This is a genomic window from Citrobacter sp. Cpo061 (genome assembly GCF_030332845.1).
Classification (GTDB): Bacteria; Pseudomonadota; Gammaproteobacteria; order Enterobacterales; family Enterobacteriaceae; genus Citrobacter; species Citrobacter portucalensis.
This window is the reverse complement of sequence record NZ_JAOWHB010000054.1, coordinates 169484-284826: the sequence shown is the minus strand read 5'-3', so window position 1 is coordinate 284826 and position 115343 is coordinate 169484. Positions and strand designations below refer to the sequence as shown.

108 protein-coding genes, 1 tRNA gene and 1 riboswitch (2 of these 110 running past the window's edge) are annotated in these 115343 nt (G+C 52.2%); of the genes, 66 read left to right on the top strand and 43 right to left on the bottom strand.

Annotation, left to right across the window (positions count from 1 at the left end; translation table 11 throughout):
- On the top strand, positions 1-1330 hold the 3' portion of the coding sequence (locus OGX97_RS21555; RefSeq protein ID WP_003834645.1) for a multidrug ABC transporter permease/ATP-binding protein. It extends 314 nt beyond the left edge of the window; only the last 1330 of its 1644 coding nucleotides appear in the window; the start codon falls outside the window, past its left edge; its stop codon occupies positions 1328-1330.
- A gap of 105 nt (positions 1331-1435) precedes the next feature.
- A complete protein-coding gene (gene mgtE, locus OGX97_RS21550; protein ID WP_008785304.1) occupies positions 1436-2872 on the top strand; it encodes a magnesium transporter in 1437 nt (478 codons plus the stop codon).
- Here the strand turns inward: mgtE and OGX97_RS21545 are convergent.
- The gene (locus tag OGX97_RS21545; RefSeq protein ID WP_235127152.1) at positions 2835-4082 is read right to left on the bottom strand and encodes a SulP family inorganic anion transporter; all 1248 of its coding nucleotides are present in this window, start codon (positions 4080-4082) and stop codon (positions 2835-2837) included. The genes mgtE and OGX97_RS21545 overlap by 38 nt on opposite strands.
- 278 nt (positions 4083-4360) lie before the next feature.
- Here OGX97_RS21545 and mqo point away from each other — a divergent pair, with 278 nt between their 5' ends.
- Positions 4361-6022, top strand: a complete 1662-nt coding sequence (gene mqo / locus OGX97_RS21540; protein ID WP_235127154.1) for a malate dehydrogenase (quinone) — start codon at positions 4361-4363, stop codon at positions 6020-6022.
- Positions 6023-6118: 96 nt separating this feature from the next.
- Here the strand turns inward: mqo and eco are convergent, their stop codons facing one another.
- Complete coding sequence (gene eco / locus OGX97_RS21535) at positions 6119-6616, bottom strand: serine protease inhibitor ecotin (protein ID WP_032941984.1); 498 nt, start codon at positions 6614-6616, stop codon at positions 6119-6121.
- Between the two features lie 413 nt (positions 6617-7029).
- Between eco and napF the strand changes: the two genes are divergently transcribed.
- The 15 genes from napF to OGX97_RS21460 all read left to right on the top strand — a co-directional run bounded on the left by napF (position 7030) and on the right by OGX97_RS21460 (position 19215).
- Complete coding sequence (napF, locus tag OGX97_RS21530; RefSeq protein ID WP_003027564.1) at positions 7030-7521, top strand: ferredoxin-type protein NapF; 492 nt, start codon at positions 7030-7032, stop codon at positions 7519-7521.
- Entirely contained in the window at positions 7511-7774 is a 264-nt protein-coding gene (napD, locus tag OGX97_RS21525) for a chaperone NapD (RefSeq protein ID WP_003027560.1), read from the top strand. Before napF ends, napD begins: the two co-directional genes overlap by 11 nt.
- Positions 7771-10257 carry a nitrate reductase catalytic subunit NapA gene (gene napA / locus OGX97_RS21520; RefSeq protein WP_032944032.1) on the top strand — a complete coding sequence of 829 codons (2487 nt, stop codon included), beginning with the start codon at positions 7771-7773 and terminating at the stop codon, positions 10255-10257. Before napD ends, napA begins: the two co-directional genes overlap by 4 nt.
- Positions 10258-10263: 6 nt before the next feature.
- On the top strand, positions 10264-10959 hold the full coding sequence (gene napG, locus OGX97_RS21515) for a ferredoxin-type protein NapG (protein WP_003834629.1): 696 nt from the start codon (positions 10264-10266) through the stop codon (positions 10957-10959).
- Positions 10946-11809 carry a quinol dehydrogenase ferredoxin subunit NapH gene (gene napH, locus OGX97_RS21510; RefSeq protein ID WP_003027552.1) on the top strand — a complete coding sequence of 288 codons (864 nt, stop codon included), beginning with the start codon at positions 10946-10948 and terminating at the stop codon, positions 11807-11809. Before napG ends, napH begins: the two co-directional genes overlap by 14 nt.
- A complete protein-coding gene (gene napB, locus OGX97_RS21505; RefSeq protein WP_003834627.1) occupies positions 11806-12255 on the top strand; it encodes a nitrate reductase cytochrome c-type subunit in 450 nt (149 codons plus the stop codon). The genes napH and napB overlap by 4 nt, the downstream gene beginning before the upstream one ends.
- A 9-nt stretch (positions 12256-12264) precedes the next feature.
- On the top strand, positions 12265-12867 hold the full coding sequence (gene napC / locus OGX97_RS21500) for a cytochrome c-type protein NapC (protein ID WP_003027548.1): 603 nt from the start codon (positions 12265-12267) through the stop codon (positions 12865-12867).
- 20 nt (positions 12868-12887) lie between these two features.
- Complete coding sequence (ccmA, locus tag OGX97_RS21495; RefSeq protein ID WP_008785298.1) at positions 12888-13508, top strand: cytochrome c biogenesis heme-transporting ATPase CcmA; 621 nt, start codon at positions 12888-12890, stop codon at positions 13506-13508.
- Positions 13505-14164, top strand: a complete 660-nt coding sequence (gene ccmB / locus OGX97_RS21490; RefSeq protein WP_003027542.1) for a heme exporter protein CcmB — start codon at positions 13505-13507, stop codon at positions 14162-14164. Before ccmA ends, ccmB begins: the two co-directional genes overlap by 4 nt.
- A gap of 76 nt (positions 14165-14240) precedes the next feature.
- Positions 14241-14978 carry a heme ABC transporter permease gene (locus OGX97_RS21485; RefSeq protein WP_008785297.1) on the top strand — a complete coding sequence of 246 codons (738 nt, stop codon included), beginning with the start codon at positions 14241-14243 and terminating at the stop codon, positions 14976-14978.
- A complete protein-coding gene (gene ccmD, locus OGX97_RS21480) occupies positions 14975-15187 on the top strand; it encodes a heme exporter protein CcmD (protein WP_020996676.1) in 213 nt (70 codons plus the stop codon). Before OGX97_RS21485 ends, ccmD begins: the two co-directional genes overlap by 4 nt.
- The gene (gene ccmE / locus OGX97_RS21475; protein ID WP_003834619.1) at positions 15184-15663 is read left to right on the top strand and encodes a cytochrome c maturation protein CcmE; all 480 of its coding nucleotides are present in this window, start codon (positions 15184-15186) and stop codon (positions 15661-15663) included. The genes ccmD and ccmE overlap by 4 nt, the downstream gene beginning before the upstream one ends.
- The gene (locus OGX97_RS21470) at positions 15660-17615 is read left to right on the top strand and encodes a heme lyase CcmF/NrfE family subunit (protein WP_286592726.1); all 1956 of its coding nucleotides are present in this window, start codon (positions 15660-15662) and stop codon (positions 17613-17615) included. The genes ccmE and OGX97_RS21470 overlap by 4 nt, the downstream gene beginning before the upstream one ends.
- Positions 17612-18169, top strand: a complete 558-nt coding sequence (gene dsbE, locus OGX97_RS21465) for a thiol:disulfide interchange protein DsbE (RefSeq protein ID WP_003834613.1) — start codon at positions 17612-17614, stop codon at positions 18167-18169. Before OGX97_RS21470 ends, dsbE begins: the two co-directional genes overlap by 4 nt.
- A complete protein-coding gene (locus OGX97_RS21460; protein ID WP_071444664.1) occupies positions 18166-19215 on the top strand; it encodes a cytochrome c-type biogenesis protein CcmH in 1050 nt (349 codons plus the stop codon). Before dsbE ends, OGX97_RS21460 begins: the two co-directional genes overlap by 4 nt.
- Before the next feature lie 96 nt (positions 19216-19311).
- Here the strand turns inward: OGX97_RS21460 and narP are convergent, their stop codons facing one another.
- The 4 genes from narP to OGX97_RS21440 form a co-directional block, all read right to left on the bottom strand.
- Entirely contained in the window at positions 19312-19959 is a 648-nt protein-coding gene (gene narP, locus OGX97_RS21455; protein ID WP_003834605.1) for a nitrate/nitrite response regulator protein NarP, read from the bottom strand.
- A gap of 209 nt (positions 19960-20168) precedes the next feature.
- Positions 20169-20245: transfer RNA gene (locus OGX97_RS21450), tRNA-Pro, on the bottom strand.
- A gap of 74 nt (positions 20246-20319) precedes the next feature.
- Positions 20320-22080 carry an LPS biosynthesis-modulating metalloenzyme YejM gene (gene yejM / locus OGX97_RS21445; RefSeq protein WP_057066518.1) on the bottom strand — a complete coding sequence of 587 codons (1761 nt, stop codon included), beginning with the start codon at positions 22078-22080 and terminating at the stop codon, positions 20320-20322.
- A gap of 31 nt (positions 22081-22111) precedes the next feature.
- Complete coding sequence (locus OGX97_RS21440; protein ID WP_003027506.1) at positions 22112-22339, bottom strand: YejL family protein; 228 nt, start codon at positions 22337-22339, stop codon at positions 22112-22114.
- Between the two features lie 134 nt (positions 22340-22473).
- On the opposite strand from OGX97_RS21440, the gene yejK reads away from it, so the two are divergent.
- Positions 22474-23481: a nucleoid-associated protein YejK gene (gene yejK, locus OGX97_RS21435; RefSeq protein WP_048234884.1), complete on the top strand. Its 1008-nt coding sequence runs from the start codon at positions 22474-22476 to the stop codon at positions 23479-23481.
- 120 nt (positions 23482-23601) lie between these two features.
- Here yejK and rplY read toward each other — a convergent pair whose 3' ends face one another.
- Positions 23602-23886, bottom strand: a complete 285-nt coding sequence (gene rplY / locus OGX97_RS21430; protein WP_003027502.1) for a 50S ribosomal protein L25 — start codon at positions 23884-23886, stop codon at positions 23602-23604.
- A 124-nt stretch (positions 23887-24010) separates the two neighbouring features.
- Entirely contained in the window at positions 24011-25771 is a 1761-nt protein-coding gene (locus tag OGX97_RS21425; protein WP_279850742.1) for a DEAD/DEAH box helicase, read from the bottom strand.
- 151 nt (positions 25772-25922) lie between these two features.
- Between OGX97_RS21425 and rsuA the strand changes: the two genes are divergently transcribed.
- From rsuA to OGX97_RS21410, 3 genes are all read left to right on the top strand, one after another.
- Positions 25923-26630 (top strand): 16S rRNA pseudouridine(516) synthase RsuA, encoded by a 708-nt coding sequence (gene rsuA / locus OGX97_RS21420; RefSeq protein ID WP_008785291.1) that lies wholly within the window; start codon positions 25923-25925, stop codon positions 26628-26630.
- A 15-nt stretch (positions 26631-26645) separates the two neighbouring features.
- The gene (locus OGX97_RS21415; protein ID WP_003834584.1) at positions 26646-27836 is read left to right on the top strand and encodes a Bcr/CflA family multidrug efflux MFS transporter; all 1191 of its coding nucleotides are present in this window, start codon (positions 26646-26648) and stop codon (positions 27834-27836) included.
- Between the two features lie 333 nt (positions 27837-28169).
- A complete protein-coding gene (locus OGX97_RS21410) occupies positions 28170-28514 on the top strand; it encodes a YejG family protein (protein WP_085951589.1) in 345 nt (114 codons plus the stop codon).
- 3 nt (positions 28515-28517) lie between these two features.
- On the opposite strand, the gene yejF is transcribed toward OGX97_RS21410, so the two are convergent.
- From yejF to OGX97_RS21365, 9 genes are all read right to left on the bottom strand, one after another.
- A complete protein-coding gene (gene yejF / locus OGX97_RS21405; RefSeq protein WP_279850743.1) occupies positions 28518-30107 on the bottom strand; it encodes a microcin C ABC transporter ATP-binding protein YejF in 1590 nt (529 codons plus the stop codon).
- Between the two features lies 1 nt (position 30108).
- Positions 30109-31134, bottom strand: coding sequence for an ABC transporter permease (locus tag OGX97_RS21400; protein WP_003834577.1), 1026 nt, complete (start codon positions 31132-31134; stop codon positions 30109-30111).
- Positions 31134-32228: a microcin C ABC transporter permease YejB gene (locus OGX97_RS21395; protein WP_103285562.1), complete on the bottom strand. Its 1095-nt coding sequence runs from the start codon at positions 32226-32228 to the stop codon at positions 31134-31136. Before OGX97_RS21395 ends, OGX97_RS21400 begins: the two co-directional genes overlap by 1 nt.
- A complete protein-coding gene (locus OGX97_RS21390; protein WP_111465321.1) occupies positions 32229-34043 on the bottom strand; it encodes an extracellular solute-binding protein in 1815 nt (604 codons plus the stop codon).
- Between the two features lie 100 nt (positions 34044-34143).
- Positions 34144-35703, bottom strand: coding sequence for a cyclic di-GMP phosphodiesterase (locus tag OGX97_RS21385; RefSeq protein ID WP_103285560.1), 1560 nt, complete (start codon positions 35701-35703; stop codon positions 34144-34146).
- Positions 35704-35870: 167 nt separating this feature from the next.
- Positions 35871-36440 carry a bifunctional murein DD-endopeptidase/murein LD-carboxypeptidase gene (gene mepS, locus OGX97_RS21380; protein ID WP_003834567.1) on the bottom strand — a complete coding sequence of 190 codons (570 nt, stop codon included), beginning with the start codon at positions 36438-36440 and terminating at the stop codon, positions 35871-35873.
- A 413-nt stretch (positions 36441-36853) separates the two neighbouring features.
- On the bottom strand, positions 36854-37567 hold the full coding sequence (locus OGX97_RS21375; protein ID WP_048215899.1) for a phosphatase PAP2 family protein: 714 nt from the start codon (positions 37565-37567) through the stop codon (positions 36854-36856).
- Positions 37568-37600: 33 nt separating this feature from the next.
- Positions 37601-38587: a CobW family GTP-binding protein gene (locus OGX97_RS21370; RefSeq protein ID WP_003834563.1), complete on the bottom strand. Its 987-nt coding sequence runs from the start codon at positions 38585-38587 to the stop codon at positions 37601-37603.
- Between the two features lie 119 nt (positions 38588-38706).
- Positions 38707-40173 (bottom strand): mannitol dehydrogenase family protein, encoded by a 1467-nt coding sequence (locus OGX97_RS21365; RefSeq protein ID WP_008785284.1) that lies wholly within the window; start codon positions 40171-40173, stop codon positions 38707-38709.
- Between the two features lie 202 nt (positions 40174-40375).
- Here OGX97_RS21365 and uxuA point away from each other — a divergent pair, with 202 nt between their 5' ends.
- Positions 40376-41566, top strand: coding sequence for a mannonate dehydratase (gene uxuA / locus OGX97_RS21360; protein WP_279850745.1), 1191 nt, complete (start codon positions 40376-40378; stop codon positions 41564-41566).
- 45 nt (positions 41567-41611) lie between these two features.
- Here uxuA and pdxR read toward each other — a convergent pair whose 3' ends face one another.
- On the bottom strand, positions 41612-43084 hold the full coding sequence (gene pdxR / locus OGX97_RS21355) for a MocR-like pyridoxine biosynthesis transcription factor PdxR (RefSeq protein ID WP_279850746.1): 1473 nt from the start codon (positions 43082-43084) through the stop codon (positions 41612-41614).
- A 164-nt stretch (positions 43085-43248) separates the two neighbouring features.
- Between pdxR and torC the strand changes: the two genes are divergently transcribed.
- From torC to torD, 3 genes are read left to right on the top strand one after another with little or no spacing between them, the layout of a single operon-like run.
- A complete protein-coding gene (gene torC / locus OGX97_RS21350; protein ID WP_153752614.1) occupies positions 43249-44382 on the top strand; it encodes a pentaheme c-type cytochrome TorC in 1134 nt (377 codons plus the stop codon).
- A gap of 9 nt (positions 44383-44391) precedes the next feature.
- On the top strand, positions 44392-46890 hold the full coding sequence (gene torA / locus OGX97_RS21345) for a trimethylamine-N-oxide reductase TorA (RefSeq protein WP_279850747.1): 2499 nt from the start codon (positions 44392-44394) through the stop codon (positions 46888-46890).
- Positions 46880-47512: a molecular chaperone TorD gene (gene torD, locus OGX97_RS21340; RefSeq protein ID WP_279850748.1), complete on the top strand. Its 633-nt coding sequence runs from the start codon at positions 46880-46882 to the stop codon at positions 47510-47512. The genes torA and torD overlap by 11 nt, the downstream gene beginning before the upstream one ends.
- 318 nt (positions 47513-47830) lie before the next feature.
- Here torD and yeiP read toward each other — a convergent pair whose 3' ends face one another.
- Positions 47831-48403: an elongation factor P-like protein YeiP gene (gene yeiP / locus OGX97_RS21335; RefSeq protein WP_003027452.1), complete on the bottom strand. Its 573-nt coding sequence runs from the start codon at positions 48401-48403 to the stop codon at positions 47831-47833.
- Positions 48404-48560: 157 nt separating this feature from the next.
- Here yeiP and OGX97_RS21330 point away from each other — a divergent pair, with 157 nt between their 5' ends.
- Positions 48561-48815 carry a YkgJ family cysteine cluster protein gene (locus tag OGX97_RS21330; protein ID WP_081364641.1) on the top strand — a complete coding sequence of 85 codons (255 nt, stop codon included), beginning with the start codon at positions 48561-48563 and terminating at the stop codon, positions 48813-48815.
- Here the strand turns inward: OGX97_RS21330 and setB are convergent.
- The gene (gene setB, locus OGX97_RS21325) at positions 48812-49993 is read right to left on the bottom strand and encodes a sugar efflux transporter SetB (RefSeq protein ID WP_167820133.1); all 1182 of its coding nucleotides are present in this window, start codon (positions 49991-49993) and stop codon (positions 48812-48814) included. The genes OGX97_RS21330 and setB overlap by 4 nt on opposite strands.
- Positions 49994-50370: 377 nt before the next feature.
- Here setB and fruB point away from each other — a divergent pair, with 377 nt between their 5' ends.
- The 3 genes from fruB to fruA are packed head-to-tail and all read left to right on the top strand — an operon-like array spanning position 50371 to position 54144.
- Positions 50371-51501, top strand: coding sequence for a fused PTS fructose transporter subunit IIA/HPr protein (gene fruB, locus OGX97_RS21320; protein ID WP_100272115.1), 1131 nt, complete (start codon positions 50371-50373; stop codon positions 51499-51501).
- Positions 51501-52439, top strand: a complete 939-nt coding sequence (gene fruK, locus OGX97_RS21315; protein WP_003834544.1) for a 1-phosphofructokinase — start codon at positions 51501-51503, stop codon at positions 52437-52439. The genes fruB and fruK overlap by 1 nt, the downstream gene beginning before the upstream one ends.
- Positions 52440-52455: 16 nt before the next feature.
- A complete protein-coding gene (fruA, locus tag OGX97_RS21310) occupies positions 52456-54144 on the top strand; it encodes a PTS fructose transporter subunit IIBC (protein WP_057066528.1) in 1689 nt (562 codons plus the stop codon).
- Between the two features lie 107 nt (positions 54145-54251).
- Here the strand turns inward: fruA and OGX97_RS21305 are convergent, their stop codons facing one another.
- Positions 54252-55550 carry an anaerobic C4-dicarboxylate transporter gene (locus tag OGX97_RS21305; RefSeq protein WP_008785273.1) on the bottom strand — a complete coding sequence of 433 codons (1299 nt, stop codon included), beginning with the start codon at positions 55548-55550 and terminating at the stop codon, positions 54252-54254.
- Positions 55551-55625: 75 nt separating this feature from the next.
- On the bottom strand, positions 55626-56345 hold the full coding sequence (locus tag OGX97_RS21300) for an aspartate/glutamate racemase family protein (protein ID WP_048234902.1): 720 nt from the start codon (positions 56343-56345) through the stop codon (positions 55626-55628).
- Between the two features lie 97 nt (positions 56346-56442).
- On the opposite strand from OGX97_RS21300, the gene OGX97_RS21295 reads away from it, so the two are divergent.
- Together OGX97_RS21295 and hypT are read left to right on the top strand one after the other, a co-directional pair.
- Entirely contained in the window at positions 56443-56655 is a 213-nt protein-coding gene (locus OGX97_RS21295) for a hypothetical protein (RefSeq protein ID WP_048215909.1), read from the top strand.
- Between the two features lie 43 nt (positions 56656-56698).
- Complete coding sequence (gene hypT / locus OGX97_RS21290; protein ID WP_020996669.1) at positions 56699-57610, top strand: hypochlorite stress DNA-binding transcriptional regulator HypT; 912 nt, start codon at positions 56699-56701, stop codon at positions 57608-57610.
- Positions 57611-57642: 32 nt separating this feature from the next.
- Here the strand turns inward: hypT and nfo are convergent, their stop codons facing one another.
- The gene (nfo, locus tag OGX97_RS21285; protein ID WP_032944004.1) at positions 57643-58500 is read right to left on the bottom strand and encodes a deoxyribonuclease IV; all 858 of its coding nucleotides are present in this window, start codon (positions 58498-58500) and stop codon (positions 57643-57645) included.
- A 71-nt stretch (positions 58501-58571) separates the two neighbouring features.
- Positions 58572-59621, bottom strand: coding sequence for a YeiH family protein (locus OGX97_RS21280; protein ID WP_071444678.1), 1050 nt, complete (start codon positions 59619-59621; stop codon positions 58572-58574).
- Positions 59622-59936: 315 nt separating this feature from the next.
- On the opposite strand from OGX97_RS21280, the gene yieE reads away from it, so the two are divergent.
- Together yieE and lysP are read left to right on the top strand one after the other, a co-directional pair.
- On the top strand, positions 59937-60818 hold the full coding sequence (yieE, locus tag OGX97_RS21275; protein ID WP_003834519.1) for a DNA-binding transcriptional regulator YeiE: 882 nt from the start codon (positions 59937-59939) through the stop codon (positions 60816-60818).
- A gap of 195 nt (positions 60819-61013) precedes the next feature.
- Entirely contained in the window at positions 61014-62483 is a 1470-nt protein-coding gene (gene lysP, locus OGX97_RS21270) for a lysine-specific permease (protein WP_003834517.1), read from the top strand.
- 72 nt (positions 62484-62555) lie between these two features.
- On the opposite strand, the gene OGX97_RS21265 is transcribed toward lysP, so the two are convergent.
- On the bottom strand, positions 62556-64541 hold the full coding sequence (locus OGX97_RS21265) for a ligand-gated channel protein (RefSeq protein ID WP_103014201.1): 1986 nt from the start codon (positions 64539-64541) through the stop codon (positions 62556-62558).
- A gap of 279 nt (positions 64542-64820) precedes the next feature.
- Positions 64821-65657, bottom strand: coding sequence for an S-formylglutathione hydrolase (gene fghA, locus OGX97_RS21260; protein ID WP_008785267.1), 837 nt, complete (start codon positions 65655-65657; stop codon positions 64821-64823).
- Positions 65658-65979: 322 nt separating this feature from the next.
- Here fghA and folE point away from each other — a divergent pair, with 322 nt between their 5' ends.
- The 6 genes from folE to mglC all read left to right on the top strand — a co-directional run bounded on the left by folE (position 65980) and on the right by mglC (position 72900).
- On the top strand, positions 65980-66648 hold the full coding sequence (gene folE, locus OGX97_RS21255; protein WP_003027410.1) for a GTP cyclohydrolase I FolE: 669 nt from the start codon (positions 65980-65982) through the stop codon (positions 66646-66648).
- A gap of 14 nt (positions 66649-66662) precedes the next feature.
- Positions 66663-67820: a DUF418 domain-containing protein YeiB gene (gene yeiB, locus OGX97_RS21250; protein WP_048215912.1), complete on the top strand. Its 1158-nt coding sequence runs from the start codon at positions 66663-66665 to the stop codon at positions 67818-67820.
- Between the two features lie 144 nt (positions 67821-67964).
- Positions 67965-68990 carry an HTH-type transcriptional regulator GalS gene (galS, locus tag OGX97_RS21245; protein ID WP_020996668.1) on the top strand — a complete coding sequence of 342 codons (1026 nt, stop codon included), beginning with the start codon at positions 67965-67967 and terminating at the stop codon, positions 68988-68990.
- Between the two features lie 293 nt (positions 68991-69283).
- On the top strand, positions 69284-70282 hold the full coding sequence (gene mglB, locus OGX97_RS21240; RefSeq protein ID WP_003027399.1) for a galactose/glucose ABC transporter substrate-binding protein MglB: 999 nt from the start codon (positions 69284-69286) through the stop codon (positions 70280-70282).
- A gap of 71 nt (positions 70283-70353) precedes the next feature.
- The gene (gene mglA / locus OGX97_RS21235; RefSeq protein WP_003027396.1) at positions 70354-71874 is read left to right on the top strand and encodes a galactose/methyl galactoside ABC transporter ATP-binding protein MglA; all 1521 of its coding nucleotides are present in this window, start codon (positions 70354-70356) and stop codon (positions 71872-71874) included.
- 15 nt (positions 71875-71889) lie between these two features.
- Positions 71890-72900 (top strand): galactose/methyl galactoside ABC transporter permease MglC, encoded by a 1011-nt coding sequence (gene mglC / locus OGX97_RS21230; RefSeq protein ID WP_003027393.1) that lies wholly within the window; start codon positions 71890-71892, stop codon positions 72898-72900.
- Between the two features lie 51 nt (positions 72901-72951).
- Here mglC and OGX97_RS21225 read toward each other — a convergent pair whose 3' ends face one another.
- From OGX97_RS21225 to OGX97_RS21200, 6 genes are all read right to left on the bottom strand, one after another.
- Positions 72952-73191, bottom strand: a complete 240-nt coding sequence (locus OGX97_RS21225) for a DUF2542 family protein (protein ID WP_003834502.1) — start codon at positions 73189-73191, stop codon at positions 72952-72954.
- Between the two features lie 2 nt (positions 73192-73193).
- Positions 73194-73913, bottom strand: coding sequence for an outer membrane permeability protein SanA (gene sanA, locus OGX97_RS21220; protein WP_003027383.1), 720 nt, complete (start codon positions 73911-73913; stop codon positions 73194-73196).
- Positions 73914-74076: 163 nt separating this feature from the next.
- Entirely contained in the window at positions 74077-74961 is an 885-nt protein-coding gene (gene cdd / locus OGX97_RS21215; protein WP_079934537.1) for a cytidine deaminase, read from the bottom strand.
- Between the two features lie 148 nt (positions 74962-75109).
- Positions 75110-75805 (bottom strand): CidB/LrgB family autolysis modulator, encoded by a 696-nt coding sequence (locus OGX97_RS21210; protein WP_235127166.1) that lies wholly within the window; start codon positions 75803-75805, stop codon positions 75110-75112.
- On the bottom strand, positions 75802-76206 hold the full coding sequence (locus tag OGX97_RS21205) for a CidA/LrgA family protein (RefSeq protein ID WP_003834497.1): 405 nt from the start codon (positions 76204-76206) through the stop codon (positions 75802-75804). The genes OGX97_RS21210 and OGX97_RS21205 overlap by 4 nt, the downstream gene beginning before the upstream one ends.
- A 131-nt stretch (positions 76207-76337) precedes the next feature.
- Entirely contained in the window at positions 76338-77246 is a 909-nt protein-coding gene (locus OGX97_RS21200) for a LysR substrate-binding domain-containing protein (protein ID WP_008785262.1), read from the bottom strand.
- 126 nt (positions 77247-77372) lie between these two features.
- Between OGX97_RS21200 and mhbT the strand changes: the two genes are divergently transcribed.
- The 6 genes from mhbT (at position 77373) to dusC (ending at position 83364) form a co-directional block, all read left to right on the top strand.
- Positions 77373-78731 (top strand): 3-hydroxybenzoate transporter MhbT, encoded by a 1359-nt coding sequence (gene mhbT, locus OGX97_RS21195; RefSeq protein ID WP_208744004.1) that lies wholly within the window; start codon positions 77373-77375, stop codon positions 78729-78731.
- 11 nt (positions 78732-78742) lie between these two features.
- The gene (gtdA, locus tag OGX97_RS21190) at positions 78743-79780 is read left to right on the top strand and encodes a gentisate 1,2-dioxygenase (protein WP_008785260.1); all 1038 of its coding nucleotides are present in this window, start codon (positions 78743-78745) and stop codon (positions 79778-79780) included.
- A gap of 15 nt (positions 79781-79795) precedes the next feature.
- Positions 79796-80497: a fumarylacetoacetate hydrolase family protein gene (locus tag OGX97_RS21185; protein WP_032943989.1), complete on the top strand. Its 702-nt coding sequence runs from the start codon at positions 79796-79798 to the stop codon at positions 80495-80497.
- A gap of 8 nt (positions 80498-80505) precedes the next feature.
- Positions 80506-81150 carry a maleylacetoacetate isomerase gene (gene maiA / locus OGX97_RS21180; protein ID WP_003834489.1) on the top strand — a complete coding sequence of 215 codons (645 nt, stop codon included), beginning with the start codon at positions 80506-80508 and terminating at the stop codon, positions 81148-81150.
- Between the two features lie 14 nt (positions 81151-81164).
- Positions 81165-82358, top strand: coding sequence for a 3-hydroxybenzoate 6-monooxygenase (locus OGX97_RS21175; RefSeq protein ID WP_208744006.1), 1194 nt, complete (start codon positions 81165-81167; stop codon positions 82356-82358).
- A gap of 61 nt (positions 82359-82419) precedes the next feature.
- A complete protein-coding gene (dusC, locus tag OGX97_RS21170; protein WP_048215919.1) occupies positions 82420-83364 on the top strand; it encodes a tRNA dihydrouridine(16) synthase DusC in 945 nt (314 codons plus the stop codon).
- Positions 83365-83467: 103 nt separating this feature from the next.
- Here the strand turns inward: dusC and yohP are convergent, their stop codons facing one another.
- Both yohP and OGX97_RS21165 read right to left on the bottom strand, forming a co-directional pair.
- On the bottom strand, positions 83468-83551 hold the full coding sequence (gene yohP / locus OGX97_RS23310) for a small membrane protein YohP (protein WP_015572324.1): 84 nt from the start codon (positions 83549-83551) through the stop codon (positions 83468-83470).
- A gap of 70 nt (positions 83552-83621) precedes the next feature.
- Positions 83622-84356, bottom strand: coding sequence for a class I SAM-dependent methyltransferase (locus OGX97_RS21165; protein WP_125362676.1), 735 nt, complete (start codon positions 84354-84356; stop codon positions 83622-83624).
- Between the two features lie 169 nt (positions 84357-84525).
- Between OGX97_RS21165 and mdtQ the strand changes: the two genes are divergently transcribed.
- Positions 84526-85965 carry a multidrug resistance outer membrane protein MdtQ gene (gene mdtQ, locus OGX97_RS21160; RefSeq protein WP_048234918.1) on the top strand — a complete coding sequence of 480 codons (1440 nt, stop codon included), beginning with the start codon at positions 84526-84528 and terminating at the stop codon, positions 85963-85965.
- A gap of 37 nt (positions 85966-86002) precedes the next feature.
- Here mdtQ and OGX97_RS21155 read toward each other — a convergent pair whose 3' ends face one another.
- Complete coding sequence (locus OGX97_RS21155; protein WP_003834476.1) at positions 86003-86572, bottom strand: DedA family protein; 570 nt, start codon at positions 86570-86572, stop codon at positions 86003-86005.
- 212 nt (positions 86573-86784) lie between these two features.
- Here OGX97_RS21155 and OGX97_RS21150 point away from each other — a divergent pair, with 212 nt between their 5' ends.
- Positions 86785-87372, top strand: a complete 588-nt coding sequence (locus OGX97_RS21150) for a Yip1 family protein (protein ID WP_003840142.1) — start codon at positions 86785-86787, stop codon at positions 87370-87372.
- Between the two features lie 180 nt (positions 87373-87552).
- Entirely contained in the window at positions 87553-88500 is a 948-nt protein-coding gene (pbpG, locus tag OGX97_RS21145; protein ID WP_048234922.1) for a D-alanyl-D-alanine endopeptidase, read from the top strand.
- 100 nt (positions 88501-88600) lie between these two features.
- On the opposite strand, the gene dld is transcribed toward pbpG, so the two are convergent.
- Entirely contained in the window at positions 88601-90310 is a 1710-nt protein-coding gene (gene dld / locus OGX97_RS21140) for a D-lactate dehydrogenase (RefSeq protein ID WP_191215565.1), read from the bottom strand.
- Between the two features lie 232 nt (positions 90311-90542).
- Between dld and bglX the strand changes: the two genes are divergently transcribed.
- The 5 genes from bglX to OGX97_RS21115 all read left to right on the top strand — a co-directional run bounded on the left by bglX (position 90543) and on the right by OGX97_RS21115 (position 96827).
- Positions 90543-92840 (top strand): beta-glucosidase BglX, encoded by a 2298-nt coding sequence (gene bglX / locus OGX97_RS21135; RefSeq protein WP_075551243.1) that lies wholly within the window; start codon positions 90543-90545, stop codon positions 92838-92840.
- A 232-nt stretch (positions 92841-93072) separates the two neighbouring features.
- Positions 93073-93990 carry a glycine betaine ABC transporter substrate-binding protein OsmF gene (gene osmF / locus OGX97_RS21130; protein WP_008785251.1) on the top strand — a complete coding sequence of 306 codons (918 nt, stop codon included), beginning with the start codon at positions 93073-93075 and terminating at the stop codon, positions 93988-93990.
- A gap of 15 nt (positions 93991-94005) precedes the next feature.
- Positions 94006-95172, top strand: coding sequence for an ABC transporter permease (locus OGX97_RS21125; protein ID WP_279850749.1), 1167 nt, complete (start codon positions 94006-94008; stop codon positions 95170-95172).
- Positions 95165-96112, top strand: coding sequence for an ABC transporter ATP-binding protein (locus tag OGX97_RS21120; RefSeq protein WP_235127170.1), 948 nt, complete (start codon positions 95165-95167; stop codon positions 96110-96112). Before OGX97_RS21125 ends, OGX97_RS21120 begins: the two co-directional genes overlap by 8 nt.
- Positions 96096-96827 (top strand): ABC transporter permease, encoded by a 732-nt coding sequence (locus OGX97_RS21115; protein WP_048234924.1) that lies wholly within the window; start codon positions 96096-96098, stop codon positions 96825-96827. The genes OGX97_RS21120 and OGX97_RS21115 overlap by 17 nt, the downstream gene beginning before the upstream one ends.
- Here the strand turns inward: OGX97_RS21115 and OGX97_RS21110 are convergent.
- Together OGX97_RS21110 and mlrA are read right to left on the bottom strand one after the other, a co-directional pair.
- Positions 96808-96915 carry a protein YohO gene (locus OGX97_RS21110; protein ID WP_003027354.1) on the bottom strand — a complete coding sequence of 36 codons (108 nt, stop codon included), beginning with the start codon at positions 96913-96915 and terminating at the stop codon, positions 96808-96810. The genes OGX97_RS21115 and OGX97_RS21110 overlap by 20 nt on opposite strands.
- A 259-nt stretch (positions 96916-97174) precedes the next feature.
- Positions 97175-97906, bottom strand: a complete 732-nt coding sequence (gene mlrA, locus OGX97_RS21105; protein WP_003027351.1) for an HTH-type transcriptional regulator MlrA — start codon at positions 97904-97906, stop codon at positions 97175-97177.
- A 225-nt stretch (positions 97907-98131) separates the two neighbouring features.
- On the opposite strand from mlrA, the gene OGX97_RS21100 reads away from it, so the two are divergent.
- The 3 genes from OGX97_RS21100 to OGX97_RS21090 are packed head-to-tail and all read left to right on the top strand — an operon-like array spanning position 98132 to position 101050.
- The gene (locus OGX97_RS21100; protein ID WP_100272128.1) at positions 98132-99817 is read left to right on the top strand and encodes a sensor histidine kinase; all 1686 of its coding nucleotides are present in this window, start codon (positions 98132-98134) and stop codon (positions 99815-99817) included.
- Positions 99814-100533, top strand: a complete 720-nt coding sequence (gene btsR, locus OGX97_RS21095) for a two-component system response regulator BtsR (RefSeq protein ID WP_003840155.1) — start codon at positions 99814-99816, stop codon at positions 100531-100533. The genes OGX97_RS21100 and btsR overlap by 4 nt, the downstream gene beginning before the upstream one ends.
- Positions 100534-100579: 46 nt before the next feature.
- Positions 100580-101050, top strand: a complete 471-nt coding sequence (locus OGX97_RS21090) for a DUF1456 family protein (protein ID WP_003834454.1) — start codon at positions 100580-100582, stop codon at positions 101048-101050.
- Between the two features lie 40 nt (positions 101051-101090).
- Here the strand turns inward: OGX97_RS21090 and OGX97_RS21085 are convergent, their stop codons facing one another.
- Both OGX97_RS21085 and metG read right to left on the bottom strand, forming a co-directional pair.
- Complete coding sequence (locus tag OGX97_RS21085; protein ID WP_100272129.1) at positions 101091-101549, bottom strand: YehR family lipoprotein; 459 nt, start codon at positions 101547-101549, stop codon at positions 101091-101093.
- Positions 101550-101754: 205 nt separating this feature from the next.
- A complete protein-coding gene (metG, locus tag OGX97_RS21080; protein ID WP_003834451.1) occupies positions 101755-103788 on the bottom strand; it encodes a methionine--tRNA ligase in 2034 nt (677 codons plus the stop codon).
- A 164-nt stretch (positions 103789-103952) separates the two neighbouring features.
- On the opposite strand from metG, the gene apbC reads away from it, so the two are divergent.
- The 6 genes from apbC (at position 103953) to OGX97_RS21050 (ending at position 110650) form a co-directional block, all read left to right on the top strand.
- On the top strand, positions 103953-105062 hold the full coding sequence (gene apbC / locus OGX97_RS21075; protein WP_003027343.1) for an iron-sulfur cluster carrier protein ApbC: 1110 nt from the start codon (positions 103953-103955) through the stop codon (positions 105060-105062).
- Positions 105063-105327: 265 nt separating this feature from the next.
- Positions 105328-105609, top strand: coding sequence for a DUF2574 family protein (locus OGX97_RS21070; protein WP_008785244.1), 282 nt, complete (start codon positions 105328-105330; stop codon positions 105607-105609).
- A gap of 284 nt (positions 105610-105893) precedes the next feature.
- On the top strand, positions 105894-106448 hold the full coding sequence (locus tag OGX97_RS21065) for a fimbrial protein (protein WP_008785243.1): 555 nt from the start codon (positions 105894-105896) through the stop codon (positions 106446-106448).
- A 52-nt stretch (positions 106449-106500) separates the two neighbouring features.
- Positions 106501-107184, top strand: a complete 684-nt coding sequence (locus OGX97_RS21060; protein WP_008785242.1) for a fimbria/pilus periplasmic chaperone — start codon at positions 106501-106503, stop codon at positions 107182-107184.
- Positions 107185-107196: 12 nt separating this feature from the next.
- Positions 107197-109677, top strand: a complete 2481-nt coding sequence (locus tag OGX97_RS21055; protein WP_008785241.1) for a fimbrial biogenesis outer membrane usher protein — start codon at positions 107197-107199, stop codon at positions 109675-109677.
- Between the two features lie 10 nt (positions 109678-109687).
- Positions 109688-110650 carry a fimbrial protein gene (locus tag OGX97_RS21050; RefSeq protein WP_008785240.1) on the top strand — a complete coding sequence of 321 codons (963 nt, stop codon included), beginning with the start codon at positions 109688-109690 and terminating at the stop codon, positions 110648-110650.
- A gap of 46 nt (positions 110651-110696) precedes the next feature.
- Here the strand turns inward: OGX97_RS21050 and OGX97_RS21045 are convergent, their stop codons facing one another.
- On the bottom strand, positions 110697-111023 hold the full coding sequence (locus OGX97_RS21045; RefSeq protein ID WP_032941982.1) for an RcnB family protein: 327 nt from the start codon (positions 111021-111023) through the stop codon (positions 110697-110699).
- A gap of 240 nt (positions 111024-111263) precedes the next feature.
- Positions 111264-111360: riboswitch (TPP riboswitch) on the top strand.
- Between the two features lie 31 nt (positions 111361-111391).
- On the opposite strand from OGX97_RS21045, the gene thiM reads away from it, so the two are divergent.
- From thiM to OGX97_RS21030, 3 genes are read left to right on the top strand one after another with little or no spacing between them, the layout of a single operon-like run.
- Positions 111392-112180, top strand: a complete 789-nt coding sequence (gene thiM / locus OGX97_RS21040; RefSeq protein WP_008785238.1) for a hydroxyethylthiazole kinase — start codon at positions 111392-111394, stop codon at positions 112178-112180.
- Positions 112177-112977, top strand: a complete 801-nt coding sequence (gene thiD, locus OGX97_RS21035) for a bifunctional hydroxymethylpyrimidine kinase/phosphomethylpyrimidine kinase (protein WP_008785237.1) — start codon at positions 112177-112179, stop codon at positions 112975-112977. The genes thiM and thiD overlap by 4 nt, the downstream gene beginning before the upstream one ends.
- A 42-nt stretch (positions 112978-113019) precedes the next feature.
- On the top strand, positions 113020-113766 hold the full coding sequence (locus tag OGX97_RS21030) for a GntR family transcriptional regulator (RefSeq protein ID WP_003834430.1): 747 nt from the start codon (positions 113020-113022) through the stop codon (positions 113764-113766).
- On the opposite strand, the gene OGX97_RS21025 is transcribed toward OGX97_RS21030, so the two are convergent.
- Together OGX97_RS21025 and OGX97_RS21020 are read right to left on the bottom strand one after the other, a co-directional pair.
- Complete coding sequence (locus OGX97_RS21025) at positions 113740-114705, bottom strand: PfkB family carbohydrate kinase (protein WP_235127173.1); 966 nt, start codon at positions 114703-114705, stop codon at positions 113740-113742. The genes OGX97_RS21030 and OGX97_RS21025 overlap by 27 nt on opposite strands.
- Positions 114702-115343 carry the 3' portion of an ADP-ribosylglycohydrolase family protein gene (locus OGX97_RS21020; RefSeq protein WP_128612002.1) on the bottom strand. 363 nt of this gene lie beyond the right edge of the window, so 642 of the gene's 1005 nt are visible here — the last part of the coding sequence; the start codon falls outside the window, past its right edge; the stop codon is at positions 114702-114704. Before OGX97_RS21020 ends, OGX97_RS21025 begins: the two co-directional genes overlap by 4 nt.

The following is a 115343-nucleotide window of genomic DNA, read 5'->3' as shown; positions in this document are numbered from 1 at the left end:
CTCGTTGCTGGCCGGTTTAACCAGTGATATCCGCAACATCACCATCGCCTTTGTTCGTCTGCCTGAGCTGGTGCAGGGGATTATCCTGACCATAGGATCGGCGGCGTATCTGGCGATGCTGTCGACCAAAATGCTACTGGTAACGGCAATCTGGATGGCAATCACCATCTGGGGCGGATTTGTGCTGGTGGCGCGGGTGTATAAACACATGGCCACCTTGCGCGAAACTGAAGACAAGTTGTACAACGATTATCAGACGGTGCTGGAAGGGCGCAAAGAGCTGACGCTTAACCGCGAGCGCGCCGAGCATATCTTTAATCAGATGTACGTCCCGGATGCCAAAGAGTATCGCCACCATATTATCCGTGCCGATACCTTCCACCTGAGCGCGGTTAACTGGTCGAACATTATGATGCTGGGTGCCATTGGCCTGGTGTTCTGGATGGCTAACAGTCTGGGATGGGCTGATACCGCCGTGGCAGCGACCTATTCTCTGACGCTGTTATTCCTGCGAACACCGTTGCTCTCTGCCGTTGGCGCGCTGCCGACACTGCTCACGGCACAGGTGGCGTTCAACAAGCTGAATAAATTCGCACTGGCACCTTTTAAGGCCGAATTCCCACGCCCAACCGCGTTTCCCAACTGGCAAACGCTGGAGCTGCGCAACGTGGTTTTTCACTATCAGGATAATGCGTTTTCCGTAGGGCCGGTGAATCTGACGATTCATCGCGGTGAACTGATCTTTCTGATTGGCGGTAACGGTAGCGGGAAATCTACGCTGGCGATGTTACTGACCGGTCTGTACCAGCCGCAGTCAGGCGAAATATTGCTTGATGGTAAGGCCGTTGCCGTTGAAAAACCGGAAGACTACCGCAAGCTCTTCTCCGCCGTGTTTACCGACGTCTGGCTGTTCGACAAACTGCTGGGGCCGGAAGGTAAAGAGGCTAATCCGCAGCTGGTCGCGAAGTGGCTGGAACATCTGAAGATGGGTCATAAGCTGGAGCTGAGCGATGGTCGTATCCTCAATCTGAAGCTGTCGAAAGGGCAGAAGAAACGCGTGGCGCTGCTGCTGGCCCTGGCGGAGGAGCGCGACATCATTCTGCTGGACGAATGGGCCGCCGATCAGGATCCCCATTTCCGCCGGGAGTTCTATCAGGTGCTATTGCCTTTGATGCAGGAAATGGGGAAAACCATTTTCGCCATCAGCCACGACGATCACTATTTTATTCACGCCGATCGTCTACTGGAAATGCGTAACGGACAGTTGAGTGAACTGTTGGGCGATGAACGTGACGCCGCCTCGCGCGACGCGGTGGCTCGCACAGCCTGATCCATCGTGCCGCCGGTTTTTTAGCCACCCGGCGGCACTGTTTATTGTTATTTACATAAATCGGCATCATGATTAATGATATTTCATATCATGGATTTATGATTAATGTCCGTAATAAACAAAAACAGCGCCAGACTGCGTGATGAAGAGCGTGCGCGCCTCATCTGGCTGCTGACCACTGATAAAGCCATTATTTCAACGCTGTTGGGCAAGCTTACCCTGGCTGAGCAATATGACGTCGGTACGTTAGCCGACGATATTGCTGAGGTAGGGGCGCTGGTGGCCCACCTGCCACCGCCTGACCTCGCCGATACCCTCGAAGCTTTGCCCTCTGAAGAGCGCCACGCCCTGTGGCGACTGGTCGAAAATGAAAAGCGCGGTAACGTCTTGCTTGAGGCGTCTGAAAACGTCTGGGACGACCTGATCGATGAGATGAGCGACCGCGAGCTGCTGGATGCGCTGCAATATCTCGATATCGATGAACAGATTTACCTGGTGCAGCATTTGCCTCGTAACCTTACCGGTCGTCTGCTGGCGACGTTACCGGCAGAGGAGAGGACGCGCGTCCGCCAGGTGCTGCACTACGAGAAAAATAGCGTCGGCGCGATCATGGAGTTCGAGGTCATCACTGTGCGTCCGGACGTGACGCTGGAAGTGGTGCAACGCTATCTGCGGCGGCTGGGGAAAATGCCGGAGAACACCGATAAACTTTTCGTGACCGATCGCAATAAAGTGCTGGTTGGCGAACTGACGCTAACCTGCATTTTACTCAATGATGTGCAGCGAAAAGTCAGCGAGGTGATGGAAGATGACCCGCTCACCTTTTCTCCTGAAGATATCGCCGAAAACGCTGCGCGTACCTTCGAACGCGACAACCTGGTCAGCGCCGCGGTGGTTGACCCTTCCGGTAAACTGATGGGCCGTTTAACCATCGATGAGATCGTCGACGTTGTCTATGAAGAAACCGACACCGATCTGCGTCGAATGGGGGGCTTAAGCGCCGAAGAGGACGTGTTTGCGCCTGTTACCAAAGCGGTAAAAACCCGCTGGGCGTGGTTGGCCGTTAACCTCTGTACCGCCTTTATCGCCTCGCGGGTGATCGACGGCTTTGAACATACGATTTCGCAACTGGTGGCGCTGGCCTCGTTGATGCCGATTGTGGCGGGTATCGGCGGCAATACCGGGAATCAAACTATCACTATGATCGTCCGCGCGCTGGCGCTGCAAAATATTCAACCGGGGAACCTGACGTTTCTCATCCTGCGCGAGATGGGCGTGGCGCTAATCAACGGCCTCGTGTGGGGCGGGATTATGGGTGGCATTACCTGGTGGCTGTACGATGATATGGCGCTCGGTGGTGTGATGACTCTGGCGATGATGCTCAATCTGCTGATGGCGGCGTTGATGGGGGTTATCATTCCGATGACGATGGTGAAGCTCGGGCGCGACCCGGCGGTCGGCTCGAGCGTCATGATAACCGCTATCACTGATACTGGTGGTTTCTTTATTTTTCTCGGTCTGGCAACGCTGTTTCTGATGTAGTTGTCCGTTTGCGTCTGACGATACGCGGCAGAATGAGCATCGTCATCACCCCGGCAACCACGCCAATCGCCAGGTTGCCGGTAGAAACCGTGGCAGCGACGGTCACCAGCATCACCAGCGTTTCAGTGACGGGGAGTTTCGTCAGCGTGGTGGGCTGGATGCTGTGCCAACTGAAGGTTTTTACCGCCACAATTACCATAATACCTGCCAGTACCGACATGGGTATTTCTGCCATCACTTCGCTTAACCCTGTGACTAACAGGAGTAATACCAGTCCGGCGGCAACCGTCGAGACGCGGCTGCGTCCTTTGCCCATCTCGACGTTAACGATGGTTTGACCAATCATCGCGCACCCGGCGATGCCGCCATAAAATCCGGCCAGAATATTGGCTATCCCCAGCCCGGCACTCTCGCGATTTTTATTCGACGGCGTCACCGTCAGGTCATCCACCAGACGGGCGGTTAACAGCGACTCCATCAAACCAACAAAAGCGATACTCAGCGCGCAGGGCCAGATAATCGCCAGCGTTTGCAGGTTGAGCGGAACCAACAACTGGGTGAAACCCGGCAGGCCGCCGCTCATTGAACCTTCATCACCGACGGTCGGTAACAGTTGCCCGCTGGTGACAGTGAACACGGTTAGCAGCACGATGGCGATAAGCGGTGCGGGAATTGCTTTAATAAACCGCGGAACCCACAGCACAATCAGCAGCGTCAGGACAAACAGCCCCCAGATGAGCGGGCTTTTGCCCCAGAAATGCGGGACCTGGGCAAAGAAAATCAATATACCCAGCGCGTTAACAAAGCCAGTCATCACGGCCGTAGGGATGAATCGCATCAGACGTGCCATTCCCAATACACCAAACAGGATCTGAATCATCCCGGCCAGCACCACTGCAGGCAGGATATATTGCACGCCGTGTTGATGCACCATCGGACCAATCACCAGCGCGACCGATCCTGCAGCGGCGGTAACCATTGCGGGACGACCGCCTAAAAAAGACATCGCCAGGCACAGTACGACAGAGGCTACCAGACTGACTTTAGGATCAACGCCTGCGATCACGGAAAACGAGATTACTTCCGGGATCAGCGCCAGGGCGGTTACCACACCGGCCAGCGTTTCGCGCACCAGCAGACGGGGTTGGCGGAGCACGGCACGGGTCGTGTGTTCCGAGACTGTGGCAGAGGAATGTTGAGTTGCAGACATAGTTACACTCAGGTCAAAAATGGCCTGATACAGCAGACCGACAGGCATCCGTGCGGTGAATAGCAAAGCGCAGCATAGTACCCGTCAGATGGACCGGTTTCCAGAAATGATTGTCAATAACCGCATAAACTATCAACGTATTAATAACATTTTTAAAAATTAAATATAATTTATAAACTTTATTTAATTATTTTTACTTAAGTGTTACCGTTGGTGCCGCTCGATTTTCACCTGCATTGAAAGCAAAAAAGCGATACTAAAAGTAAGGCATTAACATTATGAAAAAAGTGACTGCCATGCTCTTCACCATGGCCGTTGGGCTGAATGTTGTCTCGATGGCGGCAAAAGCGAAAGCGGCGGAAGAGCAGGAAACGGATGTACTGTTGATTGGCGGCGGCATCATGAGCGCCACGCTGGGAACCTATTTACAGGAGCTGGAGCCGCAATGGTCAATGACCATGGTTGAGCGACTGGATGGTGTAGCGCAGGAAAGCTCAAACGGCTGGAATAACGCCGGAACCGGCCACTCCGCACTGATGGAGCTGAACTACACGCCTAAAAAGGCCGACGGTAGCATCAGCATTGAAAAGGCAGTCGAAATTAACGAAGCCTTCCAGATTTCCCGCCAGTTTTGGGCCTATCAGGTCAATAATGGCGTAATGCATGAACCACGCTCGTTTATCACCACCGTTCCGCACATGAGTTTTGTCTGGGGTGACGAGAACGTGAACTTCCTGCGTGCCCGTTACACCGCACTGCAGCAGAGCACGCTGTTCCGTGGTATGCGCTATTCCGAAGACCACGCGCAGATCAAAGAGTGGGCGCCGCTGGTCATGGAAGGTCGCGATCCGCAGCAGAAAGTCGCAGCAACGCGTACCGAGATTGGTACTGACGTGAACTACGGCGAAATCACCCGCCAACTGATTACCTCATTGCAGAAAAAGCCCAACTTTGCGCTGCAGTTGAGCACCGAAGTGCGTGGCTTTAAGCGTAATGCCGACAATAGCTGGACTGTCACAGTCGCCGATCTGAAAAATAACGAAGCGGAACACGATATCAAGGCGAAGTTTGTCTTTATCGGTGCCGGTGGCGCTGCGCTGAAGCTGTTGCAGGAATCCGACATTCCGGAAGCGAAAGGCTATGCCGGATTCCCGGTTGGCGGGCAGTTCCTGGTTGCAGAAAATCCGGATGTGGTCAATCGCCACCTGGCGAAAGTGTACGGTCAGGCCTCCGTTGGCGCGCCGCCGATGTCTGTACCGCATATCGATACCCGTATCCTTGATGGCAAGCGCGTTGTGCTGTTTGGGCCATTCGCGACATTCTCCACCAAGTTCCTGAAAAACGGTTCATTGTGGGATCTGCTCAGCTCGACCACCACCTCGAACTTTATGCCTATGGTCAACGTGGGTCTGGATAACTTCGATCTGGTGAAATATCTGGTGAGCCAGGTGATGCTCAGCGACGACGACCGTTTTGCTGCGCTGCAAGAGTACTATCCGCAGGCGAAAAAAGAAGACTGGCGTTTATGGCAGGCGGGCCAGCGCGTGCAGATCATCAAAAGCGATGCGGAGAAGGGCGGCGTGCTGCGTCTGGGCACTGAGGTCGTCAGCGATAAAGAAGGCACGATTGCTGCGCTGCTGGGAGCTTCTCCGGGCGCATCAACCGCGGCACCGATCATGCTGCATCTGATGGAAAAAGTGTTTAAAGATAAAGTAGCCAGCCCCGAGTGGCAGGCGAAGCTGAAAACCATTATTCCGTCTTATGGCACTAAGCTGAACGGTAACGTTGAGGCTACGGAACAAGAGCTGCAGTACACCAGTGAGGTTCTGGGTCTGAAATATGACAAGCCGCAGGTTGTTGATGAAGCGCCGAAACCACAGCTGAAACCTCAGGCACAACCGCAGCCTGAACAGAAAGCCGTTGCGGATATAGCGCTGTAAAATAAAATGCCGGATGGCGCTGCTGCGCTTATCCGGCATTGTTTATGCGTCTGTAGGCCGGATAAGGCGGTACGCCGCCATCCGGCACATTCTCACTTAGCGCGTGACTGCGTCCTGAATTTTGTCTTCCGCTTTCCAGATACGGTATTTAACGTCCACGTTTTCCGGGGTGTAGACCACAATCGGCAGCTTGCTGTTGTAACGCAGCATTCCGTCATCACCCAGATGCGCAGTAATGAATTTCTTCTCTTTCTTACCGTCCGGGCAGGCCATCATGGTTGAAACCGGAGACGTAACTTTGTCAAAGACATAGTAGTCATATCCCCAACCTTCCAGCGTTTTGCTGTCCAGTTCTCCGCCCAGGCGGTGTTGGTTACAGTCAACTTCCAGCGTTTGTCCGATCAGCAGTTCTACTTTCAGAGTAGATTCATCTTTCTCAGGGGTAAGCTGGATAACCTGGCGCTTCATACCCTTTTCCGCCTTGGGATAAGGGGCGACTTTTTCCAGCGGCTGAGCGGCGGTTTCGTTACTGGCAGCCCATGCAGAGGTGCTGGCAAAGGCGGCGAAAAGTACGGCAGGGACAATTGTCTTCATCTTATTGTTCACAGTGTTTCCTTTCTTCTGTCTTATGAACGAGTCTGTAGCAGGTTAACATATTTGGATAATCTATTAATCTGGATTTACTTATATTTAAAGTGTATTAAGTAGAGTTTTGTTGCCATGGTAGCGATATATACTAGGAGTTATCCTAATATTGAGATCTTTGTCTTTTTGAATAATCCGTTATATACATGGTTATATAACTCATTGAAATGTGAGCAAAAGCGCATTTTTTCCCGCCAACTCAACACTCCTTTGATCCGGCAACAGCATTTACCCCAATTGGGGTATGCACCTCTAACACATCCTGAAATATCTTACGGCTAAAAATAACTACTCATAAATAGTGCAGTTTTTTATGTCGTTCAACCCGCCGAGGGAGGGCGTCATTATGGAAGGACAATGTCATGGTTGATTTATCCCGTCGAGGTATGTTGACAGGCAGTTGGCGAAACGCCAGCGCAGGGATCCGTCCGCCGTGGAGCAAGGAAGACTCTCACTTTCTGGCCCATTGCCTCCGTTGTGACGCCTGTATCCAGGCGTGCGAAACCGACATCCTGCAGCGAGGCCAGGGTGGTTACCCGAGCGTAAATTTCAAACACGGCGAGTGCAGCTTTTGCTATGCCTGCGCAGAAGCCTGTCCCGAATCACTTTTTCTTCCGCGCCACACCAGGGCATGGGATCTGAATTTTACGATTGGGGAAAACTGTCTCGCACATCAGTCCGTTGAATGTCACCGCTGTCAGGATAGCTGTGAGCCCATGGCAATAACCTTTCGTCCCACGCTGTCCGGCATTTATCAGCCGCAGCTCGACAATCAGGACTGTAACGGATGTGGCGCCTGTGTCGCTATCTGCCCGGTATCAGCCATTAACGCGGAGTACAACCATGGACAATAACTGGCAGGTCTGCAGCCTGGTCGTTCAGGCCAAAAGCCAGCATATCAACGATATCGCCACGCAGTTGCGTTCTTTTCCCGGTTGCGAAGTTGCACTCAGCGATGTGGAAAGTGGTCAGTTGATTGTGGTGGTGGAAGCTGAGCAAAGTGAAACGCTAATGAAAACAATTGAGTCAGTACGCAACGTTGCGGGCGTACTGGCGGTGTCGCTGGTTTATCACCAGCAGGATGAGCAAGGTGAGGAAACACCATGAAACTCAGTCGTCGTAGCTTTATGAAAGCTAACGCCGTTGCGGCCGCTGCGGCGGCTGCCGGGTTAAGCGTGCCGGGCGTTGCCCGCGCGGTAGTCGGTCAGCAAGAAGCCATTAAATGGGACAAAGCCCCGTGCCGTTTTTGCGGGACGGGCTGTGGCGTATTGGTCGGAACGCAGCAAGGGCGTGTTGTGGCATGTCAGGGCGATCCGGATGCGCCGGTTAACCGTGGGCTCAACTGCATCAAAGGTTACTTCCTGCCGAAAATCATGTACGGAAAAGACCGTTTAACGCAGCCGATGCTGCGCATGAAAGACGGCAAGTATCACAAAGAAGGCGAGTTCACCCCGATTAGCTGGGACCAGGCCTTTGACGTGATGGAAGAGAAATTCAAAACGTCGATGAAAGAGAAAGGCCCTGAGTCTATCGGTATGTTCGGCTCTGGCCAGTGGACGATTTGGGAAGGTTATGCCGCTGCCAAATTGTTTAAAGCGGGTTTCCGTTCCAATAACATCGACCCGAACGCACGTCACTGCATGGCCTCAGCGGTAGTCGGCTTTATGCGTACCTTCGGTATGGATGAACCGATGGGCTGCTATGACGATATCGAACATGCCGATGCCTTCGTCTTGTGGGGCGCGAATATGGCGGAAATGCACCCGATCCTGTGGTCGCGCATCACCAACCGTCGTCTGTCCGATCCTAACGTGAACGTCGCGGTTCTCTCCACCTTCCAGCACCGCAGCTTTGAGCTGGCGGATAACGGTATGGTCTTCACGCCGCAAACCGATCTGGTGATCCTCAACTACATCGCGAACTACATCATTCAAAACAATGCGATTAACCAGGATTTCTTTAGCAAGCACGTTAACCTGCGTAAAGGCGTGACGGACATCGGCTACGGTCTGCGTCCAACCCATCCGCTGGAAAAAGCGGCGAAAAACCCGGGATCCGATGCTTCTGAACCGATGAGCTTTGAGGATTACAAAGCCTTCGTTGCTGAGTACACGCTGGATAAAACCGCCGAAATGACCGGTGTGCCGAAAGATCAGCTGGAACAGCTGGCGCAGCTGTATGCCGATCCGAAGAAAAAAGTCATCTCCTACTGGACGATGGGCTTTAACCAGCACACCCGCGGCGTGTGGGCCAACAACCTGGTCTATAACCTGCACTTGCTGACTGGCAAAATCTCCCAGCCAGGCTGCGGCCCGTTCTCTCTGACCGGCCAGCCTTCAGCCTGCGGCACCGCGCGTGAAGTCGGTACGTTCTCCCACCGTCTGCCTGCGGACATGGTGGTAACGAACGAAAAACACCGCGATATCTGTGAGAAGCACTGGAATATTCCGTCAGGGACCATTCCGGCAAAAGTTGGTCTGCACGCCGTGGCGCAAGACCGCGCGCTGAAAGATGGCAAGCTCAATGTCTACTGGGCGATGTGTACTAACAACATGCAGGCCGGTCCGAACATCAACGAAGAGCGTATGCCGGGCTGGCGCGATCCGCGCAACTTCATCATCGTCTCCGATCCGTACCCGACGATCAGCGCCCTGTCGGCTGACCTGATCCTGCCGACCGCGATGTGGGTAGAGAAAGAAGGCGCCTACGGTAACGCGGAACGCCGTACACAGTTCTGGCGTCAGCAAATTAAAGCGCCGGGCGAATCGAAATCGGATCTGTGGCAACTGGTGCAGTTCTCTCGTCGCTTCAAAACAGAAGAAGTATGGCCGGAAGACCTGCTGGCACAAAAACCGGAACTGCGCGGTAAAACGCTTTATGACGTGCTGTTTGCTACGCCAGCAGTAACGAAATTCCCAGTGACTGAACTGGCTGAAGATCAACTAAACGATGAATCCCGCGAGCTGGGCTTCTATCTGCAAAAAGGCTTGTTCGAAGAGTACGCATGGTTTGGCCGCGGTCACGGGCACGATCTTGCGCCATTTGACGATTACCACAAAGCGCGCGGTTTACGCTGGCCGGTCGTTGAGGGTAAAGAGACCCAGTGGCGCTACAGCGAAGGCAACGACCCTTACGTGAAAGCAGGTGAAAGCTACAAGTTCTACGGTAAACCGGACGGTAAAGCGGTTATCTTCGCGCTGCCATTTGAGCCTGCTGCTGAAGCGCCGGATAAAGAATATGACCTGTGGCTGTCTACCGGACGTGTGCTGGAACACTGGCATACCGGCAGTATGACGCGTCGTGTGCCTGAACTGCACCGTGCTTTCCCGGAAGCCGTGCTGTTTATCCACCCGCTGGATGCAAAAGCACGCGATCTGCGCCGTGGCGATAAGGTCAAAGTGATTTCCCGTCGTGGCGAAGTGATTTCGATTGTTGAAACACGCGGTCGTAACCGTCCGCCGCAGGGGCTGGTGTACATGCCGTTCTTCGATGCCGCACAGCTGGTGAATAACCTGACGCTGGATGCGACGGATCCGCTCTCCAAAGAGACGGATTTCAAGAAGTGCGCCGTGAAACTGGCGAAGGTGTAACGCGTTATGTCCCGGTCAGCAAAACCCCAAAATGGCCGCCGCCGCTTTCTGCGCGATATGGTTCGCGCAGCGGGCGGGCTGGCCGTCGTTGGCGTGGCGCTGGGGTTGCAACAACAAACCGCACGCGCAACCGGCGTGCGGTTGCGCCCGCCTGGTGCACTGAGCGAGGAGGCATTCGCCAGCGCCTGCGTACGTTGCGGTCAGTGCGTTCAGGCATGTCCCTATGACACGCTGAAGCTGGCAACGCTGGCCTCCGGGCTGGCGGCCGGTACGCCATATTTTGTCGCCCGTGATATTCCTTGCGAAATGTGTGAGGACATTCCGTGTGCCAAAGTCTGCCCGAGCGGCGCGTTGGACAGGGAAATTGAATCCATTGACGATTCGCGTATGGGGCTGGCGGTACTGCTGGATCACGAAAACTGCCTCAACTATCAGGGATTGCGCTGCGACGTTTGCTATCGCGAGTGCCCGAAAATTGATGAGGCGATCACCCTGGAGCTGGACCGCAATATGCGTACCGGCAAGCATGCGCGGTTTATTCCGACCGTGCACAGCGATGCTTGTACCGGCTGTGGGAAATGCGAAAAAGTCTGCGTACTGGAACAGCCAGCAATAAAAGTACTGCCGCTGTCGCTGGCGAAAGGGGAGTTAGGACACCATTACCGCTTCGGTTGGCTGGAGGGGAACAATGGCAAATCGTAAACGTGATGCCGGGCGTGAAGCGCAGGCAAAAAAAGGATGGTGGAAGAGTCATCGCTGGCTGCTGCTGCGTCGTTTGAGTCAATTTCTGATACTGGCGATGTTCCTCAGCGGCCCGTGGCTTGGCGTGTGGATCCTGCATGGCAACTACAGTAGCAGCCTGTTGCTGGACGCTATCCCGTTCACCGATCCGCTGATTACTCTGCAAAGCCTGGCCAGCGGGCATCTGCCGGCGACGGTGGCGTTAACGGGAGCAGCTATCATCACGGTGCTGTATGCCCTGGCCGGTAAGCGACTGTTTTGCAGTTGGGTTTGTCCCATGAACCCGGTTACCGATTTAGCCAGTTGGTTGCGCAGAAGGTTTGACCTGAATCAGTCCGCAACCCTGCCGCGCCATATACGGTACGTCCTGCTGGTGGTTATCCTGGTCGGTTCCGCCCTGACCGGTACGCTTTTGTGGGAGTGGATAAATCCAGTCTCTCTGCTTGGACGGAGCCTGGTAATGGGATTCGGTAGCGGAGCGCTGCTGATCCTCGCGCTGTTTTTATTTGATTTACTGGTCGTTGAGCATGGCTGGTGCGGGCATCTTTGCCCACTGGGTGCGCTGTATAGCGTGGTGGGAAGCAAAGGGGCATTAACCGTTTCGGCAAAAGAACGTAACAGATGTAACCGCTGTATGGATTGTTTTCATGTTTGCCCGGAACCGCATGTGCTACGTGCGCCGGTGCTGGATGAGCAAAGTCCGGTGCAGGTAACCAGCCGCGATTGCATGGCCTGCGGTCGCTGCGTGGATGTCTGTTCTGAGGATGTTTTTACAATAACAACACGATGGAGTTCGGGAGCGAAATCATGAAAAGCCATGACCTGATTAAGACGCTGTGTCAATGGACGGCCCTGCTTGCCCTGGTCGTCAGTGGGGCCGTTTGGGCTGCAAATGGAGTGGATCTGAGCCAGTCACCGGAAGTCTCAGGAACACAGGAAGGGGCGATTCGCATGCCGAAAGAGCAAGAGCGCATGCCGCTGAACTATGTGAATCAGCCGCCGATGGTTCCGCATAGCGTTGAAGGGTATCAGGTGACGACTAACACTAACCGCTGCCTGCAATGCCACGGTGTGGAAAGCTATCGCACTACCGGTGCGCCGCGCATCAGTCCGACGCACTTTATGGACAGCGACGGCAAGGTATTGGCTGAAGTTGCGCCGCGTCGTTATTTCTGCCTGCAATGTCACGTTCCGCAGGCTGACGCCGCGCCGATTGTTGAAAATACCTTCACCCCCTCGAAAGGTTACGGGAAATAAGAGGTCATTATGGAAAATTCTAACCGTAAACCAGGCTGGATTAAGCGCGTCTGGCAATGGTGGCGTCGCCCCAGCCGTCTGGCGCTCGGCACGCTGTTGTTAATCGGCTTTGTGGGCGGCATTATTTTCTGGGGCGGCTTTAATACCGGTATGGAAAAGGCCAATACAGAAGAGTTCTGCATTAGCTGTCACGAAATGCGCAATACGGTATACCAGGAATACATGGAAACCGTACACTACAACAACCGCAGTGGTGTGCGAGCGACTTGCCCTGATTGCCACGTCCCGCATGAGTGGGGCCCGAAAATGATTCGTAAGATCAAGGCCAGTAAAGAGCTGTACGCGAAAGCACTGGGGCTGATAGATACACCGCAGAAATTTGAAGACCATCGTTTGACGATGGCGCAAAATGAGTGGCGGCGTATGAAAGATAATAATTCGCAAGAGTGCCGAAACTGTCACAACTTCGAGTTTATGGATTTAACCGCCCAGAAAGGCGTTGCGGCCAAAATGCACGACCAGGCCGTGAAAGACGGGCAAACCTGTATTGACTGTCATAAAGGGATAGCGCACAAACTGCCTGATATGCGCGAAGTCAAACCGGGCTTTTAACAGGATGTAGATAACCAGGTATGCTTGAAGCCAGAGAATTACTTTGCGAGCGAGATGACAGAATACTGTTCAGCAATCTGTCATTTCGCGTCAACGCAGGGGAATGGGTACAAATTACCGGCAGCAACGGCGCAGGGAAAACTACTCTGCTGCGGTTGCTTACCGGGCTGGCGCGTCCCGATGCAGGGGAGGTTTGCTGGCAAGAGCAGCCGCTGCATCACGTGCGGGACAGCTACCATCAGCAACTGCTGTGGATCGGACATCAGCCGGGGATAAAAACCCGGCTTTCGGCGTTGGAGAACCTGCGTTTCTTCCATCATGACGGCGACATTGCACAGTGTCTGGCTGCGCTGGCACAGGCGGGACTTGCCGGATATGAAGATATTCCGGTGAACCAGCTCTCCGCCGGACAACAGCGGCGCGTGGCGCTGGCCCGTTTGTGGCTGACCCGCGCCCGGCTGTGGATCCTCGATGAACCCTTTACCGCCATTGATGTGAACGGCGTTGAGCGACTGACTCAGCGTATGGCGCAGCATACGGAGCAGGGCGGTATTGTTATTCTCACCACCCACCAACCGCTCAATGTCGAAACCGATAAAGTGCGACGTATTGCGCTGACCAGCGAGAGGGCAACGCAATGATGTGGCGAATCTTCCGTTTAGAACTGCGAGTTGCGTTTCGTCATAGTGCGGAAATCGCCAATCCTTTATGGTTCTTCCTGATTGTTATTACGCTGTTCCCCCTAAGCATTGGGCCGGAGCCGCAGCTACTGGCGCGCATTGCGCCGGGCATCATTTGGGTTGCGGCGCTGCTGGCGTCATTGCTGGCGCTGGAACGCCTGTTTCGTGATGATCTGCAGGACGGCAGCCTTGAGCAACTGATGCTGCTGCCGTTACCGCTACCGGCCGTGGTGCTGGCGAAAGTGATGGCGCACTGGGTCGTGACCGGCCTGCCGCTGTTGATTCTCTCGCCGCTAGTGGCGCTGCTGCTGGGCATGGATATGTACGGCTGGAAAATTATGGCGCTGACGTTGTTACTCGGAACGCCGACGCTGGGCTTCCTCGGTGCGCCGGGTGTGGGGCTGACGGTGGGCTTAAAGCGCGGCGGCGTGTTGTTAAGCGTGCTGGTGCTCCCGCTCACCATACCCTTACTGATTTTTGCAACCGCCGCGATGGATGCGGCTTCTATGCACTTACCGGTTGAAGGGTACATGGCAATTCTGGGCGCGTTGCTGGTCGGCAGCGCCACGTTAAGCCCGTTTGCCACAGCCGCGGCGTTACGGATAAGCGTGCAGTAACGAGAATTAGATGTGTAGGCCGGGCAAGGTGCTCTGGCACAACGGATTTTAATTTATGGAGTCTGGTGACTGAACTATGTGGAAAACACTTCATCAATTGGCGATGCCCCCTCGGCTCTATCAGATCTGTGGCTGGTTTATCCCGTGGCTGGCGATTGCCAGCGCGGTGGTACTGATAACGGGATGGGGCTGGGGCTTTGGTTTTGCGCCTGCGGACTATCAGCAGGGACAGAGCTATCGCATTATTTATCTGCACGTTCCGGCGGCAATCTGGTCGATGGGCATTTATGCCTCGATGGCCGTTGCCGCGTTTATCGGCCTGGTCTGGCAGATGAAAATGGCCAATCTGGCGCTGGCTGCGATGGCGCCGATTGGTGCAGTGTTTACCTTTATTGCGCTGGTGACGGGCTCCGCATGGGGCAAACCGATGTGGGGAACCTGGTGGGTCTGGGATGCCCGACTCACCTCTGAACTGGTGCTGCTGTTTCTCTACGTGGGTGCCATTGCGCTGTGGCATGCCTTTGACGACCGCCGTCTGGCAGGTCGTGCCGCCGGTATTCTGGTGCTGATTGGCGTGGTCAACTTACCGATTATCCACTATTCGGTTGAGTGGTGGAATACGCTGCATCAGGGTTCTACCCGCATGCAGCAAAGCATCGATCCGGCGATGCGTACGCCGCTGCGTCTGGCGATCGTCGGCTACCTGTTACTGTTTGTCACGCTGGCGCTGATGCGCATGCGTAACCTGATTTTGATGATGGAAAAACGCCGCCCGTGGGTGAGCGAACTGATCTTAAAAAGAGGCCGCCAATGACCCCTGCATTTGCATCATGGAGTGATTTTTTCGCGATGGGCGGCTACGCCTTGTATGTCTGGCTTGCCGTAGCGATGAGCGTTATCCCGCTGGTGGTGCTGGTACTGCATTCCGCGTTACAACATCGCGCAATTTTACGCGGTGTGGCGCAGCAGCGGGCGAGAGAAGCGCGTATGCGTGCGGCGCAAGTGCAACGGGAGGCGGCGTGAATATTCGACGTAAAAATCGGTTATGGATAGCCTGTGCGGTACTGGCGGGTCTGGCATTGACCATTACGCTGGTGCTTTATGCGCTGCGTTCTAATATTGACCTGTTCTATACGCCGGGAGAGATACTCTACGGTAAGCGCGAAACGCAGCAGATGCCCGAAGTCGGTCAGCGCCTGCGCGTGGGCGGAATGGTGATGCCCGGTAGCGTAAAGCGCGATCCGCAGTCGTTGAAGGTGAATTTCAGTATCTATGACGCCGAAGGTGTGGTGGATGTCACCTACGAAGGCATTCTGCCGGATCTGTTCCGCGAAGGGCAGGGTGTCGTTGTTCAGGGCGAACTGGACGAAGGAAATCATGTGCAGGCCAAAGAGGTTCTTGCCAAACATGATGAGAATTACACCCCACCGGAAGTCGAAAAAGCGATGCAGGAAAACCATCGTCGCCCGGAAAGTGTTTATAAGGATAAAACGTCATGATGCCTGAAATTGGCAATGCGCTGTTGTGCCTTGCGCTCGGCGTGGCGTTACTACTGTCGGTCTATCCGCTGTGGGGCGTAGCGCGCGGCGACGTGCGAATGATGGCCTCCGCGCGGCCTTTTGCCTGGGTTCTGTTTATCTGCGTGATGGGGGCGTTCCTGATTCTGGTCAACGCCTTCGTGGTTAATGACTTTACCGTCACCTACGTTGCCAGCAACTCCAATACCCAGCTTCCGGTCTGGTATCGGGTGGCAGCAACCTGGGGGGCCCATGAAGGCTCTCTGCTGCTATGGGTTTTGCTGATGAGCGGCTGGACGTTCGCCGTTGCGGCATTCAGCCAGCGTATGCCGCTGGACATCGTTGCCCGCGTGCTGGCGGTAATGGGGATGGTAAGCGTTGGCTTTCTGCTGTTTATTCTGTTTACCTCCAATCCGTTTGCCCGTACGTTGCCCAACTTCCCTATTGAAGGGCGCGACCTGAACCCGCTATTGCAGGATCCGGGACTGATTTTCCATCCGCCGTTACTGTACATGGGGTATGTCGGCTTCTCCGTGGCCTTTGCGTTTGCGATTGCCGCGCTGATGAGCGGACGACTGGACAGTACCTTCGCCCGTTTTTCGCGTCCGTGGACGCTGGCGGCGTGGGTGTTCCTGACGCTGGGTATTGTGCTCGGTTCGGCCTGGGCCTATTACGAGCTGGGCTGGGGCGGTTGGTGGTTCTGGGATCCGGTTGAGAACGCCTCGTTTATGCCATGGCTGGTGGGAACGGCGCTGATGCACTCGCTGTCGGTAACCGAACAGCGTGCCAGCTTTAAAGCCTGGACGCTGCTGCTGTCAATCTGCGCATTCTCGCTTTGCCTGTTAGGTACTTTCCTGGTGCGCTCCGGCGTGCTGGTATCGGTGCATGCCTTCGCCTCCGATCCGTCGCGCGGGATGTTTATTCTGGCCTTTATGGTATTGGTGATTGGCGGCTCCCTGCTGCTGTTTGCGGTGCGCGGTCACAAGGTCCGCTCACGGGTGAACAACGCGCTGTGGTCGCGTGAATCTCTGCTGTTGGGCAACAACGTTCTGCTGATTGCCGCCATGCTGGTGGTGCTCTTGGGCACGCTGCTGCCGCTGGTGCACAAACAGCTGGGTCTGGGCAGCATTTCGATTGGCGAACCGTTCTTCAACACCATATTTACCTGGCTGATGGCGCCGTTCGCGCTGTTGCTGGGAATTGGGCCATTAGTGCGTTGGGGCCGTGACCGACCGCGTAAACTGAAAACGTTACTGATTATCGCGTTTGTCACCACGCTTGTTCTGTCGCTGCTGCTGCCGTGGTTGTTTGAGGATCGCATTGCCGCTATGACGGTGGTAGGGCTGGCGATGGCATGCTGGATATTCGTGCTGGCGATGTCCGAAGCGTTCCTGCGTGTTTCCCGCGGAACGAAGTTAACACCAAGCTATTGGGGCATGGTGTCGGGCCACGTTGGGCTGGCGATTACTATTGTCGGTATTGCCTTCAGCCAGAACTACAGCGTTGAACGCGATGTGCGTATGAAAGCGGGTGATAGCGTCAGTATCCATAACTATCAGTTCACGTTCCGCGAAGTGAAAGATATTACCGGACCTAACTACCGGGGTGGTGTCGCCATTATTGGCGTTACCCGAGATGGTAAACCGGAAGCCACGCTGCATGCGGAAAAACGCTTCTATAACAGCACCAGTTCGATGATGACCGAAGCGGCAATTGACGGCGGATTCACGCGCGATCTGTACGCCGCGCTGGGTGAAGAACTGGATAACGGCGCATGGGCTGTGCGTCTGTACTACAAACCGTTTATTCGCTGGATTTGGGCCGGAGGATTGCTGATGGCGCTGGGCGGATTGTTCTGCCTGTTTGATCCACGCTACCGTCAGCGCGCGCGTCCTCGCGCAGCGGTGCAAAAAAATGCGTCGGAGGCTGTATGAAGCGCAACGCACTGTTAATTCCGTTTATTATTTTTCTGATCATTGCGGCGGCGCTGCTGTGGCAGCTGGCGCGTAACGCTCAGGGAGACGATCCCACGAATCTGGAATCGGCGCTGATCGGCAAACCCGTTCCGACATTCCGCCTGGAGTCGCTGGAGAATCCGGGTCAGCATTATCAGGCCGATGTGCTGACCCAGGGCAAACCGGTACTGCTGAACGTCTGGGCGACCTGGTGCCCGACCTGTCGCGCCGAACATCAGTATCTGAACCAGCTATCTGCACAAGGCGTGCGGGTGGTGGGTCTGAACTATAAAGACGATCGTCAGAAAGCCATTGTCTGGCTGAAAGAGCTGGGCAATCCTTACTCATTAAGCCTGTTTGACGGCGACGGTATGCTCGGTCTGGATCTTGGCGTGTACGGCGCGCCGGAAACGTTCCTGATCGACGGTAAAGGTATTATTCGCTATCGCCATGCCGGTGATTTGAATGCCAGGGTGTGGGAGAGCGAGATCAAACCGTTGTGGGATAAGTACAGTAAGGAGGCTGCGCAATGAGATTTTTACTGGGCCTGCTGATGCTGATTATCTCGGGATCTGCGCTGGCGACCATCGATGTGATGCAGTTTAAGGATGAAGCGCAGGAGCAGCAGTTCCGTCAGCTTACCGAACAGCTGCGCTGTCCTAAATGTCAGAACAACAGTATCGCCGATTCTAACTCGATGATTGCCACTGACCTGCGCCAGAAAGTGTACGAACTGATGCAGGAAGGGAAAAGCCAGAAAGAAATTGTCGACTACATGGTGGCGCGCTACGGCAACTTCGTCACCTACGATCCGCCGTTGACGCCGCTTACAGTGCTTTTGTGGGTGATGCCGGTGGTAGCGATTGGTCTGGGCGGCTGGATTATTTTTGCCCGTACTCGCCGACGCGTCCGGGTGAAGCTGGAAGAGTTTCCTGACGACGTTATCCCGGATGGCAAACGCGGTGGATTTGGGTTGTTTGTGCCCGGCATCGTGGTGGCGCTGATCGTTGGCGCGGTAAGCTATTATGAAACCGGCAGCTATAAGCAGGTTCAGGTCTGGCAGCAGGCCACCGCTCAGGCTCCGGCGCTGCTGGAACGCGCGTTGGATCCGAAAGCTGACCCGCTCAATGAAGAGGATATGACACGTCTGGCGCTGGGGCTGCGTACGCGTTTACAAGCCGATCCTACAAACGTTGAAGGTTGGATCATGCTTGGGCGTATTGGCATGGTACTCGGTAACGCCAGTACGGCCACTGAAGCCTATGCCAATGCCTATCGACTGGATCCTAAAAACAGCGATGCGGCGCTGGGTTATGCGGAAGCACTGACCCGTTCATCCGATCCTGACGATAACCGCCGGGGAGGGGAGCTGTTACGCCAGCTGGTGCGCGGCGAGCATGCCAACGTGCGGGTTCTCAGCATGTACGCGTTTAACGCTTTTGAACAGCAGCGCTTCGGCGAGGCGGTTGCGGCGTGGGAGATGATGCTGAAATTATTACCGGCCAATGATACCCGTCGGGCGGTGATAGAACGCAGCATTAAGCAGGCGATGGAGCAGCTAACGCCGCAGGAGAAGTAAGAGTCCAGATTACCCGAAGGCGTGCTGCTTTCGGGCCTGTGCGAGCTTTGTAGGCCGGATAAGACGCTGCTGCGTCGCCATCCGGCATCTCATTGATTACTGCATGCCGCGCGTTTGCAAAAACAGGATAGTGGCAGCAACGCGAGAACGCACATTGAGTTTGCGCAGCAGGTTGCGAATATGCACCTTCACCGTCTGTTCAGAAATATTCAGCACTGATGCAATCTGTTTGTTCGACAGTCCCTGAGCAAGTTCATGCAATACATCCAGCTCGCGTTCGGTGAGAATGCTGAATGGATCTTCCTGCGCACCAAACAGGTCACGTTCGCGCAGATATTCGCTAACGCGAGCGCTAAACGCTTTACCACCTTTGGCACCGTTACGAATAGCCTCCAGCAGGACTTCAGGATCGCTATCTTTCAGTAAATAACCATCCGCGCCGGCATCAATTAAGGCGTACACATCGCTGGCGGCATCCGATACGGTAAGAATAATAATTTGCGCGGTGACGCCGTCCCGACGCAGCGCATTCAGGGTGTCCAGCCCGCTCATACCTTTCATATTGAGATCCAGCAGGATCACATCAAGGTCCAGACGGTTTGCCAGATCGATAGCACTTGCGCCGTCGCCAGCTTCAGCGACTACGTCAAATGCGGGATCCAGTTGCAATAATTGACTAATTCCCCGCCGCATGAGTGGGTGGTCGTCGACAATCAGCACCCGAAAAGGCGTTACTTCAGGCATACTATTCTCCTGAGCTTTTATTAGTATCATTATTGTTTTCAGCGCATCAATCGTCCAGATTCATCGCGCTGATGAGAGGATGAATTTTACCCCATTTTGTGCATGGGTAAGTAGTAAAACCTGTGCTGAAGGCTGCTGTAAAACTCAGGAATGCGGAATCGCAGACATAAAAAAAACCAACCGCAAGGGTTGGTTTTTTTAGGGATTTTTGGTCGGCACGAGAGGATTTGAACCTCCGACCCCCGACACCCCATGACGGTGCGCTACCAAGCTGCGCTACGTGCCGACGCTATGGCTGCTAATACTACTGCTTTCCGCTACGAATGCAAGAGGATGCCTCACTAACTGATTTATAATTAATCAGTTAGCAATAAATCGTTTCTCATCCGTCAGAACCTGTAGCAGCAGGCTGAGCTGCGGTTTCTGATCTTTTATTTTCTCGCCACGTAAATCATAGGTCTGATAATTTCCGTTGTTGTTCAGCACCAGCGTCATCTCTGGCGTAGTCACGGCCATCGTGCTGCCGTCAGCGGCGGTCACCCAGTAATGACGACGTGTAGCATTGAACAAATCCTGCCCCTGCGAGTATTCGTTAGCCGGCGTGCTGACATGCAGCAGGCGCTGCATCAGCGTCGTCATCAGGTCTGTATGATCGGTCAGGCTATTGATACGCTGGGCAGGTGTTCCCGGCCAGTGAATCACCAGAGGAACCTGCAGATGACCGCGCGACCAGGCAAAGTTGTTCTCTTCCTGAGTCAGCGGCACACCGCGGCCAGCGGTAATAATCACCACCGTGTTGTCCAGTTTACCCGAGTCGCGCAGGGCGCTAAGAACACGGTTAATATTGGCATCCACATCCTGAGCGGCGCTGGCGTAGCGTTTGGCAAAGTTCTTCTGGTTACTGTCATCAAGGTTTGTCCCGTTAAAGGAGACCCAGGAGAACCAGCGATTATCTTCCTGCGCGTAGCGTCCCAGCCAGTTAATCCATTGGCTTGCGGTTTGCTCATCAGATTGTGTTTGCACGCTCGGCATGGAGAAGTCTGACAGCAGCGCCTGGCGATAAAGCGGGCTGGTAAAGCCATCCGAGGAGAATAGTCCTAACTGATACCCTTGCTGGTTCAGTGCAGAGATCAGCGCCGCAGGCGTTCGGGTCGACAAAATGCCGTCCATGTAGCTTGGCGATACACCATAGAACAGGCCAAAGATCCCGTTATCCGTGGTGTTGCCTGAGCTCATGTGACGTGTAAAGGAGATATTCTGCCCGGCGAACTCAGCCAGCGCAGGCATCTGTTTTTCAAAGCGTGAGTAGTTCAGGCCGTCTACGGTGATCAGCAGAACGTTCTGACCGGTGCCCAGATCGCGATAGTGCAGTTCGCTGAGCGGGTACTGCACGGAAACCGCTTCCGGATTACCCTGTTCGATCAGGCGACGCTGATACTCTTGCGCATCCAGCAGGCCATGTTTTTCCAGAAACTTACGCGCCGTCATCGGGTAGGAGAGCGGCAGGTTTGCGCGCTGCATGGTAATCGGGCGATAGAAATTGGCATCTGCCCAGATATACACCACATGCGAGGCGATAAAAGAAACGAAGAAGAATGCCGCTAACGGTTTTGCGAAATGGCGACGACGCGTCAGGCTGCGCAGCTTTTGCCAGCTCCAGGTCGCAAACAACATTTCTATTAACAGGATAACCGGCACGCTGATAAACAACAGTTGCCAGTCACGCGCCGCTTCGTTCTGGTCAGGATTAATGACCAGTTCCCAGACTATCGGGTTAAGGTGCAGGTGGAAGCGGGTGAAAACTTCGCTGTCGATTAACAACAGCGTCATGCCAGCTGTCGCCAGAATAGCTGATAAGAATCGCATCAGCCTCTGGGACATGACGATAAACGTCAGGGGAAACAGGATTAGCAGATAGGTGGCAAACACCAGAAAGCTAAAATGCCCGACAACGCTCAGGTAGGAATATACACGACCTGCAAGGGTTGTCGGCCAGTCGGCGACAAACAGGTAACGGCTACCGAGAACCATGGCCAACAGAATGTTGAACAAGGCAAACCAGTGCCCCCAGCTAACCATCTGGGAGACTTTCTCACGGTAGCGCTGACGATGAGTTACCATAAACTATTGTTCGTTTCCCCGGAGCAGGCTCTTAATGCGCTTGGTCGTCGTTTACCGAAGACTGCAATGCGCGGGCAAAAGAGTTGGCAATCGCCTGGCGCTGGGCCGGTGCGATGCTTGTATTGATAAGGTTAGTCACCATGTTTCCCAGAACCATCAGGGAAAGGTCGGTCGGCGCCTTATGTTTTTCCAGTACGTTGAGCATCTCATTCAGCAGTTGTTCAACGTGTTCGTCACTATAGCGGGAAATTTGTGGCATAAATCGAAATCAGTCTGTTCATGAAAGGGCAACATATTACCGTACAGACAGTTTTTTTTCTGCTTTTTTATCTTCTATTGCGTCACTGCCCGGCAGGTGGTTGAATACCGCCCGGTCTAAAAGGAGAGTTTATCATGAGTCTGGATATCAACCAGATTGCCCTGCACCAGCTTATCAAACGTGACGAGCAGAACCTTGAGCTGGTCTTGCGCGATTCATTACTGGAACCGACAGCGACGGTTGTCGATATGATGGCTGAGTTGCATCGGGTGTATAGCGCCAAGAATAAAGCCTATGGCCTGTTTAGCGAAGAGAGTGAACTGGCGCAAACGCTGCGTTTACAGCGTCAGGGCGAAGAGGATTTTCTGGCATTTAGTCGTGCCGCGACCGGACGCTTGCGGGACGAGCTGGCGAAATATCCTTTTGCCGACGGCGGCATTGTCCTGTTCTGCCATTACCGCTATCTGGCGGTAGAGTATCTGCTGGTCGCCGTGCTGAACAATTTAAGCAGCATGCGCGTCAATGAAAATCTGGATATCAACCCGACGCACTATCTGGATATCAATCATGCGGACATCGTGGCGCGTATTGATTTAACCGAGTGGGAAACCAATCCGGAGTCCACACGCTATCTGACGTTCCTGAAAGGGCGGGTAGGGCGCAAAGTCGCCGATTTCTTTATGGATTTCCTCGGTGCCAGCGAAGGTCTGAACGCCAAAGCACAAAACCGTGGCCTGCTGCAGGCGCTCGATGACTTTACCAATGAGGCTCAACTCGATAAAGCCGAACGCCAGAACGTGCGTCAGCAGGTGTACAGCTACTGTAACGAGCAGCTGCAGGCTGGTGAAGAGATCGAACTGGAGTCGCTGTCTAAAGAGCTTTCCGGCGTCAGTGAAGTCAGCTTCAGCGAATTTACCGCTGATAAAGGCTACGAGCTGGAAGAGAGCTTCCCTGCGGATCGCAGTACGCTGCGTCAGTTAACCAAATTTGCCGGCAGCGGCGGTGGGTTAACCATTAACTTCGACGCTATGTTACTGGGTGAACGTATTTTCTGGGATCCGGCGACGGACACCTTGACCATCAAAGGTACGCCGCCGAACCTGCGCGACCAGCTGCAGCGCCGCACGTCTGGCGGGAAATAAAACCGTGTGCCGGGTGAGAGCGTTAACGCCTTATCCGGTCGACGAGAACCATCAGTATCGATGACAAAACCCCATAAAAAAACCCCGCCTTGGCGGGGTTTTTCTTCAACTTGTTTGCGATTACGCGCGAACGAAGTCGATGTGGGACAGCTTCGGCTTGAACGGGTGACGCTGTACAGCCTGAGCTTTAACTTTAACTTCTTTACCGTCAACAACGATGGTCAGAACTTCGCTGTAGAATTCAGCTTTAGCTTGCATGTTCATAACTGCATCGTGATCCAGTTCGATAGCAATCGGGGCTTCTGCGCCACCGTAGATGATTGCCGGGAACTTGTTAGCGGCACGCAGGCGGCGGCTCGCACCCTTACCCTGCTCTTTACGTACTTCAGCGTTGATAGTAAACATTTAAATCTCTCTTTAATAATTCCTGCTACAGGCGACCCAGCAACAGGTAAGTGATCTGCTTTGCGTATGCAAAAGCGGGCGAGATTCTATACTCAAACGGCTGGTACATCAATCAAAAGTACGATTAACCGCGTAATTCATGTGCCCGACGAAAGCGTCCTTCATAATCGAAGACCTTTTCACGGACCTGCCAGTACTGACCTTTCATGCGCGCCACCACGAAATCAGGATGCCGTAACAACGCCTGCTGATTGAGGATATCGGCGGCGGTTATCCAGCGTAAGGGTATACCGGGTGTTCGGGTGTGCGGGCGAATAAACAGTTGTTCTAAGGCCGTACGCTGCGCGGGAGTGTGCAGGCGAAAGCGTTCGCTGACGTCAGCGCCATCTTCATCGTAATAGGTGATTTTCAGCCATTCGCCTTTATCATCCTGCCCGTTTTGTAACACCATACCACTACAGCGCAGGACCAGCGCATCTTTGAGCCTGAGCGCGGCTTTCAGCATGTCATCCGGGTCAACCAGCACCGTGTCGCACTCCCGACAACGGCGGGCAGCAATGTCATTTTCCGCGTTGCACTGTGGACAGTTTTTAAAACGGAAACGAAAATCGCACTGTTCGCGATGGCCGTCATCATCTTCAAACCATCCCTGGCAGCGGCGGCCAAAATGTTCAATCAGCGTGCCGTCTGCCGTGGTTTTGCCCCAGAAGGTGTTTGCAAATCCGCAGGCAGGACAGAACACCTGTACCGGAACGTTGTCGCTTTTCCCTTTCGGAGCACCCACTTCCGGTGCGTACAGATCGTGCGGGTTGCCGGCATAATCGAGGATCAGACAGTCGGTTTTACCCGGTGCAAGGCGCAACCCGCGACCGACAATTTGTTGGTAAAGGCTAACTGACTCCGTCGGGCGCAGAATGGCGATAAGGTCAACGTGCGGGGCATCAAAGCCGGTAGTCAGGACCGACACATTCACCAGATAGCGAAAGCGCTGGGCTTTGAACTCTTCAATCAGCACGTCGCGCTCAGCGCCTGGCGTATCCCCAGTGATTAGCGCGGCGTCGTCAGCGGGCAGCAGGCCCAGAATTTCTTTGGCGTGCTCAACGGTGGCGGCGAAAATCATCACCCCTTTGCGGGTTTGGGCAAACTCGACAATCTGGCTGATGATATGCGGCGTTATTCGTTGCTGCTTTTTCAGCTCCTGATTCAGATCCGCTTCGCTAAACAGGCCGTTACTCTGCGCCTGCAGGCGACTAAAGTCATACTGCACGACCGGCATGTCGAGGCGTTCTGGCGGCGTCAGGTAGCCGTGTTTAATCATGTAGCGCAGCGGTAATTCATAAATGCAGTCGCGAAACAGCGCTTTTTCATCGCCGCGCACCATACCATGATAATGAAAATGATAAATCCAGCCCTTGCCCAAACGAAAAGGTGTGGCGGTAAGCCCGAGCAGACGTAAGTGGGGATTTACTTTAGTCAGGTGAGTGAGGATTTGCTGATACTGACTCTCTTCATCATCGCCAATACGATGACATTCATCGACGATCAGCAGGGAGAATTCACCCTGAAAGGCGTCCAGATTACGCGCTACCGACTGTACGCTGCCAAAGACTACTTTCCCGTGGCTCTCTTTACGCTTCAGGCCTGCGGCAAAAATATCGGCTTCCAGCCCCAGCGCACAATATTTGGCATGGTTTTGTGCGACCAGTTCTTTGACGTGCGCCAGTACCAGTACGCGACCACGTGCCACGCGGGCCAGTTCAGCAATCACCAGACTTTTGCCCGCGCCGGTTGGCAGGACGATAACCGCCGGGGTGCGGTGGTGGCGAAAATGGTTGAGCGTGGCGTCCACGGCTTCTTTTTGGTACGGGCGAAGAGTAAAAATCATGAGCTCATTAAGGTAAACAGCAACAATGTATAGTATGCCATGAATCATTTCCCTTGAGGGATGGTGTAACACCGCTATACTGGGCGGATAATAGTCCCACTTTTCGGGCGTAAACCCGCTTCTCGTATTTTTACAGGCAAAAATCACACTCATGCGACTTGATAAATTTATCGCTCAGCAACTCGGCGTCAGCCGCGCTATTGCCGGGCGTGAGATCCGTGCTAACCGCGTTACCGTCGACGGTGAAATCGTTAAAAACAGTGCCTTTAAGCTGCTACCAGAACACGACGTCGAATATGACGGTAATTCCCTGGTTCAACAAAATGGCCCGCGCTATTTTATGCTGAATAAGCCTCAGGGTTATGTTTGCTCAACGGATGACCCGGATCATCCGACGGTGCTTTATTTCCTTGATGAACCGGTTGCCTACAAATTGCATGCGGCAGGGCGTCTGGATATCGACACCACCGGACTGGTACTGATGACCGATGACGGACAGTGGTCGCATCGTATCACCTCTCCTCGTCACCATTGTGAGAAAACCTATCTGGTGACGCTGGAGTCGCCAGTGGCAGACGATACCGCCGAGCAGTTTGCCCATGGCGTACAGTTGCATAATGAAAAAGACCTGACCAAACCGGCTGTTCTGGAGGTCATTACGCCAACTCAGGTGCGATTGACCATCAGCGAAGGGCGTTATCATCAGGTAAAACGTATGTTTGCCGCGGTGGGTAACCACGTTGTGGAACTGCACCGTGAACGAATTGGTGACATCAGGCTTGATGACGATCTGGAGCCGGGTGAATACCGTCCATTGACCGAAGAAGAAATCGCCAGCGTTAACTTAACCCCGCGTTAATTTCAGGAGCTAAATGTGACCACCCGGCAGAACTCGTCAATTGCCATAGTCTTTATCCTTGGCTTGTTAGCCATGCTGATGCCGTTGTCGATTGATATGTATCTTCCGGCGCTACCTGTTATCTCAGAACAGTTTGGTGTGCCTGCGGGTAGCGCGCAGATGACCCTCAGTACCTATATTCTGGGGTTTGCAGTGGGGCAGTTGCTCTATGGCCCAATGGCTGACAGCATTGGGCGCAAGCCGGTGATTCTGGGCGGAACGCTGGTGTTTGCGGCGGCGGCAGTGGCCTGCGCACTGGCGCAAACTATTGATCAACTGATCGTGATGCGTTTCTTCCACGGTCTGGCTGCCGCGGCGGCGAGCGTGGTTATCAACGCCCTGATGCGCGATATCTATCCGAAGGAAGAGTTCTCACGCATGATGTCATTCGTCATGCTGGTCACGACAATTGCGCCCTTGTTGGCACCTATCGTGGGTGGTTGGGTGCTGGTATGGCTTAGCTGGCACTATATCTTTTGGATCCTCGCCATGGCGGCTGTTCTGGCGTCGGTGATGATCTTTACGCTGATCAAAGAGACCCTGCCTGTAGAGCGTCGCCAGCCGTTTCGCCTGCGTACCACTATTGGCAACTTTGCCTCGCTGTTTCGTCATAAACGAGTGCTGAGCTATATGCTGGCCAGCGGGTTCAGCTTTGCCGGGATGTTCTCGTTTCTGAGCGCCGGACCCTTTGTTTACATTGAGATCAACCACGTTTCACCGCAGCATTTCGGTTATTACTTCGCATTGAACATCGTATTCCTGTTCGTGATGACTATCATCAACAGCCGCTTTGTGCGTCGGGTTGGGGCATTGAATATGTTCCGTACCGGTCTGTGGATCCAGTTCGTGATGGCGGGATGGATGGTCTTTAGCGCACTGTTTGGGCTGGGGTTCTGGGCTCTGGTCGTGGGCGTTGCGGCGTTTGTTGGCTGTGTATCGATGGTGTCATCAAACGCCATGGCGGTTATTCTGGATGAATTTCCGCATATGGCGGGAACGGCGTCATCGCTGGCTGGGACATTCCGCTTTGGCATTGGCGCCATTGTCGGGGCCCTGTTGTCTCTGGCGACCTTTAACTCGGCCTGGCCAATGATATGGTCGATCGCATTTTGCGCTACCTGCTCAATTCTCTTCTATCTTTACGCCAGTCGCGCTCAAAAACGGTGATCTATTACACAACCTGGGGGCCATAAGGTCTCCAGAGTTGATGTACATCAACCGCAAATCTATCATTTCCCCCGCTTATGTTTATTTTATGTAAAATCAATTTATGTAAAAAGTCACATCATTGTAGTTAAAAAGGTTGAGTTAGATCGCAGAAACGAGTACATATAGCCCGGAAATATGCCAGAACCGTTGAATAAATTTAATTACTGGGTTCTGTAAGCAGCATAAGTACTGGATGTAAACGTTTACCAACTGTCTAAAGACGTATTGTCAATGATGTGTTAATATTGATGTAAAATAATTGTGAAGTGATTGTGCTTCCAGGGAAAGAAAGTGATGACATTACAACTCTCAATCGTTCATCGTCTGCCGCAGAGCTATCGTTGGTCGGTGGGTTTCGCAGGTTCGAAAGTTGAACCGATTCCGCAAAACGGTCAGAGTAATGAGAACAGCCTGGTGGCACTCAAATTGCTCAGTCCTGATGGTGACAGCGCGTGGTCAGTCATGCATAAGCTCAGCCAGGCACTCAGTGATATCGAGGTTCCTTGTTCCGTACTGGAATGTGAAGGGGAGCCGTGCCTGTTTGTGAATCGCCAGGACGAATTTGCCGCGACCTGCAGACTGAAAAACTTCGGCGTGGCTATCGCAGAACCGTTTTCAAACAACAATCCTTTTTGAGCGTCAGCTTAGCGCGAGCAGCTGACGCGTATAGGCCTGCTGTGGTGCGTTAAAGACGTGCTCGCATTGCCCTTGCTCCACGACCTCTCCCTGACGTAGCACAATAACCTGATGGCATAATGCGCGTACTACGTGCAAATCATGGCTGATAAAAATATAAGCCAGCCGATGCTTTTCCTGTAAGGATTTTAACAACATCAGGATTTGCGCCTGTACGGTCCTGTCGAGCGACGATGTTGGTTCATCCAGAATGATCAGGGAAGGTTTGAGAATCAATGCTCTCGCAATAGCAATGCGTTGGCGTTGTCCGCCAGAAAACTCCGCAGGATAACGATGTCGCGTTTCGCTATCCAATCCCACTTCCGCCATTACCGCTTTCACCTGTGCCTCGCGTTGTTCGGCTGACAGGGTAGGCTGATGAACGCGCAACCCCTCCTCGATAATCTGTAGCACGCTCAGGCGTGGGTTCAGCGAGGAGTTGGGATCCTGAAATACCACCTGAATACGGTGACGGACCGGCAACAGCTGGCGTCGATTTAAGGTATGCAGTGCCAACCCATCGAACACAATGCTTCCCTGCGAGGTGATTAACCGCAGAAGCGCCAGTCCGGTAGTGCTTTTTCCGGAGCCTGACTCTCCCACCAGCCCCAGCGTTTCACCGGGCCGGAGGGAAAAACTGACGTCGTTAACGACGACGTTGTGGTCCACCACGCGTTTCAGGATACCTTTGCGGATAGGAAAGGCGACGCGGAGTTTTTCCACTTCTAGCAACGGAGCTTGCCCGACAGGTAAAGGTACCGGGTCGCCGGAAGGTTCGCTGTTTAACAATTTCTTCGTGTAGGGATGCGTTGGCGCAGTGAGCAACTGTGCTGCTCTATTTTGCTCAACGCACTGGCCGTTTTGCATGACCGCCACGGTATCGGCCAGTTTTTTCACAATGCTCAGGTTGTGGGTGATGAACAGTAATCCCATGTTCAGTTCGCGCTGTAGTTCCCTCAGCAGTTGCAGGATCTGTGCCTGGACGGAAACGTCCAGCGCGGTAGTCGGTTCATCGGCAATAAGCAGCTCAGGTCGTGTCAGCAGTGCCATGGCGATCATCACGCGCTGGCGTTCACCGCCGGACAGTTGGTGCGGGTAATCTGCGAGACGTTTGGCTGCCTGACGGATGCCTACGCGATCCAGGCAGGTCAGGATTTCTGCCCGCGCCGCATCCCGACGCATTCCCCTATGCAGCGACAGCACTTCATAAAGCTGTTTTTCCAGATTGTGGAGCGGGTTCAGTGACACCATCGGCTCCTGGAAAATCATGGCGATTTTATTCCCCCGTACGCCGCGAAGCGTCTGCTCGTTGGCGTGAAGTAATGATTCACCATGAAAACGGATGTCCCCGGAAGGGTAAACTACCGGAGGGGACGGTAACAACCGTAGGATAGAAAGCGCGGTCACGCTTTTCCCCGAGCCAGACTCGCCCACCAGCGCCAGCGTTTGTCCGGCATCAACCCGTAGTGAGAGGGCATTGACTACGGTGCGCACGGTCTCTTGTTGACGAAAACCTACCGATAAATTTTCAATGGCTAACAGAGGTTGTGTCATTTTAAATCGCCTTGTTGGGATCAAACGCATCGCGTACCGCTTCACCAATAAAGATCAGTAGCGATAGTAGCAGGGCAACGGAGATGAACGCGGTGATGCCAAGCCACGGTGCCTGCAGGTTGTTTTTACCCTGCAACAGGAGTTCTCCCAGTGATGGCGAGCCAAGCGGTAAACCGAACCCAAGAAAATCCAGTGAGGTCAGAGTAGTTATCGAGGCGCATAAAATAAACGGTAAAAAAGTCAGGGCCGCGACCATCGCGTTGGGCAGCATATGACGCAGAATAATACTGCGATCGCTTACGCCTAGCGCTTGAGCGGCTCGAATGTAATCAAAGTTTCGGGTACGTAAAAATTCCGCGCGCACCACGCCAACCAGGCTCATCCAGCCAAACAGTACGGTAATGCCCAGCAGCCACCAGAAGTTAGGCTGGACCACGCTCGACAATAGGATGATGAGAAACAGCGTTGGCATTCCTGACCAAACTTCAATGAATCGTTGCCCCCACAGGTCCACCTTGCCGCCATAATAGCCCTGAATTGCGCCAGCCATAATGCCCATCACGCTCGAACAGAGGGTGAGCATTAGACCAAACAAGACAGAAATACGTGTGCCGTAGAGGATGCGCGCCAGTACATCACCGCCGTTGGCGTCTGTTCCCAGCCAGTTTTGTGCGGAAGGCGGGGAAGGGAAGGGCTTATCGGTGGCAAAGTTAATGCTGGTGGCCCCAAAGCGTATTGGTGCCCACAGGATCCAGCCCTGGTTTTCCAGGCGCTGTTGTAGCCACGGGTCCTGATAATCAGCCTGAGTCGCCAGCGGTCCGCCGAAGTCGCTTTCACTGTAGTTTTTGAACAGGGGGAAATACCAGCTATTGTCGTAGCGCACCAGTAGCGGCTTATCATTGGCAATCAGTTCTGAACACAGGCTAAGACCGAACAGCACCAGAAAAATCCACAGCGACCAGTAGCCGCGACGGTTGTGGCGAAAGCGCGCCCAGCGGGCCTGATTGACGGGGCTTAATCGCGACATTATCGTCCCTCAAAATCAATACGAGGATCGACCAGCGTATAGCTGATGTCGCTGAGGATATTCAGCAGCAGACCGATCAGGGTGAAGATATAAAGCGTGCCAAACATTACCGGGTAGTCGCGTGATACGGTGGATTCATAACCCAGCAATCCCAGGCCGTTAAGCGAAAACATCACTTCAATCAGCAGTGAGCCGGTAAAAAACATGCTGATAAACGTTGCCGGGAAGCCGGCGATCACCAGCAACATGGCATTGCGAAACACATGTTTCCACAGAATATTTTTCTCGCTGACCCCTTTAGCGCGTGCGGTGACGACATATTGTTTGCGCACCTCATCCAGAAATGAGTTCTTGGTCAGCATAGTCAGCGCGGCAAACCCACCAACCACCGTCGCCAGCACCGGCAGGGTAATATGCCAAAGGTAGTCGGTTACTTTCTGATACCAGGGCAGGGAGTCAAAATTGGCCGAAACCAGCCCGCGAAGCGGGAACAGGTCGTAGTAGCTTCCCCCGGCAAAAAAGACGATCAGCAAAATGGCAAACAGAAAGGCCGGTATGGCATAGCCGACAATAATAAATGCGCTGCTCCAGACATCAAACCGGCTGCCGTTATGCACCGCTTTGCGGATCCCAAGCGGTATCGACACCAGATAGATGATGAGCGTACTCCACAGCCCCAGCGTGACGGAAACAGGCAGGCTGTCTTTGATAAGCGTCAGCACCGAGGCGCTACGAAACAGGCTGTCACCGAAATCGAAACGAATGTAATCCCAGAGCATTTTGAAGTAACGCTCATGAATGGGCTTATCGAACCCATAGCGGCGAGTGATTTCGGCGATCACTTCCGGGTCCAGACCCCGGCCGCCTCGATAATTACTGTCGCTGATGTTACCAACGCCGGTTTGCGCGTGGCTGGCGCGAACGCCTTCGCTACCCGCGCCGGGTAATGCCCCGCTTTGCCCGAACTCAATGGCGGCGACGGCCTGTTCAACCGGGCCGCCTGGGGCAATTTGCACGATAAAAAAGTTGATGGTGATGATGGCCCAAAGCGTTGGGATCACCAGCAGTAGACGTCGAATCAGATACGCGCCCATTTATTCTCCCTGTCGTCTGGCTGCGGGCAGTTTCGCCGCTTTGTTGACGTCATACCACCAGTTGTCGAGGCCAATGGTGTAAATTGGGCGAATAGCAGGATGTGAAAATTTATCCCACCAGGCGATGCGATCCTCTGCCATAAACCACATCGGCAACATGTAGTAGTTCCAGGTTAATACCCTGTCCAGTGCCCGGCCTAGTGGGATCAATTTGGCTTTATCACCTTGTGCCGCGATGATTTGGTCGATCAGTTTATCAATCACCGGGCTTTGTACGCCGGGGGCGTTGTAGCTGGAATCAATATATTGAGAGGCCCACAGAATTTGCAGGTCCGAACTCGGCCACGGCATCGCGCGATACAACCTCGGCATCATGTCATAGTCGCGACTGCGCAGGCGGTTCGTGATTTGTGAGTTATCCACCTGGCGGATATTCATGGTAATACCTAAGCGCTGCAGGTTATGCTGGAACGGCAGCACCCATTGACTGTTGCTGCCCGCCGGGAGCAACAGTTCAAAGCTCAGAGGTTTACCGCTGGCGCTGTTTACCCGCTGCTGACCCTTTAGTACCCACCCGGCCTGCTCCAGTAAGGTATCGGCTTTCAACAGGTTGTCGCGATCGTAGCCATCGCCTTTTGATTTTGGCGGCTGATAGATTTGGCTAAAGACCTCAGAGGGGAGATCTTTTTTCAAGGGCGCGAGTATCACCAGCTCATCTGCGTCGGGGTATTTTGTCGCGGCATATTCGGTATTCTGAAAATAGCTGTTGGTCCGGCTCCAGGCATTATAGAACAGCGCTTTATTCATCCATTCAAAATCAAAGGCCAGCGTGATGGCTTCCCGTACCCGTCGGTCGCTGAATACCGGACGCTGAATATTAAATGCCAGCCAGCGGGTATCCTGCGCGGACTCGTTTTTTTGCTCATCTTTGATGATGTAATGATTCGCGAAATTTTTCCCGGTATAACGCGTCGCCCAGTTTTTGGCATCATTTTCAAGACGCAGATCAAACGCACCGGCCTTAAACGCTTCAAAGGCGACGTTATCATCCAGATAGTAGTCGTAGCGGATGGTATCAAAGTTCCAGCGTCCACGATTGACGGGCAGATTAGCGGCCCAATAATCTTTGACGCGCGAATAGACAATATACTGGCCCATCTTCCATTTCGTAATGCGATAAGGGCCGCTGGCGAGCGGTGGCGATGATAAGGGATCGCTGAGCTTATGATCTTTCCAGTACTTCTCTGGCATCACGGGTAATGAAAACAGGCTGAGCATGTCCTCTTTACCCGGTTTGGCTAATTCAATGCGTACGGTTAATGGCGCGATGGCTTTTACCGTTGTTCCCTTGTAGACCAGACGAAACTGCGGCACGCCTTCAGTCATAAATTTGTGGAAGGTGAATGCGACGTCGCGGGCGGTAATGGGTGAGCCATCGTGAAAACGCGCTCGTGGATTAATGGCAATTTCTACCCAGGAATAGTCGTTAGCATAGCGTGCGCTGTCGGCAATGAGCGGGTAATAGCTACCAGGTTCATCGTCAGAGGTGGTAAACAGCGTATCGTAAAGCGTTTCGGTACGTGCGCCGGGGTTACCGCGCATCGCATAGCGGTTAAAGTTGTCAAACGTGCCAATGGCGGACAGGGTGATTTGACCCCCTTTAGGGGCTGCGGGATTCACATAATCGAAGTGATTAAAGTTAAATGCGTACTTCGGTTCACCCAGTACGGCAAAAGCATAGCTTTCTTTGATGGATTGCGCCTGGGCGCTAAACCCGATGAGGGTAATAAACAGAAGCAGTACGCGAGGGATCATATAAAAGCGATTTCCTTTTCCTGCCACAACCCGACGGGCATCATGCCTGAAAGATAAGGGATGTAGCGGCGAGTGAGAGTATATGAATCGCATACTGCGATCACCACGTCGGCTTATTGGGTTGCGCCATCCAACGCACAAAATCAGCAAGCTTTAATGGTCGGCTAATCCAGTATCCCTGGAAAAAATGCACCCCACGATCGCGCAGCCAACGGGCTTGCTCAGGAGTTTCTACCCCTTCCGCAACCGTCAGCATATTAAGACGTTTAGAAAGTGTCAACACGGCGTCCAGAACCGGAGAGGTCAGGGTTTCTGTTCCAATGGCGTTAATAAACCCACGATCGATTTTCAGGTAGTCAACGGTAAAGCGTTCCAGATAAATAAGCGCGCTATGGCCGGTGCCAAAATCATCAATCGCAATTTCAAAACCTGCGGAATGCAGCCATTCAAATAGCTTTGTGGCCTCGTTCTGATTGAGCATATCTCGTTCAGTGATTTCCAGCACTATCTGAAAATAGTTTGCGGGAAGTGAAGCGTGCAGGTGCCGGATGTCGTCTTTAAATGTCTCGCCATGCAGATGCGATGGCGCGATATTGATCCCCAATTTTGCGCCAGCGGGTAACACTTTTTGCAGCGCCGGGGCATCCTGGGCGATCAACTTAAAGAGATGCTGAGTCAGCGGGACAATCATTTTCTGTGATTCAGCGTAATGAATAAAGGCATCCGGTGGGATCTCGCCCGTTGTTGGGTGATTCCAACGTAACAGGACCTCGACGCCTTTCACTTCCAGCGTTTGCATCTCTACGACGGGCTGGTACACCACATAAAACTGGTTATGCTTGATGGCGTTGAGGATATCTTTGCCTGGGCGTAAACGGATGCTGTAGATGTAGTACCAGAGGAGAAGGGCGGCAATAATCCCGGCCATACATCCCAACAAAATAGAATACCAGACGTCGGTATAGTTCCACTCTTGTGCGTATAAGCGAATTTTAAGCGGGATCCCTTCAAGAGTGGCCTGCCGCCAGGAGGTATGAGGAAGAGCGGAGACATCGATGATTCGCGATGAGAATGTCGAAATTGCGGTATTACCGACGATAATCGCAATACCGTCAAAATCATCCTGCCGGGCGGTATAGAGTAGGTAAGGTGCCAGATTGATATTCAGTGAGGTAAATACGCCGCTATCGTTGAACGACGCGTTTCGGTGCCAAATCATGATCGCTGGTTTGTCCGGCATCATGGGCGTACCGGGAAGTAATTCCACATCAATATTTCTGCTGATATCGAGGTTCGGGATCAAATCTAAAATCGGAGTGAACATGGAACCTGTTGCGGAAGAGCAGAAAGCGATACCGTCTTTTACCAGTAAGAAAGCGCGAACGTTCAGGCTAAAGGCTGCACTGGAGGTCAGTTTAGCGCCAACTTGTTGGCAACTGTTGGCAACCAGCGGCTGAAGGGCATCGGTGGTGGTTTTGAGGTCGGTAAAGTAGCTGCTGACGTAATTCTGGATATCGGCAAGGAGCGTGTCGTACTTAACTTCTCGTTTATGCCAGGTGACGAAAAACTGCAGGGTACTCACGAGTATTGCGACGATAAGCCCCGTTAACATACAGGAAAGCAGGATTTTCCGACCGGATGAAGAAGAGCGTCTGAACATAGATCCTTATTTTACCTGATTTAACCGCTTACTCTGTATGAATATAACCTGAAATGACTCATGTTGTGAGATTTTTCTTAGTCGCAGGGTGAAACAAAAAAGCACCGCCGAAGCAGTGCTTTTGGAATGTCTCATCAGGATAGCCAAGGGATAGCTGCCAAACGAAACTAACTGCGGCTCAGAACCCGGCGAGCTTCGTTGTAACGTTTTTTCCAGTAAGGCTCGTTCATGCTGGAAATGATAACGCCACTGCTGGTCGAGGCATGTACAAACTGGTTGTTACCGATATAAATACCGACGTGACGGCCAGTAGAACCAGCACGGAACAGAACCAGATCGCCTGTGCGCAGATTAGTGCGCGAAACGGATTTTCCCGTTTCCTGTTGTTCATAGGTTGAGCGCGGAAGCTCTAAACCAAATTGCTCGCGGAATGTACGCTGCACGAAGCTTGAGCAATCAATACCTTTTTTGGTGCTGCCGCCAAGGCGGTAACGCACGCCTTTCCAGTCAGCATACTGGTCCATAATACGTGATTTAACATCGATATTACGTACCATATTTTCAAATTCATCCTGAGAGGCTTGCAGTGAAGAGTTATCTCCATTGCCCACAGCATGCGTCTCAGAATGCATATTCTTGGCGGTGTTCGTTGTGCTACATGCAGAAAGCAGAACCGCAACTGCTATCGCGGGTATGCCCCGCAAGATATATCTCAAAATCGGTTGAGATTTGACCATTTTGTTTGTTTTCCCTTGAAGTCCTTAACGATAAATATCGTTATAAAAAATGCCAAACGTGACGAGACTAATTACCATCGCACGATGAGACAATTCCTTAAGGTCAAATCTGTGGCAGAACGCACAAATTTATTCTGAAAGGGAATAATTATCCCGCGAGGCAAAACGAGTTCGAGATTACCCGATCGTTCCGGTCAATGCGAGTGATTTTACGTGATTTCTTATAAGAAAAATTGATACAGAAAGTGAATAAACGGCATTGTCTAAATTAAGAACAGTTAGGGCAAAAAATACGCAACCTACTCATTTTAAACATGAATAAGATGACAGGAGAATGACAATCAGAATGATGAAATATTGCCCAGCATCATCAGGGAATCAGAAGTATCCCTGATGATGTTAATTACTCTGCGTTATTTGTTTAAAAATTGTTTGTTTTTGCCGGGTAGATAATTCACGAACAGAGTGACTAATCGGTCGCTTAATGGCGTCATTAGCCACCAGGGAAGGCCAATCAAGACCACCGTCATGGAACCAACCACGATATCGGTGAGCCAGTGGGCGCCAATCATTACGCGCGGGAAGGCAAAAACCACAGCAATAATAAGGCCGATTATTCCTGCGACTTTTCCGAAATAACGCAGCATGAATGCGGAAAAAATAAGCAGCATCATGCCGTGATCGCCAGGAAAACTGTCTTTCGACGCATCCTTGGTCGGAATATGCAGCAGTTCGCTGACGCGATAAATATTATCCAGCATAAGCGTGGGGCTGGCGCGTTTAACGGGAATAAGCGCCTGGCCCAGTTGGTTTAATACCACTGCAGTGAGCAGCATAACCAAACCAATTGCCACAATGCGTCTGCGACCTTCCGACGTCTCTTTGAGCCAAAAGTGCAGCATCAATGCGCCCATAGCCAGCAATGAGCAGCCATCAAATGCCCGATTATTAGTGATAGCAACAACCCATAAGAACAGTGGGCTTTCAATCAATTTGTGATTAAAAAATCGGAAGACGCCCGTATCGAGTGAAGACCAGAACCCATGCCCGGCTGGAATATACCAGGACAGAAACAGTGCCAGGCCCGCAATATTAAGCAGGAGGATTAAAGGGTATCGGGTTTTCATCGTCGTTTACCATTGCTAAAAACGAAGGCAACCTTACGCGCTAGCGTCTAAACGAAGTCTCAACAACGCGCTCTGTAACGCATTCCAGTCGGTCTCGGTATCGGCGATGAGTTCAATACGGCTATCCGGTGGAGCGACGTTTTGCGTTTCTATATGCCAGTCGTCTCCCTGGCGGTTAATGCGTACCAGTCCTTCTTTAATACGCATTACCCCCTTCACGCGCCCAACCGGGGCAAGACGCGACCATTCCAGCAGACCGATGGTATCGAACACCGTATCGGCGTCAAAAATCCAACCGCAGGCCTGATGGCCCTGACCGCTGTTCAGGCTACGACGCCAGCGCTGCTGTGCGGGTAAGCTCAACGCTGCCAGCCCCTTTTTGTTGGCATGGCTATGGGCGTGCTCCGCGCTTGCAGGAAGCTCCGCCAGGTTTAGTCGGGGCAAATCCAGTAGCTGTCCGTCAATTTGCCCATGGTCGGCATGAACTAACTGGCGATTACCACCGTAGTGTTGCCACCAGCTTTGCAGGGCGTTTTCGCTTTCCGTCGTGGCACGGTCGGTTTTGTTGGCAACAATGATATCAGCAGCGGCCAGCTGATCGCGGAAATTGTCATTGGCGACGCTTTTCTCATCCAGTAACAGGCGAGGATCAAGGATACAGAGGGTTGCGCGCAGATCGATCCACGGCTCATAAACCGGAGCGGTGAGTAAATCCAGAATCTGTTTGGGATGCCCGAGGCCGGTGGGTTCAATCAGCAGGCGGTCGGGTTTTCCCTGACGCAGCAGCGTATTGAGGCCAACCTGCATTGGCAGACCGTTAACACAGCACATACAGCCGCCGGGGATCTCTTTTAGCAGCGCACCGCTGTCGGCCAGCAACGCGCCATCAATGCCAACTTCACCAAACTCATTAACCAGCACGGCCCACTTCTCAGCAGGATCTTTGTTTGCCAATAAATGAAGAATAGAGGTGGTTTTGCCACTGCCGAGAAAACCGGTGATGAGATTGGTTTTAGTCACATTTACTCCAGAATCATAAATTACCGTAATGGCATTTAACAATCCTGGCGAAAAACGGGGAAAAAGAGAAGGGGTGAGAGGACGAAGAGGCGCTTCGTCCTGCTTAATGGCAGAAATCGTTAACTTTTTAACGTCTCAATGACAGCCTGATGCGCACCGTATTGGGCAATGCGTTGCCAGGCCTGCTGAATGGCCGCGACAAACTGCGGATTCTGTACGAGATCGGTGGCGAAAATCTCGCGCAGCGAAAGCAGGGCGTTGACGCGTTCTGACTCTGTGCTCTGTTTAACCAGAGCGGCAATTTTTTCACTCAACGGGTCACGAACATCAATAGCGGTGCCTGAATCATCCACGCCGCTCACATAACGCATCCAGCCCGCGACGCCGAGCGCCAGCAGTGGCCACTCGCTTTGGCGGGCTAAATGTACGCGGATCCCTTCCAACATGCGCTGGGGTAATTTCTGGCTACCGTCCATCGCGATTTGCCAGGTTTTATGTTTCAACGCTGGGTTGGCAAAACGCTCCAACAGGCTTAGGGCATACTGGTCTAAATCCACATCGGTAATTTGCAGCGTAGGTGCCTGTTCGTTGAGCATCAGGCGGTAAGCGGCTTCACGAAATGCGCTGTCCTGCATACAGTCGCTGATGTGCTGGAACCCGGCCAGATAGCCGAGATAAGCGAGAAACGAATGACTGCCGTTAAGCATCCGCAGTTTCATTTGTTCCCACGGCAACACATTTTCGACCATCTGGACGCCCGCCGTTTCCCATTGTGGGCGGCCACACACAAAATTATCTTCAATCACCCACTGGATAAACGGTTCGCAGCTGATTGCGCAAGGATCGGCAACCCCCAGCTCGCGGGCAATTTCGGCCAGTGACTCTTCAGTGGCGGCAGGGACAATGCGGTCGACCATGGTGCCTGGGAAACTGACATGCTCCTGAATCCAGGTTGCCAGTTCTGGTGAACGTTTCTCCGCCATTCCAAGGACGGCGTTTTTTACCACATGACCATTGTCCGGGATGTTATCGCAAGAGAGGACGGTAAACGGCTGTAGCCCGCGTTCACGTCGGCGGTGTAGGGCTTCAACAATAATTCCGGGGGCAGAGTGCGGTTCAGTCGGTGTTTGCAGATCGTGAGCAATACGTGGATTACTGAGGTCTAACGAGCCTGTCGCCGGATCGATGCAGTAGCCTTTTTCTGTGATGGTTAGTGAGACAATAGCCACCTGAGGCTCGCAGAATTTTTCGATAATGGCCGCCAGCGAATCCAGCCTGGCGTTGAGACATTCGTTGACGGCGCCGATAACAATTGGCTGGTTGCCGTTGGCCCCTTTTTCCAGCACGGTAAATAAATGATCCTGTTCGCGCAGTTGGCTCATCAGTCGATCGCCGCTGAACAGACTGATCTCACAAATACCCCAGTCTCCACCCTGCGCATTCAGCACCCTGTCGGTTAGTAACGCCTGATGGGCGCGGTGAAAAGCACCGAAACCAAAATGCACAATCCGCGTTTTTAATTGCTGGCGGTCGTATTGCGGCATCATGACATTTTCCGCCAGTGGCGCTGAGGCAATAGTTTTCATTTAATACACCTGATTAACCATAAATTAACAATGGTAGTATAAAGTTATATGACAACAAATTGAATTGGTGTGCCTCATTTATCCGGGGAATGTGAGCTTGATCAACCAATCATCGGCAATGTGTTGATCAGTTGACGGATGCCTGTATGGTAGTCGTCATTAAGATGATTTAATTTGGTATAACAACTTGTGAGGTGAAACAATGGAACAAACCTGGCGTTGGTACGGACCTAACGATCCGGTATCGCTTGATGATGTGCGTCAGGCTGGCGCAACGGGTGTTGTGACCGCCTTGCACCATATTCCTAACGGTGAAGTGTGGCCGGTAGAAGAAATTCAGCAGCGTCAGGCCATTCTGGCTGAAAAAGGGCTGACCTGGTCGGTAGTGGAAAGTATCCCTGTCCACGAAGATATCAAAACGCGTTCAGGTCAATATCAAACGTGGATTGCCAACTATCAGCAGAGTATCCGTAATCTGGCGACCTGTGGTATCGATACGGTGTGCTATAACTTCATGCCGATCCTCGACTGGACGCGTACCGACCTCGAATATCAACTGCCGGATGGTTCCAAAGCGCTGCGTTTTGACCAGATTGCTTTTGCGGCCTTCGAACTTCACATTCTGCAACGCCCGGGAGCTGAAGCGGATTATACCGCCGAAGAACAACGCCAGGCGCTGGACTACTTCAATGCCATGAGCGATGCAGAAATTGAAAAGCTGACCCGCAATATCATTGCTGGCCTGCCTGGTGCAGAAGAGGGCTATACGCTGGAGCAGTTCCGTGCGCGTCTCGCTGAATATGACGGCATCAGTAAGGACGATCTGCGCGATAATATGGCGGTATTCCTGCGGGCGATTGTGCCAGTGGCAGAAGAAGTCGGCGTGCGTCTGGCCGTGCATCCTGACGATCCGCCGCGCCCGATCCTTGGCCTGCCGCGTATCGTTTCGACTATCGAAGATATGCAGTGGCTGAAAGAAACGGTCGATAGCATTAATAACGGTTTCACCATGTGTACCGGTTCTTACGGCGTGCGCGCTGATAACGATCTGGTGAAAATGATCGAAACCTTTGGCGATCGTATCCACTTCACGCACCTGCGCTCAACCTGTCGTGAAGATAACCCGAAAACCTTCCATGAAGGTGCGCACCTGCAGGGCGATGTGGATATGGTATCGGTGGTGGCTGCCATTTTGAGCGAAGAGCAGCGGCGTAAAAAAGCGGGCGACCTGCGTCCTATCCCGATGCGTCCGGATCATGGACACCAGATGCTTGACGATCTGCACAAGAAAACCAACCCGGGCTACTCTGCGATTGGTCGCCTGAAAGGCCTGGCAGAAGTCCGTGGCGTTGAGCTGGCGCTGAAACAAACGCAGTTCCGCGATCTGCTGTAAGTCTAACAACAGGGATTGCGCGACAGGCGCGATCCCGGTTTTTCATCAAGGCTGCGCGAGCACCTGCTCCAGCACTGTCAGCACTTTATTGATCTGCTGTATCTGCAATCCACCAAATCCAAAAAACATAACAGCATCGCTGTTCTCTTTGCACCATGCGGCTTCTGATCCATTTTCTATATCCGGCAGAGTGTCGAAACGGATCCCGGCCAACAGGCAGCATTGTTGCAACCTGGTGATGAATTCTGCGTGTCTGGCAATGCGTAACGAGAGGTGCAGACCTGCCGTTGCGCCAGCGATTTTCCCTTCGGGAAACAGAGTGGAAAGGCCATCGCGTAACAGGGTGAGGCGCGTCGCATAGCTGCAGGCCAGCTTGCTGATATGCGTATAGAACACCTGGTTTTGCATCAGTTCGGCCAAAAATTGCTGCAACAACCACTGACTGCCGTTGTTATTGAGCGCTTTCATATTCTGTACCGCCGGAAGCAGTTCATCGGGGCAAATAAGATAGCCAAGCCGTGCGCCTGGCCCCAGCGTTTTAGAAAATGTCCCCATGTAGATAACCCGGTTGTGATAATCCATGGCTTTCAGCGCGGGAAGGGGATTTTCCCCATAGGTAAAAACGGCATCGTAATCATCTTCAATGATGTAAGCGCCGACGCGTTGCGCCCACGTTAATAATGACTGACGGCGCTCCAGTGAAAGCACGCTTCCCATCGGATACTGATGCGCTGGAGTAACATAACAAAGCTGGGTTTCAAACTCGGGTAAATTATCTGTTTGCAGTCCGTGGTTATCTACGGCAATTGACGTAATGTCTGCACCGTAATAATTAAAAAGATGCCATGCGCCAGAATAACAAGGGGATTCCGTCACAATATGGCACTTTTTTTGCTGACTGACAGCATGATGAATAATAAATATTTGGCTAAGCAGTGATAATCCTTCCTGAATCCCGTTGGTAATGATGATGTTCTCTGCTCGGGTATTAATTCCGCGGGATAAATTAAGGTATCTGACCAATTGCTCACGCAGTGAAAATAATCCACTTGGTGAATGGTATCGGGTAAATAATTGTTCTTTAAGTATGCTTGGAGCATTATTCCATTTCCGCCAGCTTGACCAGGGAAAAGCGTTGGGATCGGGGACGCCCATCCGACAGTAGCACTCTCGTCCAGGCTCGGCGTAAACATCGGTTGAGACTCCGGCAGCTTTAGGTTTTGTGGGCGGAGAACCCTGGGTAACGGGCACATGCGTTGGTGTTATACGTACAGGCGTGGTGAATATCACTTCATAGCCAATGCCGTGTCGGCTCTTGATTAACCCTGCAGCCATAAGCTTATCATAGGCCATCACTACCGTTATTTTGGCTACGTTCAATACCTGAGCCTGCTCGCGAATAGAGGGAAGCTTATCGCCACAAAGCAAATCTCCCCGCTGAATAGCCTGGAAATAAAATTGGAAAATTTGCAATTGCAGCGGAGTGCGGAGTTCTCTATTGAGCGTTAATGTAAGCATGAGTAATTCCTTATTAATATATGGCCACTATATTACGAATTTCTCGTTTTTACTATTTGATACACCTCATGGAGTAGCGGCTGTTCCTATAGCTTGCTATCGCTGTCTCTATTTTTGATTTTTATTATCCCTTAGCGTGTCGCTATTAAAAAATGGAGGCAAGCATGTCGTGGATAAGAAAGAACGCATTGTGGTGCGTATTGGCTGGGGCGGTGGCAATGGCCCTGGCTATTTGGGGAACGTGGCAAGGCGTTCATTACACCAGTACCACCGAATTTTGTTTATCGTGTCACTCGATGCGCACGGCTGGAGAGGAATATAAAACCAGCGTGCATTTTCGTAACGCATCTGGCGTGCGGGCTGAGTGTAAGGATTGTCATATCCCCCCGGGCGTTGTTCCAACGCTTATTCGTAAAACTGAAGCCTTAAACGACCTCTATCACACCTTTATTTCTCCTTCTATTGATACTCCTGAAAAGTTTGCTGCCAAACGCCCGGAGCTGGCCCAGCGGGAGTGGGCACGCATGAGCGCGAATAATTCAGCGGCGTGTAAATCCTGCCATAGCTATGAGGCAATGGATCATGGCAAGCAATCGGCAAACGCGGCTGCGCAAATGACCGCAGCGGCAGCAAAAGACAGTAACTGTATCGATTGTCACAAAGGAATAGCCCATCACAAACCCGATATGAGCAGCGGTTTTCGCGATCGCTATAAGCAGCTACAGCGTCAAGGAGATACGCCAACGGATGCGACCACACTGTTTTCATTAAGCGAAAAATCACTGGCGGCAACGGCAGGGAGTCCGGTCGGGAAGGCGCTGTTATTTCCTGCTACCGAGGTCAAGGTGCTGAAAAAAGAAGGCAGTAACGTGCAGCTCGAAATCACGGGCTGGCGAGAAAGCAAAGGGCGTGGACGGGTGATCACCCAGTATATGGGGAAACGCGTTTTCTCCGCCGTTCTCGATGAGCCCCTGATGGCGAACGTAAAAGTGCTACACACCCAGGTCGATCCTGACTCACATCAGGAATGGCAGCAGGTGAGCGTCACCGCCTGGACCACCGATCAGGACTTTATCAACACGCTTGCGCCAATCTGGGAATACTCAGATCAAATGCTGCAATCCACCTGTAGCGCCTGTCATAGCACTCCTCCTACAACCCGATATACCGCTAACGGCTGGATCGCCGGACTGAAAGCCATGTCGACCTATTACCGGCTTAATCCGGTGGAGGAACGTACGTTGTTGAAATACCTCCAGACCCACGCCAGCGATGTGTCTGAAACCAACAAAAAGTAAGGATAATGTATGGATATTCATGACTTTAATCCGTCCCGCCGCCGTTTTCTCAACGGAATGCTGGCGGTGGGGGCTGCCAGCGCACTGGCGCCTAATCCGCTGATATCAAAAGTGTGGGCGGCGGGGGAAAATCCCGAGCAGTGGATCCAATCTGGTTCGCACTATGGCGCTTTTGAAGCCAAAGTGGTCAACGGTGAGTGGACCGAAACCCGTCCGTTCAAACATGACAAATACCCCTGCGATATGCTGAACGCGGTGCGTGAAGTGGTCTACAACCCGTCGCGGGTACGCTACCCGATGGTGCGTCTTGACTGGCTGCGTAAGCGTGAGAAGTCAGATCGCAGTCAGCGCGGAGATAACCGTTTTGTTCGGGTCAGTTGGGATCAGGCGCTGGATCTGTTTTACGAAGAGCTGGAGCGGGTGCAAAAAACCTATGGCTCATCAGGCGTATTTACCGGGCTTGCCGACTGGCAAATGGTGGGCAAATACCATAAAGCGGGCGGGGCGATGGATCGGGGACTTGGCCTGCATGGTAGCTATGTGACAACCGTCGGCGACTATTCTGCGGCAGCGGCACAAGTCATTTTACCGCATGTGATTGGTTCGCTGGAAGTTTATGAGCAGCAGACGTCGCTTCCGCTGGTGATTCAAAACAGCAATACCATCGTGCTGTGGGGCTGCGATCCGATCAAGAACCTGCAGATCGAGTTTTTGGTTCCCGATCACGATGCGTTTGGCTACTGGCAGCAGATTAAAGAGGCGGTAGCGCAGGGTAAGATGCGCGTTATCAGTGTTGATCCGGTGCGTAGCAAGTCGCAAAACTATCTTGGCTGCGAGCAGTTGGCGTTGCGGCCACAAACCGATGTCGCGTTAATGCTGGCGCTGGCGCATACCTTGTACGAAGAAAAACTGTACGACACGGCGTTTATTACCGATTACACCGTCGGCTTTGAGCAGTTTTTGCCGTATCTGCTGGGCGAAACCGATAAACAGCCGAAAAATGCCGAATGGGCGGCAGAAATCTGCGGCCTGACGGCAGAGCAGATCCGAGACTTCGCCTGCCTGTTGGTGAAAGGCCGGACACAGTTTATGGGCGGTTGGTGCGTACAACGCATGCACCATGGTGAGCAGTATCCGTGGATGCTGGTGGTGCTGGCCAGCATGGTCGGTCAAATTGGTTTGCCCGGCGGCGGGGTAGGATTTGGCTGGCACTACAACGGCGGTGGTACGGTAACATCCGCCGGGCCTGTGCTCTCTGGGCTGGGAGGGATCACGAATCCCCCGCAGGCAAAGTACAACGCGGATTTTCGCGGCGTATCGGAGCATATCCCCACTTCGCGTATCGTTGACTGCCTTCTTGAGCCGGGCAAAAAGGTTGCCTTTAACGGCGAGACGTTAACCTGGCCTGACATCAAAATGGCGATCTATAGCGCGGCAAATCCATTTCATGCGCAGCAGGACAGGAATCGCATGATCGACGCGTGGAAGAAACTGGAAACCGTGGTGGTGTTGGATCACCAATGGACCGCGTCGTGCCGTTTTGCCGATATCGTCCTGCCCGTTACCACCCGCTTTGAACGTAACGATATTGAGCAGTTCGGTACGCATTCGAATAAAGGGTTGATGGCGTTGCATCAGATCGTCAAACCGCAATATGAAGCGCGACATGATTTTGATGTATTTGCCGGGCTGTGTAAGCGCTTTGACAAGGAAGCGGTGTACCGTGAAAACCGTGATGAAATGCAGTGGATACAGGCGCTTTATGACGAAGGCGTGAAGATGGGGGCATCGCTCGGCGTCTCATTACCGGATTTCACAACGTTCTGGCAGGGTGACGGATATATTGAATATCCGCCGGGTCAGCCGTGGGTACGTCACGGCGAGTTTCGCGACCAGCCAGACCTGAATCCGCTGGGAACGCCGTCAGGTCTGATTGAAATCTACAGTAAAACCATCGCGGGCTTCGCCTACGAGGATTGTCCGGGGCATCCGGTGTGGATGGAACCCTTTGAGCGTACCCATAGTGGCAAAAAAGATAAATATCCACTGCATCTGCAATCCTGCCATCCGGATAAACGTCTGCATTCCCAACTGTGCTCTAGCGAGGTGTTTCGCAACACCTATGCGGTTGCCGGAAGAGAACCGCTTTATATCAGTGAACAGGATGCCACCGCTCGTGGCTTAAAAGCCGGTGATATCGCCCGCGTCTTCAACGCTCGTGGTCAGGTACTGGCTGGCGTAGTTGTCAGCCCGGATTTTTCCCCTGGCGTGGTCCGTATTCATGAAGGTGCATGGTACTCCCCGCAGGAAGGGGGGAAAGCCGGGACATTATGCACTTATGGCGACCCGAACGTGCTGAGCGCGGATATCGGTACTTCACAGCTGGCCCAGGGGCCTTCAGCGCATACCGTGCTGGTGGAGGTCGAGCGTTATCAGCAGAAAGCCCCGCAGGTGACGGCTTTCGGTGGTCCGCAGATTGTGAAAGAGGAGGGGACCAGTGCAGCATAAGCAAATTCATCAGCAGCGGGCAGCTGTGTACCAGTGGTTTTCGCAACTGTTATTTCGTGAGCTGGATGAAAAACAGCTCGCCAGTCTGGAAAACGGCGATAGCCAGGCTTGGATTGCCTCACTGGCGGCGGTTCCTGGAGTGTCTGCCGAGGTTAAACGTTTTGAGCGCAGCCTGGGCCGGGTTTTGCGGCGCGACTCCCGACAACTGGAGCTGGCAGCAGATTTTGCCTCGCTGTTTCTGCTGGCCCCGCCAGCTAGTGTTTCTCCCTATGCAGGGCACTATCCACACACGACAGCGGCAGAAGAACGTCGGCAAATGAATGTGCTGCTGATTGAGCAAGGTCTGGCAGCGCGAGAGAATGAACCCTCCGATCATATTGCTGTGCAGTTGGCATTAATGGCGAGGATGGTTGCTAAAGAGGAGAGGCTATCGGCGCAATATTACTTTTTGCATCATCATATTCTGTGCTGGGCACCGTTATTTTGCGATGCTTGTCTGGTGCGGGATAACGAGGGGTTTTATCCTCAGGCGGTGAATCTGATAGTGCGTTTTATGCAAGAGGATGAACAGTATCTGGAGTCATTGCTGATGGATGATTTTTATCTCAGCAGCCAGCGCTGAATATGACAAAGGGACAGCCTGCGTTGTAATGCCAGTCAGTTAAGCATTATGGATCATATTTTATTGCGGCATAGGGTTCCGTTCACCTCAGCGGAGTCATTTCTCTGAAGCGCAGATACCCGTGAACGTGCAAGGGAGGCTCACCGCCGCCTCCCTTGCAACCCTGGCTCCCGGCAGGATTGTTAAGGGTACGGCGATAGTACCCTTAACACGTTCACAGGCAGTATCGTTTCAGAGAAGTGATATCACTAAAGTGAACGGAACATTTTGCCAGAGACAACATGTCATTATCTTTGGTTCACCTGTAACGACAGGAGCTTAATCTGCACGGCCCATATAGCGACGTTCTTCGATATGAATACGGATTTTTTCACCCGCACTCAGATACTCAGGAACCTGGATCACCAGACCGGTGCTCAGGGTTGCTGGCTTGTTGCGCGCACTCGCTGAAGCACCTTTAATCCCTGGTGAAGTTTCAACGATTTCCAGGTCTACGGTCTGCGGCAGTTCAAGCGCCAGCAGCTGGCCATCCCAGGTCAGGACCTGCATGTCCGGCATCCCGCCTTCCGGCATGAACAGCAGCTCTTCTTCAATCTGGTCTTTGGTGAAGGTATACGGGGTATAGTCTTCTTTATCCATAAAGATGTATTCGTTGCCATCGACGTAGGAGAAATCAACGCCACGACGGCTCAGAGTGACGGTATCCACGATATCGTCACCTTTGAAGCGCTCTTCAACTTTCAGACCGGTACGCACATCAGAAAAACGCATTTTGTACAGCGTGGCAGCACCACGTGCAGATGGTGATTGAATATCGATATCTTTTACAATCAGCAGCTTGCCGTTGTAGTTCAGTACCATACCTTTTTTAATTTCGTTCGCTCTTGGCATCGAAAAAATCCTGTAGTGGGGAGTGTCTAAAATATCGCGTAAAACTACTCGCGCCGGGGCATTCAGGCAAGCGGAATTCATGCTTTTGCTGGTGCAAAAAAGGTGGTACTGTGCCCTTCCCGCACAATCCGATGGTTTACGATTAAGAGAGTACTGTATGGAATGCCGTCCGGATTGTGGTGCATGCTGCACCGCGCCTTCAATCTCCAGTCCCATCCCCGGAATGCCTGATGGCAAACCTGCTAATACGCCCTGCGTTCAGTTGGATGAATCCCTGCGTTGCAAAATTTTTGCGTCGCCGCTACGACCAAAGGTGTGCGCCGGTTTACAGCCCAGTGCGGAAATGTGCGGGCGGACGACGCACCAGGCCATGGTTTATCTCATCGAGCTTGAAGCGCTAACCGCGCCTTAAACGTCCTTGATGCGCGTCAGGCACACGACGGTGGCGACGATCATCACCAGTGCAAACCAGAACACCGCGTGATAGTTCCAAATTTCAGCGGCAATCCCCGCCAGCGATCCGGCAATAATCCAGCCCACGCGAATGGTATTCGTATAGAGGGTGGTGGCTGAACCCGCCTGTCCCGGCATCAGGTCCTGGAAATAGAGCATACCAATCCCGCCGAGAATACCGATGTAAATCGCGTTCAGCAGCTGTAAGCCAAGCAATATTGCCGGAGAGTGAGCCAGCAGCATACCGGCATAAAAGAAGAATCCGGCAACGACGGCAATTCTCATCAACAGACGTTTACCCAGACGCTTTGCAAAATAGCCAGCAATCAGCATGGTTGGGATTTCCAGTCCGGCTGCGGTGCCCATCATGATGCCCGCCAGTTTTTCCGGCAGATGCAGTTCGTTGATGATAAACAGCGGCATATTAATGATATAGAGACTATTGGTTCCCCACATTAATGTGCAGATAACAAACAGCAGCAACGTGTCGCGTCGATTGCGGCGCGGGGCCTCAACTGCGCCTGTCGCGAGAGGCACGTTTTTACTCATTGAGGGTAAAAACAGCCAGACCATTACGCCGCAGACAACAAACGCCACCGCCGCGCTGAGATACATCACCGTAAAGCTGAATCCCATGGCCAGCGCGTAGGCCAGCGGCGGGCCAATTACCCAGGCCAGCGAAACCTGTGCACGTAATATTGAGCTGAACATGACGGCTTCCCGACCTGTGCGGTCGGCGTGTTCACGGGCGAGAGCAAACATTTGCGGGTTGGCGGTCGATCCAAAGCTGCTGAGGAATACCCCGACAAACAGCAAGATAAAATAATTACGGTTCCAGGCGAACAGCACGCAGGCCAGCATCCCCAGCACGCAGCAAAACACAATCAGGTTCTTGCGATCGCCTTTTCTATCTGAACGTCCGGCCAGAAACTGACTTACCAGAATACCGATCACAGCGCTACCGGTAAAAAAGAACCCGACCATGCCGGGACGGGCGTGGACTTCATCCGTCAGAAAAAGGCTGAGCGTTGGCGTCTGCAACGCACCGGCGATACCCGTCAGAAATGCGACAAGCAGGAACGCCGAAGACGTTAAATCAAACGCCTTGGGTGTGGCGGCTACGGGGGTGTTATGCATGTTTTGATATCAATGATGTGAAGAGACGCGGAGTTTACGCCGCTTGTCAGAAAATAAACAGGGAGCCAAATCAAAATCGGCATCAAAAATCAAAATAGCATTTCAGTCAAAGAATGCTGTTTGCTGACGTTGCTGACGTTGCTGAATCTGACAAGCTGACGGCGTTTTTGCGTCAGCATTTATTACTCCTTCGCAGAGAAAATGTGCGTTATCTCTAAATTCAGCAAGTAATTTGTCAACTTTACTTGTGTGCTGAAGAAAAAAGAGCAAGACTTCTTGAAACGTTTCAGCGTCATCTTGCCTTAACTGATGGAGTCGGGTGGCGCCTTTTTTCTCATGTTGGCTGAATCGTTTCAATTCAGCGGGAGAGGAGAATCATGTTCCAGTTATCTGTTCAGGATATTCACCCGGGCGAACAGGCCGGGAATAAAGAAGAGGCTATTCGCCAGGTTGCCGCTGCCTTAGTGCAGGCGGGTAACGTCGCGGAAGGCTACGTCGATGGCATGCTGGCGCGCGAACAACAGACGTCCACGTTCCTCGGCAACGGTATTGCGATTCCTCACGGTACGACGGACACGCGCGATCAGGTACTGAAAACCGGTGTGCAGGTATTTCAGTTTCCGCAAGGCGTGACCTGGGGCGAAGGGCAGGTTGCTTATGTGGCAATCGGCATCGCCGCAAGCTCTGATGAACACCTCGGTTTACTGCGTCAGCTGACACACGTGCTGAGCGATGACTCCGTCGCTGAACAGCTGAAATCTGCGACCACCGCGGAAGAACTGCGTGCGCTGCTGATGGGTGAAAAGCAAAGTGAACAGCTGAAGCTTGATAACGAAACGCTGTCGCTGGAAGTCGTGGCCAACTCGCTGGTGACGCTGCAGGCACTCAACGCGGCACGGCTGAAAGAAGTCGGTGCGGTTGACGCCACCTTTGTGGCCAGAGCAATCAATGAGCAGCCGATGAATCTTGGTCAGGGGATCTGGCTGAATGACTGTGCTGAAGGTAACGTGCGTAGCGCCGTTGCGGTCAGCCGTGCAGCAACAGCGTTCGATGTACAAGGTGAAGCGGCAGCCCTGCTGGTGACCGTCGCCATGAATGACGATCAACCGGTTGCGGTGCTGAAGCGCCTTGGCGATCTGCTGCTGAATAATAAAGCTGACCGTTTGTTGAAAGCTGATGCGGCAACGGTGCTGGCGCTGCTGACCAGCGATGACGCCTTAACTGATGATGTACTGAGCGCCGAATTTATTGTGCGCAATGAGCATGGTTTACATGCCCGCCCGGGCACCATGCTGGTGAATACGATTAAACAATTTAACAGTGAAATTACCGTGACAAATCTTGATGGAACCGGCAAGCCGGCGAATGGACGCAGTCTGATGAAAGTTGTGGCGTTAGGCGTGAAGAAAGGACATCACCTGCGCTTTACTGCACAGGGTGAAGATGCTGAACAGGCGCTGAAGGCGATTGGCGAAGCCATCGCGGCAGGTCTTGGGGAGGGCGCGTAATGAGCAGACGAGTTGCTACTATCACCCTTAACCCGGCCTACGACCTGGTGGGTTTCTGCCCGGAAATTGAACGCGGTGAAGTGAACCTGGTTAAAACCACCGGTCTGCATGCGGCAGGGAAAGGGATCAACGTCGCTAAGGTTTTGAAGGATTTAGGTATCGATGTCACTGTGGGTGGCTTCCTGGGTAAAGACAACCAGGATGGTTTTCAGCAGTTGTTCAGCGAGCTGGGCATTGCCAACCGTTTTCAGGTCGTGCAGGGCCGTACCCGTATTAACGTCAAGCTGACCGAAAAAGACGGTGAAGTATCTGACTTTAACTTCTCTGGTTTTGAAGTTACCCCGGCTGACTGGGAACGCTTTGTGAATGATTCGCTGAGCTGGCTGGGCCAGTTCGACATGGTGTGCGTCAGCGGCAGTTTGCCAACCGGCGTGAGCCCGGAAGCCTTCACCGACTGGATGACGCGCCTGCGTAGTCAGTGTCCTTGCATTATCTTTGATAGTAGTCGTGAAGCGTTGGTAGCAGGTCTGAAAGCGGCACCATGGCTGGTGAAGCCAAACCGTCGCGAACTGGAAATCTGGGCCGGCCGTAAGCTGCCGGAAATGAAAGATGTGATTGAAGCGGCGCATGCGCTGCGTGAACAGGGGATCGCTCATGTGGTGATTTCACTCGGCGCGGAAGGTGCGCTGTGGGTTAACGCCTCAGGTGAGTGGATTGCTAAACCGCCGTCAGTTGAGGTGGTCAGCACCGTCGGCGCGGGTGATTCAATGGTTGGCGGTCTGATTTACGGTCTGCTGATGCGTGAGTCCAGCGAACATACCCTGCGTCTGGCGACGGCTGTTGCCGCCCTGGCGGTAAGCCAAAGTAATGTAGGCATTACCGATCGTCCTCAGTTGGCCGCAATGATGGCGCGTGTCGACTTAAAACCGTTTAACTGACAGCAGGAGAGGCATAATGAAAACGCTGCTGATTATTGACGCTAATCTCGGCCAGGCTCGCGCTTACATGGCGAAAACCCTGCTTGGAGCGGCGGCACAGAAAGCACATCTGGAAATTATTGATAATCCGAATGATGCCGAACTGGCAATTGTTCTGGGCGATACGCTTCCTGCCGACAGTTCGCTGAACGGCAAAAAAGTCTGGCTGGGCGACATTGGTCGTGCGGTTGCGCATCCTGAACTCTTCCTCAGCGAAGCTAAAGGCCATGCAAAACCCTACAGCGCCCCGGTTGCAACAGCACCTGTGGCCAGCAGTGGTCCAAAACGCGTGGTGGCGGTGACGGCGTGTCCGACCGGTGTTGCTCATACGTTTATGGCTGCTGAAGCGATTGAAACTGAAGCGAAAAAACGTGGCTGGTGGGTGAAGGTTGAAACCCGAGGTTCTGTTGGCGCAGGTAACGCCATTACGCCGGAAGAAGTGGCTCAGGCTGATCTGGTGATTGTGGCCGCTGACATTGAAGTTGATCTGGCGAAGTTTGCCGGCAAACCGATGTACCGCACCTCTACCGGTCTTGCGTTGAAGAAAACCAAGCAGGAGCTGGACAAAGCGCTGGAAGAAGCAACACCGTACCAGCCAACCGGTAAAGCGCAGACTTCAGCAACCGAAAATAAGAAAGAGAGCGCGGGGGCGTATCGTCACCTGCTGACGGGCGTCTCTTACATGCTGCCGATGGTGGTTGCTGGCGGTCTGTGTATTGCACTTTCGTTCGCTTTTGGTATCGAAGCGTTTAAAGAGCAGGGTACGCTGGCGGCGGCGCTGATGCAGATTGGCGGTGGTTCAGCCTTCGCGTTGATGGTGCCGGTACTGGCAGGTTATATCGCGTTTTCCATCGCTGACCGTCCGGGTCTGACGCCGGGTCTTATCGGCGGTATGCTGGCGGTAAGCACCGGTTCCGGCTTTATTGGCGGTATTATTGCTGGTTTCCTTGCCGGTTATGTGGCGAAGCTTATCAGCACGAAGCTGAAACTCCCGCAGAGTATGGAAGCGCTGAAACCGATCCTGATCATTCCGCTGTTCTCAAGCCTGGTGGTTGGTCTGGCCATGATTTACCTGATCGGCAAACCGGTGGCGGGTATTCTGGAAGGTTTGACTCACTGGCTGCAAACCATGGGTACGGCCAATGCGGTGCTGCTTGGCGCGATTCTTGGCGGCATGATGTGTACCGACATGGGTGGTCCGGTTAACAAGGCGGCGTATGCTTTCGGTGTGGGTCTGCTGAGTACGCAAACTTATGCGCCTATGGCAGCCATCATGGCTGCGGGTATGGTACCTCCGCTGGCTCTGGGTCTGGCAACTCTGGTTGCGCGTCGTAAGTTCGACAAAGCGCAGCAGGAAGGCGGTAAAGCTGCTCTGGTACTGGGCCTGTGCTTTATCACCGAAGGGGCAATCCCGTTCGCTGCCCGTGACCCAATGCGCGTTCTGCCTTGCTGTATCGTTGGTGGTGCGATTACCGGGGCTATCTCGATGGCGGTGGGTGCGAAGCTGATGGCACCACACGGCGGGCTGTTTGTCCTGTTAATCCCAGGCGCAATCACGCCGGTGTTAGGATACCTGCTGGCAATTATTGCCGGTACGCTGGTAGCCGGTCTCTCCTACGCGGTGCTGAAGCGCCCGGAAGCTGAGGTTGTGGCAAAGGCGGCCTGATTTAACGTCAATACCAGGGGCAGAGAATTCTCTGCCCCTTTTTTTATGCATTTACCTATACCGTTGCAGCATCGCCACAATAATCCATCCAGCCTTAATAAAACGGGTCAGGCAATCATTGGCGCAATGATAAAACCAAAGGCAACGCCAGCAATGATCCCACCCAGTCCTGGCAGCATAAACGGATGGTTTAAGACATACTTGCCCACGCGCGTTGTCCCTGTGGTGTCGAACTCCATTGCCGCCAGCGAAGTCGGGTATGTTGGTAGAACAAACACCCCGGTTACCGCCACATAGGAGGCCAGAATTGCCCATGTAGGCACGCCGAGCGCAACGGCCAGAGGGATGATCAGCGGCGTGGTGGCGCCTTGCGAGTAGAGAAGCGCGCAGGTACCAAACAGCACCAGTGCCAACAGCATGGGATAAGCCCGTAGAATATCGCCTGCGATATCCTTAATCTCCGCTAAGTGGGCATCAATGAAGGTCGTTCCCAGTGTAACAATCCCGAGAATGACCGCCAGTGAACTCATACCTGATCGAAACGTGGATGTCAGGACAATAGCATCGGTTGAAGTTTTGCATAACACCACCATCAGGCAAGCGGCAGCCAACATACAGATAATGATGATATCCCGGGTATTCATTGGGTTGCCTGCATCGAATCCAGGGCGTAGCTGCGGGCAGGCGGCAAGAATAACGATGACGACCGTTGCCAGCATAAACAGGGCGACTGAGAGTTTGGCACCCGGCGTAGTGCTGTTTTGCCCTTCATATTTACGCACTAATCCTTTTTGCAGGCGTTCCAGATAGACTTCATCATCCTGTAGCTCGCATCCCTGACGTGAGGCGATAAAAGCGGCGACCATCGCGGCGACAAACGAAGCTGGCAGACATACCGCCATGACCTGAATAAAAGTGATACCGTTGCCTTCCATAATGGTCAGCATAGCCGCCATTGCGGCACTGATCGGCGAACCGGATATCGCCACCTGAGAGGCGACTACGGATCCGGCGAGCGTACGAGAAGGGCGGATACCGGACTCTTTGGCGACTTCGGCAATCACTGGCAGGGTAGAAAATACAATGAACCCTGTTCCGGCCATAATGGTCATCGACCAGGTGATAATCGGTGCAATAATATTGATATATTTAGGGTTACGCCGCATGAAATTACCGGCAACGCGAACCAGATAATCCATACCTCCTGCGGCCTGTAGCGCCGATGCTGCCACTACAACTGTCATAATAATGAGGATAACGTCAACGGGTGGCGAGCCAATTTGCAGATCAAATCCCAACGTTAAAATAGCCAGCCCCAGACCACCGCATAAACCGATACCTATTCCGCCGAGGCGGATACCAAAAAATATTGCACCCAACACGACGATAATTTCTAACCAAACCATAATGGCCTCCGCCAGAGAATAATTTGTTATTAAAATAAGTGGTTGTTTAATGCTTTATTAATCTGGTGACGGCTGTTATTGCGCCAGAAGATGATGTTTGCCAACTCGTTTTTCGTACCATTTAATACCGGCGCGAACTAATGATCCGGTTGAGTCAATATATTTATCTGGAGACTTTCTGACTGCTTCGGCAAGAATGACGGGGACTTCAGTACATCCCAGTACAATGATTTGTGCGCCGCGTGAGAAGAGCACTTCAGCCTGTTCATTCATCAGCGTTTGTGCCCGCTTAAGGTCGCCGGCTTTTAAGCAATAAATACTTTCCATGACCTTTTCCTGACCGGATGAATCAGGACTGATGCAGGTTAAACCAAGAGATTCTATGCCTTTTTGGTAGAGTCCCATGTAAAGGGTGGCGTTAGTAGCAAGTAAACCGATACGTGATTTTCCGCAGTTTTTGACCTCATTCATGGTTGTTTCAACGATACTGAGTAACTCTGTATGACAGCACTCTTTTAATTCATTAAACCAAAAGTGGGCGGTATTACAGGGGATCACAATACACTCCGCACCAGCATCTTCCAGTTTGTGCATATAATCACGCATTGCCGGAAGTGGAGAATGACCATGATGCATTAACGCATCAGTTCGGTCTGGAATATCAGGGATGGATGAAATAATTAATGGGATATGTTCCTGATCGCGTTGCGCTGCGGTAAAGGTGACGAATTTATTAAAAAGATCGACGGTTGCAGCAGGCCCCATACCACCAAGTACGCCAATTAAACCTTTCACGATATATACCTCTAATTTACCGATATTTAATATTCAGAGCTGGTGTCTATCTGGTGCTTATGTTTAACAGCAGAGTGTCGTGAGGAGAAATGCAATAATGTTTGGTTCAATGCAAAAAACGCATGAGCGTGATGTCTTTTACCACCTCGGCAGGCCGGTAATCAGCCAGAGGCCCGTCATTCAGCGGTGGATGAGCGGTCGTGGTCGATGGGTAAAGAAACATGTTAATGTCAAAAACGAAGGTATTATGCAAAAAACGAATCACCAGATGCTGATGTTGAATATCATCTCCGGGAATATTCAGGCATGATGCTTAAGACTAATCGACATATTTAAACATCCGCGTGACAGGCATGAAAAATATCGAGACAAAATGGTTATATGATTTTCTGACGCTGGAAGCGTGTCGTCATTTTTCTCAGGCCGCAGAGGAGCGCAACCTATCCCAACCGGCATTTAGTCGGCGGATCAAGGCGCTAGAATCCGCTGTTGGGGTGCTGCTGTTTGACCGTACGACAAGTCCACTGCAGCTGACGGAGGAGGGTAAGTTATTCCATTCGCAGACCCGTAGCCTGCTACAACAGCTGGAATGCAATTTAGATGAGCTAAGTGGTCACAACCTGCTTGGCGTTCCCAATATCAAAATAGCGGCGGCACATTCTCTGTCGCTGACGATGTTGCCCAGATTAGTACATTCAATGTCGGCATGGGGCGAAGAATTTGTTTACCACGTCGAAGCGATTGATGTAGTCCAGGCGGTGAATACGCTGCGCGAGGGGAAAAGTGATTTTATTATCTCCTTTCGCGATGAAGACTTAATGCAGTCGCCTTTCTGCGGCTTGAAGGTTTTTGAGTCTGAGCTGTATCCCGTCTGTGCTGCGGATGCACAGGGTAAGGCGTTGTTTGATATCTATCAGCCGCAGGTGCCGATTCTGAACTATACCAGCACTTCCTACATGGGAAGATTGGTTAACCGTCACCTGGCGGAGGTGGGCAGTATTTCAGCGCGTACGCTGTTTATGTCTTCGATGAGTGAGCTATTGAAGAATATGGCATTGGATGGTCATGGTATCGCCTGGCTGCCAGCGTGGACGATCGTGAACGAACTACGGGATAAGCGCCTGGTTTGTCTGGACACGCCGGAGTTGATGGTGCCAATTCAGGCCTATATTTACCGAATGGATACCCGTTTGAATAAAACGGCAGAGCATTTCTGGCGGATTTTGTACAACCATATGCCAGAGGATCTGGTTACGCTCACTTGATACGCGCCAGCTTGTCTGGCGCGCGGAGATCGTTACGCCACTGCTTTTTCTGTTTGCTGGGCTTTCAGCCAGGCGATCTCTTCGGCCCATATATCCGGATTAATGGTTTCCAGTACCAGTGGAATACCGTCAAAACGATTATCCTGCATAATCCAACGGAAGGCATCATGGCCAATATTACCTTCACCCAGGCTGTGATGACGGTCAACGCGACTGCCAAACGCGCTCTTGGCGTCGTTCAGGTGCATACCGCGTAGATACTTGAAACCGACAATACGTTCAAATTCCGCAAACGTCTTTTCGCACTCTTCTGCGGAACGCAAATCGTAACCCGCCGCGAAAGCGTGGCAGGTATCAATACAAACGCCAACACGGGACTTATCTTCGACGCCGTCGATAATGGCGGCCAGGTGCTCAAACTTGAATCCCAGATTACTACCTTGTCCGGCGGTATTTTCGATAACTGCCGTAACGCCCTGGGTCTGAGCGAGGACGATGTTGATGGATTCGGCAATGCGCGCCAGACATTCATCTTCCGGGATCTGCATCAAATGGCTGCCCGGGTGAAAGTTCAGCAGGGATAAGCCAAGCAGTTCACAGCGTTGCATTTCATCAAGAAACGCATCACGCGATTTTTCCAGCGCATCGCTGACCGGGTGACCGAGGTTAATCAGATAACTGTCGTGAGGCAGGATTTGTGCGGAGGTGTAGTGGTACTTCTCGCAGGCAGATTTGAAATCATCAATGATTTCGGTGGTTAGCGGCGCAGCACGCCACTGGCGCTGATTCTTGGTGAACAGGGCGAATGCGGTCGCTTCGATTTCTGCGGCTCGAATAGCGGCGTTAGCCAGACCGCCAGCGGCGCTTACGTGCGCTCCGATGTATTTCATAAATTTAACCCGCCATACTCAAATACAAAAAGGGAGAGTATAGCGGGTTAATGGAGGTGAGTCGTGATCGTTTATGCCATCAGGGCGTGGACAGCGACGTTAATCGCACCACCACCGACAATCAGCCAGACAAACAGCAGCAGGGCCATCAGTAACGGTTTGGCACCGGCTTTTTTCAGTGCGCTAACGTGAGTGGTTAACCCCAGTGCAGCCATCGCCATTGCCAGCAAAATGGTATCCAGCGTTACCAGCATGTTCACAACCGACTGCGGCAGCAGGTGGAACGAGTTAAAAATCGCGACCACAATGAACAGGATGGCAAACCATGGAATAGTGATTTTGCTTTTCTCACCGCCCGTAGCCGGAGACAACTGTTTAACGCGTGCGGCCAGGAGGATGAGGAACGGTGCCAGCATCATGACACGCAGCATTTTAGCAATAACCGCGGCGTTTTCCGCATCCGGGTTAATGGCGTGCCCGGCAGCCACTACCTGTGCTACTTCATGCATGGTGGAACCAATGTATATGCCGTAGGTTTCTGGGCTAAACCAGTGTGCCAGCAGCGGATACATTGCCGGATACAGGAAGATAGCGATGGTACCGAAGATCACCACGGTGGCGACAGCGACGGTTACCTTACTGGCTTCCGCTTTCACTACCGGCTCGGTTGCCAGCACGGCGGCGGCACCACAAATGCTGCTCCCCGCACCAATCAGCCAACTGGTGTGGCGGTCCAGACCAAACACTTTCTGCCCCAGGAAGCAGGCAATCATAAAGGTACTGCTCAGCGTTAACACATCAATCACGATACCGCTGACGCCGACGTCAGCAATTTGCGCGAAGGTGAGGCGGAAGCCGTAGAGGATGATCCCCAGACGTAATAAATGTTGTTTAGCAAACAGCACGCCGCCGTCACAGCTTTTCCAGATGTGCGGATAGACGGTGTTGCCGAGGACCATCCCCAACAAGATTGCTAAGGTGAGGGCGCTGAACCCGGCACCTGCGACGGCGGGAATGGATCCACCCCATAAGGCGACCCCAGTGATAACTGCACTTAGGGCAAGCCCCGGAATAAAATGCCACGCTGTACGACGATGAGTCTGCAAGGTGAGTTCTGTCATATCCTTCTCCTTTATCTGGGTAAAAGAGTACGGCGAAGTGGTTTAAAAATAAAATTGATTATATATTTATAATTAATCTATATAAGTGGTATACCCGTCATACTTCAAGTTGCATGTGCGTTGGCTGCGCTCGTTCACCCCAGTCACGTACTTAAGTACGCTCCCGGGGATTAATGAGGGACATCCATGTCCCTCACCAGAGGCCAGCCTTTGGCTGGTCAAATTCGTTCCTGACGAATTTGTCTCTCTCTTGCCGCCTTCCTGCAACTCGAATTATTTAGGGTATAAGTAACGGATATCCGGTGGAAAACGACTATGCATATCACCTTGCGACAACTTGAAGTGTTTGCTGAGGTACTAAAAAGCGGTTCAACGACCCAGGCGTCTGTCATGCTGGCATTGTCGCAATCGGCGGTGAGTGCGGCACTTACCGATCTGGAAGGGCAACTCGGCGTGCAACTGTTTGACCGCGTCGGCAAACGGCTAGTGGTCAATGAGCACGGGCGTTTGCTCTACCCACGAGCGTTGGCGTTACTTGAGCAAACGACCGAAATCGAGCAGCTTTTTCGCGAAGATAATGGTGCCATTCGGGTCTATGCCAGTAGCACCATTGGTAACTATATCTTGCCTGCTATGATCGCCCGCTATCGGCAGGATTTTCCTGATTTGCCGCTCGAGCTGAGCGTGGGTAACAGTCAGGATGTGATCAATGCGGTGCTGGATTTTAGGGTAGATATCGGACTGATCGAAGGGCCTTGTCACAGTACTGAAATTATCTCTGAACCGTGGCTGGAAGACGAGCTGGTGGTGTTTGCCGCACCGTCGTCACCGCTCACAAAGGGGCCTGTTACGCTGGAACAGCTGGCGGCTTCGCCGTGGATCCTGCGTGAGCGAGGATCCGGTACGCGTGAACTGGTGGATTACCTGCTGTTGTCTCATCTGCCGAGATTTCAGATGGCGATGGAGTTGGGTAACTCAGAGGCCATTAAGCATGCGGTACGCCATGGTCTCGGGATCAGCTGCTTGTCGCGTCGGGTCATTGCGGAGCAGCTGCAGGCGGGAACGCTGAGCGAAGTTCCCGTGCCGCTGCCGCGTTTAGTCCGCACTCTCTGGCGCGTGCATCACAGGCAAAAACACATCTCCAATGCCATTACGCGATTTTTGCATTACAGCGACCAGGTCGAGCTGGGCGAATAGGGCGCTTACAGTCGTAAGGTCATCTCTTTATAGAACGGCGGTTATATCTTAACCGCTGTGCGCCGCAAATTTTCTGCTTTACTTATAATCCGCGGCCAGTCATGAAGGTCTCTTATAACAGCGTATTTGTGCCGGAAGAATGCCATTTCGTCTGCTACAATCGCGCCTCATTTTTTGGATGGATAGCATTTTCACATGGTTTCCGAAACTAAAACCACAGAAGCGCCCACGCTACGTCGTGAACTGAAGGCGCGTCACCTGACGATGATTGCCATTGGAGGCTCCATCGGTACAGGTCTTTTCGTTGCATCTGGTGCAACTATTTCTGCAGCGGGTCCAGGCGGCGCGTTGTTCTCTTATATTCTGATCGGTCTGATGGTGTACTTCCTGATGACCAGCCTCGGTGAACTGGCTGCCTATATGCCGGTTTCCGGCTCGTTTTCCACCTACGGTCAGAACTACGTAGAAGAGGGCTTTGGCTTCGCGCTGGGCTGGAACTACTGGTACAACTGGGCGGTAACGATTGCCGTTGACCTGGTGGCCGCACAGCTGGTGATGAGCTGGTGGTTCCCGGACACGCCGGGCTGGATCTGGAGTGCGCTGTTCCTCGGCGTTATCTTCCTGCTGAACTACATTTCCGTTCGCGGATTTGGTGAAGCGGAATATTGGTTCTCGCTGATCAAAGTTACCACCGTCATTATCTTCATCGTGGTCGGTGTGATGATGATTTTCGGTATCTTCAAAGGCGCTCAGCCGGTGGGCTGGAGCAACTGGACGACCGGTGATGCACCGTTTGCCGGTGGTTTTGCTGCGATGATTGGCGTGGCGATGATCGTCGGCTTCTCCTTCCAGGGGACAGAGCTTATCGGTATCGCGGCTGGCGAATCTGAAGATCCTGAAAAGAACATTCCACGTGCGGTACGTCAGGTATTCTGGCGAATCCTGCTGTTCTATGTGTTCGCGATTTTGATTATCAGCCTGATCATTCCGTACACCGATCCAAGCCTGCTGCGTAACGATGTAAAAGACATCAGCGTTAGCCCGTTCACGCTGGTATTCCAGCATGCGGGTCTGCTGTCTGCGGCAGCGGTGATGAACGCAGTTATCCTGACGGCGGTGCTGTCGGCAGGTAACTCCGGGATGTACGCCTCCACGCGTATGCTTTATACCCTGGCATGTGACGGTAAAGCGCCGCGTATTTTCGGCAAACTGTCTCGTGGCGGCGTACCGCGTAACGCGCTGTATGCGACCACCGTGGTGGCGGGGCTGTGCTTCCTGACTTCAATGTTTGGCAACCAGACCGTGTATCTGTGGCTGCTGAATACTTCCGGGATGACGGGCTTTATCGCCTGGCTGGGGATTGCTATTAGCCACTATCGCTTCCGTCGCGGTTATGTGCTGCAGGGTCATGATGTGAAGGACCTGCCGTACCGTTCTGGCTTCTTCCCGCTGGGTCCGATCTTCGCCTTTGTGCTGTGCCTGATTATCACCCTGGGTCAGAACTACGAAGCGTTCCTGAAAGACAGCATTGACTGGGGCGGCGTGATGGCTACCTATATCGGTATCCCGCTGTTCCTGATTATCTGGTTTGGATATAAGCTGACCAAAGGAACCCGTTTTGTTCGCTACAGCGAAATGAAATTCCCGGGTCGCGTGAAGAAGTAATTCTTAACCAGATACGGCAGTAAAAACAAAACCCCGGCATGATGAGTGCCGGGGTTTTTTATTGCGCCTAACTTAGAAGCTGTAAGTCATGCCAACCGTGTAACGACGTCCATCAAGAACGGTGTCGTAGGTATCGTAATCGATTTGTTTATCCAGCACGTTATACACGCCAGCGGTCATCAACAGATCCTTGGTAGCGTAGTAACGTAAACCAACGTCGACCTGAGTATAGGACGGAGTGCCCTGTGCCATTGAGGTACGGCTCAGGTATTCAGACGTTTTCCCGCGCAGATTCAGACGGCTCCAGAAACCGAGATCCTGCGTAGCCTGCCAGTCCAGCGTCGTGTTAAACATATGCTTCGGCATTTTGTTCAACGGCTGGCCAGAGAACTGACCGCTTTTCTGCTCAGATTCCGTGTAGGTGTAGTTCGCGGTCCAGTTGACGTCGGAGGTTATTTTCCAGCCGAAGGTGGATTCTACGCCGCGCATATTGGCTTTATCGACGTTAACGCGATCGCTGACGAAGTCATAAGTCGTATTGCCGATGGTGCAGGCCGGATCGGAACTGCTGTTACAACGGCGAACTTCGGTGATTTTGTTTTTAAAGTCGGTATTGAACAGCGTAACGCCTGCGTTGAGGTCGTTGCCGTTATCCCACAGTAAACCGATCTCTTCGCTGAGGCTTTTCTCTGGCTTCAGATCCGGGTTGCCGACAATGATTCCGTTCAGACGGCCACCGCCGGTAACCTGTCCCCAACTGGCAGAAGACTGGCGCAGATCCGGTGCACGATAGCCCGCGGAAACGCCACCTTTTAAGGTCCACTGATCGCTCAGATGCCATACGCCATAGCCGCGCGGCGTCCAGTTGTCACCGTAGTTTTCATCCTTATCCATACGCAGACCGCCGGTCAGCGTGAAGGTATCGGTAACGGCCCATTCATCTTCAGCAAACAGCGCCCAGCTCCAGCGGGTCAGTTTGTTCAGTCCATCAGCCGCTTGCAGCTGGTTGCCGTTATCGCGTAGTTTTTCATAACGGTATTGTCCGCCCAACGTCAGGGTGTGCGCCCCAAGGAAGACCTGGTTCTGGTTATTGAAAATCGTGTTGTAGGACTTCATCTGGCGACCGGGGTTGTCGGTCTCTTCCTGCTGGACATAGCTGGTGGAGTTGAAGTCGTCGTAATAACCGCTGTGGGTTATTGAGTACGTGGTGTGCACATACTTGTTTTCGCTTTTACTGTTGGGCTTACAGCTTCCGTTACGGCAGTTTTCCTCTGCCATGGATTTGCCTGGCGTACTGTCGCGATCCTGCAATTCACGTGCGTAATCGAAATCGATGTCGTTTTTATCATCTGGCGTAAAGTTCAGGGTTAATCCCCCGCTACGCATACGCTGTTCATTGTAGCCATTTACGATTTCATCTTCTGCGCGGTGGGAGAATAATCCGGTCACCTTCGCGCCAAGTAATCCGTCAATCAGTGGTCCAGACGCATAGGCGTTGGTCTGGTAAATATCGCCGGAGTCTCTGTCTTCCTGGAAAGTGGCATCGCCGTGCAAAGAGCCGGTCCAGGCTTTAGTATTCGACACTTTTTTGGTGATGACGTTAATGACGCCGCCCATCGCATCAGAGCCATAGAGGGACGACATCGGGCCGCGGATTACCTCGATACGCTCGATGGATTCCAGCGGCGGCAGCCAACCTTGCTCAATACCTGAGTTGTCGCTGTTAGGACGTGTACCGCGGGTGCTGATGCGTTTACCGTTGACCAGGAAGAGTGTGTATTGCGAAGCCATACCGCGAATACTGATATCGCTACTGCTCCCCCCGCCAGTGACGACGACGCCAGGGACATCTTTTAGCGCATCGGTGACATCTCGATAGGCTTTGTCCTCAATCTGCTGCTTGGTAATAACAGATATTGAAGCCGGGGCATCCTGAATTTTCTGCTCGAAACCGGTAGCGGTAACGACCACGGTGTCTTGTTCAGCGGCATGGCCGAGTGATGGGAGGCAGGCGACGCATACTGCGGCAGCTACAGCCTTAACGTGAGGTATAGTCATTTGTATCATTCCATTTAAATGAATCAAACTGCGCGTCATGTGAAAGGCCATGACAATTGTATGTATTTGTCTTTTAAGGACTCTTTTCAGTAAAGAAGCGGGGGGATTGTACAAAAGTATGAATATTTGTAAACACAAATGATAATAAAAATCATTTGTGTTTGATATAGTTTGGAGTGAAATGCTTTTTTAATCAATAAGATAGTGGGGGAAGAAAAAAGGAGAAAAAGTGAAGGAATGATGGAGAAATGAAGAGGGCTTCCGCCCTCAACTCAGGAATTACTTCAGCAAATACTGGGCGTGGAAGCGCAGGTGATCCTCAATAAACGACGCAATAAAGTAATAGCTGTGGTCGTAACCAGGCTGGATGCGTAGCGTCATTGGCCATGCGGTCTGACGGGCAGTTTCGGCCAGTACCGCGGGCTGCAACTGATCGGCAAGAAACTGATCGCTGTCTCCCTGATCGATTAACGTCGGGATCGCGTCTGCGGGTTTGCTGGCCAGCATTAACGCGCAGCTATCCCACTCTGCCCACTGTGTTTTATCTTCGCCCAGATAAGCGCTAAACGCCTTCTCACCCCACGGAACGCGACAAGGGTTTACGATCGGCGCAAAGGCGGAAACGCTGGTGTATCTCCCGGGATTTTTCAGCGCCATAATCAATGCGCCGTGGCCGCCCATGGAGTGTCCGCTGATGGCGCAGCGATCGCTGACGTTAAACTGCGACTGAATCAGTGCCGGAAGCTCATCACGCAAATAGTCATACATACGAAAATGCGTTGCCCACGGCTGCTGGGTGGCATTGAGGTAAAATCCGGCCCCTTGACCTAAATCGTAGCCATCATCGTTGGCAACCTGCTCGCCGCGCGGGCTGGTGTCCGGCATCACGAGAACAATACCCAGCTCAGCTGCAATGCGCTGCGCGCCTGCTTTGGTAGTGAAGTTTTCATCATTACAGGTCAGGCCCGACAGCCAGTACAGCACCGGAGGCGCGGCGTTATCACGGGGTGGTGGAAGAAAAATACTGAAGGTCATGGCGCAATTTAACGTGGCGGAGTCGTGACGCCAGCGTTGCTGCCAGCCTTCAAAACAGCGGTGCTCTTCAAGCATTTCCATGCGTGGCTCCTTGTTGTGTTGAACCTGAATGTGTTTGCGAACTCATCATAATACAGATTATTCATAGCACTGTGAGTAACTTTCACTTCCGCATTGAGCAAACATACTTCATCATCTATATAACTTTACATTAACACTCGACGTCACCGGGCTGAACGACAAGTGAAATCAGCAACGCTGAAAGGCTGTGCCAATTTCAATAATTATCACGGTGAATACTGGATTATGTGCGCCGCCTCACGCACAATGTTCTGGCTGTGACACAGCCTAAAAACTTTGCCCCATGCAGGGCAGAGGCGCCCCACCTGCAGGAGAAGAAGAAATGTCATCACTCAGTAAAGAAGCGGCACTGGTTCATGAAGCGCTGGTTGCGCGTGGTCTCGAAACCCCGCTGCGCCCGCCCGTGCAAGAGATGGATAACGAAACACGCAAACGTCTTATCTCTGGCCATATGACCGAGATTATGCAATTGCTCAATCTCGATTTGAGCGATGACAGTCTGATGGAAACTCCGCATCGCATTGCGAAAATGTATGTCGATGAGATTTTCTCCGGCCTCGATTACGCCAACTTCCCGAAAATCACCGTCATTGAAAACAAAATGAAGGTGGACGAGATGGTCACGGTCCGCGATATCACGCTGACCAGCACCTGCGAACACCACTTTGTCACTATCGATGGCAAAGCGACGGTGGCGTATATTCCGAAAGATTCGGTCATTGGTCTGTCGAAGATTAACCGCATTGTGCAGTTCTTTGCACAGCGTCCGCAGGTACAGGAACGTCTGACCCAGCAAATTCTCACCGCGCTGCAAACGCTGCTCGGGACGAATAATGTGGCGGTATCGATTGATGCGGTGCATTACTGTGTGAAAGCGCGCGGCATTCGCGATGCGACCAGTGCGACCACCACCACTTCTCTTGGCGGATTGTTTAAGTCCAGCCAGAACACGCGTCAGGAATTTCTGCGCGCAGTACGTCATCACAACTGATTAGGGCAGGAACCATGGAGCGTAATGTCACGCTGGATTTTATTCGTGGCGTTGCCATTCTTGGTATCCTGCTTCTCAATATTAGCGCCTTTGGCTTGCCGAAGGCGGCATATCTCAATCCCGCCTGGTATGGCGACATTACCTTATCTGACGCCTGGACCTGGGCGCTGCTCGATCTCTTCGCGCAGGTAAAATTCCTCACGCTGTTTGCTCTGCTGTTTGGTGCTGGTCTGCAAATGCTGCTCCCGCGTGGTAAACGCTGGATCCAGTCGCGGCTTACGTTGCTGGTGCTGTTGGGATTTATTCACGGTTTACTCTTCTGGGATGGCGATATCCTGCTGGCATATGGCTTGATCGGCCTGATTTGCTGGCGGCTGATCCGGGATGCGCCGTCGGTGAAAAGCTTGTTTAACACCGGCGTGGTGCTTTATTTGGCGGGCGTTGGTGTATTGCTGCTGTTGGGTGTGATCTCCGGGAGCGAAACCAGCCGGGCCTGGACGCCGGATGCTTCAGCGCTGCTGTATGAAAAATACTGGAAAGTGAACGGCGGAATGGAAGCAATCAGCAATCGCGTGGATATGATGTCCAATAGCTTGCTGGCGTTAGGCGCGCAATATGGCTGGCAACTGGCAGGGATGATGCTGCTCGGCGCGGCATTAATGCGTAGCGGCTGGCTAAAAGGGCAGTACAGTTTGCAGCATTATCGACGCACTGGCGTTCTGCTGGTTATTATCGGCATGGCGATTAACCTGCCTGCTATCATCGCTCAGTGGCATCTGGACTGGGCCTACCGCTGGTGTGCCTTCCTGTTACAAGCCCCGCGAGAGCTGGGGGCGCCTTTGCAAACCATTGGTTATGCTGCGCTGATGTTTGGTTTCTGGCCACAGCTTAGTCGCTTCAAATGGGTCATTGCTATCGCCTGTGTGGGGCGCATGGCATTAACCAACTATCTGTTACAAACCTTAATCTGCACCACGTTGTTTTATCAGGCCGGTTTATTTATGAAATTTGACCGGCTGGAGCTGCTGTTTTTCGTCATCCCGGTCTGGGCGATTAACTTACTTTTCTCTGTCATATGGCTGCGTTTTTACCGCCAGGGCCCGGTGGAATGGCTGTGGCGTCAATTAACCCTGCGTGCTGCGGGGACATCATTACCACGAACATCCAGATAACGATCTGGATCACATTCATTAACAAAATGGATGTAAGCGCTTTCATTCCTGTGACATCACTCACGCAGTCCGTTTCATTGTGCTGACAAAATACCCAGCCAGGGGTGTCTGCGGGCAGCCGCAATCTAAAACAGGGCAGTGAATATGGTAACCATTCGTGATGTGGCACGGCAGTCTGGCGTTTCTGTAGCGACCGTTTCCCGCGTACTGAACAACAGTGCGCTGGTGAGTCCCGATACGCGTGAAGCGGTAATGAAGGCAGTCACTCAGCTTGGCTATCGACCTAATGCCAACGCACAAGCACTGGCGACGCAGGTAAGCGACACGATTGGTGTTGTCGTCATGGATGTATCAGATGCGTTTTTTGGCGCGCTGGTAAAAGCGGTGGATATGGTTGCCCAGCAGCATCAGAAGTATGTCCTGATTGGCAACAGCTACCATGAGGCGGAAAAAGAACGTCATGCCATTGAGGTGTTGATTCGCCAACGCTGTAACGCGCTGATTGTACACTCTAAAGCACTGAGCGATCGGGAACTGGCTGAGTTTATGGATCAAATCCCCGGTATGGTATTGATCAACCGCCTTGTTCCTGGCTACGCCCACCGTTGCGTCTGCCTGGATAACATCAGCGGTGCCAAAATGGCTACCCGAATGCTGCTAAATAATGGTCATCAACGCATCGGTTATCTGGCATCAAGCCACCGCATTGAAGATGACGCCATGCGCAAAGAAGGGTGGTTAACTGCCCTGCAAGAGCAGGGGATTGTTGCGGCAGAAAGCTGGGTCGGCACCGGTTCGCCCGATATGCAGGGCGGAGAGTCCGCGATGGTGGAATTGCTGGGGCGTAACTTACAACTGACGGCGGTCTTCGCTTATAACGACAATATGGCAGCAGGCGCACTGACCGCGCTAAAAGATAACGGCATCGCTATTCCATTACACCTTTCTATCATTGGCTTCGATGATATTCCCATCGCACGTTACACCGATCCGCAGCTAACCACTGTGCGCTATCCCATTGCCTCAATGGCAAAAATGGCGACGGAGCTTGCGCTACAGGGGGCGGCTGGCACGTTGGATCCGCAGGCGTCTCATTGTTTTATGCCAACGCTGGTGCGTCGTCATTCAGTAGCGCTGCGGCAGAATGCGGCACCGATCACTAACTCATAACGTTGCGCGATGTAACCGCTTTCAATATGTGAGTAAATTCACAGTATATTAACAATGCGATAGCTATGATGACACTGTTTGTTGCGCTGTAACTACTATGTAACGGTGAATAATCACTTTCATCGAGGTATAGGTGCCTTAAACAAAAATTAAAGCCTGTTTTTGGAGCGTTGCCAGACACGGAAGAAATATTTTTTAAAAGTGAGCTTCGGCGTTCAGTAACACTTCAGTAACGTTCTGCCTGCCGAGCATTTATCTCAAGTACTACCCTGCATAATAAAACCGGAGATACCATGAATAAGAAGGTGTTGACCCTGTCTGCTGTAATGGCAAGCATGTTATTCGGCGCGGCTGCGCACGCTGCTGATACCCGCATTGGTGTGACTATCTATAAATATGACGATAACTTTATGTCTGTAGTACGTAAGGCTATTGAAAAAGATGCCAAAGCGGCACCAGATGTACAGCTGCTGATGAACGACTCGCAGAACGACCAGTCCAAACAAAACGATCAGATCGACGTGCTGCTGGCAAAAGGCGTTAAAGCACTGGCGATTAACCTGGTTGACCCGGCAGCTGCTGGCACGGTCATTGAAAAAGCACGCGGACAGAACGTACCGATCGTATTCTTCAACAAAGAACCTTCTCGTAAAGCGCTGGACAGCTATGACAAAGCGTATTACGTCGGTACCGACTCTAAAGAGTCCGGCATTATTCAGGGTGATTTGATTGCCAAACACTGGGCAGCTAACCCGAACTGGGACCTGAACAAAGACGGCAAAATTCAGTTTGTTCTGCTGAAAGGCGAACCGGGACACCCGGATGCTGAAGCACGTACCACTTACGTGATTAAAGAGCTGAACGACAAAGGTATTAAAACTGAGCAGCTGCAGTTAGATACTGCAATGTGGGATACCGCTCAGGCGAAAGATAAGATGGATGCGTGGATGTCTGGTCCAAACGCGAACAAAATTGAAGTGGTTATCGCTAACAACGATGCGATGGCAATGGGTGCAGTTGAAGCGCTGAAAGCGCACAACAAAACCAGCGTACCAGTATTTGGTGTGGATGCGCTGCCTGAAGCGCTGGCTCTGGTGAAATCTGGCGCCATGGCCGGTACCGTCCTGAACGATGCCAACAACCAGGCGAAAGCCACCTTCGATCTGGCGAAAAACCTGGCTGACGGCAAAGGTGCGGCAGATGGCACTAACTGGAAAATTGAGAACAAGATTGTTCGCGTTCCGTACGTAGGTGTCGATAAAGATAATCTGGCAGAGTTCACCAACAAATAAATACTCCGTATGTGGGCGCAATTTCATTGCGCCCTTAATAACGCACTCTGCAAGGCCAACAAGGTATAATTATGGTCAGCACACATACTCAGTCGTCAGGCGAATACTTGTTGGAAATGACCGGCATCAACAAGTCCTTCCCCGGCGTTAAGGCGCTTGATAATGTCAATTTAAAAGTCCGCCCGCATTCTATTCACGCCCTAATGGGAGAGAATGGAGCGGGGAAATCAACATTATTGAAATGTCTTTTCGGCATCTATCAAAAAGATTCCGGCAGTATTTTATTTCAGGGTAAAGAAATCGATTTTCATTCTGCGAAAGAAGCGCTTGAAAATGGTATTTCGATGGTACACCAGGAATTAAACCTGGTATTACAACGTTCTGTAATGGACAACATGTGGCTGGGACGCTATCCCACCAAAGGCATGTTTGTCGATCAGGAAAAAATGTACCGCGATACCAAAGCGATATTTGATGAACTGGATATTGATATCGATCCGCGTGCGCGTGTCGGCACATTATCCGTTTCACAAATGCAGATGATTGAAATTGCGAAAGCATTCTCCTATGACGCCAAAATCGTCATCATGGATGAGCCAACTTCATCGTTAACCGAAAAAGAAGTTAACCATCTGTTCACCATCATCCGTAAGCTGAAAGAGCGTGGATGCGGTATTGTTTATATCTCTCACAAAATGGAAGAAATCTTCCAGCTGTGCGATGAAATTACCGTACTACGCGACGGCCAGTGGATTGCGACCCAGCCGCTGGAAGGGCTGGATATGGATAAGATCATCGCCATGATGGTCGGACGTTCACTGAACCAACGTTTTCCGGATAAAGAAAACAAACCTGGTGAAGTCATTCTGCAAGTGCGTAACCTGACCTCGCTGCGCCAGCCGTCGATTCGTGATATCTCGTTTGATTTGCACAAAGGGGAGATTCTTGGGATTGCCGGTCTGGTAGGCGCAAAACGCACGGATATCGTTGAAACGCTTTTTGGTATTCGTGAGAAGTCATCGGGTACGATTACGCTACACGGCAAAAAGATTAATAACCACAGTGCAAATGAAGCCATCAACCATGGTTTTGCACTGGTCACGGAAGAGCGCCGCTCAACCGGTATTTATGCGTATCTGGACATTGGTTTTAACTCGTTAATCTCCAATATCCAAAACTATAAAAACAAAGTTGGTCTGTTGGATAATTCCCGCATGAAGAGTGATACCCAGTGGGTAATTGACTCTATGAGGGTAAAAACGCCGGGTCATCGTACGCAAATCGGTTCACTTTCTGGCGGTAATCAGCAAAAAGTGGTTATTGGTCGTTGGTTATTAACCCAGCCAGAAATTCTGATGCTGGATGAACCGACGCGTGGAATCGATGTTGGCGCGAAATTTGAAATTTATCAGTTGATTGCCGAACTCGCGAAAAAGGATAAGGGGATTATTATTATTTCCTCTGAAATGCCGGAGCTGCTGGGTATTACCGATCGTATTCTGGTGATGAGCAATGGTCTCGTTGCTGGAATTGTTGACACTAAAACAACAACGCAAAACGAAATCCTCCGTCTTGCGTCTTTGCACCTTTAAGATTAGGGGCTCCTCATGAGTGCGTTAAATAAGAAAAGTTTTCTTACTTACCTGAAAGAAGGCGGAATTTACGTTGTTCTTTTGGTTTTGCTGGCGATTATTATTTTCCAGGATCCCACTTTCTTAAGCTTACTGAACCTGAGTAATATTCTCACGCAATCCTCGGTGCGTATTATTATCGCATTGGGTGTGGCTGGACTGATTGTTACCCAAGGGACCGACCTGTCGGCGGGGCGTCAGGTTGGCCTGGCGGCAGTGGTGGCGGCAACTCTGTTGCAGTCGATGGAGAATGCCAACAAGGTGTTCCCGGAAATGGCGACGATGCCGATCATTGTAGTGGTGCTGATTGTCTGCGTGATTGGCGCCATTATCGGTCTGGTGAACGGTATTATCATTGCTTATCTGAACGTAACGCCGTTTATTACCACACTGGGTACGATGATTATCGTTTACGGGATCAACTCCCTGTACTACGACTTCGTCGGCGCATCGCCAATTTCTGGCTTTGACAGTGGATTCTCAACCTTTGCGCAGGGCTTTATTGCACTGGGCAGTTTCCGACTCTCCTACATCACATTCTATGCGCTGATTGCGGTGGCCTTTGTGTGGGTGCTGTGGAACAAGACCCGCTTCGGTAAAAACATTTTCGCCATCGGCGGAAACCCGGAAGCTGCGAAAGTGTCCGGTGTAAACGTTGCGCTGAACCTGCTGATTATCTATGCGTTGTCTGGCGTGTTCTATGCCTTCGGTGGTTTGCTGGAAGCAGGGCGTATCGGCTCAGCGACCAACAACCTCGGCTTTATGTATGAGCTGGATGCAATTGCGGCGTGCGTGGTTGGCGGCGTGTCGTTCAGCGGCGGGGTAGGTACCGTGTTTGGCGTAGTGACCGGTGTGATCATCTTCACCGTCATCAACTACGGTTTGACCTACATCGGCGTGAACCCTTACTGGCAGTATATTATCAAAGGCGGCATTATCATCTTCGCGGTCGCGCTGGACTCACTGAAGTACGCGCGTAAGAAGTAATCTGGGAAGAGAAAAATAAAACCGGTGCAGAGGCATTCTGCATCGGTTTTTTTATTTGATAAAGAGTAACCAGATACCAGTGAACAATGCACCAATGGCCATACCGAAATAGACGATGATATAGCTCCAGTAAGTGCTGGGTTCTTTAGCGCGAGAAATGATCATTGGCGTCTGCGAACCTTTCACTGTTTTCTCGACGATACCGGAACGCAGTCCCTTCAGGCCTTCTCTGCACGTCCAGAGAACAATCATCAGTACGCCAATAACGATAAAGATCGTTTTTCCTTCCATGCTTATTTTCCTTGTTTCTTTTGTAATTCGAGTAATTGTTCAGGCGTGACCGCCGGATACCCCTGCGCATCGTCCGGTACCTGATGCATGGTAGGGATGGGCACCAGTGGGCCTAAAAAACGAGGCTCACGTTTGAAAATGTAGAGATCGGCGAGTGCGCCAAAACGGGCACCAAATTCACGTACCCGCACGGTGAGCATATCTTTTGGCGAAGGCACCGCATAGCACTGAGCCTGAATACCCATATGCAGCGCAATAAACAAGGCGCGCTCACAGTGGAATCGTTGAGTAATAATGATGAAATCGTTGGTATCGAATACTTTACGCGTACGCACGATGGAGTCGAGCGTGCGGAACCCGGCGTAATCAAGCACGATGTCAGCGGGATCAACGCCTGCGGCAATCAGATCCTTACGCATCGTCATGGGTTCGTTGTAGCTTTGCTGGGCATTGTCGCCGCTTAACAGCAGATAGTTTACCTTCCCGCTGTTATAGGCGTTCAATGCGCCCTGAATGCGGTAGCGGTAATACTGATTGATGACGCCGGTGCGGTAATACTTCGCCGTGCCCAGAACCACACCGACCTGGCGGTAGGGTAAATCCTGCAATTCGTCGTAAATGTAGGGAGCAGTCTTCCAGCTCATCCAGCGATCGAGTCCAAGCACAGTCAAAAGCAGCAAGCCTAACAGGACTAACAGGCTGTAAAACACGCGCTTTAACATGCAGAAAACTCGTTATTTGGATGGAATTTCAATCAGGCTACTGTACCGGAAGACGTAGCGCAAGAAACAGCAGTCTGATTGAGGGGATTTTAGGCATTCTGCATAGTGCCGGATGGCGGTGTAAACACCTTACCCGGCCTACGAACTGGCGTTATTGAGTCGATTAACCCAGGAGAACGCGCTCAATATTATTGCAGCCCAGTGCTTTCAGCGTGGCGGAGGTCGCATCCCACTGAATCAACGGCGCGTCGGCTTTTTCAGCCAGCACGGCGCGTTGGATATCTGGATAATCATAACCGTTCAGATTCAACAGGTTTAACGCGCCTTGCAGCGGTGGCAGGGTCGGGTTAAAGGCGGCATTTTCAGCATAGCTGCCGCTAAAAATACGGCCATCTTTACACTCCAGCGCCACGCCGCTTGGGGATTTGCTGTACGGCATATGACATCTGTTGGCAGCAGTGATTGCCGCTTGGGTCAACGCATCGCCCTGCAGCGCGAAGCCGTGATCCTGATCGTCCATCAGCAGCGTTTTAATCTCCAGATCTTTCGGGCCGAAGGCATCTGGCAGGTAATCACGCAGCACGTGTGGCGCACGTCCCGGCAGATGAATCCGTAAATCCAGTCCGCTGTTCAGTTCGTTCATAAACTGGCGACAGTGGCCGCACGGCGTGTAGTTGACGGTGATGGCGGCGAGCCCTTTTTCACCGCGCAGCCAGGCGTGGCTGATAGCGCTTTGCTCGGCATGAACAGTTTGCTGCATGGTCGCGCCCAGGAACTCCATGTTCCCACCGAAGTACCAGTTGCCGCTGATGCCGCGAGAAATTGCCCCAACGTTGAAGTTGGACAGCGGAGTACGTGCGCAGGCCGCAGCCAGCGGCAGCAGAGCGAATGCCAGCGCGTCTTCGTCCAGTCCCGATTCGCGTTTCAGCAAAGAGACCTGCTCAGCAGTTAGCATGGCGGGGAAATGTGCATCCGCCAGAACAGGGGCCAGGGCTGATTGCAAGTTATCCGCGAGTTGGGCAAAAGCAGTTTGAAAACGTGGATGCATGGCGATGCCTCATAACAATGTAATGGAATCGTAGTTTACGGGCCTGTTATGGCTTTATATGTGATCCAAATCTCATTGTGTATGCAACTTATGAAACTTAAATGAAAAATGTGCAACGCATCGCAAATAAATAGCTAAAAAATGAAGATTAACCCACTACTGCCAGAATAATCGGGAACAGGAACGGGGCTACCAGCGAGGTAATAATGCCGCAAATGACCAGCGCCAGTGAGCTAAACGCACCTTCCTGATAGTCCAGTTCCGCACAGCGTGCGGTGCCCAGGGCGTGCGACGCGGTGCCCATTGCCAACCCACGTGCGGCCTTAGTGCGGATACGCATCACATTAAGCAACGTATGACCAAACACTGCCCCCAGGATACCGACAAAGATGACGCATACGGCGCTGATCGCCGGAATGCCGCCAATACTGCCACCCACCGCCATAGCGATAGGTGTAGTGACCGATTTTGGCATAATAGACGCGGCAATTTGTGGTGATGCGCCCATCAACAAGGCGATTGTTGTACCTGTTACCATCGCCACAACGCTCCCGGCAAAACAGATAGCAATGATTGATTTCCAGCGGGCGCGAATCTGGTGCAACTGTTCGTATAACGGATAGGCCAGCGCGACCACGGCAGGCTGCAGCAAATCGTTCAGCACTTCGCTGCCTTTGAAATAGTGATCGTAGGGAATACCTGTCAGCAGCAGAATGGGAATAATTACCACCATGGCAACAAGCAGCGGATTCAGCAAAGGCATTTTAAAGCGAGCTGCCAGCTTACGTGCGCCAAAAAATACCGCCAGCGTAAGAGGTAACGACCACCAGATATACGACATCATTTTTTTGCTTTAGCCTCTTTTTGCCCAACGATTTTGCGCTCACCGTGCACAATGTGCGAGCTCCAGCTCACCACCAGGAAAACGACCAGCGTACTGATGGTACAAGACACCACCACCGGACCAAATTGCGCGCGCAGCAGGTCAAAGTACTGCATGATCCCCACGCCAATCGGGACAAACAACAGGGCCATATAGCGAATCAGCACGTAGCAGCCGGGGTTAACCCATTTTGCCGGTAACACCTGCAAAGCCAGTAAGACAAATAGGATCAGCATGCCGATAATGCTGCCCGGAATGGTGATAGGGAGTAGCGATGCAAGAAAAATACCTGCATAGAGGCAGGCATAAATCAGGACGAATGCGCGCAAATATTGCCAGATAACGTTCAGTGCTTTGCTCATAGTTGAAACCCTTGACGAGACTGATTCATCATACAATTAAACTTAAAAACGTGCTACCGATCACATCATGAATTCTAAGCATAGAGGAAATAGATATCTGGAACATCGGGCGATGGCCCTAACTCTCCGCGCTAAACTTGTGCCAGGTAGTACAGAAAACGATTCAGGGCGGTAGTAGGCGTTTCGTTGTTGCGCCAGAATACGCCGACGCTGCCTTTTTGTTCAATCTTCGGCAGATTCAGGATAGCCAGTTGTCCCTGGGCGGCATACCGTTGTGCCAGCCGTAGAGAAAGAATAGAGATCATGTCGCTACTTTGCAGCAGGTTGGTACTGACGTTGATTGATGCCGATTCAATGATGTTTTCCGGCAACATTACGCCGTTATCAACCAGCGCGTTATCAATGCTTATCCGGATAGGGGTTCCTGTCGGCCAGACAATCCAGCGCCAGTTAGCCAGATCGTGCCAGGTGAGCAGGGGATATTTTGCCAAGGGATGATCGGGGCGGGCGACGAAACAGACCGGCTCGGTATACAGCACTTGATAATTGAGCGGCAACTGAAGCGCCCGACCGCCGACCCGACCGACGACGACATCCACCGAACCCGCGAGCAGATCGTGCAGCAGCGGGGTCATCACTTTCTCTTCAATATTAAGATGCAGGGTTGGCAGTTCTGTGAGCAAACCCAGTATTGCCTGTGAAACACAGTCGGTCGCTACCGGCGAGCAGCCAATCTTCAGACTCCCTACAAGGCCGCCTTGCTTAAAACGGGCGATTTCATACTGCGAACGCTCCATATCATTGATCAGGCGTTGGGCATGTTGCAGTAGCAACTTGCCGCCTTCGGAAGGACGCAAGCCTTTACTGTGACGTTCAAAGAGCGTGATGCCAATCTCATCTTCGAGCTGTGATAACCATTTCGACAACGCGGGCTGGGTGATATTCATCATCCGGGCGACGTGCGTCAGATTTCCCTGTTCGCCCAGCGCGATAAGCGTTTGCAGGTGTTGCAACTTCAGTTTCTGCGCCCAGTTTGCCATTTGCTATAACCTCCAGGTTATGCCTCTGCATGAAAAGCCATTGTACATTTCATCTCCAAACATACAAAGTCGCAACATACCTAAAACAAAACAGACATCTACTCTACCTGCACTGAGGCATTCACTATGACTCAACAACGTGATCTACAAGCACTGATCGATTCCGCGCCCGTCGGTAAGACCCAGTGGCGCGTTATTATCTGCTGTTTTCTGGTTGTCATGCTTGACGGATTTGATACCGCGGCGATTGGTTTTATCGCACCCGATATTCGCACTCACTGGCAGCTGACTGCTGGCGATCTGGCACCGCTGTTTGGTGCAGGTCTGCTGGGGCTGACCGCTGGCGCGCTGCTCTGTGGCCCGCTGTCCGACCGTTTTGGCCGCAAACGAGTGATAGAACTCTGCGTGGCGCTGTTCGGCGCGCTCAGTCTAATTTCGGCTTTTTCACCCGATCTGCAAATGCTGGTTATTTTGCGCTTTCTTACCGGCTTAGGGTTGGGCGGCGCGATGCCGAATACCATTACTATGACCTCGGAATACCTGCCCGCGCGTCGGCGTGGCGCACTGGTCACCATGATGTTCTGTGGCTTTACTCTGGGATCGGCAATGGGCGGTATCGTCAGCGCACAACTGGTGCCGGTGATTGGTTGGCACGGCATTCTGGTGCTGGGAGGCGTTCTACCGCTAATGCTGTTTGTTGCTCTGCTGTTTGCGCTACCGGAATCCCCGCGCTGGCAGGTTCGTCGTCAACTGCCGCAAAACGTGATTGCCAGAACCGTTAGCGCCATCACCCGGGAACGTTATGACAATACCCATTTTTATCTCAACGAAGGTGCCGCGATAGCTAAAGGCAGCATTCGCCAGCTGTTCGTTGGGCGACAGCTGCCTATTACTCTGATGCTATGGGTAGTGTTCTTTATGAGCCTGCTGATTATTTATCTGCTCTCCAGCTGGATGCCAACGCTGCTTAACCATCGTGGAATTGATTTGCAGCATGCCTCATGGGTAACTGCCGCCTTCCAGATTGGAGGAACGCTGGGGGCACTGGCGCTGGGCGTGCTGATGGACAAATACAATCCTTTCCGCGTGCTGGCCGTGAGTTATGCGCTGGGCGCAGTGTGTATCGTCATGATTGGCCTGAGCGAAAACGGTCTGTGGCTGATGGCACTGGCTATTTTTGGCACCGGCATCGGCATCAGCGGTTCTCAGGTTGGTCTTAATGCGTTAACCGCCACGCTTTATCCGACACAAAGCCGGGCGACGGGCGTCAGCTGGTCTAATGCAGTGGGGCGCTGCGGCGCGATTGTCGGCTCGCTTTCCGGCGGGGTGATGATGGCGATGAATTTCTCATTCGATAACCTGTTTTTCATTATTGCCGTCCCGGCGGCCATCAGCGCGGTAATGCTTACGCTGCTGACGGTTGTTATCCGCCAGTCGGCCTCTGCCTCAAATACTCTGCCACGCGCAGGTGTTGTGAATGAATAAGGAGAATCCCTATGTCTGAACTGAATCAGGACGTTAAGAACAGCCGTCAGCAGTTTTACCAGCATATTTCCGGGCAGAATCTGACCCCGTTGTGGGAGTCGCTGCACCGCCTGGTGCCGCCAACACCGAACGCACATTGCGCGCCTGCGTACTGGAACTATCAGGAGATCCGCCCGCTGCTGCTGGAAAGTGGCGATCTGATTGGCGCGAAAGAGGCGATTCGCCGCGTGCTGGTGCTGGAAAACCCAATGCTGCGTGGACAGTCTTCAATCACCCCAACGCTGTACGCGGGATTGCAGTTAATTATGCCGGGCGAGGTTGCGCCGAGTCATCGTCATAATCAGTCTGCGCTGCGCTTTATTGTCGAAGGGAAAGGGGCATTTACCGCTGTGGACGGTGAGCGCACCCAGATGCATGAAGGCGATTTTATTCTGACGCCGCAGTGGCGCTGGCACGATCACGGCAACCCGGGCAGTGAACCGGTGGTGTGGCTGGACGGTCTGGACCTGCCGTTGGTGAACCTGCTGGGCTGTGGCTTTGCGGAAGACTACCCGGAAGATCAGCAGCCGGTCACGCGCAAGGAAGGGGATTACTTACCGCGCTACGCGGCCAATATGCTGCCGCTGCGTCATCAGAAAGGTAACTCATCGCCGATTTTTAACTATCGCTACGATCGCAGCCGTGAAGCACTGCATGACCTGACGCGCATGGGCGACGCCGATGAGTGGGACGGTTACAAGATGCGTTACGTCAACCCGGTAACCGGCGGTTATCCCATGCCTTCGATGGGAACCTTCCTGCAACTGTTGCCGCAGGGCTTTTCCTCACGGATGGCGCGTACCACCGACAGCACTATCTACCACGTGGTGGAAGGATGTGGGCAGGTCACCATTGGTAACGAGACCTTCAACTTTTCGCCAAAAGATATCTTTGTGGTGCCAACCTGGCACGGCGTGTCGTTCCAGACCCACGAAGATACCGTCTTATTCAGTTTTTCGGACAGACCGGTTCAGGAAGCACTGGGGTTGTTCCGCGAAGCACGCTATTAATTTGGGAGAGAGAAAATGACGCAATACGTATTTGAACCACAAGCGCCTGTTACCGTTCCGGTTGTTGGCTGTGATGAACAATTTCCTGTGCGCCGTGTTTACTGTGTGGGACGTAACTATGCCGCCCATGCCCGTGAAATGGGCTTTGATCCGGATCGCGAACCGCCGTTCTTTTTCTGTAAACCTGCCGATGCGGTAGTCCCGGTGGCGGCTGGTCAGATCCTCGAACTGCCTTACCCATCGCAAACCGATAACTATCACTATGAGATAGAGCTGGTGGTGGCGATTGGCAAAAAGGGCAGCGATATTCCGCTGGAAAAAGCGCACGAATATATCTGGGGCTATGCCACCGGTCTGGATATGACTCGCCGTGATCGGCAGATGGAGATGCGCCAGATGGGGCGTCCGTGGGAAATTGGCAAAGCGTTTGATCTCTCCGCACCCATCGCGCCGCTGCATAAAGCCAGCGAAAGTGTGGATGTTAACAATGCGCCAATCTGGTTGCAGGTCAACGGCGACGATCATCAGCGTAGCGATATTCGCCACCTCATCTGGTCTGTGAATGAAACCATCAGCTATCTGTCTGGTTTCTTTGAACTGCAGCCGGGCGATCTGATCTACACCGGTACCCCAGAAGGCGTGGGGGCGGTAGTTAAAGGGGATGTGATCACCGGAAACGTAGACGGTTTAACCCCCATCGCCGTGAAGATTGTCTGAGGTGGATGATGAAGCTGTACAGTTTCTTTAATAGCTCGGCGTCATATCGGGTGCGCATTGCGCTGGCGCTGAAGGGGCTGGATTACCAGACGGTGGGCGTCAACATTCGCATCGGTCAGCAGAACGAACTGGCCTACCGACGGATGAACCCGGTGGGACTGGTGCCGACTCTGGTGACCGATGACGGAGAATCACTTGGGCAGTCGCTGGCAATAATTGACTGGCTGGATGGCCACTTTCCGCAAACGCCGCTGCTGCCTGCCGACTTCCCGGTGCGCAGTAAGGTGCTGGAAATTGTCTATGCCATCGCCTGTGATATCCACCCGGTGAATAACATGCGGGTACTGCGCTACCTGAGCGAAGAGTTAAAGGTCAGTGAAGAAGATAAAAAACGCTGGTATGCACACTGGATCCAGCAAGGGTTAAGCGCGGTGGAACAGATGCTACGCCAAAGTCATTCGGGGAAGTTCTGCGTAGGTGATGCGCCGACGCTGGCGGATTGCTGCCTGATCCCACAGTGGGCGAACGCGTTACGTATGGGGTGCGATCTGAGCGGATATCCGCGCTGTAAGGCGGTATATGATGCCTGTACTCAGCTTCCGGCGTTTATCGCCGCCGCGCCCGAGAATCAACAAGATAAAATTCCAGCCTGATAAGGAGAACGACAATGGCTAAAGTGACACGCGCAATTATCGTGGGTGGCGGGATTGGCGGCGCGGCGACCGCGCTATCGCTGGCCCGTCAGGGCATTAAAGTGATGTTGCTGGAGAAAGCGCACGAGATTGGTGAAATTGGCGCGGGTATTCAGCTCGGGCCGAATGCATTCTCTGCTCTGGACAGCCTTGGCGTGGGAGAAGTCGCCCGTCAGCGTGCCGTTTTTACCGACCACATCACGATGATGGATGCGGTAAACGCAAAAGAGGTGGTCCGCATTGAAACCGGCCAGGCGTTCCGCGATCACTTTGGCGGTCCTTATGCGGTTATCCATCGGGTTGATATTCACGCCAGCGTTTGGGAAGCGGCGCTGGTGCATCCTAACGTTGAGTATCGCACTTCAACTAACGTGGTTGATATTCGCCAGACAGAGAATGACGTGACGGTATTTGATGAGCACGGCAACAGTTGGACGGCGGATATTTTGGTGGGCTGTGACGGTGTAAAATCGGTCGTTCGTCAGTCTCTGATTGGCGATGCGCCACGGGTTACCGGACACGTGGTCTATCGCGCCGTGATTGATTGCGATGATATGCCGGAAGATTTACGCATTAACGCACCGGTGCTGTGGGCCGGACCACACTGTCACCTGGTGCACTATCCGCTGCGCGGCGGTAAGCAATATAACCTGGTTGTGACCTTCCACAGTCGTCAGCAGGAAGAGTGGGGCGTGAAGGATGGCAGCAAAGAGGAAGTGCTCTCCTATTTTGCGGGTATCCATCCGCGCCCGCGCCAGATGCTTGATAAACCGACGTCATGGAGGCGCTGGTCCACCGCCGACCGCGAGCCGGTAGAAAAATGGGGAACCGACCGCATCACGCTGGTGGGGGATGCCGCGCACCCGGTGGCGCAATATATGGCGCAGGGTGCCTGTATGGCGTTGGAAGACGCTGTAACGCTCGGTAAAGCGCTACAGCAGTGTGATGGCGATGCGGCTGAAGCCTTTGCGCTGTATGAGTCGGTGCGTATTCCGCGTACCGCACGCATCGTCTGGTCAACGCGTGAAATGGGCCGTGTCTACCACGCCGCAGGTGTCGAGCGTCAGGTGCGTAATCTGCTGTGGAAAGACAAATCGCAGGCGGAGTTTTATCGCGGTATGGAATGGCTGTACGGTTGGAAAGAAGATAACTGCCTGTTGCCGCGCTGAGCCTCTTTAATCTCCCGAACGGAGGCGCTACCATAGCGCCTCTTTTTTTGCGGGTGACGATATGCGTGTTTTACTGGCGCCGATGGAAGGCGTGCTCGACTCACTGGTGCGCGAGCTGCTGACTGAAGTGAATGATTACGATCTGTGCATCACCGAGTTTGTGCGCGTGGTGGATCAGCTCCTGCCGGCAAAAGTATTTCATCGACTCTGCCCGGAACTCCATAACAACAGCCGGACGCCATCCGGCACGTTGGTTCGCATTCAGCTGTTAGGACAGTATCCGCAGTGGCTGGCGGAGAATGCCGCCCGCGCGGTAGAACTGGGCTCATACGGTGTCGATCTAAACTGTGGCTGTCCATCGAAGCTGGTGAACGGTAGCGGCGGTGGCGCAACGTTATTGAAAGATCCTGAGCTTATCTACCGGGGCGCAAAAGCTATGCGCGAGGCGGTCCCGGCTCATCTTCCGGTGACAGTGAAAGTTCGTCTGGGCTGGGACAACAGCGACCGGCAGTTTGAAATTGCCGATGCCGTCCAGCAGGCTGGCGCCAGCGAACTGGCCGTGCATGGCCGAACCAAGGAGCAGGGCTATAAAGCCGAACATATCAACTGGCAGGCGATCGGTGAGATCCGCCAGCGGCTTTCCATTCCGGTTATCGCGAATGGCGAAATCTGGGACTGGCAGAGCGCCCAGGATTGTATGGCCATCAGCGGATGTGATGCGGTGATGATCGGACGTGGCGCATTAAATATTCCGAACCTGAGCCGCGTGGTGAAATACAACGAGCCGCGTATGCCGTGGCCTGAAGTCGTGACGCTGTTGCAAAAATATACCCGACTTGAAAAGCAGGGGGACACAGGGCTGTATCATGTAGCGCGGATTAAGCAGTGGTTAGGGTATTTGCGCAAAGAATATTCAGAGGCAACAGAACTGTTTCAGGAAATTCGAGCGTTAAATAATTCGCCGGATATCGCACGTGCGATTCAGGCTATCGAGATTACTGCCTGAACTCAGCTCCAGTAGGCCGGATATGGCGTTTACGCCGCCATCCGGCATCAGAGAGAAGAATAGCCTGAGATTTCTGCTATCAGGCCTGGGCGAAATGAAGACATCAGAAAATCATCTTAAACACGCCTGTTACCACCAATAGCCCAATCAGAAAAATAATCAGAATTACCCACAGCAGAATTTTCATTAACTTTCCTTTTTTTGGTAAGTTCAGATTGAGTATAGGAAAGTATCAATCATTCTGCCTGGAGGCGTTGTTATGCAGGTTTACGTGCGCTGAGCAGAAACACCATCGGCCGCTCTTTTTCTTCATCTAAAGCCGGGTTTTCAGCAATCTGTTGCGCGGACGGTCCCCATTCATCGACACAGACGATCTCGAATCCGGCGGCAATCAGCGCATTAATCCAGGTCGCCAGCTTACGGTGCTGTTTTTTGACGCCTTCAGCAAACCAGTTACTGATGCGCTCACCTTCCTGCTGATAATGATTAACCGGCCAGGACAGCTGCCCAGTTTTATCTTTTATCCAACCCTGACTAAGCGGTGCGGTATAAATTGGATGCTCGGCAGAGAAAACTAACATACCGCCTGGTGTTAATGACTGGTAAATGGTTACGAATAATCGTTCTATATCGTGCAAATAGTGCAGGGCAAGCGAGCTATAAACCAGGTCAAAAGAATTTGGGGACAGGGTTAGCGTTTCGAGATCTTCACGCTGATAAACGATGCCATTACCCTGCGTCATACTGTGTGCCTGGGTTAACATTTTTTGTGAAATATCCAGTCCCATTACGCTGGCTGCCTGATTATCGCGCGCGTAGCGGCAAAACCAACCATATCCACAGCCCAAATCAAGAATGTTTTTGCCTTGAAGAGAGGGGAGCATCGCTTGTATTGTCGGCCATTCTGGCGCGCCGTCGAGTCCCTTTACTGAACGATCCAGCGTGGCATATCCGGCAAAGAACTCAGGATCGTCATAGATATTCTGTGACATAACATCTCCATCCATTAATTATTAAAATTATTTAATCTATATTATTCACGAGGTGTATATTTTTCTGATTATATATTTTTATTGCCAAAGATGTATTGCCACGCGTAACTAAAAAAGCAACAGCGACAAGTCGTAATCTCTGCACATCTTTTCTTACCTGTATATCTCCATGAATCGTAATTCTGTGTTTGTCACGACGGCATTGTTGCCGCTTTTTGTTCTGATGTCTGGCTGCGCGCCGATGCATGATGACCGCCAGTCTCTGTCACAGCAGACGCCTGCCGCAAATGTCGATACCACATTGCCTGCCGCGTTAAAAAATGGCTGGCCGGACAGCCAGTGGTGGAAGGCATATCACGACCCCCAGCTTAATGCGTTGATTGACAGCACGTTACGAAATTCTCCTGATATGCAGGTCGCGGAACAGCGCATTCAACTGGCGGAGGCGCAGGCTAAGGCCGTGGAAGCGCAGGATGGCCCGGAGATCGACTTCTCCGCAGACGTTGAGCGTCAGAGAATGTCAGCTGAGGGGCTGATGGGACCTTTCGCCATAACCGATCCCGCAGCAGGAACCACGGGGCCGTGGTACACCAACGGTACTTTTGGTTTAACCGCCGGCTGGAATCTGGATCTGTGGGGTAAGAATCGGGCCGAAGTGACTGCGCGTATAGGAGCCGTTAAGGCGCGTGAGGCTGAGCGCGAGCAAACCCGGCAGCTGCTGGCGAGCGGTGTCTCCCGTCTTTACTGGGAATGGCAGACGCAGGCGGCGCTGAAAACCGTGCTGACGCAAATCGAAAGCGAGCAGCAAAATGTGATTACCGTCGATCGTCAACTGTATCAAAACGGCCTCACTTCTTCGGTGGAAGGCGTCGAAACCGATATCGATTCCAGCAAAACAGAGCAGCAGCTGAATGATGTCAGCGGTAAAATGAAGGTGATTGAGGCGCGCCTAAGCGCGTTGAGCAACTCGCAGTCCGTTGCCCTGAAGCTCCATTCGACCAAACTGCCCGTGGTTGAAAGTCAGCTTCCGTCCCAGCTAGGTTATTCGCTGCTGGCCCGTCGACCAGATTTGCAGGCAGCACACTGGTACATTGAGTCATCGCTGAGCAGTATTGATGCGGCGAAAGCGGCGTTTTATCCCGATGTGAATCTGATGGCATTTTTACAACAGGATGCGTTACATCTGAGTGACCTGTTCCGCCATTCCGCGCAGCAAATGGGCGTAACCGCCGGGTTGACGCTGCCTATCTTTGACAGTGGCAGACTGAATGCGAATCTCGATATTACGAAAGCGCAAAGTAATCTGACGGTGGCGAATTACAACAAAGCTGTGGTGGATGCGGTGAATGACGTGGCACGTGCGGCATCGCAGGTAGAAACACTGGCGCAGAAAAATCAGCATCAGCAGCAGATTGAACATGACGCTCAGCGCGTAGTGGGGCTGGCACAGGCGCGCTTTAATGCGGGTATTATTGCGGGCTCCAGGGTTAGCGAGGCAAAGATCCCGGCATTACGTGAGCAGTGCAACGGTCTGCTTTTGCAAGGCCAGTGGCTGGATGCCTCAATCCAGTTGACCAGCGCGCTGGGCGGCGGTTATCACGCATCCTGATTGTTCGGCCCGCCGGTGTTCCGCTGTCGGGCCATCTTCATTGCGCTTTACGCGTGCTTCGGCGTTTCATCCACCAGCGAACGCCCGCGACTATCCCAATAACCAGCACCAGCCAGATGCCATGCTTGATATGCTGGTCGAGGCTGTGCAGCCACGGTGCAATCACTTCACCACCGACGTAGCCAAGGGTGGTAAATAGCAATGCCCAGACAAACGCGCCAAGAATATTCAGCGGTAAAAAGATCTTCGGCGGCAGGTGACTGGCGCCAATCAGTAAGGGACCAATAACGCGAAAGCCGTACATAAAGCGCGTACCGACCACAAACAGGTAAGGACGTCGTTGGATCATTTTCTGCGCATAATGAATTTTCGCCTGATGGCGCGAGAAACGACGCAGAATTTTGCCGCCAAAACGACGTCCGAGTAAATAGAGCAACTGATCGCCAATCATCCCACCTAGTGCGACCGAGAGTACCACCAGCGGGAATTTCAGGACTCCCTGATGCGCCACGACGCCGCCTAACAGGGTAATGGTTTCACCTTCCGCCAGGCTGCCGATGATTAACGCAGCATAGCCGTACTGCGCAACATAATGCGTTATATCCATACGTTGTATGACCTCCACGGTAATAGCATACACCCTATGAATACTTGATGCCGGAAAAGCCGCGTAGTAGCGCTTAACGTCGTTCAGTTCCCTAATGCCTGATGGCGCTTCGGCGCTTCGGCGCTTCGGTATTTTTCATGTGTACATAAAATAATCAAAAGCTGAATTATACTTGAAGTGTTGAGGTCCGGAGCTGACAAGAAGGGGGCGGTATGAACCATGTCTGGGGGCTGTTTTCCCATCCCGATCGTGAAATGCACGTGATCAACAGCGAAAACGAAAGTGTTTCGCATCACTATACCCACCATGTACTGCTGATGGCGGCAATCCCGGTTGTTTGCGCGTTTATCGGTACCACGCAAATCGGCTGGAATTTTGGCGATGGCAATATCCTGAAGTTATCTCTGTTGACCGGATTTGCGATGGCAATTCTGTTCTACGGGGTGATGCTGGCAGGCGTCGCCGTCATGGGCCGGGTTATCTGGTGGATGGCGCGTAATTATCCGCAACGTCCGTCGCTGGCGCATTGTATGGTGTTTGCCGGATATGTCGCGACGCCGCTGTTTTTAAGCGGGCTGGTCGCACTTTATCCGCTGGTCTGGCTGTGCGCATTGGTGGGAACCATCGCGCTGTTTTACACCGGCTATTTGCTTTATCTCGGCATACCGACATTCCTGAATATCACTCGTGAGGAAGGGTTAAGTTTTTCCAGTTCGACGCTGGCGATCGGTGTGCTGGTCCTAGAAGTTTTGCTGGCTATTACGGTAATCCTGTGGGGTTACGGCTATCGGTTATTTTGACGGATAAACCTGTCTGCGCTGCGTTGTTGACGTAAAAGTCAGCAACGCAGCATTTCGAGACGATTCTCCTGTGGCGGCAAACCTGCCGGATCGCTATGATGCCTGAGCTAGCTTGAGATAATACTTAGTCTCTGGCGGTGTGCGTTGTGACGTGCGTGAACCATTATCAGAAATCTCATCATGCTGAAATTCCGAGTTTCATTATTAAGCCTTGCCCTGGTGCTGGCCGTTCCTTTTGCACCCCAAGCCGTGGCTAAAACGGCAACTACCGCAGCAGCTTCTCAGCCTGAGATAGCGTCCGGTAGCGCGATGATTGTTGATCTGAATACCAACAAGGTTATCTATTCGAACCACCCGGATCTGGTGCGTCCGATAGCGTCGATTACCAAATTAATGACCGCGATGGTGGTGCTTGATGCACGACTGCCGTTGGATGAGAAGCTGAAAGTTGATATCAGTCAGACGCCGGAAATGAAAGGCATCTACTCTCGTGTGCGACTGAACAGTGAAATTAGCCGTAAAGACATGCTGCTGCTGGCGCTGATGTCATCAGAAAACCGTGCGGCGGCGAGCCTGGCGCATCATTACCCTGGCGGTTATAACGCGTTTATTAAGGCCATGAATGCCAAAGCGAAAGCGCTCGGCATGACTCAGACTCGCTTTGTGGAACCAACCGGCTTATCGATTCATAACGTCTCGACCGCCCGTGATTTAACCAAGCTGCTGATCGCCAGCAAGCAGTATCCGCTGATTGGCCAGTTAAGCACCACGCGTGAAGATATGGCGACCTTTGCCAACCCGGCTTATACGCTGCCATTCCGTAACACCAACCATCTGGTATACCGCGATAACTGGAATATTCAGTTAACCAAAACCGGGTTTACCAATGCGGCAGGCCACTGTCTGGTGATGCGCACCGTGATTAATAATAAACCGGTGGCGCTGGTGGTGATGGATGCGTTCGGTAAATATACCCACTTTGCCGATGCCAGCCGTTTACGTACCTGGATCGAAACGGGCAAGGTGATGCCGGTTCCGGCAGCGGCGCTGAGCTATAAAAAGCAAAAAGCGGCGCAGATGGCAGCGGCGGGTTCAGCGACGAGCGAGCAAACTGCACAGAACGATTAAATAAGACACCTCATCCGGCATACACATAGCTAATGTAGCGGTAGGCCGGGCAAGCGAAGCGCCCCCGGCAACATGCCCGGTGGCGCTTATCTTTTTTGCTTTATGACTCTTTCCAGAACTTCTGCTTACTCGTTTTCCCAATACCCGGATTCATACTGTTGGTGGGGTCATTCTCGCGGTAAAAACGGGTTAATGTTTCCGGTGCTTTATACAGATGTCCGACGTTATGCTCTGCCGGATACTGTGCTCCGCGCTCGTGCAGAAGCTCCAGCATCTGCTCTTTCAGGGCATGCGCATCCACGCCTTTTTTCACGATGTAATCCTGATGGAAGACGTAGCACATAAAGTGGCCGTAATAGAGTTTGTGCACCAGTTGGCTGTCGATCTCTGCAGGCAGATGCTCGTACCATTCGGTGTCGTTACGGCGCAGCGCGATATCCAGCGCCAGAATATCTTCCACTTCATCGGCATGTACGGCCTGATAACGAATCGCCGCGCCAGCCGCCGCAAAGCGATGCAAAAACGCCTTGCTGCCTTCTTCCGGCGTACAGGCAAAGAAGTCGCCTTCAGCGGTTTTGAAAAACTCGCTTAGCCAGTTTTGCGCTTCAGCCACGCCACCACCGGCCATTTTTAACAGCAGGTGATGTTCGTACTTATCGCGCCAGCTTTTCATGCGCGCGGGTAAGTGGCTGGGGAACAAATGGCCAAATTTCTGCATTGCCCGATCGGTGAAATGTGGACGGAAAATTTTCACTTTTTCCAGCATTGCATCGGTGCGACCTTTCAGGGTGAAGAAGAACGGCATTTTGTCGGTGCCGAGCTTGTCGATCATCAGAAACGTATCTTTGCCGTATTGCTCAGCGATGTCATAAATATCGCGGTGCATATATTCACCGGCGACCGGCAGATGCTCAAATTTTGCCAAAATATGACGGCGGATCTCCGTCAGCACCTCTGGCTGGTTGGTACCGATGTAAAAGACCTGCTGGTTTTTTTCGGCTTCGAAGGTGTCCAGACGCACCGCAAAAACCGCGAGCTTGCCTGCACAACCGGATGATTCAAACAACCGATCCGGGTCGGCGTTATAGCGAGCGGGCGTGTCCGCCTCAATATCTCTGACGCGGGTAACGTAGTCGTGATCGTGTGCATGACGCCCGTCATGGCGCACATCGTCATCTTTGATCCGCTCGTCATCAAGTTTGCTCAGAATCTGTTCCGGGGTCTGGCCCAGTTCGATACCCAGATGGTTAACCAGCTGTAATTTTCCCTGCTCGTCAATACGCGCAAACAGCGACATCTCCGTGTATGCCGGGCCGCGCTGAACCAGCGAGCCGCCGGAGTTGTTACAAATACCGCCAATCACTGAAGCGCCGATACAGGAAGATCCGATCACCGAATGCGGCTCACGGCCAAACGGTTTGAGCGCTTTTTCCAGTGAATAAAGCGTGGTGCCGGGATAGGCCAGCACCTGTTCGCCTTTACCGATGACGTGCAGCTTATCAAGGCGCAGGGTGCTGATAATGACAATCTCGCGGTCATAATCATTACCGCTCGGCGTAGAGCCTTCGGTCAGACCGGTGTTTGCGGCCTGCATCAGGATGATTTTATCTGCGGCGACGCAGGCGCTCAAAACGCGCCACAGTTCTAAAAGCGAGCCCGGGAACACGACGGCAAGCGCATCGCCCTGGCCGGAGCGGAAGCCCTTGCGATAGCGGGCGGTTTTAGCAGGGTCTGTGAGCAGGTGTGAATGACCCACCAGACGGGTCAGTTCATTCAGAAAAGCTTTATTATCTGTTGTAATGGAAGACATTCTCCACTCCTTGTGGTGGGACTCAATATCAGGAACAAGCATAGCGCTTTGTATGACAATACGCTTTCTCATTCATAATGTCTCTGGTTCGTCTTCTACTGATTCGAGCTGGTTTTGAAAATTAGGAGAATAACCTTAGCTTTCTTTATCGCTCCCGTTTAGTCTTACGGCAAACTGCGGTTTTTGTTATATTTTCGCTGCCTCGTCGGGAAAAAATAAAGAGAGAATCAACATGAAATGGCTATGTTCTGTAGGTGTCGCGGTGAGTCTGGCGTTGCAACCAGCGCTGGCGGACACGCTGTTTGGTAACCATCCTCTGACGCCAGAAGCGCGGGATGCATTCGTTACCGATTTACTTAAACAGATGACCGTGGATGAGAAAATTGGGCAACTACGCTTGATAAGCGTCGGGCCTGATAACCCGAAAGAAGCCATCCGCGAGATGATCAAAGACGGGCAGGTTGGGGCAATTTTTAACACCGTCACGCGCCAGGATATCCGCAAAATGCAGGATCAGGTGATGGAGCTCAGTCGCCTGAAAATTCCTCTCTTTTTTGCCTACGACGTATTGCACGGCCAGCGTACCGTGTTCCCGATAAGTCTCGGCCTGGCGTCCTCATTTAATCTCGATGCGGTCAGAACCGTTGGCCGTATTTCCGCGTATGAAGCTGCCGATGATGGTCTGAATATGACCTGGGCGCCAATGGTCGATGTCTCTCGCGATCCGCGCTGGGGCCGTGCTTCAGAAGGTTTTGGTGAAGACACGTATTTAACGGCTACGATGGGTAAAACCATGGTGGAAGCGATGCAGGGGAAAAGCCCGGCGGATCGCTATTCGGTGATGACCAGCGTCAAGCACTTCGCCGCCTATGGCGCGGTTGAAGGTGGCAAGGAATATAACACCGTCGATATGAGCCCACAGCGTCTGTTCAACGACTATATGCCGCCGTATAAAGCCGGGCTGGATGCCGGTAGCGGTGCGGTGATGGTGGGTCTTAATTCGCTAAACGGTACGCCTGCAACCTCAGACGCCTGGCTGTTAAAAGACGTGCTGCGTGATGAGTGGGGCTTTAAGGGAATTACCGTTTCCGATCACGGCGCGATTAAGGAACTGATTAAGCACGGTACCGCCTCCGATCCTGAAGATGCGGTGCGTGTGGCGATCAAGTCCGGCATCAACATGAGTATGAGTGATGAGTATTACAGCAAATATCTGCCGGGCTTGATTAAATCCGGCAAAGTGACGATGGCGGAGCTGGACGACGCCGCGCGCCACGTGCTGAACGTGAAATATGATATGGGGCTGTTTAACGATCCGTACAGCCATCTGGGAGCCAAAGAATCTGACCCACAGGACACCAACGCAGAAAGTCGTTTGCATCGCAAAGAGGCGCGTGAAGTGGCGCGCGAAAGCCTGGTGCTGCTGAAAAACCGTCTGGAAACGTTGCCGCTGAAAAAATCGGCCACAGTGGCGGTTGTCGGTCCGCTGGCCGACAGCAAGCGTGATGTGATGGGCAGTTGGTCCGCCGCCGGTGTTGCCGATCAGTCGGTAACGGTGCTGACGGGGATTAAAAATGCCGTCGGCGAACAGGGCAAAGTGCTGTACGCCAAAGGGGCGAATATCACCAACGACAAAGGCATTGTCGATTTCCTCAACCTGTATGAAGAAGCGGTAAAGGTTGACCCGCGTTCGCCGCAGGCGATGATCGATGAAGCCGTTAACGCCGCGAAGCAATCTGATGTGGTTGTCGCGGTAGTCGGTGAAGCGCAGGGGATGGCGCATGAAGCCTCCAGCCGCACCGATATCACCATTCCACAAAGTCAGCGTGACCTGATTGCCGCGCTGAAAGCCACGGGTAAACCGTTGGTTCTGGTGTTGATGAACGGTCGTCCGCTGGCGCTGGTGAAGGAAGATCAACAAGCCGATGCGATCCTCGAAACCTGGTTTGCCGGGACGGAGGGCGGTAACGCCATCGCCGATGTGCTGTTTGGTGATTACAATCCGTCAGGCAAGCTGCCGATGTCTTTCCCGCGCTCTGTTGGACAGATCCCGGTCTATTACAGCCATCTCAATACCGGTCGTCCGTATAACGCCGATAAGCCGAACAAGTACACGTCGCGCTACTTTGATGAAGCCAATGGTCCGTTGTATCCCTTTGGTTATGGCCTGAGCTACACCACGTTTACGGTTTCTGATGTGAAGCTCTCTTCTCCGACGATGAAGCGTGACGGAACCGTGACGGCCAGCGTGCAGGTGACCAACACCGGCAAGCGCGAAGGTGCAACGGTGATTCAGATGTATTTACAGGATGTGACCGCCTCCATGAGTCGTCCGGTAAAACAGCTGAAAGGTTTTGAAAAAGTGAATCTTAAGCCAGGTGAAACTCAGACCGTCAGCTTCCCGATTGATATTGAAGCGCTCAAATTCTGGAACCAGCAGATGAAATACGATGCAGAACCTGGCAAATTTAACGTTTTCATCGGCGTGGATTCCGCCAGAGTGAAGCAGGGCGAATTTGAACTGCTGTAATAGATGAATATAGTCATGCAGCATGCCTGATGGCCCTACGCTTATCAGGCTGACAAAGTCGTATCATCCGGCAAATTCACATTGGGTTTGCCGGATTTTTTTTATTGTATTATCGCCTTACCGCTAATAACTCTCAGCGTTACCACCCAATTGCCAGGTTAAGGCTTGATTTTTCGACTATGCTTTTTCCTCAAGTCTCTGAAAAGGGCCGCAAAAGGATGAGGAGTACAGCATGATAATCTCAAAAGTATCGGTGGGTTCGCTGGTGCTGTTAGCCGCGATAAGCCTACCCTTACAGGCCGCGTCACCCGTCACGGTTGGTTCAAAAATAGATACCGAAGGGGCGCTGCTCGGCAACATTATTTTGCAGGTGCTCGAAAGCCATGGCGTGAAAACTGTCAATAAAGTACAGCTGGGCACCACCCCAGTAGTGCGTGGGGCAATCACCTCCGGTGAGCTGGATATTTATCCGGAATATACCGGTAATGGCGCATTCTTTTTTAAAGATGAAAATGATCCCGCGTGGAAAAATGCGCAGGCCGGTTTCGAGAAAGTGAAAAAGCTGGATGCAGAGCAAAATAAGCTGGTCTGGCTAACACCTGCACCCGCCAATAATACCTGGACCATTGCGGTACGCCAGGATGTCGCGCAAAAGAACAAGCTTGAGTCTCTTGCTGATTTAGGCCGCTACCTGAAAGACGGGGGAACATTCAAACTTGCTGCCTCTGCTGAATTTATCGAACGGGCTGACGCGTTGCCTGCGTTTGAAAAAGCCTATGATTTCAAACTGAATCAAAATCAGCTGTTGTCGCTGGCAGGAGGAGATACCGCGGTGACGATTAAAGCAGCGGCGCAGCAGACTTCTGGAGTCAATGCGGCGATGGCTTATGGCACCGATGGCCCGGTAGCGGCGCTCGGTCTGCAAACTTTAAGCGATCCCAAAGGTGTCCAGCCCATTTATGCGCCAGCACCCGTCGTACGTGAATCGGTGCTGAAAGACTACCCGCAAATGGGAGAATGGCTACAACCGGTTTTTGCCAGCCTGGATGAAAAAACGTTGCAGCAGCTGAATGCCAGTATTGCCGTGGAGGGGCTGGATGCGAAAAAAGTTGCAGCAGACTACCTGAAGCAAAAAGGATGGGTGAAGTAACGGAGTTTGCAGCAGGTGGGTGTTTTGTCAAAGATTTCAGTTAATCGGGTGCTGTTGTTACTGGTACTTCTTACCTTCGCGGCGGCAGCGCTGCCTTTCATTAGCTATGCGCCTAATCGCCTGGTCTCCGGTGAGGGGCGCCAACTCTGGGATATCCGGCCCGACATGGCGTGGGGATTGGCAGTAGCCTGTTTGCTGCTGTTTCTTCTGTGCTTTGTACCGGGAAAGCCCGGCAATATATTGACGCTTGTTATTAGCCAGTTGCTGGTGATTGCAGCGCTGGTAACCGCAGGAACAACGGCAACGTATCTGGCCCAGACGGGAAGTCCACTGGCCAGAACCAGCCTGGGCAGCGGGTTCTGGTTGGGGCTAGGACTGATGTTGCTGGCCGCCAGTGACGCTATTCGTCGCATAACCGAGCTGGCATCATGGCGTTGGCTGTTGCACGCGCAAATGTTTATTTTTCCGCTGGTGCTTTTGTTCTCCGGCACGTTTAACGATCTATCCCTGCTTAAAGAATATGCCAACCGTCAGGATGTCTTCAACGACGCCCTGGCGCAGCATCTGACCATTCTGTTCGCTACCGTGGTGCCCGCTCTGCTTATTGGTATGCCGTTGGGCATCTGGTGTGCTTTCTCTGTCTCCCGTCAGGGGCCGGTTTTTGCGGTACTGAATATCATCCAAACCATTCCCTCAGTCGCGCTGTTTGGCCTGTTAATTGCGCCCCTTGCCGGGTTGGTGAAGCACTTTCCTTTGTTGGGTTCGCTCGGCGTCGCCGGAACCGGCCTGACGCCTGCGCTTATTGCGTTAGTGCTGTATGCGCTGTTACCGCTGGTACGTGGCGTTGTGGCTGGGTTGAATCAGGTGCCGCAGGATGTACTGGAAAGCGCCCGAGCGATGGGGATGAACACTTTCCAGCGGTTTGTCTCGGTGCAGTTCCCGCTGGCATTGCCAGTCTTCTTGCGCAGTTTACGGGTAGTGATGGTGCAAACGGTGGGAATGGCGGTGATTGCTGCACTGATTGGCGCAGGGGGATTTGGCGCGCTGGTCTTTCAGGGATTGCTCAGTAGCGCCGTCGATTTAGTGTTGCTGGGCGTGATCCCGGTTGTGGTACTGGCGGTATTGATTGATGCGCTGTTTGATTTAGGGCTCGCGCTGCTAGAGGTATCGAATAATGATTGAATTTCGCCATGTCAGTAAAACCTATGGCCAGCAAAAAGCCGTTGACGACCTTAATCTGCGGTTGGGGGAGGGCAGCTTTTCGGTGTTAATTGGCACGTCAGGTTCCGGGAAATCCACCACGCTGAAAATGATCAATCGGCTGGTTGAACATGACAGCGGACAGATTCACTTTGCCGGGGAAGAGATCCGCAGCCTACCGGTGCTGGAGTTAAGGCGGCGCATGGGATACGCGATTCAGTCTATTGGCTTGTTTCCCCACTGGACCGTCGCGCAGAACATCGCCACGGTGCCGCAGCTACAAAAGTGGTCGCGTTCACGTATTGATGACCGAACAGACGAACTGATGGCGCTGCTGGGTCTTGAGGAAAGTTTGCGCCATCGTTACCCGCATCAGCTGTCTGGCGGGCAACAGCAGCGGGTCGGAGTGGCGCGTGCCCTGGCGGCAGATCCGCAGGTACTGCTGATGGATGAGCCTTTTGGCGCGCTGGATCCGGTCACCCGCGGTGCGCTGCAGCAGGAGATGACGCGTATTCATCGTCTGCTCGGGCGTACCATTGTGCTGGTGACGCATGATATCGACGAGGCGCTAAGGCTGGCGGAGCATCTGGTTCTGATGGATGCAGGAAAGGTAGTGCAGCAAGGCACGCCGCTGTCGATGCTGACAGCACCGGCGAACGAATTCGTGCAAACATTCTTTGGCCGTAGTGAACTGGGCGTACGTCTGTTGTCGCTTCGCACGGTAGGGGATTTTATCCGTCGCGGTGAACACACAGCCGGTGAACCGTTGGTAGATGAAATGACGCTGCGTGATGCGTTGTCGGTGTTCGTAGCGCGTGGTTGCGACGTCTTGCCGGTCGTGACCCCGCAGGGGTTGTCCTGCGGGACGCTTCATTTTCGTGATTTGCTTTCGGAGATGCCGACCCGTGAAACGTCTTGCTGATCCGTTGTTATGGCTTATTGTCCTGTTTCTGGTCCTGTTAGTTGGGTTGCCTCATAGTCAGGCCTTATTCAGTGCGCTATTTCCGGCGCTACCGCGTCCCGTGTATCAGCAGGAAAGTTTTGCGGCGCTGGCACTGAGCCATTTTGGCCTGGTGGGGATTTCAAGCCTGATTGCCGTACTCATTGGCACCGGGGCCGGTATAGCGGTAACCCGGCCCTGGGGCGCGGAATTCCGGCCGATGGTGGAAACCATCGCCGCCGTGGGGCAGACCTTTCCGCCAGTTGCGGTGTTGGCGATAGCTGTACCGGTGATGGGATTTGGTCCTGAACCGGCAATTATCGCGTTGATCCTGTATGGCGTATTACCGATCTTGCAGGCAACACTGGCGGGACTCGGCGGAATTTCACCCAGCGTGATGGATATTGCCAGCGGAATGGGCATGAGTCAGGGGCAGCGGCTGCGTAAAGTCGAGTTGCCGCTGGCGGCCCCGGTGATTCTGGCCGGGATTCGCACGTCGGTGATTATTAACATCGGCACCGCAACCATCGCCTCAACCGTTGGGGCGAACACGCTGGGTACGCCGATTATTATCGGGCTGAGTGGGTTCAATACCGCCTATGTGATTCAAGGAGCGCTGCTGGTCGCGCTGGCGGCGGTAATTGTTGACCGCGGGTTTGAGAAATTAGCGAGGCATCTTACCCGGCACGTAAAATAAAAGTATAGCCTGCCAGCATGACACCGCCGATACCGCCGATGGCCATCAGCAGGAAGAGGGTAATGACACCGATTTTAGCTGCGCTCATTCTGCACTCCTTATGTGAATCCAAGGATTGTACACGTTTGTTAATAGAATATTAAGAGCCTGGATCATTAGGCGTTATTGGCGCAGACAGTTTGAACACGGCCAGCGCGGAAGAACCGGAGCGTACACGTAGTACGTGAGGATTATTCGCTACGCTCACCCTCCGGGCCGCCCTAAAGGGCGTTCAAAACTCTCTGAGTGTTGTCTGAGCACTGCCCAGGTTCGAAATGGCAAGCAAAATAGCCCTAATGGGCCAGGCTCTAAATACCGAGTGGATAAATATCGTGACCCAACGCGCGCCATTCGTTCAGCTGTTGCTGCTGAGCGGGCGTTTGGTTCTCGCCGCACCAGACAAGCAAGGTGCGACCTTCAAACAGCTCCGGTCGCAGTTGGTTCAGCGAATGGGCAAGGACGTCAATGCGCCATCCCTGCTGGCTGGCGACCCAACCTTCCAGCCATAAACGGGTCGTATCCTGAATGTTCCAGCCAACCACCAGAGCATCTTTCCCCTGTTTCTTACGTGCTGAGGCAAGACAAATCGCGATGTAGTTGATCAGTACGCCGTCGAGGATCCCCAGTAACGCCTGCAGGATCGGCTGTTGGCATTGCAGACGTCGGCGCAGCGGAATGAACAAATGGGTGTTGAGCGTTTGCGCGGGATAATCCTGGCCGCGCTCTTTGATCCACAGTCTGAGGCTATGCAGATTATTACTTTGCAAATAGCTCAACAGCGTCTCTTGTTGTTCACGCCAACCGTTATGCACATCAATGCTCTCATTGCTGAGCAACATTTTAACCTTGCTGACCTGAACACCGTTGTTTATCCAGCGTTTTATCTCGCGGATCCGGTCGATATCCGCATCGTTAAACAGGCGATGCCCGCCGTCTGTCCGCTGCGGTTTAAGTAATCCGTAACGCCTCTGCCACGCGCGTAAAGTGACAGGGTTGATATCACAAAGCAAAGCCACTTCACCTATTGTGTAAAGCGCCATCGTCGTCTCACTCTTGCTCGCGAGGTCCCAGTTTTACTTTAGACGCTCTTTTGCGAACCAGGTAGTTTTGTCTGTTTTTTGATCTATGAATGGGTGATTTTGTAACCATGCTCGCGCTTTCGAGTGATCGTTCTCACAAATTCGTCTTTTTTTGCAACACTTCAAAGAAAGTTACACGCAGCCCATGTATGTTACGCGCTTTTAAGTGATGTGTGGTTGGCGGGTATGTACGAGTTTAATCTGGTGTTGCTGCTGCTTCAGCAGATGTGTGTGTTCCTCGTTATCGCGTGGCTCATGAGCAAAACGCGTTTGTTTATCCCCCTGATGCAGGTGACTATCCGACTCCCGCACAAACTGCTTTGCTATGTTACTTTTTCCATTTTCTGCATTTTAGGCACCTATTTCGGGCTGCACATTGATGACTCCATTGCTAACACTCGCGCTATTGGCGCGGTGATGGGCGGGCTGCTTGGCGGCCCGGTGGTTGGCGGTTTAGTTGGTCTTACCGGCGGTTTGCATCGTTATTCGATGGGGGGGATGACTGCGCTTAGCTGCATGATCTCGACCATTGTGGAAGGGTTGCTCGGCGGGCTGGTGCACAGCGTGCTTACCCGTCGTGGTCGTACCGATAAAGTCTTTAGTCCGCTGACCGCGGGAGCGATTACCTTTGTTGCCGAACTGGTGCAGATGCTGATCATCTTATTAATTGCGCGTCCGTTCGATGATGCGTTTCGGTTGGTCAGCAATATTGCCGCGCCTATGATGGTAACCAATACCGTGGGCGCCGCCTTGTTTATGCGTATTTTGCTCGATAAACGCGCGATGTTTGAAAAATATACCTCCGCTTTTTCCGCCACAGCACTCAAAGTTGCCGCCTCAACGGAAGGTATTTTACGCCAGGGGTTCAATGAGGTTAACAGCATGAAGGTTGCTCAGGTGCTGTATGAAGAGCTGGATATCGGTGCGGTGGCGATTACCGATCGTGAGAAACTGCTGGCATTTACCGGTATTGGTGACGATCACCATCTACCCGGCAAACCTATTTCATCGTCATATACCCAACGCGCGATTGAAACCGGAGAGGTGGTGTATGCCGATGGGAATGAAGTTCCTTACCGTTGCTCTTTGCACCCGCAATGCAAATTAGGCTCGACGCTGGTGATCCCTCTGCGAGGTGAAAACCAGCGGGTAATGGGGACCATCAAACTGTATGAAGCCAAAAACCGCCTCTTTAGTTCGATCAACCGTACGCTGGGGGAAGGGATCGCCCAACTGCTTTCGGCACAGATTCTGGCCGGGCAGTATGAGCGGCAAAAAGCGATGCTCACGCAGTCGGAAATAAAACTCCTGCACGCCCAGGTCAATCCCCATTTTCTGTTTAATGCACTCAACACCATCAAAGCTGTGATCCGACGCGATAGCGAGCAGGCCAGCCAACTGGTGCAGTATCTGTCGACGTTCTTTCGTAAAAATTTAAAACGCCCGTCGGAAATTGTGACGCTGGCCGATGAAATTGAACACGTTAATGCTTATCTGCAAATTGAAAAGGCACGATTCCAGTCGCGTCTTCAGGTGACCTTGACAGTGCCAGAAGAACTTTCGCATCAGCAATTACCCGCCTTTACTCTGCAACCCATCGTGGAGAATGCCATTAAACACGGTACTTCTCAGTTACTGGATACCGGTGAAGTATCGATTACCGCCCATCGCGAAGGGCAATATCTGATGCTGGATATCGAAGACAATGCCGGGCTGTATCAGCCAACCTCAGAAGTCAGTGGACTGGGTATGAATCTGGTCGATAAACGACTGCGCGAGCGGTTTGGCGATGATTTTGGCATCAGCGTAGCGTGTGAACCTGACCGCTTTACCCGAATCACTTTACGACTTCCTCTGGAGGAACTGGCATGATCAAAGTGCTGATTGTCGATGACGAACCGTTAGCCCGGGAGAATCTGCGGATCCTGTTGCAAGAGCAAAGCGACATCGAGATTGTCGGTGAATGTTCGAATGCGGTGGAAGCCATTGGCGCGGTGCATAAATTGCGTCCGGATGTTCTGTTCCTTGATATTCAGATGCCGCGTATCAGCGGCCTGGAAATGGTTGGCATGCTTGATCCCGAGCATCGTCCGTACATTGTTTTTCTGACCGCCTTTGATGAGTATGCGGTGAAAGCCTTCGAAGAACATGCGTTTGATTATCTGCTCAAGCCGATTGAAGAAGCACGGCTGGAAAAAACGTTGATCCGTTTGCGTCAGGAGCGCACCAAGCAGGATGTATCACTGCTGCCAGAAAATCAGCAGGCACTGAAGTTTATTCCGTGCAGCGGCCATAGTCGGATTTATTTGCTGCAAATGGATGATGTGGCGTTTATCAGCAGTCGCATGAGTGGTGTGTATGTGACGAGCAGCGATGGTAAAGAAGGCTTCACTGAGTTGACGCTCAGGACGCTGGAGAGCCGTACTCCTCTGCTGCGTTGTCATCGGCAATATCTGGTAAATATGGCGCAATTGCAGGAGATCCGTCTGGAAGACAACGGTCAGGCGGAACTGATTTTGCGTAACGGACTGACCGTTCCGGTGAGTCGTCGTTATCTTAAAAGTCTAAAAGAGGCGATTGGACTGTAAAACTGATACACTGCGCGCCATTGCATCACCGACAGTTGAAGGCTCTATGCTAAGTAACGATATTCTTCGTAGCCTGCGCTACACCCTAAAAGCGAACAATAACGACATGGTGCGTATTCTTGCGCTTGCTGACATGGAATCCACCTCCGCAGGTTTCGATACCTGGATGACAAAAGAAGATGAGGCTGGGTTTGTTCGTTGCCCGGATATCATTCTCTCCGGTTTTTTAAACGGCCTGATTTATCATCTGCGTGGTAAAGATGATTCTGCACCGGAACTGGCGCTGGAGCGTCGTGTTAATAACAATACGGTGCTGAAAAAGCTGCGTATCGCCTTTTCGCTGAAAACCGATGATATTCTGGCTATTATGACCGAGCAGAAATTCCGTGTGTCGATGCCGGAAATTACCGCCATGATGCGTGCACCTGATCATAAGAACTATCGCGAATGCGGCGATCAGTTCCTGCGTTATTTTCTGCGTGGTTTGACATCACGGGTACATAACGCGAAGCCATAAAAAAATGGGCGACGCCGATTAAAATCGGGTCGCCGATGGTTTACTTCACTTCTTTAAAACCCGCCGATTCCATTACCGTTTGCATTTGCTTCATGCTGATGTTTTTATCGGCGTTTTCAGATAGCTTCATCCCTGAAATGGCCTGCAACGCTTTTATATCAACTTTTTCCATATCGATAGTGACATTTTCTTGCGCATAGGTATCTGAATAGGAGAGTTTTTCTTCTATGCCAGGAATGTTCTGATATTTGGCGCTTAATGCGTCGAATACTTTTGCTGCTTCCTCTTTATTGCTGGCACCGACTGACGCATAGCTAATTTTACTTTCGGAGATTTGCTTCAGGACCTTATCACCTTTATAGGTGTAAGAGACGGTGATATCAGAACCATTAATGTTGGCATTGAATGTTTTTGTCTCTTCTTTATCACCACATCCCGCCAGGGAAAAAACCACAATCGATGCCACGGCGAGAGAAAATAATTTTTGTAACGCTTTCATGTAAAACTCCATTTCATGAATATCGGATGTTAAATAATAACGTCCACGAATCTGGTGAGCCCGGACTACCTTGATACCAGAGCAGTATAGAATAAATCTAATATTAACAACGAAGCAGTCCGAAAATGGAGCGGGGGTTAAGATTAGAGGAAGCACTTGCGTAGCAAAAAAAAGCGCTGCGGTTGCAGCGCTTGAGATGTTTGATTTACTTCACCTGTTGGCCTGGTTTTGCACCTTCGTCCGGGCTTAACAGGAAGATATCTTTCCCGCCAGGACCTGCGGCCATCACCATCCCTTCGGAAATGCCGAAGCGCATCTTACGTGGTGCCAGGTTGGCAACCATAATGGTCTGGCGGCCAATCAGGACCTGCGGATCTGGATACGCAGAACGAATACCAGAGAAGACGTTACGTTTCTCACCACCGAGATCCAGCGTCAGACGCAGCAGTTTGTCGGAACCTTCCACGAATTCGGCGTTTTCAATCAGCGCTACACGCAGGTCAACTTTGGCGAAATCGTCAAAGGTGATGGTTTCCTGAATCGGGTCATCAGCCAGCGGGCCGGTAACCGGTGCTGCAGCTGCTTTCACTTCTTCTTTCGACGCCTCAACCAGCGCTTCAACTTGTTTCATGTCGATGCGATTGTACAGCGCTTTAAAGGTGTTGACCTTGTGGCCGAGCAGTGGCTGTTCAATGGCATCCCAGCTCAGTTCGCTGTTCAGGAAAGCTTCAACACGTTCAGCAAGCGTTGGCAGAACCGGTTTCAGGTAGGTCATCAGCACGCGGAACAGGTTGATACCCATGGAGCAGATCGCCTGCAGGTCGGCATCGCGGCCTTCCTGTTTAGCCACGACCCACGGTGCCTGTTCGTCAACGTAGCGGTTTGCCACGTCGGCCAGCGCCATGATTTCACGGATAGCTTTACCAAATTCACGGCTTTCCCATGCTTCGCCAATCACCGCTGCGGCGTCGGTGAAGGTTTTATACAGCGCCGGATCGGCCAGCTCAGCCGCCAGAACGCCGTCAAAACGCTTAGCAATAAAGCCAGCGTTACGGGATGCCAGGTTGACTACTTTGTTGACGATATCGGCGTTAACGCGTTGGACAAAGTCTTCCAGGTTCAGGTCGATGTCATCAATACGTGAAGAAAGCTTCGCGGTGTAGTAGTAGCGGAGGCTGTCGGCATCGAAGTGCTTCAGCCAGGTGCTGGCCTTAATGAAGGTGCCGCGAGATTTGGACATCTTCGCGCCGTTCACCGTCACATAACCGTGTACGAACAGGTTGGTCGGCTTACGGAAGTTGCTGCCTTCCAGCATGGCAGGCCAGAACAGGCTGTGGAAGTAGACGATGTCCTTGCCGATGAAGTGATACAGCTCGGCGTCGGAATCTTTCTTCCAGTACTCGTCAAAACTGGTGGTGTCACCGCGCTTATCGCACAGGTTTTTGAATGAACCCATATAGCCAATTGGCGCGTCCAGCCAAACGTAGAAGTACTTGCCAGGCGCATTCGGGATTTCAAAACCGAAGTACGGGGAATCGCGAGAGATATCCCACTGTTGCAGGCCGGATTCGAACCATTCCTGCATTTTGTTGGCGACCTGCTCCTGTAACGCGCCGCTGCGCGTCCACGCCTGCAGCATTTCGCTGAATGACGGCAGATCAAAGAAGAAGTGTTCGGAGTCACGCATCACCGGTGTTGCGCCAGACACGACGGATTTCGGCTCGATAAGTTCGGTCGGGCTGTAGGTTGCGCCGCAGACTTCACAGTTATCGCCGTACTGATCCGGAGACTTACATTTCGGGCAGGTGCCTTTAACAAAACGGTCCGGCAGGAACATGCCTTTTTCCGGATCGTAAAGCTGGGAGATTGTACGGTTCTTAATAAAACCGTTCTCCTTCAGGCGAGTATAAATCAGCTCAGACAACTCACGGTTCTCTTCGCTGTGCGTCGAGTGGTAGTTGTCGTAGCTGATGTCAAAACCTGCAAAATCAGTCTGATGCTCCTGACTCATTTCACCGATCATCTGCTCTGGCGTGATCCCAAGCTGCTGTGCTTTCAGCATGATTGGCGTACCGTGTGCGTCGTCCGCGCAGATGAAGTTAACCTGGTGGCCGCGCATTCGCTGGTAACGGACCCAGACATCAGCCTGGATGTGCTCCAGCATATGGCCGAGGTGGATTGAGCCGTTGGCGTACGGCAGCGCGCACGTTACCAGAATTTTCTTCGCGACTTGAGTCATAGTGGGCAATTACTTCTTTTGTAGTGAAAAGGGCTTTGATAGTACCAAAATGGTAATTACTGCGCCAAGCGATAAGGGCATTTATCCGTAAATGAATAATTGTTGCGGTTGGAGTAAACTACCTGGTGACTATTGTATATTCAGAACAACAAAAAGGAGTCGGGATGAACGCACAATCCCAGGCCAAATCACCAGAGACCCTGCGCGCCATGGTTGCCGGGACGCTGGCGAATTTTCAGCATTCAACCCTGAAGCATAATCTGACGACGCTTAAAGCGTTGCACCACGTCGCCTGGATGGATGACACGTTGCACGTTGAGCTGGTCATGCCGTTTGTCTGGCATAGCGCGTTTGAGGACTTAAAAGAGCAATGTAGCGCCGATCTGCTGCGTATTACCGGTGCGAAAGCGATCGACTGGAAACTGTCGCATAACATCGCGACGCTGAAGCGCGTGAAAAACCAGCCGGGTATTAATGGTGTGAAAAACATCATCGCCGTCAGTTCAGGAAAAGGTGGCGTGGGTAAATCCTCTACCGCTGTGAACCTGGCGCTGGCGCTGGCTGCAGAAGGGGCGAAGGTAGGGATTCTGGACGCCGATATTTATGGTCCGTCTATCCCGACAATGCTTGGCGCGGAAAACCAGCGTCCAACCTCGCCAGATGGTACCCACATGGCACCGATCATGTCTCACGGTCTGGCGACGAACTCTATTGGTTATCTGGTCACTGACGATAACGCAATGGTGTGGCGCGGCCCGATGGCCAGCAAAGCGCTGCTGCAGATGTTGCAGGAAACTTTATGGCCGGATCTTGATTATCTGGTACTGGATATGCCGCCGGGCACCGGTGACATCCAGCTGACGCTGGCGCAGAACATTCCGGTAACGGGCGCAGTTGTTGTCACTACGCCGCAGGACATCGCGCTGATCGATGCGAAAAAGGGCATCGTGATGTTCGAAAAAGTCGAAGTGCCGGTACTGGGTATTGTTGAGAATATGAGTATGCATATTTGCAGCAACTGCGGTCACCATGAACCGATCTTCGGTACCGGTGGGGCACAGAAGTTGGCGGAACAGTATCACACTCAACTGCTGGGACAGATGCCGCTGCATATTTCTCTGCGTGAGGATCTCGATCGTGGTACGCCGACGGTGATTAGCCGTCCTGATAGCGAATTTACTGCTATTTACCGCGACCTGGCAGGACGAGTGGCTGCACAGCTCTACTGGCAAGGAGAAGTTATTCCGGGCGAGATTGCCTTCCGCGCGGTGTAATTTATAGCGTTACAGATATTCACCGTATCAATGTATTATTGATGCGGTGAATATATTAAATTTAAAAATCTTACGATATTGTTCACTCTGCGTTTATAATTCATGCCTTTTTCCGAATAAATCACCTCGATGCATCATTATAATTGATCAAATCTATCTCATTAATCTACAATTTCAATTGGTTCAAACAGGGTGTTATGCCCATAATCTGCTGAACAGGTCCTCTGTATGCTATTTGATGCTAACCACAGGAATAACGATTAAAATGAAAAAAAGTTTACTGATGGGAATTATAGCTCTGACTTATGGAATGAGCGCCCCTATCTTCGCTTCCGATACTGCGACCTTAACAATCAGTGGGCGAGTCGTTGAACCAACCTGTAGTGCTGACGTCGTGAATAACAACGTTCAACAGAAATGCGGTCAATCTCTTCATCTTTCAAATGTCAGTCATGTGGATCCTGTTCCAGCGAAGGGCGTCGTGACCGAGATCGTTTCTGTACCAGGGGATTCTATGCGACAGATAGTGTTAAACCGTTACGATTAGACTAAGAATCTCAGTGTTGATATTAAGCACTCATCATTTATATGAATGATGAGTGCTTTTCTATTTTTCTAACAAATAAAAAACGACAATTAATAACGCTAATTTATTAAATATATAAATAGTGTTTATCTTCACTTATTTGTTGCAATTATATTGCAATTGGTAACTTGTTTTAAATCAACAAAACAACGTGTTCACATTGCGATAACGTTTTTGTTGTGCGAATTTAAATCCAAGAGTTAACCCTCTTAACAAATAGAAATTATTTTATTAAGGAAGATATTATGAAACGTTCAATTATTTCTGCTGCTGTACTGTCTGCTGTATTTATGAGCGCTGGGGCTTTTGCTGCCAATGAAATTGGCACGTTAACCATCAATGGTACGGTGGAAAATAGTTCCTGTTATTTTAAAAATAGCGATGCGAAAAGCACTATTACACTGCCAAATATTGATGCTTCACGTTTTTCTGGTTTGTCTACTGGTGCTACCGTAGGTGACGAAAAGAGGGATGATGATTCAACACCAATGGTTATTGTGTGTCCAGTAGGTACAGAATTAAATACTGTAAGAATTACTGGTGCACAATTTACATCCGGAGTTCTGAATAAAACGTCTGGTGATGCAAACGGTGTTGGTTTTAATTTAGCATTGGGTGATAAGCAAATTACAGATGCTGAAGAGAGTAATCTAAAAAATGAGCTTACAGCAAAAGAAACCAATGATGGAATTGAGTATACTCTGGATTTCAAAGCAAAATATGCTCGTCTTAATTCTGATATCCCGGTAACCGCAGGGACATTGTCTTCGGTTTTAACCATTTCCGTTTCTGCAGACTAAATTTCTATGCCGGTGTCTTCACCGGCAATTCATTAAAAAGGACGAACGCGAAATGAAATGGATTCTAACGGCTTTATTAATTGCATCTACGCACCCCGTCCATGCTGGTATAGTGATTTATGGCACTCGCGTTATCTACCCGGCAGAAAAAAAAGAAGTATTGGTTCAATTGATGAATCAGGGGGTGCGGTCTTCACTGGTACAGTCATGGATTGATGATGGAGATACATCGTTACCACCGGAAAAAATTCACGTACCATTTATGCTTACTCCTCCAGTGGCTAAGATAGCAGCGGACTCTGGCCAGCAGTTGAAAATTAAAAAAATGCCGAATATGTTGCCAAATAATAAAGAAAGTTTGTTTTATCTTAATGTACTGGATATTCCACCAAACAATCCAGACAGTACTGGTAAAAATGTATTGAAATTTGCAATGCAGAATCGCATTAAATTATTCTATCGGCCTAAAGGAATTGCCCCAGTTAATAGAGGTACATTTCAGAAACTTTCCATGAAACGTAGCGGTAGTATTTATTCCATTAAGAATGATGCCGCTAACTGGGTCACGGTGACGGAAGTAAAAGCTAATAATGTTAAAATTAATAACGAAAGTATTATGCTTGCACCGCTCTCCAGCACAGACGTGGCATTAAAAAGTGCTAATGCCAATCAGTATAAAATGACTATTATTGACGATCACGGTAATTATATTAGCCATAACGTCAGCCTAAAATAACAGGAGCTGGTTATGTTAAGGATGACTCCGATTGCTTCGGCGGTATTACTGTTGCTACTTGGCATTGATGCCCATGCCGCAGAAGAAACGTTTGATACAAATTTTATGATGGGTGGAATGAAGGGTGAGAAAGTTTCTGATTTTCGCCTCGATGATAATCAACCTCTGCCAGGCCAATATGATATTGACATCTACGTCAATAAACAGTGGCGTGGTAAGTATGATATTACTGTTAAAGATAATCCGGATGACACCTGTCTATCCCGCGATGCATTAACGCGTCTGGGGATAAATATACAAGCATTGGACAAGCAGAATGAATGCCCAACCCTAAAGCAGGTGGTGCAAGGGGGCAGTTATGCCTGGAATATCGGCACGTTTCGTCTGGATCTCAGCGTTCCGCAGGCGTTTGTCGATGAACTTGAGCAAGGGTATGTTCCTCCTGAGAATTGGGATCGCGGCATCAATGCTTTCTATACTTCCTATTATGCCAGTCAGTATTACAGCGACTATAAGGATTCTGGTAACAGCAAAAGTACCTATGCGCGTTTTACCAGTGGGTTAAACCTGCTGGGCTGGCAGCTGCATTCTGATGCCAGCTATAACAAAACCGATGACAGCAGCGGGGAGTGGAAAAGCAACACCCTGTATCTGGAACGCGGCATCCCGCAAATTTTGGGCACTCTGCGTGCCGGGGATATGTATACCTCATCAGATATTTTTGATGCTGTGCGCTTTCGTGGCGTACGGTTGTATCGCGATATGCAGATGCTGCCGAACTCAAAACAGAATTTTACGCCCCTGGTTCAGGGGATTGCGCAAAGCAATGCGCTGGTCACCATCGAGCAGAACGGCTTTGTGGTTTATCAGAAAGAAGTCCCGCCAGGCCCGTTCTCTATTGCTGATTTGCAGTTGGCTGGTGGCGGTGCGGATCTTGACGTCAGTATCAAAGAGGCGGACGGATCGGTAACAACCTATCTGGTGCCCTATGCTGCGGTGCCCAATATGTTGCAGCCGGGTGTCTCAAAATATGATTTTGCCGCCGGGCGTAGCTATATCGAAGGCGCCAGTAACCAGACCGACTTTGCACAGATGAGCTATCAGTACGGGCTGAATAATCTGTTAACGCTGTACGGCGGTACCATGCTGGCGGATAACTACAATGCGTTTACGTTGGGTACCGGCTGGAATACGCGTATTGGCGCGATTTCCGTTGATGCAACACAGTCCCACAGTAAGCAGGATAGCGGTGATGTGTTTGACGGGCAGAGCTACCAGATTGCCTATAACAAGTATTTGACGCAAACCGCCACCCGTTTTGGCTTAGCGGCGTATCGCTACTCTTCAAAAGACTATCGCACGTTTAACGATCATGTCTGGGCCAATAACAAAAATAGCTACCGTCGTGATGAAAACGATGTGTATGACATTGCAGATTATTATCAGAATGATTTTGGTCGTAAGAACAGTTTTTCGGCCAACGTCAGCCAGTCTCTGCCGCAAGGCTGGGGTTCATTCTCGCTCAGTACGCTGTGGCGAGATTACTGGGGGCGTAGCGGTAGCAGCAAAGATTATCAACTGAGTTATTCCAATAGCTGGCAACGGATTAGCTATACCTTTTCAGCTAGTCAGACTTACGATGAAGATCATCACGAAGATAAACGTTTTAACATCTTTATCTCCATTCCGTTTGACTGGGGAGATGATATTAGCGCTCCGCGCAGACATTTGTATGTGTCTAACTCAACGACTTTTGATGATGATGGTTTTGCGTCTAACAATACCGGGCTTTCCGGTACTGCAGGCAGTCGCGATCAGTTTAACTATGGGGTGAATCTCAGTCATCAACGGCAGGACAGCGAGACAACAGCGGGCGGCAATCTGACGTGGAATGCGCCAGTTGCTACGCTTAACGGCAGCTACAGCCAGTCGTCTAAATATACGCAAGCTGGCGGCAGCATTTCGGGTGGCCTTGTGGCCTGGTCTGGTGGTGTGAATTTAGCCAATCGATTATCAGAAACGTTTGCTGTAATGCATGCACCGGGTCTGGAAGGGGCTTATGTAAATGGGCAAAAATACCGTACGACCAACCGTAATGGTGTGGTGGTCTACGACGGTTTAACGCCGTTTCGTGAAAACCACCTGACGCTGGATGTGTCTAACACCAATAGTGAAACCGACCTGCAAGGCAACCGCCGCAGCGCCGCCCCGTACCGCGGAGCGGTAGTGCTGACAAGGTTTGATACCGACCAACGCAAACCCTGGTATATCCGGGCGCAGCGCCCTGATGGTTCACCGCTGACGTTTGGTTATGAAGTAGAAGATATTCATGGACACAATATTGGCGTGGTAGGTCAGGGAAGCCAGCTTTTTATTCGTACCAATGAAGTGCCGCCGGAGATAAAAGTGGCGATTGATAAACAACAGGGACTTTCATGCTCAATCACCTTCGATAAAATGATTGATGAAAGTAAAGTTTATATTTGTCGGTGAGGTATGAATAGTGAAAAATCTACTATTTATGTTTTTGTTATTTGTTTCATTTGTAGCACAAAGTGCCTGCAGGATTGATGGGGATGGTAAAAATGATGATACCATCACTTTGGATGTCACATTTGATTTGAGTAATAAGTTACTCTCTATATCTCAGGAACAGAATCTGGCATTTACAAAAAATTTCTCTTGTGTATTGCCTTACGATAAAATGTATTTTACTGATAACATTGCGGACAACATATATTCCTTAGGAGCGAGTAATGGTTTGAAATTTTCCATAAAAGGAACATCAACCACTTTTCCTGTGAATGTTGGCTATGGAGACAAAAACGTCAGCAATATAAATAAACCAATCACTCTTACCTTTGATTATATAAAAAATGGGGGGGCGGCGGTTAAGATCTTTGAAGGCAATTCGTTTATAATAGATAAAGCTTTTACTGTATCATCTCAACAATGTGTTAAGATTTTTGGAGGATGTATATGGGGAAGTGATGCCAGCCAGTTTTATGTGAATTTAAATGTCACTGTTATCAATAAAAAAACGACATGTGAGTTTGTTTCTCCATCTTATGAAATAAATATGGAAAATATTACAGTTCAGGAATTAATTTCCGGTGAAAAGAAAAGAAGTTCTCTTACCAATATAGAACTTGCATGCGATGGAGTTCATAATATCGCCAGTAACCCAGTGGTGGTTAAGCTTTCATCCGGTGACTGGGATTCTGAAGGGAAAAATTTAGTTAACGCCATACAAAATGGTAGTAAAAATGTCGGGTTTAAAATTTTTAATGGCTCAGGCTCGACAAGCTTAAGTAAAGGGGATTCATTGTTAACTGTTGCTAAATTATCTGCTATAAGCGATAAATATATCTTTCCGGTATCAGCCGAATATACGTTGATGAACAATGAAAGACCGACCCCTGGTTTGGTTTCCAGTAAAGTTATTTTAAGTGTGAATTATCAGTAAGTGAACTGGAATACGCACTCCCTCATCAGAGCGAGTGCGTATTTTTTCACCGGTGATAAAAAATCTCGCCGTCGTAGGCTTTAATGATCTTAGCATCGGCATCATTGACCAGCACATATGCGCCGCCCATGTAGGTCCAGTGGGTGCCTGCCGTCGGTGCGGGCAGGTTGCGCAGATTCCACTGTTTAATGGTGTATTCTTCGGTGAGATACAGTGGTGGAACCTTGTCACCGGGTTTGAAATGGGTAAAATCGGCAATAAAACTTTTTAGCTCATATTGATCAATACCCTTTGCGGCAGCAGTAGCTGTAGGCGCGGCCCAGACGGTGCTGGTTACGAGCAACAGCGCGCCCAGCAACATTTTCTTCTTCATACCCATCCTCTCTACCTCTTCGGGTCATCAAAATCAGTCATGTATCATTCCTGGCATACCGGATGTCTGACAAGCACTATTTTGTGATCACTCCAGTCATTTCGTAAAAAGTGTAAATGAAAGTACAGAATTGCAGCAACCTTGACCAGTAGTTTCACTGCGGGAGTGGGGAGTGCGCCAATTTACATCGTTAAGCACAGACAGTATCCTGTTGCTGAAACCAACATATTACATTTGCGTTTCAACGACTCGGGGTGCCCTTCCTGGTGAAGGCTGAGAAATACCCGTACCACCTGATCTGGATAATGCCAGCGTAGGGAAGTCTGACACTGCTCGTGTCCCTTCTTCGCGCGGGCAGGAGCTGAACAATGCAGCCTGACCTGCACAGCCGCGCGCTCGCGGCTCACACTTTGCACCAATTTAGAAACTTATCCCCGCTCACACACTGTATGACCAATGAGGTCGTGCAGAGCTTTACTGCCAATACGTTACTGGCGCTGGGCGCATCGCCTGCGATGGTGATCGAGCCTGAAGAAGCCAGCCAATTCGCCGCTATTGCCAGTGCATTGCTGGTTAATGTCGGCACCTTAACTCGGGAACGGGCCACGGCGATGCGTGCCGCAGTTGAGCAGGCTCATCATGCTAAAACCCCGTGGACGCTCGATCCCGTTGCCGTAGGCGCGCTTGAGTTTCGCCGCCGCTTTTGCCTGGAATTATTGTCACTACAGCCTGCGGCTATTCGTGGCAACGCTTCGGAAATACTTGCTCTGGCCGGCATGAACGGTGGGGGACGTGGCGTGGATACAACCGATACGGCTGTCGCTGCGCTTCCGGCAGCGCAGGCGCTGGCTCGTCAGATTGGGACCATTGTCGTGGTGACCGGCGAAGTGGATTACGTCACCGATGGTCAGCGTACCGTTTGCGTGGACGGTGGTGACCCGTTGATGACTCGCGTGGTGGGCACCGGATGTGCTCTTTCAGCGGTTGTTGCGGCCAGTTGCGCTTTACGTGGTGACCGACTTGATAACGTCGCCTCCGCCTGTAGCTGGATGAAACAGGCCGGGCAAATCGCCACCGGGCAATCAAACGGACCGGGTAGCTTTGTCCCGGCATTTCTCGACGCCCTCTATAACCTGAACGCCCAGGAGCAAGCATGAAACGGATTAACGCATTAACGATCGCCGGAACCGACCCAAGCGGTGGCGCGGGTATTCAGGCTGATTTAAAAACCTTCTCGGCGCTGGGCGCTTACGGCTGTTCCGTTATCACGGCGCTGGTGGCGCAAAATACGCGTGGGGTGCAGTCGGTGTATCGCATTGAACCTGATTTTGTCGCCGCGCAGTTGGATTCTGTGTTCAATGATGTGCGTATTGATACGACTAAAATCGGTATGTTGGCTGAGACGGACATTGTCGAAGCTGTTGCCGAACGTTTACGTCGCCATCGGGTACAAAATGTGGTGCTGGACACGGTGATGTTGGCGAAAAGCGGCGATCCGTTGCTGTCGCCCTCGGCGGTAGAAACGTTGCGTACCCGTTTGCTGCCGCAGGTTTCGATTATCACCCCTAATTTACCCGAAGCTGCTGCACTGCTCGGGGCATCGCATGCGCAGAGTGAGCAGGAGATGTTAGAGCAGGGAAGGGCGCTACGGGCGCTGGGCTGCGAGGCAGTGTTGATGAAGGGCGGTCATCTGGATGATGCGCAAAGCCCCGACTGGCTCTTTACGCGCGATGGTGAGCAGCGTTTTACCGCACCAAGGGTGATGACCAAAAATACCCATGGCACCGGTTGTACGCTATCGGCGGCGTTGGCAGCCCTGCGTCCGCGCCATAACAACTGGGCCGATACCGTACAGGAAGCCAAACTGTGGCTTTCAGCGGCGCTGGCGCAGGCCGACACGCTGGAAGTTGGCGAGGGAATTGGTCCGGTCCATCATTTCCACGCGTGGTGGTAATGGGTATACTGGCTGCAGAAACGGCGGCCAGGAAAAAGATAAATGGAACAAGCGCATACCCAGCTTATCGCACAACTGAATGAACGTATTTCAGCGGCGGATAACACGCCGCTGTATATGAAATTTGCGCAGACGGTAAAGAATGCTGTGCGCAGTGGGATCCTGGAGCACGGCAATATCCTGCCCGGCGAGCGCGACCTCAGCCAGTTGACCGGCGTTTCTCGGATTACGGTACGCAAGGCGATGCAGGCCCTGGAAGAAGAAGGTGTAGTAACACGTGCCCGCGGTTACGGAACGCAAATCAACAATATCTTCGAGTACTCGCTCAAAGAAGCGCGCGGTTTTTCTCAGCAGGTGGTGTTGCGCGGTAAAAAACCGGATACGTTGTGGGTCAACAAGCGCATTGTGCCTTGTCCGGAAGAGGTGGCCCAGCAGTTGGCTGTCGCCGTGGGGAGTGAGGTCTTCCTGCTCAAGCGTATTCGCTACGTTGATGAAGATGCCGTTTCTATTGAAGAGTCCTGGGTACCCGCACATCTAATTCATGACGTGGATGCCATTGGTGTTTCGCTGTATGACTATTTTCGTAGCCAGCATATTTTCCCGCAGCGCACGCGCTCACGTGTTAGTGCCAGAATGCCTGACGCAGAGTTTCAGGCGCACATTCAAATGGATAGCAAAGTGCCGGTACTGGTGATCAAGCAGGTAGCGCTTGACCAGCAGCAACGGCCTATTGAATACAGCATCAGTTACTGTCGTAGCGATCTATACGTTTTTGTGTGCGAGGAGTAGCTCCTCGCGTGACGGGGCGCAATCGCCGCCGCGATGCCCAACTACCCAGGACGCCACCGCGTTACCTAACAACACTGAGTCGGCCAGCGTCCAGCCAGACGCCAGTCCGGCCAGCATGCCGCCAGCGTGGCTGTCGCCTGCGCCGATAGTATCAACGACCGCCGTTGCAAATGCCGGTACGCAGCCGGATGTCTGTGCGCTGAAATACCATGCGCCGTCTTTATCGTGCCGCACGACCACCGGTGCGGTGAAACGCTGCCCCCATTCTGCGCCAAAACCTTCCACATCCTGACTCAATGCAAACCGCTCGGCAGCAATTTCCGCCTCCTGACGATTAAGTGACACCAGCGGACGACAGGCCATAATTCTTGCCAGTAAGGGCTCGGGAATGTCGCCGATGCGCGGGCCAAAATCGATAAATGGTGTCACCTCTTCCAGACCTTCCAGCCACTGCACCAGCAATTCACCGCACGGGGACGCTAGCTGATAACCCGAAAAATACACCAGGCTATGACGTGGGATATCCAGCTGTGCCAGCCAGGCGGCATTCCACTGATTCTCAACGCCGCTAAAAGACATAAAGGTACGCTCGCCATCCGGCTCTACCAGCGCCAGACACCAGCCGTTATCGCCTTCGGCGTTGTCGATTAAGCTGTGCAGCCCCTCTTTTGCCATCCGGTTGCGGATAATGTCGGCCCACACCCCCTGACCCAGCGGTAACGCATTACTGGCGTCGATACCTAAACGCTTGAGCGCTACGGCAATATTGAGCGCGCAGCCGCCAACGTTCACGCCTTGCTGCTTGAGCTCGATGTCACAGCCGCGCCAGGGGAGGGCATACGCATCGGCAATGACATCAATCACCGCCGCACCCACCACCGTTACTGGCCGCTGTGTACGTAACTGCGAGAGAAGTTGTTGCAGATGCGTGTTGCTCATAGCGCCTCCCGCTGCTTGCGCAGTCGCATTAACCCGTTGGCGTAGTGGGTAAAGTCCAGCTGATTCACCGCGTCCAACTCCTGCTTCAATGCCGGGTTGATCGCGCTCACGCCATGTAATGCACCACAAATGGCGGTTGCCATCGCCCCGATGGTGTCGGTATCGCCGCCGAGGTTAGCGCACAAAATGGCGCAGCGGTTAGGATCGGTCTGTGCCAGCTCAACCATGGCGATAGCGCAAGGAACGGACTCAATGGTGCTGGTTCCTGCCCCCACAACCTGATACAACTGCTCGCTGGCGGACTCGACGCCATCGGCGTTACGGACGATTTTCAGCGCCAGTTCAAGGCGTGCACAAAGCGATGCGCTAAAGGTGGTGATTCGTTTTTGCTGCGCATGCAGGGCAATGGCAGGTAGCGCGTCGACAATCTCTGACCATTTTCCTCCGTCGATGGCGCGCGATACCGCCCACGCGACGACAACGGCTCCCGCGATAGCCAGATCCGATTTATGCGTTGGGCTGGAGGCCAGTGCCACATCATCGATAAAGGCATCAAGATCGCGGGCGGGCAGCAGGCATCCCAGCGGGGAAACGCGCATTGCCGCGCCATTGGTCACGCCGTTGTTTTCAAGTTCGGC

Bases quoted from the DNA above. Each gene is read 5' to 3' on its own strand.
- mgtE (WP_008785304.1), top strand. From the start codon at position 1,436: ATGTCCGTAATAAACAAAAACAGCGCCAGACTGCGTGATGAAGAGCGT.
- OGX97_RS21545 (WP_235127152.1), bottom strand. From the start codon at position 4,082: ATGTCTGCAACTCAACATTCCTCTGCCACAGTCTCGGAACACACGACC.
- mqo (WP_235127154.1), top strand. From the start codon at position 4,361: ATGAAAAAAGTGACTGCCATGCTCTTCACCATGGCCGTTGGGCTGAAT.
- eco (WP_032941984.1), bottom strand. From the start codon at position 6,616: ATGAAGACAATTGTCCCTGCCGTACTTTTCGCCGCCTTTGCCAGCACC.
- napF (WP_003027564.1), top strand. From the start codon at position 7,030: ATGGTTGATTTATCCCGTCGAGGTATGTTGACAGGCAGTTGGCGAAAC.
- napD (WP_003027560.1), top strand. From the start codon at position 7,511: ATGGACAATAACTGGCAGGTCTGCAGCCTGGTCGTTCAGGCCAAAAGC.
- napA (WP_032944032.1), top strand. From the start codon at position 7,771: ATGAAACTCAGTCGTCGTAGCTTTATGAAAGCTAACGCCGTTGCGGCC.
- napG (WP_003834629.1), top strand. From the start codon at position 10,264: ATGTCCCGGTCAGCAAAACCCCAAAATGGCCGCCGCCGCTTTCTGCGC.
- napH (WP_003027552.1), top strand. From the start codon at position 10,946: ATGGCAAATCGTAAACGTGATGCCGGGCGTGAAGCGCAGGCAAAAAAA.
- napB (WP_003834627.1), top strand. From the start codon at position 11,806: ATGAAAAGCCATGACCTGATTAAGACGCTGTGTCAATGGACGGCCCTG.
- napC (WP_003027548.1), top strand. From the start codon at position 12,265: ATGGAAAATTCTAACCGTAAACCAGGCTGGATTAAGCGCGTCTGGCAA.
- ccmA (WP_008785298.1), top strand. From the start codon at position 12,888: ATGCTTGAAGCCAGAGAATTACTTTGCGAGCGAGATGACAGAATACTG.
- ccmB (WP_003027542.1), top strand. From the start codon at position 13,505: ATGATGTGGCGAATCTTCCGTTTAGAACTGCGAGTTGCGTTTCGTCAT.
- OGX97_RS21485 (WP_008785297.1), top strand. From the start codon at position 14,241: ATGTGGAAAACACTTCATCAATTGGCGATGCCCCCTCGGCTCTATCAG.
- ccmD (WP_020996676.1), top strand. From the start codon at position 14,975: ATGACCCCTGCATTTGCATCATGGAGTGATTTTTTCGCGATGGGCGGC.
- OGX97_RS21470 (WP_286592726.1), top strand. From the start codon at position 15,660: ATGATGCCTGAAATTGGCAATGCGCTGTTGTGCCTTGCGCTCGGCGTG.
- dsbE (WP_003834613.1), top strand. From the start codon at position 17,612: ATGAAGCGCAACGCACTGTTAATTCCGTTTATTATTTTTCTGATCATT.
- OGX97_RS21460 (WP_071444664.1), top strand. From the start codon at position 18,166: ATGAGATTTTTACTGGGCCTGCTGATGCTGATTATCTCGGGATCTGCG.
- narP (WP_003834605.1), bottom strand. From the start codon at position 19,959: ATGCCTGAAGTAACGCCTTTTCGGGTGCTGATTGTCGACGACCACCCA.
- yejM (WP_057066518.1), bottom strand. From the start codon at position 22,080: ATGGTAACTCATCGTCAGCGCTACCGTGAGAAAGTCTCCCAGATGGTT.
- OGX97_RS21440 (WP_003027506.1), bottom strand. From the start codon at position 22,339: ATGCCACAAATTTCCCGCTATAGTGACGAACACGTTGAACAACTGCTG.
- yejK (WP_048234884.1), top strand. From the start codon at position 22,474: ATGAGTCTGGATATCAACCAGATTGCCCTGCACCAGCTTATCAAACGT.
- rplY (WP_003027502.1), bottom strand. From the start codon at position 23,886: ATGTTTACTATCAACGCTGAAGTACGTAAAGAGCAGGGTAAGGGTGCG.
- OGX97_RS21425 (WP_279850742.1), bottom strand. From the start codon at position 25,771: ATGATTTTTACTCTTCGCCCGTACCAAAAAGAAGCCGTGGACGCCACG.
- rsuA (WP_008785291.1), top strand. From the start codon at position 25,923: ATGCGACTTGATAAATTTATCGCTCAGCAACTCGGCGTCAGCCGCGCT.
- yejF (WP_279850743.1), bottom strand. From the start codon at position 30,107: ATGACACAACCTCTGTTAGCCATTGAAAATTTATCGGTAGGTTTTCGT.
- OGX97_RS21400 (WP_003834577.1), bottom strand. From the start codon at position 31,134: ATGTCGCGATTAAGCCCCGTCAATCAGGCCCGCTGGGCGCGCTTTCGC.
- OGX97_RS21395 (WP_103285562.1), bottom strand. From the start codon at position 32,228: ATGGGCGCGTATCTGATTCGACGTCTACTGCTGGTGATCCCAACGCTT.
- OGX97_RS21390 (WP_111465321.1), bottom strand. From the start codon at position 34,043: ATGATCCCTCGCGTACTGCTTCTGTTTATTACCCTCATCGGGTTTAGC.
- OGX97_RS21385 (WP_103285560.1), bottom strand. From the start codon at position 35,703: ATGTTCAGACGCTCTTCTTCATCCGGTCGGAAAATCCTGCTTTCCTGT.
- mepS (WP_003834567.1), bottom strand. From the start codon at position 36,440: ATGGTCAAATCTCAACCGATTTTGAGATATATCTTGCGGGGCATACCC.
- OGX97_RS21375 (WP_048215899.1), bottom strand. From the start codon at position 37,567: ATGAAAACCCGATACCCTTTAATCCTCCTGCTTAATATTGCGGGCCTG.
- OGX97_RS21365 (WP_008785284.1), bottom strand. From the start codon at position 40,173: ATGAAAACTATTGCCTCAGCGCCACTGGCGGAAAATGTCATGATGCCG.
- uxuA (WP_279850745.1), top strand. From the start codon at position 40,376: ATGGAACAAACCTGGCGTTGGTACGGACCTAACGATCCGGTATCGCTT.
- pdxR (WP_279850746.1), bottom strand. From the start codon at position 43,084: ATGCTTACATTAACGCTCAATAGAGAACTCCGCACTCCGCTGCAATTG.
- torC (WP_153752614.1), top strand. From the start codon at position 43,249: ATGTCGTGGATAAGAAAGAACGCATTGTGGTGCGTATTGGCTGGGGCG.
- torA (WP_279850747.1), top strand. From the start codon at position 44,392: ATGGATATTCATGACTTTAATCCGTCCCGCCGCCGTTTTCTCAACGGA.
- yeiP (WP_003027452.1), bottom strand. From the start codon at position 48,403: ATGCCAAGAGCGAACGAAATTAAAAAAGGTATGGTACTGAACTACAAC.
- OGX97_RS21330 (WP_081364641.1), top strand. From the start codon at position 48,561: ATGGAATGCCGTCCGGATTGTGGTGCATGCTGCACCGCGCCTTCAATC.
- setB (WP_167820133.1), bottom strand. From the start codon at position 49,993: ATGCATAACACCCCCGTAGCCGCCACACCCAAGGCGTTTGATTTAACG.
- fruB (WP_100272115.1), top strand. From the start codon at position 50,371: ATGTTCCAGTTATCTGTTCAGGATATTCACCCGGGCGAACAGGCCGGG.
- fruK (WP_003834544.1), top strand. From the start codon at position 51,501: ATGAGCAGACGAGTTGCTACTATCACCCTTAACCCGGCCTACGACCTG.
- fruA (WP_057066528.1), top strand. From the start codon at position 52,456: ATGAAAACGCTGCTGATTATTGACGCTAATCTCGGCCAGGCTCGCGCT.
- OGX97_RS21305 (WP_008785273.1), bottom strand. From the start codon at position 55,550: ATGGTTTGGTTAGAAATTATCGTCGTGTTGGGTGCAATATTTTTTGGT.
- OGX97_RS21295 (WP_048215909.1), top strand. From the start codon at position 56,443: ATGTTTGGTTCAATGCAAAAAACGCATGAGCGTGATGTCTTTTACCAC.
- hypT (WP_020996669.1), top strand. From the start codon at position 56,699: ATGAAAAATATCGAGACAAAATGGTTATATGATTTTCTGACGCTGGAA.
- nfo (WP_032944004.1), bottom strand. From the start codon at position 58,500: ATGAAATACATCGGAGCGCACGTAAGCGCCGCTGGCGGTCTGGCTAAC.
- OGX97_RS21280 (WP_071444678.1), bottom strand. From the start codon at position 59,621: ATGACAGAACTCACCTTGCAGACTCATCGTCGTACAGCGTGGCATTTT.
- yieE (WP_003834519.1), top strand. From the start codon at position 59,937: ATGCATATCACCTTGCGACAACTTGAAGTGTTTGCTGAGGTACTAAAA.
- lysP (WP_003834517.1), top strand. From the start codon at position 61,014: ATGGTTTCCGAAACTAAAACCACAGAAGCGCCCACGCTACGTCGTGAA.
- OGX97_RS21265 (WP_103014201.1), bottom strand. From the start codon at position 64,541: ATGACTATACCTCACGTTAAGGCTGTAGCTGCCGCAGTATGCGTCGCC.
- fghA (WP_008785267.1), bottom strand. From the start codon at position 65,657: ATGGAAATGCTTGAAGAGCACCGCTGTTTTGAAGGCTGGCAGCAACGC.
- folE (WP_003027410.1), top strand. From the start codon at position 65,980: ATGTCATCACTCAGTAAAGAAGCGGCACTGGTTCATGAAGCGCTGGTT.
- yeiB (WP_048215912.1), top strand. From the start codon at position 66,663: ATGGAGCGTAATGTCACGCTGGATTTTATTCGTGGCGTTGCCATTCTT.
- galS (WP_020996668.1), top strand. From the start codon at position 67,965: ATGGTAACCATTCGTGATGTGGCACGGCAGTCTGGCGTTTCTGTAGCG.
- mglB (WP_003027399.1), top strand. From the start codon at position 69,284: ATGAATAAGAAGGTGTTGACCCTGTCTGCTGTAATGGCAAGCATGTTA.
- mglA (WP_003027396.1), top strand. From the start codon at position 70,354: ATGGTCAGCACACATACTCAGTCGTCAGGCGAATACTTGTTGGAAATG.
- mglC (WP_003027393.1), top strand. From the start codon at position 71,890: ATGAGTGCGTTAAATAAGAAAAGTTTTCTTACTTACCTGAAAGAAGGC.
- OGX97_RS21225 (WP_003834502.1), bottom strand. From the start codon at position 73,191: ATGGAAGGAAAAACGATCTTTATCGTTATTGGCGTACTGATGATTGTT.
- sanA (WP_003027383.1), bottom strand. From the start codon at position 73,913: ATGTTAAAGCGCGTGTTTTACAGCCTGTTAGTCCTGTTAGGCTTGCTG.
- cdd (WP_079934537.1), bottom strand. From the start codon at position 74,961: ATGCATCCACGTTTTCAAACTGCTTTTGCCCAACTCGCGGATAACTTG.
- OGX97_RS21210 (WP_235127166.1), bottom strand. From the start codon at position 75,805: ATGATGTCGTATATCTGGTGGTCGTTACCTCTTACGCTGGCGGTATTT.
- OGX97_RS21205 (WP_003834497.1), bottom strand. From the start codon at position 76,206: ATGAGCAAAGCACTGAACGTTATCTGGCAATATTTGCGCGCATTCGTC.
- OGX97_RS21200 (WP_008785262.1), bottom strand. From the start codon at position 77,246: ATGGCAAACTGGGCGCAGAAACTGAAGTTGCAACACCTGCAAACGCTT.
- mhbT (WP_208744004.1), top strand. From the start codon at position 77,373: ATGACTCAACAACGTGATCTACAAGCACTGATCGATTCCGCGCCCGTC.
- gtdA (WP_008785260.1), top strand. From the start codon at position 78,743: ATGTCTGAACTGAATCAGGACGTTAAGAACAGCCGTCAGCAGTTTTAC.
- OGX97_RS21185 (WP_032943989.1), top strand. From the start codon at position 79,796: ATGACGCAATACGTATTTGAACCACAAGCGCCTGTTACCGTTCCGGTT.
- maiA (WP_003834489.1), top strand. From the start codon at position 80,506: ATGAAGCTGTACAGTTTCTTTAATAGCTCGGCGTCATATCGGGTGCGC.
- OGX97_RS21175 (WP_208744006.1), top strand. From the start codon at position 81,165: ATGGCTAAAGTGACACGCGCAATTATCGTGGGTGGCGGGATTGGCGGC.
- dusC (WP_048215919.1), top strand. From the start codon at position 82,420: ATGCGTGTTTTACTGGCGCCGATGGAAGGCGTGCTCGACTCACTGGTG.
- yohP (WP_015572324.1), bottom strand. From the start codon at position 83,551: ATGAAAATTCTGCTGTGGGTAATTCTGATTATTTTTCTGATTGGGCTA.
- OGX97_RS21165 (WP_125362676.1), bottom strand. From the start codon at position 84,356: ATGTCACAGAATATCTATGACGATCCTGAGTTCTTTGCCGGATATGCC.
- mdtQ (WP_048234918.1), top strand. From the start codon at position 84,526: ATGAATCGTAATTCTGTGTTTGTCACGACGGCATTGTTGCCGCTTTTT.
- OGX97_RS21155 (WP_003834476.1), bottom strand. From the start codon at position 86,572: ATGGATATAACGCATTATGTTGCGCAGTACGGCTATGCTGCGTTAATC.
- OGX97_RS21150 (WP_003840142.1), top strand. From the start codon at position 86,785: ATGAACCATGTCTGGGGGCTGTTTTCCCATCCCGATCGTGAAATGCAC.
- pbpG (WP_048234922.1), top strand. From the start codon at position 87,553: ATGCTGAAATTCCGAGTTTCATTATTAAGCCTTGCCCTGGTGCTGGCC.
- dld (WP_191215565.1), bottom strand. From the start codon at position 90,310: ATGTCTTCCATTACAACAGATAATAAAGCTTTTCTGAATGAACTGACC.
- bglX (WP_075551243.1), top strand. From the start codon at position 90,543: ATGAAATGGCTATGTTCTGTAGGTGTCGCGGTGAGTCTGGCGTTGCAA.
- osmF (WP_008785251.1), top strand. From the start codon at position 93,073: ATGATAATCTCAAAAGTATCGGTGGGTTCGCTGGTGCTGTTAGCCGCG.
- OGX97_RS21120 (WP_235127170.1), top strand. From the start codon at position 95,165: ATGATTGAATTTCGCCATGTCAGTAAAACCTATGGCCAGCAAAAAGCC.
- OGX97_RS21110 (WP_003027354.1), bottom strand. From the start codon at position 96,915: ATGAGCGCAGCTAAAATCGGTGTCATTACCCTCTTCCTGCTGATGGCC.
- mlrA (WP_003027351.1), bottom strand. From the start codon at position 97,906: ATGGCGCTTTACACAATAGGTGAAGTGGCTTTGCTTTGTGATATCAAC.
- OGX97_RS21100 (WP_100272128.1), top strand. From the start codon at position 98,132: ATGTACGAGTTTAATCTGGTGTTGCTGCTGCTTCAGCAGATGTGTGTG.
- btsR (WP_003840155.1), top strand. From the start codon at position 99,814: ATGATCAAAGTGCTGATTGTCGATGACGAACCGTTAGCCCGGGAGAAT.
- OGX97_RS21090 (WP_003834454.1), top strand. From the start codon at position 100,580: ATGCTAAGTAACGATATTCTTCGTAGCCTGCGCTACACCCTAAAAGCG.
- OGX97_RS21085 (WP_100272129.1), bottom strand. From the start codon at position 101,549: ATGAAAGCGTTACAAAAATTATTTTCTCTCGCCGTGGCATCGATTGTG.
- metG (WP_003834451.1), bottom strand. From the start codon at position 103,788: ATGACTCAAGTCGCGAAGAAAATTCTGGTAACGTGCGCGCTGCCGTAC.
- apbC (WP_003027343.1), top strand. From the start codon at position 103,953: ATGAACGCACAATCCCAGGCCAAATCACCAGAGACCCTGCGCGCCATG.
- OGX97_RS21070 (WP_008785244.1), top strand. From the start codon at position 105,328: ATGAAAAAAAGTTTACTGATGGGAATTATAGCTCTGACTTATGGAATG.
- OGX97_RS21065 (WP_008785243.1), top strand. From the start codon at position 105,894: ATGAAACGTTCAATTATTTCTGCTGCTGTACTGTCTGCTGTATTTATG.
- OGX97_RS21060 (WP_008785242.1), top strand. From the start codon at position 106,501: ATGAAATGGATTCTAACGGCTTTATTAATTGCATCTACGCACCCCGTC.
- OGX97_RS21055 (WP_008785241.1), top strand. From the start codon at position 107,197: ATGTTAAGGATGACTCCGATTGCTTCGGCGGTATTACTGTTGCTACTT.
- OGX97_RS21045 (WP_032941982.1), bottom strand. From the start codon at position 111,023: ATGAAGAAGAAAATGTTGCTGGGCGCGCTGTTGCTCGTAACCAGCACC.
- thiM (WP_008785238.1), top strand. From the start codon at position 111,392: ATGCAGCCTGACCTGCACAGCCGCGCGCTCGCGGCTCACACTTTGCAC.
- thiD (WP_008785237.1), top strand. From the start codon at position 112,177: ATGAAACGGATTAACGCATTAACGATCGCCGGAACCGACCCAAGCGGT.
- OGX97_RS21030 (WP_003834430.1), top strand. From the start codon at position 113,020: ATGGAACAAGCGCATACCCAGCTTATCGCACAACTGAATGAACGTATT.
- OGX97_RS21025 (WP_235127173.1), bottom strand. From the start codon at position 114,705: ATGAGCAACACGCATCTGCAACAACTTCTCTCGCAGTTACGTACACAG.